Source organism: Crossiella sp. CA198, from assembly GCF_052078295.1.
In the GTDB taxonomy this organism is placed as follows: Bacteria; Actinomycetota; Actinomycetes; order Mycobacteriales; family Pseudonocardiaceae; genus Crossiella.
The window spans coordinates 169,411-282,669 of record NZ_JBQJIM010000008.1 but is presented as its reverse complement, the minus strand read 5'-3'; the positions used below and the strand labels follow the sequence as shown (position 1 = coordinate 282,669).

Below are 113,259 nucleotides of genomic sequence, written 5' to 3'. Positions count from 1 at the left end.
GAAGCTCATGGCGGCCGCGTTGCTGGCCGAGGGCACAACAACGATCACGAACTGCCCGGAGATCCTGGACGTCCCCTTGATGGGCGATGTGTTGCGGGGCCTCGGCTGCGAGGTGGAGATCGTGGGCGACGTGGCCACCATCACCACGCCAGCGGAGCTGAACCACCGCGCGGACTTCGCCTCGATGAGCAAGCTGCGCGCCTCGGTGTGCGTGCTGGGCCCGCTGGTGGCCCGCTGCCGCAAGGCGGTCGTCGCGCTGCCCGGCGGGGACGCGATCGGCTCCCGGCCGCTGGACATGCACCAGGCCGGCCTGCGCAAGCTGGGCGCCACCAGCGGCATCGAGCACGGCTGTGTGGTGGCCGAGGCGGAGAACCTGCACGGCGCGCAGATCTGGCTGGACTTCCCCAGCGTCGGCGCCACCGAGAACATCCTGATGGCCGCGGTGCTGGCCGAGGGCACCACGCTGATCGACAACGCCGCGCGCGAGCCGGAGATCGTCGACCTGTGCGTGATGCTGCAGCAGATGGGCGCCAAGATCGAGGGCGCGGGCACCTCCACGCTCACCGTGCACGGCGTCTCGAAGCTGGAGCCCACCGAGCACCGGGTCATCGGCGACCGCATCGTCGGCGCCACCTGGGCACTGGCCGCCGTTGCCACCCGGGGTGACCTGCACATCAAGGGCGTGGACCCGCACCACCTGGACCTGGTGCTGGAGAAGCTGCGCGCCGCCGGTGCCGAGGTCACGCTGACCGATGAGGGTTTCCGGGTGGTGCAGCACGGCCGTCCGCAGGCGGTCGACTTCGTCACGCTGCCCTACCCGGGCTTCGCCACCGACAACCAGCCCTTCGCCGTGGTGCTGGCCACGGTCTGCGAGGGCACCTCGATGATCACCGAGAACGTCTTCGAGGCCCGCTTCCGCTTCATCGAGGAGATGATGCGGCTGGGCGCGGACGCGCGTACCGACGGCCACCACGCCGTGGTCCGCGGCGTGGAGAAGCTCTCCAGCGCACCGGTCTGGGCCTCCGACATCCGCGCGGGCGCCGGCCTGGTCATCGCCGGTCTGGTCGCGGAGGGCGTCACCGAGGTCTGGGACGTCTTCCACATCGACCGCGGCTACCCCAGGTTCGTGGAGAACATGCAGCGCCTGGGCGCCGACGTGCAGCGGGTCAGCGCCGACCCGGAGCGCTGAGCCCGGCGCCGCACCGCTCCGCCGCGTCACCCGCTGTGAGGAATTGCACCTCGCAGCCTGGTTACCGGCCAGTACGCTAACTCGCACACACAGTGGTGAGCGAGGTGGCGAGATGCCGTACCCGACCGATCGCGAGCGCGACCGTCCGTGGGTGATGCGCACGTACGCGGGCCACTCCTCGGCGGCGGCGTCCAACGCGCTCTACCGGCGGAACCTGGAGAAGGGCCAGACCGGGCTCTCGGTCGCCTTCGACCTGCCGACCCAGACCGGATACGACCCGGACCACGAGCTGACCAAGGGCGAGGTCGGCAAGGTCGGCGTGCCGGTCAGTCATCTCGGCGACATGCGGCAGCTCTTCGACGGCATCCCGCTGGACACCGCGAACACCTCGATGACGATCAACTCCACCGCGATGTGGTTGCTGGCCATGTACGTCACGGTCGCCCAGGAGCAGGCGGTCGAGGCGGGCGAGGATCCGGCCGCGGTGCTGGGCAAGCTGTCCGGCACCACGCAGAACGACATCATCAAGGAATATCTCTCCCGCGGCACCTACGTGTTCCCGCCGGGGCCGAGCCTGCGCCTGATCACCGACATGGTGGCCTGGACGGTGCAGCACGTGCCGAAGTGGAACCCGATCAACATCTGCTCGTACCACCTGCAGGAGGTCGGCGCGACGCCGGTGCAGGAGGTCGCCTACTCGATGTGCACGGCGATCTCGGTGCTGGACGCGGTGCGCGATTCCGGGCAGGTGCCGCCGGAGCGCTTCGGCGCGGTGGTCGCGCGGATCTCCTTCTTCGTCAACGCCGGGGTGCGTTTTGTCGAGGAGATGTGCAAGCTGCGTGCCTTCGGCCAGCTCTGGGAGGAGATCACCGAGCAGCGCTACGGCATCACCGATCCCAAGCAGCGGCGGTTCCGCTACGGCGTGCAGGTCAACTCGCTCGGGCTGACCGAGGCGCAGCCGGAGAACAACGTGCAGCGGATCGTGCTGGAGATGCTCGCGGTGAGCCTGTCCCGCAACGCCCGCGCCCGCGCCATCCAGCTGCCCGCCTGGAACGAGGCGCTCGGCCTGCCGCGGCCCTGGGACCAGCAGTGGGCGCTGCGCATGCAACAGGTGCTGGCCTACGAGACCGATCTGCTGGAGTACGAGGACCTCTTCGACGGCTCGCCGGTGGTGGCGGCCAAGGTCGAGGAGATCGTCAGCGGGGCGCGCGCGGAGATCGACCGGGTGCAGGCCATGGGTGGCGCGGTGACCGCGGTGGAGAGCGGCTACATGAAGTCCGCGCTGGTCAGTTCGCTGGTGGAGCGGCGGCGGAAGGTGGAGTCCGGCGAGGACGTGGTGGTCGGGGTGAACAAGTTCACCACCACCGAGCCGAGTCCGCTGCAGGCCGAGGGCGCCAAGGCGATCGAGTCCATCGACCCCGAGGTCGAGCGGCACGCGGCCGAGGCGGTCGCGGCCTGGCGGGCGGACCGCGATCAGTCCATTGTGGACAATGTGCTGGGTGAGCTGCGGGACGCGGCCAAGACCGAGACCAACCTGGTGGCGGCCACCATCGCCTGCGTCAAGGCCGGGGCCACCACCGGCGAGTGGGCTGGCGCGCTGCGCGAGGTCTTCGGCGAGTACCGCGCGCCCACCGGGGTCGCCGCTGCTTCGGCCGCCGGACCGGCTGGCGCGGCACTGGCCAAGGTGCGCGAGCGGGTGCTGGCCGCGGGGGAGGACATCGGTTCCCGGCTGCGCATCCTGGTCGGCAAGCCCGGTCTGGACGGGCACTCCAACGGCGCCGAGCAGGTCGCGGTGCGCGCCAGGGATGTCGGTTTTGAGGTGGTGTACCAAGGGATCCGGCTCACCCCGGCGCAGATCGTGGCCGCCGCGGTGCAGGAGGGCGTGCACGTGGTCGGGCTCTCCGTGCTCTCCGGCTCGCACCTGGAGGTGGTGCCAGCGGTGGTCGAGGGCCTGCGCGCGGCTGGCGCGGAGGACGTGCCGGTGATCCTGGGCGGCATCATCCCGCCCGCGGACGCCGAGATCCTGCTCAGCAAGGGCGTGGCCAGGGTGTTCACCCCCAAGGACTACGAGCTGACCGACATCATGGACGAGATCGTCTCGGTGGTCCGGGAAGCGCACGGATTGCCTGCCAGGTAACGAACTCCGGTGGCCTCGTCGGGCTCGCAGGCCGACGAGGCCACCGGTTCCATCACAGGCTCGCCAGCACCGCCGCGGTGGTGGTGACCTCGCCGAAGTGGCCGTGCAGGTTGGTCGCGGTGGCCCTGGCCAACTCGTCCGCGGTGATCACCGAACCGTCCGGCGCGGTGTCGTCGAAGGTGAAGGTCGCGTCCAGCGCGTAACGCAGCCGGTAACCCAGGTCGCCCGCCACCCGGCTGGTGGTCTCCACACACCGGTTGGTCTGCACGCCCGTGGTCACCACCTGCTGGATCCCGTTGTCCTGCAACCACTTGTGCAGGTCCACATCGCCGTGGAAGGCCGAGTGCACGCTCTTGCGCACGGTCAGCGCGGGCACGATGCCGTCCAGTTCGGGCTTGAGCGCGTTGCCGGGGGCGCCGTGCGCCAGCGGTGAGCCTGGCACCGCGGAATCGTGGTGCACCACCACGATCGGCAGTCCGGCCTGCTGCCAGGCGGTGGCCAGCGCGCGGATGTTGGCCTCGGCGAGCGGGTTGTTGCGACGGCCCCAGTAGGCGCTGTCGTCGAAGCCGCGTTGCACGTCGATCAGGATGAGTGCGGTGGTCATGGCATCGAGTCTGCGGCCGGGACGGCCCGGCGGGGGAGTGGCAGAACTGGCACGATGCGCTACTTTTCTGCCATGTACACTGTCGGCCTGCTCGTGCTGCCCGGCACCCGGACCTTCGACGTCGCGGTGCCGGCCGAGGTGTGGGGCGTGGACCGGATGGACGGCGCGATCGGCCCGTTCACGCTGCGCACCTGCACCCCCGGCCGCAAGCCGGTGACCATGCATCCGGTCGGCGAAATCCGGGCCACGCATGGGCTTTCCGGCCTGCTGGACTGCGATCTGGTGCTCGTGCCAGGCCGGGCCGACCCGCACGCGCCGGTGCCTGCCAGCGCGATCCGGGTGCTGCGGCAGGCGCACGCGGCCGGGATCACCCTGGCCGCACTGTGCTCCGGCGCGTTCACCCTGGCCGCGGCCGGTCTGCTGGACGGCCGCCCGGCCACCACGCACTGGCGGTTCCTGGCCGCGCTGGCCGAGTGTGCGCCCGCGGCCGAGTTGCGGCCGGAGGTGCTCTTCACCGACGACGGCGACGTGCTCACCTCGGCGGGTGTGGTCGGCGGGGTCGACCTGTGCCTGCACCTGGTCCGCCGGGCGCACGGCGCCGCGCAGGCCGCCCGGCTGGCCAAGCGGATGGTGATGCCCGCGGCGCGCTCCGGCGGGCAGCGGCAGTTCGTGGACACCCCGCTGCCGCACCGCCCGGAGGGTCCGGACATCGGCTCCACAGTGGACTGGGCGCGCCGGCGGCTGGCCGAACCCCTTGGTGTGCCGGAACTCGCCGAGCGGGCCGGGATGAGCGAGCGCACCTTCCATCGCGCGTTCGCCGCCGCCACCGGCACCACGCCGGGCCGCTGGCTGCTGGCCGAGCGGCTGCGCTTCGCCCGGCAGTTGCTGGAGACCACCGGGCTGCCGGTGGCCAGGGTGGCGCAGCGGGCCGGACTGGGCACCGCGGCCAACCTGCGCCGCCGCCTGCACGCCGAACTGGGGGTGGGCCCGGCCGCGTATCGCCGGACCCATCAGGTGCCCTGACCCAGCCCGGATTCCAGCAGATCGAAGGCGCGGTCGATGTGCGCGCGCCGCCGGGCCACGGTCTTGGCCGGGGTGCCGTCCAGGATCGCCCTGGCGTTGGCGTAGAACACCGCGCGGACGGTGGCCAGCAGCATGCCCGCGATCTGCCAGGCGTGCGGATCCCGTTGCCCGCCAAGCAGTTCCACCAGCGCCTCCTCGGTGTCGCGCAGGTGCTCCAGCAGCCGCAGCTGGAGTGCGGGGCTGGCGTTGATCACGCTCCAGAACCGGCCGAAGCCGTCCACCGCGCCGGAGAGCGCGTGGTTGGCCGCGGTCAGCTGGTGGCACATCCGGCGCACCGCGGCGGTCACCGACAACTCGCCGCGGCCGGTGATGGCCGTGCTCAGCACCTCGATGATCTCCTCGTGCCGGTCCAGGTAGAGGTCTTCCTTGCGCGGGAAGTAGTTGAACACGGTCATCTTGGACACCTCGGCCGCCTCGGCGACCTCGGCGACGGTCACCGCGTCGAAGCCGCGCGCGATGAACAACTCGGTGGCGACGTTGGAGATCCGTTGCCGGGTCTCGCGCTTCTTCCGCTCCCGCAGCCCCATGTCCATGCCGGAAATGTACCAAACATATAATTTGACTCGGTAAAAGTTTCGCTGGACGCTGGCGGACATGAACGAACCGGTGATCGTGGTCGGCGCTGGCCCGACCGGACTGATGCTCGCCTGCGAGCTGCGCACGCACGGCGCGGAGGTGCTGGTGCTGGAACGGCTAGCCGAGCCGAGCCAGGTGATCAAGGCGGGCGCGATCAACACCCGCACCGCGGACACCCTGGCCAGGCACGGTCTGCTGAGCGAGGTGCGCAGGGCCGTCGCGGTCAACCTGGCCAAGTTCATCGAGCTGCTGCGCTCGCGTGATCCGGATCTGCCAGCGGACTACCGTCCGCCCGCCTTCGGCGGTCACTTCGCCGGGCTCACCGGACTGGACCTCGCCCGGCTGGATCGCACCGATCCCGACCTCAGCCCGCGCTCGGCCGAGGGCGTCTATCCGATGACCCAGCAGGAGGTCGAGGCCATCCTCGGCGGCTGGGCGGCCCGGCTCGGCGTGCCGGTGCGCCGGGGTGTGCAGCTGGCCGGGTTCAGCCAGGACGCCGACGGGGTGACCGTCACGCTGACCTCCGGCGAGCGGCTGCGCGGCAGCCACCTGGTCGGCTGCGACGGCGGCCGCAGCCTGGTGCGCAAGCAGGGCGGCTTCGCCTTCCCCGGCACGCCCGCGACCATCACCGCCTACCAGGCCATGGTCGAACTGGACGATCCGGCGGCGCTTTCCCTTGGCTGGCAACACCTCCCTGGCGGCGTGCTGGTCTGGGGCCCGACCCCGGGCCGGTTGCTCACCGTCGAGCTGGACGGCCCGCCCGCCGACCGGGACGCGCCGATCACCGCCGCCGAGCTGACCAGGGCGGTGCGCCAGGTCAGCGGCACCGAGGTCACCGTCACCTCGGTCAAGACCGCCACCCGGTTCACCGACAACGCCCGCCAGGTCCCGGACTACCGCGACCGCCGGGTGCTGCTGGCCGGCGATGCCGCGCACGTGCACGCGCCCTTCGGCGGCCAGGGCCTCAACCTGGGCCTGCAGGACGCGGCCAACCTGGGCTGGAAACTGGCCGCGGTGGCCACCGGCACCGCCCCGGAGGCGTTGCTGGACACCTACACCGCCGAGCGCCACCCGGCCGCCGCCTTCGTGCTGCGGATGACCAGGGCGCAGGTCGCGGCCATGCGGCCGACCCCGCAGGCGGGCGCACTACGTGAGGTGATCACCGACCTGATGGCCACCGCGGACGGCAACCAGTACCTGACCAAGTTCATCGCCGGTCAGCACACCCGCTACGACCTGGGCGGCGGCCATGAGCTGACCGGCCGGTTCGCCCCGCCGCTGGACCTGCCGATCCACCCGGGCTGGGTGCTGGCCGACCTGACCGGGGATCCGGCGCTGGCCGAACTGGCAGGCCGGGAGATCCGGGTGTTCCCAGCCCGCGATCCGCTCCGGCCCGAACTGGCCGCGGTGCTGATCCGCCCGGACGGTTATGTGGCCTGGGCCGCCGACCGCGACCGGCCGGACCGGGAGGGCCTGCTGACCGCGCTGGACACCTGGTTCGGCGCCACGCTGACCGCGGCGGGCTGAGGCGCTACCGTCGGCGGCATGGCCGACTACCGCAACCTGCTGGTCTCGCTGGACGGGAACATTGCGCGGATCACCATGAACCGGCCGGACCGGCGCAACGCGCTCTCCGGCGAGCACCTGGCCGAGTTGCAGCACGCCTTCGTCAGCGTGGCCGACACCGCGGCCACCGGGATCGTGCTGGCGGGCAACGGCCCGGTGTTCTCCGCGGGCCACGACTTCGCCGACCTGGTCGACCGCGATCTGCTGGGCGTGCGGGAGATGCTGCGGCTGTGCACGAAACTGATGCACACCATGCAGTCCATCCCGCAGGTGGTGATCGCCAGCGTGCACGGCCTGGCCACCGCCGCGGGGTGTCAGCTGGTCGCCTCCTGTGACCTGGCGGTGGCCGCCGAATCGGCCGGATTCGCCCTGCCCGGCGGCAAAGGCGGCTGGTTCTGCCACACCCCGGCGGTGCCGGTGGCCCGCGCGGTCGGCCGCAAACGCCTGATGGAACTGGCCCTCACCGGCGATGCCATCGACGCCCGCACCGCCGAGTCCTGGGGCCTGGTGAACCGGGTGGTGCCCGACGCCGAACTCGACGCGGCCGTGCTCGACCTGCTCTCCCGTGCCACCAGAGGCAGCCTGGCCAGCAAAGCACTGGGCAAGCAGACCCTCTACGCCCAGCTGGACCGGCCGGAGGCGGAGGCCTACGCGATCGCGCTGGAGGTCATGGCCGCAGCCTCGCAGACCGAGGGCGGCAAGGAGGGCATGACCGCGTTCCTGGCCAAGCGCAAGCCGGTCTGGCCGGACTAGCGCCTAGGGCCGGACATGAAGTCGTGACCTGTTGCGGCCAGGTCCGCTTTGCCGACTCGGTTGGGTATCGTCGCTGGTAACAGCGAGTTTCGCCTGCTTCGCTGGAGCGCATGGCCGCAACTGTGAGCGTCAGCAAGTACCACCGGGCCGTCATCGAGGACGGCGTCACCGCCAGCGTCGCCGACGGACATCTGCTGGTGTCCGACGCCGGCGGTGTGGTGGTGGCGATCTACGCGCCAGGGCACTGGGTCTCGGTCAGCCTCACCGAGATCGAGGAACTCGCGCTGGAAGCCACCGGGTACTAACCACGGTGCTCGTGCAGCAGCAACAAGGTGTACGCCGCGATCGACTGCGCGTCGGTCACCTGACCCGAGGCGATCATCTCCTCGAACTCCGCCCGCGCGAACCAGGCCGTGCGCATGTCCTGCTCCTCCAGCTCGCGCGCGGGTTCGCCCGCGGTCAGCTCGGTGGCCAGGAACACCCGGCCGCGCTGGCTGGACATGCCCGGCGCCACGTCCAGCAGGCCAAGGTCGACCATCCGTCCGGCCCGCAGGCCGGTTTCCTCGCGCAGCTCCCTGGCGGCCAGCTCGGCGGTGTCCAGCTCGACCCGGTCCGGCGCGGTGCCCTGCGGGAACTCCCAGCGGCGCAGGCCCAGCGGGTAGCGGTACTGCTCGACCAGGTGCAGCCGCTCGCCGTCCAGTGGGATGACCAGGGCGTAGTCGGGCTTGTCCACCACGCCGTAGACGCCGAGGGAGCCGTCGGCGCGGCGGATGCCGTCCTCGCGCACCGTCATCCAGGCGTTCGCGTAGACCTCGCGGGTGTCGACCTTGTCCACGCCGCCCAGACTAGGCGTCTGAGTTGAGCCGCGAGCGCCGCCTGCCGTAACCGAAGTAGACCACCAGGCCGACCGCGGTCCAGATCAGGAAGGCGATCCAGGTCTTGGCGCCCAGGCCGACGATGAGGATTACGCACAGCGCCAGGCCGAGCAGCGGGACCACCGGCATCAGCGGGGTGCGGAAGGAGCGCGGCAGGTCCGGCTTGGTCCGGCGCAACACCAGCACACCCACGTTGACCAGCCCGAAGGCGACCAGGGTGCCGATGCTGGTGGCGTTGGTCAGCTCGCCCAGCGGGACCAGCGCGGCCAGCACCGAGACCAGCACACCGACCACCACGATGTTGGTGGTGGGCACCGAGCGGGGGCCGACCTTGGCGAGGACCGGCGGCATCAGGCCGTCCCGGGACATCGAGACCAGCACCCGGGTCTGGCCGTAGAGCACGGTCAGCACCACCGAGGCGATCGCGATCACCGCACCCGCCGCGAGCACGGTGGAGGCCCAGCCGGACCCGGTCACCTCGGCCATCACCGTGGACAGCGAGGCGCCCTTGGCACTGAGCCGGTCCACCCCGATCGCGCCGATCGCGGTGACCGCGACCGCCACGTAGACGAAGGTCACGATGCCCAGCGAGATCATGATCGCCCGCGGCAGGTCGCGCTGCGGGTTGCGGGCTTCCTCGCCCGCGGTGGAGGCCGCGTCGAAGCCGATGAAGGAGAAGAACACCGCCGAGGCGCCACCGGCGATGCCTGCCAGGCCCTCCGGCGCGAACGGGGTCATGTTGCCGGAGCTGAACGCGGTGGCCGCCACCGCGACGAAGAAGATCAGCACCCCGACCTTGATCATCGTGGTGACCGTGGTGGCCCGCGCGCTCTCCCTAACCCCGGCGATCAGCACCGCGGTGGCCAGCAGCACCACCACGGCCGCCGGGATGTTCACCACGCCACCGGCGCCGGGCGGCGCGGCCAGCTCCTCCGGGATCCGCACCCCGACGGTGGCCTCCAGGAACACGTTCAGGTAGCCGCCCCAGCCCACCGCGACCGCGGCCACCGACACGCCGTACTCCAGCAACAGGCACCAGCCGCACACCCAGGCGATGAGTTCGCCCAGGGTGGCGTAGGTGTAGGAGTAGGCCGAACCGGACACCGGCACCGCGCCTGCCAGTTCGGCGTAGGAGAGCGCGGAGAACAACGCGGCCAGTGCCGCCAGTGCGAAGGAGACCACCACCGCGGGCCCGGCCTTGGGTGCGGCCTCGCCGAGCACCACGAAGATCCCGGTGCCCAGGGTGGCCCCCACCGACAGCGAGACCAGGGAGATCAGGCCCATGCTGCGGCGCAGGCCACTGTGCACGCCCTCGCTGGTGAGCTGCTCGACCGGCTTGGTGCGCAACAGGCTGCGCTGACTGTTTGGCGGCACGAGGCGCGAACCTACCGGCCGGTCCGGGCCGCCTTCCAGTCCGGTGCGACTTGTCGAATACGGCCCCACGGCTTGAACACCGAGATCACCACCATGAGCAGGATGGACACGTTGTTGAAGATCGACCCGCCGAGCAGCTTGTTGCGCACCTCGAAGTAGGGCGGCCCCTGGGCCAGCGCGAGTTCGGCCGCGGCACCGATCCAGCCGCCCAGCCAGATCGCGCTGAAGACCATCAGCACGATGGTCGCGACCAGCTTCACCACGATCCACCAGTGCCGGAACACACCCCAGTTGGACCGCCAGGCCAGCACCACGCCGGAGACCAGGGCCAGCAGCACCAGCGGGATCAGCAGCCAGATGTCCAGCGTGTGCCCGATCTTGTGGGTGGCCACCCGCAGTCCGGCGTCCGCGGTCGTCCGGCCGATGATGTTGAGCACCAGCTGGCACAGCGCCACGCCGAACCAGCCCACCCCGCTGCCCAGGTGCAGGATGTCCCACCACCGCTTGGCCCGCCTGCCCAATCGTGTCGTCATGGCAGCTCAGCCTGGCCGCCCGCCGGTTCCGGAACCATGCGGCAGACCGGCGGGTCTACGGTGCGGCGAGCCCCACCGGAGCGCCGGTGAAACGGCTGTGCCAGCCAGTCACTAACCTGTCGCGGTGCGCCTTGTCATCGCCCGCTGCCAGGTCAACTACGTCGGACGGCTGACCGCCCACCTGCCCATGGCCAATCGGTTGTTGCTGATCAAGGCCGATGGTTCGGTGTCGATCCACTCCGACGACCGCGCGTACAAGCCGCTGAACTGGATGAGCCCGCCCTGCTGGCTGATCCAGGACCCCGGCGTGTGGACCGTGCAGAACAAGGCGGGGGAGAAGCTGGTGATCACCCTTGAGGAGGTCATGCACGACTCCGCGCACGAGCTGGGCCCCGAACCCGGCCTGGTCAAGGACGGCGTCGAGGCCCACCTGCAGGAGCTGCTGGCCGAGCACATCGTGACCCTCGGCGACGGCTACACCCTGGTCCGCCGCGAGTACCCGACCGCGATCGGCCCGGTGGACATCATGGCCCGCGACGGCAAGGGCGCCGCGGTGGCCGTGGAGATCAAGCGCCGTGGCGAGATCGACGGCGTGGAACAGCTGACCAGGTACCTGGAACTGCTCAACCGGGACCCGCTGCTGTCCCCGGTCAAGGGCGTGTTCGCGGCCCAGATCATCAAGCCCCAGGCCCGCACGCTGGCCGAGGACCGCGGGATCCGCTGCGTCACGCTGGACTACGACGCGCTGCGCGGCATCGAATCGGACGAGTTCCGCCTGTTCTGACCGACTCCGCCGGGGCGCCGCTCGCGCGTGCCCCTGCGGAGTCGGGACTCAGCTTTCGGCCAGCCCGCGCCGCACCCAGTCGGCCACCACCCGCACCGACTCGGCCAGGCTGATGTCGGTGGTGTCCAGCAGTTCCATCGGTGGCTCCATGGTGGCCGCGGTGGCCCGGACCCACTCGTTGAACTCCAGCATCTCGCTGATCCGGTCCGCGTCGTCCCACTCCCGCCAGGCCGGTCGCGTCCGCAACCGCTTGGCCAGCAGGTCCGGCGCGCAGGTCAGCGCCAGGTAGTGGATGTCGCCGAGGAAGGCGCGTTCGGGCAGCCGCTCGAACTGCACCGGCACCACGGTGCCGCACAGCACCACCGGGCGCCCGCTCTGGTTGACCATGGCCACCATGCGCAGCCAGGTCGCGCGGAAGACCCGGTAGTCATCGGCCGGGTCCTGCAACCCGGCCGACCACAGCACGTCCTGTTCCATCACCACGACCGCGTCACCCAGTTCGGCGGTCAGCATCTTGCCCACGGTGGACTTGCCGGTGCCGCTGGGGCCGGTGAGCGCGAACATCGGCAGCCGCAGGAACGGCTGCCGATGCCCGCACCGCACGCAGAGCAGAACCGGATCGCCCGGCAGGACCACCGGGACCTCGGCCTTGTCGCCGCAGTTGACGCAGATCTTGAGGTCCACGGGGCTGGGGCCGGGAATCAGTCGAACAGCCCTTCCAGGAAGCTCTTCTTCCTCTTGTGGCCGTGCCCGCCGTAGGGCGGCGGCGAATCGCGGTAACCCGGCCGGTGTCCGCCGTAGGGCGGGGGCGAGTCACGGTGGCCGTGACTGCCGCGGTGGCCGTAGGGCGGCGGCGAGTCGTGCCGGTAGCCCGGCATCGGCGGGGGCGGCGGCGGGACCGGCGCGGCGGCGTAGTAGGTGCGCTCGGCGCCGGCGATCTGCTCGAGCTCGCCGCGGTCGAGGAAGATCCCCCGACAGCCCTGGCACTGCTCGATGTGCACCCCACCGCGGTCCACGGTCTGCATCACGTTCTGGCACTTCGGACAAATCACATATGCAAGGTTACGCAGCTTTGCCGCGTATGTGGTGGAGGCATCCACAGGGCAAAAAATTGAAAGCGCTCTCACCTGCATCGATGGAGAAGGCTCTGACCTCTGTGTCGCTGCTTTGTCAAGGAGGGATTACGGTACCGCCGTCACGTCGGATGACGACCGTGCTGACCTTGGAGGTGGAGCCCGGGTGGAAGCGCTCGCCGCTTCGAGCCTGCGTCTAGACGCAAGCCTGCTCGACTACGCGTTGCTCGCGGTGTACTTCGTGCTGGTGCTGGGAATCGGGTACATGGCCCGGCGTTCGGTGTCGACCAGCCTCGACTTCCTGCTCTCCGGCCGTTCGCTGCCGGCGTGGGTGACCGGCCTGGCCTTCATCTCGGCCAACCTGGGCGCCCTGGAACTGATGGGCATGACGGCCAACGGCGCCCAGTACGGCCTGGCCACGGTGCACTACTACTGGATCGGCGCCATCCCGGCCATGGTCTTCCTCGGCCTGGTCATGATGCCGTTCTACTACGGCTCCAAGGTCCGTAGCGTTCCCGAGTTCATGCGGCGCCGCTTCGGCAGGCCCGCGCACCTGGTCAACGCGCTGAGCTTCGCGGTGGCCCAGGTGCTCATCGCGGGCATCAACCTGTTCGCCCTCTCGGTGATCATCAACGTGCTGCTCGGCTGGCCGATCTGGCTGTCCATCGTGATCGCCGCGGTGGTCGTGCTCGCCTACACCACCATGGGCGGGCTGTCCGCGGCCATCTACAACGAGGTGCTGCAGTTCTTCGTCATCGTCGCCGCGCTGGCGCCGATCACGATCATCGCGCTGCACAAGATCGGCGGCTGGGAGGGCCTGGTCGCCAAGGTCACCGCCAGCACCGGCGGCGCGAACAACCTGTCCACCTGGCCTGCCAGCGATCTGACCGGTATCGCCAACGGCACGCTCAGTGTGATCGGGCTGGTCTTCGGCCTCGGCTTCGTGCTGTCCTTCGGTTACTGGACCACGAACTTCGCCGAGGTCCAGCGCGCGATGTCGGCCAAGAGCATGTCGGCCGCCCGGCGCACCCCGATCATCGGCGCCTACCCCAAGGCGCTCATCCCGGCGATCATCATCATCCCCGGCATCATCGGCGCGGTGCTGGTGCCGGACATCGCCGCGATCAAGGCCGGTGACCACAGCTCGGGCGCGGAGTACAACCAGGTGCTGCTGTACCTGATGCGCGACCTGCTGCCCAACGGCGTGCTGGGCGTGGCCATCGCCGGTCTGCTGGCCTCGTTCATGGCCGGTGTCGCGGCCAACGTCAGCTCGTTCAACACGGTCTTCACCTATGACCTGTGGCAGGACTACGTCCGCAAGGACCGGCCGGACGAGTACTACCTGCGCATCGGCCGGCTGGCCACGGTGGGCGCGTGCGTGATCGCGATCGGCACCGCCTTCATCGCGGCCAACCTGGGCGGGTCCAACATCATGGACTACATCCAGGCGCTGTTCTCCTTCTTCAACGCGCCGCTGTTCGCCACGTTCATCCTGGGCATGTTCTGGAAGCGGATGACCCCGACCGCGGGCTGGGTCGGCCTGGTCGCGGGCACCCTGGCCGCGGTCACCGTGTGGCTGCTGGCCGAACCGAAGCTGGGCATCCAGGTGCTCGACCTGCCAGGCCAGGGCGCGAGCTTCATCGGCGCCGGCGCGGCGTTCGTGGTGGACATCCTGGTCAGCGTGGCGGTCTCACTGGTCACCAAGCCCAAGCCGGACGCCGAACTGGCCGGTCTGGTCTACAGCCTGACACCGAAGGAGACCCGCACCCACTCCACGACCGGCGACGACGCCGGCTGGTACCGCTCGCCCGCGTTGCTGGGTGGCGGGGTGCTGGTGCTGACCATCCTGCTCAACATCTTCGTCGGCTGAGGGAGGGACCATGGCTGAACAAGCGAGTGAGACCAAGCGCGCCACCGGAATGGCGGGTCTGTTCGACCTGCGCCTGATCATCGCGCTGTTGTTCGGGATCTACGGGGTGGTGCTCACCTTCGTGGGCCTGTTCGACACCACGGCCGCGGACCTGGCCAAGACCGGCGGGATCAACATCAACCTGTGGACCGGCGTGTCCATGCTGGCGGTCACCGCGTTCTTCGTGATCTGGACCGTCGCCCGCCCGTTGCGGGTGCCGACGGAGGCGGCAGCCGCCGACGACGCCACTGGCGCCGGCGGGCACTAGCCGCTAGCTCAACAGCTCGTCAGCTCAACGGTTGGTCCGGCGGTGCGGGTAGACCGGGTTGAACGCCTCCAGCGTCCAGGCGTCCACCCACCGCACCGCCCGGCCCAGCCTGGCCCGCACCGGCCGGGTACGAGTCGCGGCGTTCCTGGTGTTGCGGTCGCTCATCTTGCTCCTTCGTGAGTTCCTCTTCGTCGAGCGGCCAATCCGCTCACTTAGTTAATCGCTCCAGGCTTCTGGATCGTTCCCGAAACGGTCCGTGATCTGGCGCACGGCTGGTGAGCTGGCATTTTTACCCGTCTGTTGACTTGCGGTAACCGGATCGCGAAGTTGCCGCTAGCACATGCCACCGACAGGAACGCCGCTCCGGCCCGGGAAACGGGCGAGTTGTCCACAACCGACGGGTTGTCCACAGGGCGAGGCGAGGTCGCTTTCGACGGGGCGGCCGGTCTGGCAGCGTCGTTGCCGTGGCGCGGAAGCCACAGACCCCAGCCAGTCGAGGAGCGCGACATGTCGGTATTGCTTGCCCAGAGCGGACATCACCCCCACCCGGCGACCCCACCCCGCCTCACCGCGCCACCCGTCAGGCCCCGCCCCGCCGCGCGCCTCACCACACCCCGCCCGGCCGCCCCGACGCCCCACCCAGCAGCGGGCTCCCCGCCCCACCCCGCGCCACCCGCCAACCACCCCCGCCACCAGCCGAATCCGTGCCGCCCAGCCCCTCGCCCACCCCCTGCCCTCGCCTGAGTCGCCCCTGATCGGCGGGTTCGGCACACGGGCCTGGCATGGGCTCGCTACCGTGCACCCCGTGTCCCGCGTGAAGCCCGTGCCCTCCCTGCTCGCCGCGTTCGCCCTGCTGGCGAGCGTGGCCGCCTGTGGCGCCGAAGTCGACCTGGCCAAGACGAACTTCTCGCGGTCGACCATCCCGGCCGCCGAGTCCTCCGGGGGCAGCAGTGGCTCCGGGGTGCCGGAGGGCAAACCGGTGGATCCGGCGTTCGCGCCGGACAGGCTGCGCAAGGTGGATCCGTGTGGGGTCATCGACGCCGAGCAGGTGGCTGAGCTGGGTGAGGCGGGCGCGCCGACGGCCACTGGGTACGACGAGTGCTCGGTGACCTTGCGCAAGGACGGGAAGACCTCGTCGATCAAGGTCGAACTCGGCATCAACATGCTGCTGGAGAGCAAGCGGCTGACCAAGGACGTGGGTGGGCTCAAGGCGGACCAGTCGGTCAACCAGACCTTCTGCGACCACAAGATCATGGTTCAGGAGGGCGCGTACTCGCTGGGGATCGGCGTCTCGTTGCGCACCGAGGCGGCCAATCGCTGCGACCTGAGCAACAAGGCGGGCGCGGCCGTGATCAACCGGATCAAGAGCAATCCGCCGCAGCGGAACGCCGAATCCGGGGTGCTGGCCCAGATCGACACCTGCACCGTGCTCGACCAGATCGCGCTGGCCGAGGTGCTGACCAACGTGCCGTCGATCTTCCCGTGGCGGCTGCACCAGTGCAGCTGGCGGCGGACCGACGGGCTCTCGCTCAAGATCAACCTGAGTGTGGAGACCAATCCCAAGAACGCCAAGGGCTCGTTCGCGCCGGAGGAGGTGAAGGTCGACGACAGTCTCACCGTCTACAAGAAGTACTCCGACACCAGTCACCCCCGGTGTGAGATCTCCTGGCCGTACCGCACCACCGAGGGCACCAAGGCCGAAGTGGTGCTGGTCGAGGTGACCAACGTGCCCAACACGGCCGGTTATGACGCCTGCGGCAAGGCCATCGGCGTGGTCAAGGCGCTCAAGGCGAAGTTCCCCAAGGTCTAGGTACCGGCCCCGCGGTCCCCGGAGGGCGGGCTGACAGCACCCCGCACGGACGACTACTGTGCGGTAACAAGGTCCGTGCGACGTTGAGCTGGTTGAGCTGTCGGAGGCGCCGATGACCGGGGCGGTACGCGAACAGGCCGAGTCCTTCACCTCGTTGGACCCTCGGACCTCCGAGGTGGTCGGCGAGTACCCGGTGCACTCCGCCTCGCAGGTGCGTGCCGTGGTGGAGCAGGCGCGGGAAGCGCAGCTGTGGTGGGCCGGGCTGGGGTTCGCCGAGCGGAAGAAGCGACTGGACGCCTGGCGGCAGCTGCTGCTGAAGCGGCTGGACGAACTCGCCGGGGTGATGTGCGCCGAGACCGGCAAACCGCTGGACGACGCGCGGCTGGAACTGGTGCTCGTGGTCGACCACCTGCAGTGGGCGGCCAAGAACGCGGAGAAGGTGCTCAAGCGCCGCAAGGTGTCCTCGGGCGTGCTGATGTCCAACCAGGCCTCCACGGTGGAGTACCTGCCGCTGGGCGTGGTCGGCGTGATCGGGCCGTGGAACTACCCGGCGCACACGCCGATGGGGTCCATCTCCTACGCGCTCGCGGCAGGCAACGCGGTGGTGTTCAAGCCAAGTGAGCTGACCCCAGGGGTCGGTGCCTGGCTGGTGCGCACCTTCGCCGAGGTGGTGCCGGAGTGGCCGGTGTTCTCGCTGGTCACCGGGTTCGGTGCGACCGGGGCCGCGCTGTGCGAGTCCGGGGTGGACAAGCTCGCCTTCACCGGGTCCACCGCCACCGGCAAGCGGGTGATGGCCGCCTGTGCCCAAACGCTGACGCCGGTGCTGGTGGAGTGCGGCGGCAAGGACGCGCTGATCGTGGACGCCGACGCCGACCTGGAGGCCGCGGCCCAGGCCGCGGTGTGGGGTGGGATGGCCAACGCCGGGCAGACCTGTGTCGGCGTGGAGCGGGTGTACGTGGTCGACTCGGTGGCGCAGGAGTTCATCGAGCGGGTCACCCGGATCGCCGGCAGGCTCAAGCCCGGCGCCGAGCCGACCGCGGACCTGGGACCGATCACCATGCCGAGCCAGGTGCCGATCATCCAGTCGCATATCGAGGACGCGCTGAGCAAGGGCGCGATGGCCGTGGTCGGCGGCAAGGAATCGGTGCGCGAGCCCTACGTCGAACCGGTCGTGCTGGTGGACGTGCCCGAGGACTCGCTGGCGATCACCGAGGAGACCTTCGGGCCGACCCTGACCATCAACCGGGTGGCCGATGTGGACGAGGCGATCCGGCTGGCCAACGGGGTGCGCTACGGACTGGGCGGCGCGATCTTCTCCCGCGCCCGTGGCATGGAACTGGCCCGCAGGTTGCGGGCGGGCATGGTCGCGGTCAACTCGGTGGTCTCCTTCGCCGCGGTGCCCGCACTGCCCTTCGGCGGCATCGGCGACTCCGGGTTCGGGCGGATCCACGGCGCGGACGGGTTGCGCGAGTTCGCCAGGACGCAGGCGGTGACCCGGCAGAAGTTCAAGGCGCCGTTGCAGCCGATGTCCTTCGCACGCGGCTCGCGGACCGTGCGGCGACTGCTGCGCATCCTGCGCCTGGTGCACCGCCGCTGAGCGAACCAGGAAGGGGGCGGCCGGTGGCGCGCCCCCTTCGCCGCAGGCGGGTCAGACCGCTCAGGCGAGCAGGCGTTCCAGGTCGCCCAGGATGGACTCCGCGGAGAGCACGCCCAGGCCCAGGTACCAGGTCTCGTCGTTGACGGGGTGGGACCTGCCTGCCTTGACCGCGCTGAGTTGCTGCCAGAGCGGGGAGCCCTGCACGTCCTTCTGCGCGGTCTTGGCCGGGTCGCCGTAGGTGCCGATGAAGATCACGTCGCCGTCGGCCTTGGCCAGGTTCTCCGCGCTGACCTCCACCGCCAGGTCGTCGACCTTCTGCGGTTCCGGGCGGGGGAGCCTGGCGTCCTTGAGCACGGTGCCGATCAGCGACTTGTCCGCGTACAGCCGGATCTTGCCGGGCATGAACCGGACCATGGACACCGTGGGGCGCTTGCCCTGCCTGGCCTCGATCTTGTTACCGGTGGCGATGGCGTGCGCCTCGAAGTCCTTGATCATCTTGTCCGCGTCGGCCGAGCGGTCCAGCGCGGCGGCGTTGAGCCGGAAGTTCTCCTTCCAGGTGTAGCCGGGGCGGAGGCTGAACACGGTGGGCGCGATGGCGGAGAGGACCTTGTACTGGGCCTCGGCGCGCAGCTTGGAGCCCAGGATCAGGTCGGGCGCCAGCTTCTTGATCGCTTCCAGCTTCAGCGCGTTGGCGGTGCCCACGTTCTCCGGGGCGCCCGCCTTGTCGCGCAGGTAGGCGGGCATCTCGGGGCTGCCCTCGGTGAAGGCCACGCCGGCCGGCTTGATGCCCAGCGAGACCACGTTGTCCAGCTCGCCGGTGTCCAGCACGAGCACCCGCTCCGGGCGCTTGGGCAGGGTGGTCTCGCCCATCCCGTGCTTGATCACCCGGGGGAACACCCCTGGCGCGGCGGTGGTGCCGAACTGGGCCGACTGCTCGCCCGCCTTGCCGAAGTCGGCGCCGCCGACCGCCACCGCGGGCACGTCCGCGGGCTTGGCCCCGCCACAGCCGGCGAGCAGGACGAGCAGCCCGCCCATCACACCCGCCGCGAGCCGTCTGGTCCCGTTAGTCACCGGTTTCTCCTGCCTTTCTGAGGTTAGGCTCACCATAACTCCGGGAAAGTGCTCGTCAGGCACATCGTGGATGTGCCCTTTGGCACTGGGGCGAAGGCGGTGTAGTAAAGACGATCAGTCCCCCAACGGCGAGGAGACCGACGTGAAGAAGATCATCAATGATCCGGCTGACGTGGTGTCCGAGGCGCTGCGCGGGATGGCGCTGGCGCATGCCGACCTGCTGACCGTGCGCCCGGACCCGGCCGTCATCCACCGCAAGGACGCCCCGGTCCAGGGCAAGGTCGCCCTGGTCTCCGGTGGTGGCTCCGGCCACGAACCGCTGCACGGCGGCTTCGTCGGGCCCGGCATGCTCGACGCCGCGGTGCCCGGCCCGGTGTTCACCTCGCCCACCCCGGACGGCGTGCAGGCCGCGATCGAGGCGGTGCACGGCGGCGCCGGGGTGCTGCTGATCGTGAAGAACTACACCGGCGACGTGCTCAACTTCGAGACCGCGGCCGAGTTCGCCGCGGTCGAGGGCACCGAGGTCCGCACCGTGGTGGTCGACGACGACGTCGCGGTCAAGGACTCGCTCTACACCGCGGGCCGCCGGGGCGTGGCCGGCACCGTGCTGGTGGAGAAGATCGTCGGCGCGGCCGCGCAGCGCGGGGACGATCTGGACGCCTGCGAGGCGTTGGCGCGCAAGGTGATCGGGCGCATCCGCACCCTGGGCGTTGCGCTGAGCGCGGGCACCGTGCCGCATGCCGGGCAGCCCGGTTTCACCCTGGCCGAGGACGAGCTGGAGCTGGGCATCGGCATCCACGGCGAGCCCGGCCGGGCTCGATTGCCGATGGAGCCCGCCGACGCGCTGGTGCGCAGGCTGGTGGACGCGGTGACCGAGGACCTGCCCTACGCCGAGGGCGATGAGGTGCTGCTGCTGACCAACGGCATGGGCGGCACCCCGCAGATCGAGCTGTACCTGGCGCACGGCATCGCGGCGGAACTGCTTGCCGGGCGCGGAATCACGGTGCGGCGCCACCTGGTCGGGTCCTATGTGACCAGTCTGGAGATGCAGGGGATGAGCCTGACCTTGCTCAAGCTGGATGACGAACTGGTTGATCTTTGGGACGCGCCGGTGCGGACCGCGGCGCTGCGCTGGGGGATGTGATGGGTTGTTCCACGGAAGACCTCCTCGCCGCGTTGCGAGCCGCGGCGGAGGTGGTCATCGATCACCGGGACGAGCTGGTCGAGCTGGACCGGCTCACCGGCGACGCCGACCACGGGGAGAACCTGCGCAGGGGCTTCACCGCTGTGGTGTCCACAATGGACGGAGGAGGATGGTCGGGGCCTGCCTCGGTGCTCAAGGCGGTGGCGAAGACGTTGATCTCCACGGTGGGTGGGGCGGCGGGGCCGTTGTACGGCACCGCGTTCCTGCGCGCGGGCGCCGCGCTGGACGGGCTCGCCGAACTGGATGCCCCGGCCGTGGCCACGGCCCTGCGCGCCGCGCTGGACGGGGTGCTGGCCAGGGGCAAGGCCGAACCGGGCGACAAGACCATGGTGGACGCGCTGACCCCGGCCGTGCACGCCGCCGAGTCCGCCGCGGCCCAGGGTGCGGATGTCGCGGCGACCTTGTCGGCGGCCGCGGGCGCGGCGGCGGACGGCGCGGCGGCGACGGTGCCCCTCGTCGCCCGCAAGGGCCGCGCCTCCTACCTTGGCGAGCGCAGCGCGGGGCATCTCGACCCGGGTGCGCGCTCGACCTCACTGCTGCTGACCGCGCTGGCCACGCACGCAGGCGGCGCGCGATGAACCGCCGGGTGGGATTGGTGATCGTCTCGCACAGCGCGAAGCTGGCCGAGGGCGTGGTGGAACTGGCCCAGCAGATGGCGCCGGAGGTGCGCATCCTGGCCGCGGGCGGCCTGCCCCAGAACGGCGGCCTTGGCACCGACCTGGACACCGTCTCGGCCGCGCTGGAACGCGCGGACGACGGCGAGGGCGTGGTGCTGCTCTACGACCTGGGCAGCGCGCAGATGATCGCCGAGCTGGCCGTGGAGGTCCTGGGCGACCCGGGCCGCGCGGTGGTGGTGGACGCCCCGCTGGCCGAGGGCGCGGTGGCCGCCGCGGTCTCCGCCCAGGGCGGGTCCACTTTGGACGAGGTGGCCGACGCCGCCGCGACCGCGACCGCCTTCGCCATCGGCGAGACCGTGGACGAGCTGTTCCTGGGCGCCAACGGCCAGGACCACGGCCACGGACATGGGCACGACCAGCCCAGTTCCAGCGGGCTGGTCGAGCTGGACATCGAACTGCGCAACGAGATCGGCCTGCATGCCCGGCCGGCCGCGCTGCTGGCCCGCGCCGTGGCCGAGCTGGACGTGGAGGCCTCGGTGCGCTTCGGCGACCAGGAGGTCAGCGCGGCCAGCGTGCTCGCGCTGATGGGCCTTGGCGCCCGCGGCGGGGACACCATCACGCTGCGCGCGGTCGGTCCGGACGCCCAGGAGGCACTCACTCGGGTGGCAGCGCTCGCCGAACGCGGTTTCGACGAGTGAGCCCGCGCATCCGCGCTTACGCTGCGGATCATGGCTGCCAGAGCGATTCTGGCCTGCGTGGTCCTGGTGACCGTGCTGGTCGGCTGTGGCACGCCGCAGGCCGGTCCGGGCGCGGCCGCCCCCGCGCCCGACTGGCCGCGGCTGGACCCGTGCAGCCTGCTCGCCCCGGACGCGCTGAGCCGTTTCGGCGGCCAGTTCCCCGGCCCTGAGCTGAACTTCGACGACTGCCGCCTCGCGCTGCGCAACGGGGTGGCCGAGCTGACCGTGACCCTCGGCTCCGGCGGCAGGCTGGCCGAGGCGCACGGGGCCGAGCAGCTCGGCTTCGAGCTGGTCGAGCGGGACGGGGTGCGGGTCGGCAGGGCCAAGGCGGTCGCCGACTCCTGCGGTTCGGTGGTGGTGCTGCCCGACCTGCGCTACGTCACGGTGGATGTCAGCGGCGAGGACGCCCAGCTCTGTGCGGTGGCCGAGGCCGCGGCCGAATCGGTGCGCACCGTGCTGCGCGCCGGCGGCACCCGCGGCCGTGCCTACCCATCCAACTCGCTGGCCGGCCTGGATCCCTGTCCGCTGGTGCCGGCCACGCTGGCCGCCAGGGTGCCCGGCATCGACACCCCGATGCCGCACGGCGACGGCAACCGGCACGTCTGCCAGTGGGGTGGCCGCCGCAGTGATTCGCCGTCGTTGCTGGTCAGCTTCGGTGTGGTCGACCCGGATCCGGCCGCCCCCGCGGCGATCGAGCGGATCGGCGGCCGCGAGTCCCTGGTCCGCGCCCAGCCCGCGGGCGGCGGCCTGCTGCCCTCCTGCCGGGTGGACACCAGGCACATCGCCTTCGGTCAGGGCTACCGCGAGAACGCCAGGGTGTCGATCTACAGCGCCCTGCCAGCCGAGGAGAACTGCCCGCTCGCCCGCGAGGTGGCCACCGCGGTCTGGCCGCGCCTGCCCGCTCTCTAGGCTTGTCCCCGTGGCGAACCTCACCGGGGAAAACAACACGCAGCGTGGCACTATCACCACAAGTTACTGGCCCGTAGCACCCGTCAGCGGGTCCCCCGATGTCGTGGGAGGCAGAGTCGTGACGCGTGAGTTCACCACCGTCGGAGTCGTCGGACTGGGCACCATGGGCGCCGGTATCGCGGAGGTGTTCGCGCGCACCGGGCTCAAGGTCATCGCGGTCGAGGTGACCGAGGACGCGCTCGCCCGCGGGCGTGGCCACGTGGAGCACTCCACCGACCGCGCGCTGCGCCGCGGCAAGCTGGACGAGGCGGGCAAGGACGCGCTGTTCGCCCAGATCGAGTTCACCACCTCGCTGCAGGCGCTGGCCGCGGCCGATCTGGTGATCGAGGCGGTGCCGGAGCGGATGGAGCTGAAGGCCCAGGTCTTCGCCGAGCTGGACCGGATCTGCCCGCCGGAGACGATCCTGGCCTCCAACACCTCCTCGCTCTCGGTCACCGAGCTGTCCGTGCACACCTCCCGGCCGGGCAAGGTCGTCGGGATGCACTTCTTCAACCCGGCGCCGGTGCTCAAGCTGGTCGAGGTGATCCGCACCGTGGTCACCGAGCCCGGGGTGGTCGAGGACGTCACCGCGCTGGCCGAGCGGCTGGGCAAGGTGCCGGTGGTCATCGGCGACCGCGCGGGCTTCATCGCCAACGCGCTGCTGTTCGGCTACCTCAACCACGCCGTGCGCATGTTCGAGGGCCGCTACGCCACCCGCGAGGACCTGGACGCGGCCATGAAGCTGGGCTGCGGCTACCCGATGGGCCCGCTGGCGCTGCTCGACCTGATCGGCCTGGACACCGCCTACGAGATCCTCGACACCATGTACCACCAGTCCCGCAACCGGCTGCACGCCCCCGCGCCGCTGCTCAAGCAGATGATCACCGCGGGCCTGCTGGGCCGGAAGACCGGACGCGGTTTCTACACCTACGACGCCCCCGACTCGCCCACCGTGGTGGACGCGGTCAGCGCCGAGGGTGACGCCGGCGAGCAGGTCCGCGAGGTGCAGCGGGTCGGCGTGGTCGGCACCGGGACCATGGCCACCGGCATCGTGGAGGTCTTCGCCAAGTCCGGCCACGACGTCATCGTGCGGGCCCGCAGCGAGGGCAAGGGCAAGACCGCGCTGGAGGCACTGCGCCGCTCCCTGGACAAGGGCGTGCTGCGCGGCAAGCTGACCGAGCAGGACCGGGACGCCGCGCTGGCCAGGGTCCAGGTGACCACCGACCTTGGCGATCTGGCCGACGCCGACCTGGTGGTCGAGGCGGTCGCCGAGGAGCTGTCGGTCAAGAAGGCCGTCTTCGCCACCCTGGACGAGGTGTGCAAGCCGGGCGCGGTGCTGGCCACCACCACCTCCTCGCTGCCGGTGATCGAACTGGCCGCGGTGACCAGCCGCCCCGGCGACGTGGTCGGCCTGCACTTCTTCAACCCCGCGCCGGTGATGAAGCTGGTCGAGGTGGTGCACACCATCTCCACCGCGCCCGAGGTGGTCAGCACCGCCCAGGCGGTCTGCCGCAAGCTCGGCAAGCACCCGGTGACCTGCGGCGACCGCGCCGGGTTCATCGTCAACGCGCTGTTGTTCCCCTACCTCAACGACGCGGTGAAGATGCTGGAGGCGCACTACGCCTCCGCCGATGACATCGACAACGCGATGAAGGTCGGCTGTGGCCTGCCGATGGGCCCGTTCGCGTTGCTGGACGTGGTCGGCCTTGACGTGGCCCTGGCCATCCAGCGCGAGCTGTACCTGGAGTTCCGCGAGGCGGGCTTCGCCCCGGCGCCGCTGCTGGAACACCTGGTCACCGCGGGTCGGCTGGGGCGCAAGACCGGCAAGGGATTCCGCGACTACACCGGCTGAGCGGGCTGGGTAGCCTGAGAGATCGTGGAGGCCACGATCGACGAGCTGATCAGCAGGCTGCGCACCGCCGAGCGCTGGGACGAGGAACTCGACCTCGTGCGGGGCTGGGCCGATGCCGGCCGGATCGACGAGCTGCTGCACCTCGGTGAGGCGTTGCTGGCGGCCGACGGCCCGGCGGCCGATGAGGTGCTGTGGGGCGTCATCACCGCGCTGGCCGCCCGCCCTGGCGCGTTCAGCGTGGTCGCCGCGCTGCAGCTGGCCGGGGACGAGCGGGTGTCGGTCGGCCAGAAACGCAGGGCCGCCGCGCTGCTCGCCGAGGGCCAGCCGCTGGAGAACCTGGACGCCTTCCTGGCCGACGCCCGGCCGGAGGACGAGGTGCTGGCCTGCCTGCTGCACGAGACGGTGCTGCGGCACGGCGACCTGACCGGGGTGCCGGAGGCGGTGGCCTACGCCGAGCAGCTGCACGGCGCGCACCCGCTCGGCGAGCTGCCGCTGAAGCTGGCCGGGTTCGAGCTGGGCGAGGAGGGCGCGGAGCCGTTCCGCACCCTGCCGCTGTGGCCGGAGGCGGGCGGCCCGGAGCCGGTCACCGAGGTCGAGCGGCTGCCGTGGCGCGGGGACCAGGTCACCGAGGGCTTCCGGCACTGGACGAACATGGGCGGCGGCCACCTGGAGAGCGGGCTGTTCCGGCTGAGCGCGCCCTGGCAGCCGGATCTGCTGACCAGCCTGCCGCTGGACTGCCTGGCCGGGGCGCAGGCCGTGCGGGTCAGCCCGTCGACGCTGGGCGAGGCGTACTGGTCGCTGTTCGACCGGATGAAGCGGGACGGGGCCTACCGGCACAGCCCCGGCCTCGCCTATACCCGGCTGCACGCCCGCTGGGCCATCGCCGGGCTCGCCGGGGTGGCGCGGCCGGCGGAGGCCGACTGCCAGTGGTGGGAGTTCGACGCGTCCGGGCCGTGGTTCTACGACATCGCCTGGGACTTCGGGCTGCTGGCTGCGCGGCCGGACGGCACGGTGGCCGTCCTGGCCGCGAGCGATACCGACTGAGCCCGCGGGCTCAGTTCTGCGTGCGGGTGCGCAGTTCCGCGCCCGCGGTGGTGGAGCTGTTGGTCACCGACTGACCGCTGCTCTTCTGGAAGGTCACGTCGTAGGGCCCGGTGCTGCGTTCGACCTTGACGCCGTTGATGCTGACGCCGGTGGTGTCGTTGGTCAGGAACGCGGGCCGCCCGTCGTTCTTCTCGAACTCGAAGGTGCTGCCGAGGAACTTGATGTCCTTGGCGTGCCGGATCCAGAACCCGAAGGACGGCCGCACGCCGAAGATCCGCGGCGGGTACTCGGTGCTGTTCTCCGGCGGCACCCGGTTGGCGTCGGAGGCCGGGTGGTTGCCTGGCACGTTCAGCTTGACGTTGGTGAAGGTGACGTTCTCGATCATCGAGTCGGTGCGGCCGGTGATCGTGCTGGTGTGCTCGGGGCCGCCCGGCACGCTGGTCGGCGAGGTCAGGTTGGTGCCGCTGATGTCGGTGAAGTGGATGTCGCGGATCTTGCCGGCGGGCGGTTTGCCCGGGCAGCGCGAGCGCTTGCCGACGTGCAGGAAGATCGGCGTGGTGGTGCGGGTCAGGGTGATGTTGTTGTAGTGGATGTCCTCGATCACCGAGCCGTCCATGGACACGATGCCCAGGCCCGCCTTGCCCGCGCCGGTGACCTTGAGATTGCTGAACCGGATGTTGCGGAAGTTGCCGCAGGTCTCCGAGCCGAACTGGAGCGCGTTGTTCTCGGTGGACCTGATGGTGGAATCACGCACCACGTTGTTCTGGCTGACGAAGGTCCGGCCAAGGGCGTAGTCGCTCTTGAAGACCACCGCGTCGTCACTGGCCTCCACGATGGAGTCGGCGACCTCGACGTTCGAGCTGTTGATGATGTTGATCCCGTCCCGGTCCTCGGAGGTGAGGATCTTGACGTTGCTGAACTTCATCCCGTCGCAGCCGTTGGCCAGCACCGCGAAGTGCCCGCCCTGGCGCATGGTGATGCCGGTCAGCGTCACGTTCTTGCAGAACTTCAGCGAGATCGCCTTGTCCGCGATGCCGGAACCCGGGTTGTTGCTGGTGTCCAGCTTGTTGTCACCGTCGATGGTCCCGGTGCCGGTGAAGTGGATGTTCGAGACGTTCTCGCCCCACATCAGGGCGTTGCGGAAGTGGCTGTGCCCGAAGTCCTGGTAGTCGTCGAACTCGTTGGGCTCGGGCTTGTCCATGCCGCTGCCGGCCGCGATGATCTTCGACCCGGCGGCCAGGTTGACGGTGATGTTGCTCTTGAGGTGGATGGACCGGGACAGGTAGGTGCCCGCGGGCACCTCGACCACGCCGCCACCGGCGGCACTGGCCGCGGTGATCGCCTTGTCGATGGCGGGCGAGTCGATGGCCTTGCCATCCCCCTTGGCGCCGTAGTCCCGGATGTTGAAGGTGGCGGTCGGCGCGGCCAGGGCGGGGGTCGCCATGGCCAGCACGGTGGCGCCCGCGGTGCCCAGGACGAGCAGGCGGGATCGCCAGGATCGGTTCATGAGCGGGGTCCTCCTCGGTGCGGTTCCTCTGACCCGCGTGGCGGCGCAGGAGCTGCTGCGAAGAGGCGGCGGTCAAAATGTAAGCGTTTGCAACGCTAGGAGCGGGGCGTGCCCGGCGCAAGGGGCCAGCTGGCGGAGACCATCGGGAGGACAGTGGTCAGCGCAGCTGGCAGGCGGTGATCGCCCACAACTGCGGGCCGTACTCGACGCGGAAGACCCGGTAGCAGTCCAGGAAGGTGACCGCGGCGCAGGCCAGGTCGGCGAGCAGGATGCCGGCGTCGGCCTCGCTCATCGCGTAGGACACGCACTCCTCGGCGTCGGCGTGCGCGGTGGCCGCCGGTCCGGCCAGCGCGGCGCCGACGATCGCCGAGGTGAGAACGATGGCCAGTGGCCTGATCATGTGTTTCCTCCGAGCTGCCGGGCGTGCCTTCCTGGTTAGCCGGTCCAGGGCGGGCTGGGTAGCGCGGTCGCCGGTTCGGGTGGGCCGCGCCACCCGGTCAGGGCAGCTCGGGTGCTCCCGGTCAGCTGGAGGTCACGCGGTGCTCAGCCGCAGCAGCCGCCACCGCAGCAACCCCCGCCGCCGCCCCCGGCCGGCGCCGGTGCGCTGCCGCCGCGGCCGGTCATGCCGAGCGTGGTCAGCAGCTTCACCGTGTCGGTGTGACCGCCGGGGCAGGTCGCCGGGTCACTGGAGGCGCTCATCGGGCGGGACAGCTCGAAGGTGTTCCCGCACTCGCGGCAGCGGAACTCATAACGCGGCATGCCGCCATTGTGCGGCATCGGCGGTTACCGTCGGGCTGTGCCGAGGACAACCGAGTGCGCCTGCCTGATCTGCGAGCCGCCGGACGCCCGCCAGGACCAGCGGTGGTCGCGGGAGATCGGCACTGTGCGCAGGCACCGGTGGGGTGTGGTCGGCATCGTGGACGAGCCGGGCTGGGCGTTCAGCTACGGGTTGTGGCATTCCTTCCGGCAGCCCGAGATCGCCATGTTCGGACTGCGCGGGCCGGACATGATGACCTGGCTCAACGAACTCGCCGACCGGATCCCCGGCGGCGGCATCCTGCGCGACGGCGCCGAGCTGACCGATGTGCTGGCCGACCAGCCGGTGCGGCTGCGGGCGGCCGACGCGAGCTGGAACGACGGGCTCTTCGGCACCGCGGTCGGCTTCTACCGGCAGCAGACCCCGCCGTTCCTGCAGGTGATCTGGCCGGACCGGCACGGGCACTGGCCCTGGCACCCGGAGGCGGGGGACCGGTGCCGGGACTGGCAGCCGAACCTGTGGCTGCCGCTGGCCGAACACCCCGGCGAGTTGTGGCCGCGGATCGCCACCGAGGTCTGACCGCGCCGGGCTGATCCGTCCGGGTTACCGTGTTTTCTCGTGCCTCGCCGTAATCGATCCCATGGCGCCGACGGTCATCGACCGCTCGGCGGCGGACTGGGTGATGCCCGCACCGAGTCCGGCTCCGACGGCGACTGGATCGTCCGCTCGGTGCCCGGCGCGCAGACCACGAAGCTGTACCGGTGTCCGGGCTGCGATCACGAGATCCGGCCAGGGGTGGCGCACGTGGTGGCCTGGCCGGCGGACGATCTGGGCTCGGCCACGGACCGGCGGCACTGGCACAACGGCTGCTGGGGCGCGCGGTCGCGGCGCGGACCGACCCGGCGGTGGTCGTGACCGAGGTCGAGATCCGGGCGAACACCGTGCTGCCCGCCCTGCGCGAGCCGATCACGCTGCGCACCGCCGACGGCCTGTCCCTGGTCGGCGAACTCGCGCTGCCGGTGGACCGCCCGCCGCGGGCGACCCTGGTGTGCCTGCACCCGCTGCCCACCCACGGCGGCATGATGGACTCGCACCTGCTGCGCAAGGCCGCCTGGCGACTGCCCGCGCTGGCCGGATTCGCCGTGCTGCGGTTCAACACCAGGGGCACCGCCAGCGCGGCCGGGTGCAGCGAGGGCGCCTTCGAGCGGTGCGTCGGCGAAGGCCAGGACCTGGCCGCGGCACTGGAGTTCACCCAGGCCAGGGGACTGCCCGAGGTGTGGTTGCTCGGCTGGTCCTTCGGCACCGATCTGGCGTTGCGGCACGGGCCGCACCCGGCGGTGCGCGGGGCGGTGCTGGTCGCGCCGCCGTTGCGGTGGAGCGGGCCTGCGGAGCTGGCGCGGTGGCGGGAGTCGGGGTTGCCGGTGACCTGCCTGGTGCCCGAGCACGACGACCACCTGCGGCCCGAGCAGGCCCGGACCCGGTTCGCGCCGCTGACACAGGCGGAGGTGGTGACCTTGCCTGGGGCCGGGCATCTGCTGGTGGGCCATGCGGACGCGGTGCTGGACGAGGTGGTGCGGGTGGTCGCGCCGGAGCTGGCGACGCCGTTGCCGCGGCGGGTCACGCTTCCGGCGTCGTGATGGCCGGATCGCGGTAGAGCGCCGAGGTGCCCTGGTCGCCGTGCTCGGTGGTGCCGACCAGGACGAAGCCGAGCTTCTCCGCGACCCGGATGGAGGCCGCGTTGTCGAAGCTGGTGACCAGGCTGACCGGCAGGTCCGGCCGGGCCCGCCGCGCCCAGTCCACCGCGGCCCTGGCCATTTCCGGCGCGTAGCCCTGGCCCCAGGCGGACGGGCGGAAGCGGTAGGCCAGGTTCAGCGTCGGCTGGCCGTCGACGGTGGCGTGCCGGAGGCCGCCGTAGCCGAGCAGTTCGCCGGTGTCGGCCAGCCGCACCGCCCAGTAGCTGATGCCGTCCCGGGCCCAGTCCTCGACGATCCGCTGGTGCAGCTCGGCCACCGCCGCCGGGGTGGCAGGCTCGCGGTTGAAGCGGTTGGTCTCGGGGTCGGACTGGATCTCGCTGAACCCGGCCAGCTCGTCCGGGCCAAGCCGGTGCAGCCACAGCCGTTCGGTGTGCAGTTCCTCGGGCTCGGGCAGCGGTTTCCGGTACAGCGCAAGGCCTTTGATCGCGTACTCGTCGGTGCGGCCGACCCTGGCCATGCCGAGTTTGCCCGCCACCCGGATCGCGTTGTCGTTCGCGGTCGCGGTGGCCACGTGCACCGGCCGGTCCGGCAGCGCCCCGGCAGCCCATTCGATGGCCGCGGTGGCCATCTCCGGCGCGTAGCCGCGGCCCCAGGCACTGGGCCGGAACCGGTAGTACAGGTTCAGCACCGGCCGGCCGCCCAGCACGTGCGGCTCCAGGCCGCCGATGCCGACCACCTCGCCGGTCTCGGCCACGATGACCAGCCAGTAGCCGATGCCGTGCTCGGCCCAGCTCTCCAGCCATTCGGTGAGCTGCCCGGCCACCTGCGCCGAACTGGGTGGCGCGACCTTGTACTGGTTGGTCGCCGGATCGCCCTGGATCTCCTGCACCACCGGCAGATCCGACCGCCGCACCCGGCGCAGCCACAGCCGTTCGGTGTGCAGTTCGCCGGGGGCCGGGCGCGGCCTGCGGAACAGCGCCAGCACCGGCTCGCCCTTGTGCACGTACTCGTCGGTGACCCCGATGTGCGCCATGCCGAGTTTGGCCGCGACCCGCTTGGCCGCGGTGTTCTCCGGCACCGTGACCACGAGCACCGGCCGGTCCGGCGCCGCCCGCGCCGCCCAGTCCAGCGCCGCCCTGGCCATCTCGGTGGCGTAGCCGTGCCCCCAGGCGCTCGGCCGGAAGCGGTAGTACAGGTTGAACCCGTCCTCGCCCGCGATCCGGCGCACGGACAGCCCGCCAAGGCCGATGGTCTCGCCGGTGCCGGCGTGCACGATCGCCCAGTAGCCGATGCCGTGCTCGGCCCACTCCCGCAGCCACCCGGCGAGCAGCTCCGCGGCCTGGGCCGGGGTGGGCAGTGAGGTGTTGAACTCGTTGGCGGCCGGATCGCACTGGATCCCCACCACCGTGGGCAGATCCGCGTCCTGGACCTGGCGCAGCAGCAGCCGTTCGGTGCGCACCACCGCCGGTGGGTCCGACAGCAGGCTCTCCGGCAGCCGGTCCAGGATCTCGCGCACCGTCTCGGCCGGGGTCTGGCCCGAACTGTCCAGCCACAGGCCCAGCCGCGGGGTGTCCGCGCGGAACATGCCGTCCAGCACGTCCACCGTCCACTCGCCGCCGTAGCCGGTCTTGGCCCTGGCGCGCTCCCGCGCGTCCACCGCGCCGGTCTCCGGGGCGAGCACCACCAGGTGCACCAGCGGGGACCGCACCGCGGCCAGGAAGTCGCGCAGCCCGTCCCCGATGATCACGTCCTCGACCACCGCGGTGAACCCGGCGGCGACGAAGGAGTCGGCCAGCGCCGCGGCCTGCCGGTAGCGCAGGTGCAGCTGGTCAAGGGCCTGCTGACCGGGTTCCGGGGTCATGTCGATCCGGCCGGTGCGGACCATCTCGCGCACCTGGTCGCCCTCGACGAACGCGCCGCGCTCGAAGGACTCGGCGAGCAGGCGGCCCACGGTGGTCTTGCCCGCGGCGGAGATCCCGGTCAGCACGATCAAGCGTGGCGGAGTCACAGCAGGCAGGATAGGAACCCGTGCCCGTCAACAACACTGGATTAGGCGTTCCGCTGGTGCTGCTGCACGCGTTCCCGCTGGATTCCCGCATGTGGGACCCGGTGCGCGACACGCTGGCCGCCCAGGCCCGGGTGATCACTCCGGACCAGCGCGGCCTCGGCCGCACCCCGCTCGGCGCGGAACCGCCGTCGCTGGAGGTGGTCGCGCGCGATGTGCTCGGCCTGCTCGACGCGCTGGGGCTGGACCGGGTGGTGCTGGGCGGCTGCTCGATGGGCGGCTACGTGGCCATGGCGCTGCTGCGGCTCGCGCCGGAACGGGTGTCCGGGCTGGTGCTGGTGGACACCAAGGCGGTCGCGGACACCGCGGAGCAGCGGGCGAACCGGCTGGCGATGGCCGCCCGGATCGAGGCCGAGGGCGTGCACTGGCTGCCGGACACCGTGATCGAGGGCCTGCTCGGCCAGTACACGCATTCCGAGCGGCCCAAGGTGGTCGCGGCGGTGCGCAGGCTGATCGCCGACCAGCCGGCCGACGGCGTGGCCTGGGCGCAGCGGGCGATGGCCGCCCGGCCCGATTCGACCGCGACGCTGGCCGCGGTGACCGTGCCGACGCTGGTGCTCACCGGCCGGGAGGACGCGCTGATCCCGCCCGCGCTGGCCAGTGCCATGGCCGGGGTGGTGCCCACGGCGGCGCTGACCCAGCTGCCGCGCAGCGGGCACCTGCCCCCGCTGGAGACCCCGGCCGAGTTCAGCGCGGCGGTGCTGGAGTTCCTGCGCGCGACCGGCTGAGCGCGGCGCCGGTCTCGTACAGGCAGATCAGCAGTGGCCGCAACGCCAGTCCGGCCGCGGTGAGCCGGTAGCCGACCCGGGGCGGGAAGGCGTTGACCTGCTCGCGGTGGGCCAGGCCGCGGGCGGTCAGCTCGTGCAGGCGCTCGGTGAGGATCTTCGCGCTGAGCGTGGGCAGGGCGGCGCGGAGCTGGGAGAAGGTGCGTTCGCCTGCCATCAGCTCGCGCAGCACCAGCGTGGTCCAGCGTCCGGAGATCGCGGCCAGGGCCACCTCGACCGGGCAGTCCGGTTCGGGCCGGGCGGTGCGGCCCCGCTCGTCCGGGACCAGCTCGGCGTCCCAGCCGTGAGTTTCCGTTTGGTGACCCGCGGCGCGGGCATCTTGGCTGTCAGCATGGAACACCTGACCAGTGTGCGATTGACCGAGGATCCCGGCCAGCACCCGCACGTTTTCGCCGCCGCCTTCAACTCCGGCGACCCGGCCGCGGTGGAGGCCTGTTACGAACCCGGCGGCCTGCTCGCGCCCAGGCCGGGCCTGCCGGTGACCGGCGAGCGGCGGGCCGCCGCCAACACGCACCTGATGTCCCTCGGCCTGCCGATCGAGGTCAGGCCGAGGCACACCTATGTCATGGACGAGCTGGCGTTGCTGATCGTCGACTGGGAGATCCGCGGCGAGGGCCCGGACGGGCCGGTGCACCTCAGCGGCACCGCGACCGACGTGGCCCGGCGCGGGCCGGACGGGTTGTGGCGATACGTGATCGACAACCCGAACGGCTGCGCCTAGCGGGTCAGCGGCGGGGCGGGTTCTGCGGTCCGGCAGGCGGGGCAGGCTTGCGCAGCTGCTTGGTCGGACCGTCCAGGTCGGTCTGCGGCTGCTGGGCCGGGGGCTTCTTCATCGCCGTGGTGGGCGGGTCCATGTTCGGGCGCGGGGCCGCGGGCTGGCGCTGCGGGTGCGGCGACTGCGGCCGCTGCCCGCGCACCGGCTGCGGCGGCTGGGAGGCCGGGTTCTGCGCCTGGACGTTGGGGGTGCGCTTGGCCGGATTGCCCTTGGGCGCCTGCATCGCGGTGGTGCGGTCGGCCGGGGGCTGACCCGGCTGGCCGGGACCGGACTGGGCGGCGTTCTGCGGCACGGGCTGGCGCTGGTTGCCCGGCGCAGGCGGACGTCCGCCCTGCGGGACACCGGCGGGGGAGACCGGCGGCTGACCACCGGGGACCTGCTGCGGCGCGACCTGCTGCTGGTTGCCGGGGCCCTGCGGCTGGCCGGGCTGGACCGGTGCGGCCTGCCGCGGCTGACCGCCCTGCTGGGCCTGCTGCGGCGCCGGGGCCGCGGGCTGCACCTGAGTCGGCTGGGACTGGGCCTGCGGCGGCTGGGCGGCCTGCGGCTGGGCAGGCTGGGACTGGGCAGGCTGGGATTGGGTCTGCTGGGGCTGGGCGTTCTTCGGCTGGGCCGGGGCGGCGTCCTTGGCCTCGGCAACGGGTTCGGCGGGCTTGGCCTCGGCCTTCGGCTCCGGCTTGGGCTCGGGTTCCGGCAGCACCGGCTGGTCCAGGATCAGGTTTTCGTCATCGCCCTCGGCCAGCAGCGGGGTGGCGTCCACGAACAGGCCGTGGATGGCCTCCATCTCCGAGTGCATGGCCTTCAGCTCGGACTGCATGGTGCTGAGCTGCCCGGTCACCCGGCCGCGCAGCGCACGCAGCAGCTCGACCCGCTTGGTCGCGTACTCGACCCGCTTCGTCGACTCCCTGGTCGCCTCGGTCAGGCGCTTGTCCGCCGCCTCGGTCGACTCCTTGGTCAGCTTCTCGGCCTTCTCGGTGGCCTCGCGGACCATGGTGGTCGACTGCTCCAGGGCGTCCGAGCGGCGCTTCTCCGCTTCCGCGGTGGCCTCGCGGACCATTGTGGTGGACTGCTCCAGGGCCTCGGCGCGGCGCTTCTCCGCTTCCTCGGTGGCGTCCTTGACCAGCTTCTCCGCCTCGGCCTTGGCCTCCGCGCGCCGCTTGGCGGCTTCCTCGGTGGCCTCGCGGACCATGGTCGTGGACTGCTCCAGGGCGTCCGCCCGACGCTTGTCCGCCTCCGCGGTCGCCTCGGTGACCCGCTTGTTCGCCTCCGCGGTGGCCTCGCCGACCAGGCGCTCGGCCTCGGCCTTGGCGTCGGCGCGCCGCTTGGCGGCTTCCTCGGTGGCCTCGCGGACCATGGTGGTGGACTGTTCGAGCGCGTCGGCGCGGCGCTTCTCCGCCTCGGCGGTGGCCTCGCGGACCATCGTGGTGGACTGCTCCAGCGCGTCCGCCCGGCGCTTCTCCGCTTCCGCGGTGGCTTCGCCGACCATGGTGGTCGACTCGGCGATGGCGTCGTTGCGGCGCTTGGTGGCTTCCTCGGTCGCCTCGAACAACCGGCGGTTGGCCTCCGCGGTCGCCTCGGTGAGCCGCTTGGTGGCCTCCTCGGTGGCCTCCCGCACCCGGCGCTCGGCCTCGGCCTTGCTCTTGGCCTCCTGCTCGGCCAGCCCGCGCATGGACTCGGTGCGGCGGGAGGACATCGCGATCTCGAAGTCCTCCTCCACCTTGGTGCGCACCGCGAGCGAGTCGGCGTCCAGCTTGGCCGCCTTGGCGGTGGCCTCGCCGACGATCCGCTCCGCCTCGGTGCGCGCGTCGGCCAGCACCTTCTGGTGCTCGGCCTCCATCTGCACCCGGCGGGCGTCGAGTTCGGCGATGAGCTGCTCGTACCGGCGGCGCAGCCCGGCCGCGGCCTTCTCGGCGTCGGCCTGGGTCTTGGCCGCCTCCTCCTCGGCGCGGGCGCGGGTCTCGTGCGCCTCGTCCTGGGCGAGCTTGAGCATCCGCTGCAGACGCTCGCTCAGGCCCTCCAGGGTGGTCGGCGGCTTGGACAGGCGGTCGACCGATCCCTTGAGGTCCTCGACCTCCATCCGCTTGGACTCCAGCTGCCTGGCCAGGTCCCCGGCCTGGGACACCGCGGCGTCCCGATCGGCCGCCAGGATGCGAAGATCGGCGTCCAGCCGCTCCAGGTGCTCTTCCACCTGGCTGCGGTCGTAACCGCGCCGCACCGTGTCGAAGCCGGAACCGAGTGGCACAAGCTCACCGCTGCCAAGACCCATGGCCTCACGCTACCCGCACCGCGCGCCGGGCTGTGCTCGCGCCACCCGCTACCGGGTAGGCCATCCGTGGGAAAAAGCGAGAAAACCCTCACACACCACGGAATCGGTTGATCGCATCCTCATGCGCCGCACGGAATTCGGGATCGCGCACACCCAGGCCCGCCTCCGGTGCGAGACACAACACACCAACCTTTCCCTGATGTGCGTTCTGGTGGACGTCGTAGGCGGCCTGACCGGTGTTCTCCAGCGAGTACACATTGGACAGTGTCGGGTGGATCTTGCCCTTGGCGATCAAGCGGTTGGCCTCCCAGGCCTCCCGGTAGTTGGCGAAGTGCGAGCCGACGATCCGCTTGAGGTTCATCCACAGGTAGCGGTTGTCGTAGCTGTGCATGAACCCGCTGGTGGACGCGCAGGTGACGATGGTGCCGCCCTTGCGCGCGACGAACACGCTGGCGCCGAAGGTCTCCTTGCCGGGGTGCTCGAAGACGATGTCCGGGTCGTCCCCGCCGGTGAGTTCGCGGATCTTCGCGCCGAACCGCTTCCACTCCGACGGGTCCTGCTCGTGCTCGTCCTTCCAGAACTTGTAGCCCTCGGCCGAGCGGTCGATGATCAGCTCCGCGCCCATCTTGCGGCAGATCTCGGCCTTCTCCGGACTGGAGACCACGCACACGGGGGTCGCGCCGCCGTTGAGCGCGAACTGGGTGGCGTAGGAGCCGAGGCCGCCGGAGGCGCCCCAGATCAACACCGTGTCGCCCTGCTTCATGCCCGCGCCGTTGGTGGAGACCAGCTGCCGGTACGCGGTGGAGTTGACCAGCCCGGGGCTGGCCGCCTCCTCCCAGCTCAGGTGCCTGGGCTTGGGCATCAGCTGATTGGTCTTGACCAGGGCCAGTTCGGCCAGGCCGCCGAAGTTGGTCTCGAAGCCCCAGATCCGCTGTTCCGGGTCCATCATCGTGTCGTTGTGCCCGTCCGGGCTCTCCAGCTCCACGCTGAGACAGTGCGCGACCACCTCGTCGCCCGGCTTCCAGTTGTTCACCCCGGCCCCGGTGCGCAGCACCACGCCCGCCAGGTCGGAGCCGACCACGTGGTAGGGCAGGTCGTGCCGGGAGGCCAGCGGCGAGGTGCGGCCGTAGCGCCGGAGGAAGCCGAAGGTGGACACCGGCTCGAAGATCGAGGTCCACACGGTGTTGTAGTTGATCGCGCTGGCCATCACCGCGACCAGTGCCTCACCGGGGCCCAGTTCGGGCGTGGGCACGTCGTCCAGGTGCAGCGACCGCCGCGGGTCCTTCTGCTTCGTGGGCACGCCCTCGAACATGCCCGCTTCGTCGGCATGCACGGTTACTCCCCGGTAGGACTCCGGCACCGCGAGTTCGGCGAGTGCCTCGTTCTCGCCGGCCAGGATCGCGTCGAGGATCTTCTGCACGGTGGACCTCCGTGGGTGTCGTATGCCATCGGCGCAGTTCGGGGGAGGTTACTCACGAGTAAACGATCCAGAAGCCCAGTTGTGAGCCACTGCACGGCGAGGTTCGTCCGATCGTGACCCGGGGAACGCGCGGAATTCTTGACCGGGCGGCCAATCAAGGAGGAGTCTGGACGTCAGGAAGACCCTTTTCGACCGTCAACGGAGGTGGTCGTGATGGAGAAGGCCTGGAGCCGCTGGCAGGACTGGGCCGCGGTGGTGATGGGCGTGGTCGTGCTGCTCAGCCCGATGGTGCTGGACAGCACCGAACGCTCGATGTGGACCATGGTGTTGCTGGGCGCGCTGCTGGGTGTCTCCGCCCTGTGGTCGCTGGCCCAGCCGGGCTCGGTGGCCAGTGAGTACGTGCACATGGGCCTGGGCGCGCTGCTGTTCCTGGCGCCCTGGGTGATGGGCTACAGCACCGAGCTGATGGCCGCGGCCTGGATGTCCTGGGTCGTCGGCGTGCTGGCCATCCTGGCAGGCGCCTCGGCCCTGCCCGCGGCCAACGCCGCGCACGGGCTGGCCGGATCGCACTGACCACCGACTGAACGCGGGCCGGTCGTCCTTGGAGGCGGCCGGCCTCCTGCTGTGCCAAGGAGAATCCGCCCTGTCCGCCAAAGATCGCATCCTGGCCGCGGCCGGGACCCTCTTCGCCGAGTCCGGCTTCGACGCCACCCCCACCTCCCGGATCGCCGAGGCGGCCGGGGTGCCCAAGGCGTTGGTGCACTACTACTTCCGCCGAAAACCGGACCTGCTGGCCGCGCTGGTCGACCGGCTGCCGGAACACCCGGTGGACCTGGAAACCGTTGTGGTGCCTGGCGATGTCGCGGCCAGCCTGCGTGCGCTGGTGGCCGAGCTGGACGCGCACCACGACGATTCGACCCTGCTCAGCCATCTGCTGTGGCGGGAAGCCGACACCCACCCCGCGGTGCGCGACGCGCTGCACGCCCGGTTCGAGCGCACCGTGGGCCACGCCCAGGAGGTGATCGCCGCGGCCCGGCCGGACGCGCCCGCGAGCACGGTGACCGCGGCGGCCACCCTGCTCGCGCTGGCCGTGGGCTACCGGCACTCGGTGGCCCGGCACCACCCGGACTGGCCGGCCGCCCAGGCCGACCGCCTGGCTGCCGAGGTGGAGCTGATCGCGCGGGCGATCGGAACCCTTGATCCACCTGTCAAGTAGGGCTTAATAACGCCGAAACTTCCTGGTTTGCCCCGGGGTCTCCAGATATCAAGGACACGTGTCCTTCCGTCATCCGATCAGGTGACAACGAGACATGAACTGGGGCTGAGTTCAGCATGACACGCACGGCACGATTCTTCTTGCGAGGAAAGAGAAAGGGGGCGTTGCTGCTGGCAGGTGTGCTGGCAACCGGTGTGATCGCACCGACCGCCCTCGCCGAACCAGCGGGTCGCAGCACCACCACCGTCCAGGTCGCCGGGCTCACCGCGCCGGTGCGCATGGTCCTGGACAAGTGGGGCGTGCCGCACATCTACGCCACCAACACCGCCGATGTGTACCTGGGGCAGGGCTTCAACGCCGCCAGGGACCGCCTTTTCCAGCTCGACCTGTGGCATCGCCGCGGGCTGGGCACGCTCTCGGAGGTGCTCGGCGCGGGGTACGCCGAGCTGGACAAGGGCGCCCGCTCGGTGCTCTACCGCGGTGACCTGGCCAAGGAGTGGGCGGCCTACCCGCCGCAGGCCAAGGAGGTCGCCACCAAGTTCGTCGCCGGGATCAACGGCTACCTGGAGTGGCTGGCCAGGAACCCGAACGCGTTGCCCGAGGAATTCCGGACCCTCGGTTACCGCCCGGCGAAGTGGCAGCCCGAGGACGTGGTGCGCATCCGGCACCACGCCCTGGTCACCAACGGCTACTACGAGGCCCTCCGCGCGCTGACCAGTTGCCTGGCCGGTAGCCCGGAGGCCGACGCGATCCGGCAGAACCTGGAACCCAAACACGCCGTCTCGGTCCCCCAGGGCCTGGACGTCTGCGCGGTGGCCCAGGTGGCCGAGCCGCTGCTCAACGCCTACGGGGCCGCCGTGCTCCCGGTGACCTTCGACGCGGGCGCGGGCAAGATCAGCGTGACCAAGGCGCCGCCGGCGCAGGGCAGCAACAACTGGGCCATCTCCGCGGCGAAGTCGGCCACCGGGCGACCGGTGCTGGCCGATGACCCGCACCGGCTGATGAGCCTGCCGTCCTCGCGATACCTGGCGCACCTGTCCGCGCCGGGGCTGGACATCGTGGGCGCCGGCGAGCCGATGATCCCTGGCCTGTCCCTGGGACACAACGGCACCTCGGCGTTCGGGCTGACCATGTTCCCGGCCGACCAGGAGGATCTCTACGTCTACCAGCTCGATCCGGCCGACCACAGCCGGTACAAGTACGGCGACGGGTACGAGTCCTTCCGCACGGTGACCGAGAAACTGCCGGTCAAGGGGGAGCAGAGCCGGGATCTCGCGCTCTCCTTCAGCCGGCACGGACCGGTGCTCTACGTCGACGCCCAGCGGCACCTGGCCTACGGGCTGCGCACGGTGTGGATGGAGCCGGGCACCTCGCCCTACTTCGCCTCGCTGGGTTACCAGACGGCACAGACGGCACAGCAGTTCGGGGAGGCGCTGAAGAAGTGGGGCGCGCCCGGCGCGAACCACGTCTACGCCAACACACAGGGCCAGATCGGCTGGCTGCCCGGCGCGCTGGTGCCCAAGCGGCCCAACCACGACGGTCTGCTGCCGGTGCCCGGCGACGGGCGCTACGAGTGGAACGGCTTCTACTCCGGCGACGACCTGCCGCGCACGATCAACCCGGCCAGTGGCTGGGTGGCCACGGCCAACGAGATGAACGTCCCGGCCTCGCACCAGAAGCTGGGACTGGGCTACGACGCCTGGTCGGACCCGTACCGGGCGCAGCGGATCGCGGAGGTGCTCAACGGGAAGCCGAAGCTGGCCTTCGAGGACTCGCTGAAGCTGCAGAACGATTTCCTGTCCATCCCGGCCCGCAAGATCACCGCGGTGCTGGGCTCGCTCACCAGCGCTGATCCCAAGATCAAGGCATCGCTGGAGCTGCTCAAGGGCTGGAACCACGTGACCGGGCCGGAATCGGGTCCGGCCGCGCTGTACGAGACCTGGTTCACCAAGCACCTCGGCCCGCAGTTCACCCGGACCGTGCTGCCGGGGGTGGACTTCTTCACCAAGCCGGACACCCAGGTCCTGATCGACGCGCTGGAGCACCCGGAGAACCACTTCGGCGCGGACGCCAAGGCCAAGCGGGACAAGCTGTTGCTGGACTCGCTGGTCAGTGCCAGGACCGAGGTCGAGCAGAAGCTCGGCGCGGACCAGGCTGCCTGGCAGTGGGGCAAGTTGCAGCACACCCGGTTCGAGAACCCGATCTCGCCACTGGTCGACGAGGCCGCCCGCAAGCGGCTCAACGTCGGCCCGTTCCCGCGCGGCGGGGCCTCGGACACGGTGAACAACTCCGAGTACGAGTCGGCCGACTTCCGGCACATCGGCGGCGCCTCGCTGCGGGTGGTCATCGACGTCGGCAACTGGGACGGCTCGAAGGCGGTCAACGCGCCGGGCCAGTCCGGCAACCCGGCTGACCCGCACTACAAGGACCTGGCCGAGAGCTGGCGCAAGGGCGAGTACTTCCCGCTGCTCTACAGCAAGGCCGCGGTGGAGCGCAACGCCGAGCGGTACCTGATCCTGGTGCCCAAGTCCTCCTGAGTGCTGGTGGCGTTCCCGGTGCGAGCCGGGAACGCCACACCCAGGTCAGTGGCCGTTCTTGGCCGGTTCCACCAGTTCGACCAGCACGCCGCCGGCGTCCTTGGGGTGGATGAAGTTGATCCGGCTGTCCGAGGTGCCGCGCTTGGGCTCGGCGAAGAGCAGCCGCAGGCCCTTGGCCTTGATCGCCGCGCAGGCCGCCTCGATATCGGTCACCCGGTAGGCCAGCTGCTGCAGACCGGGGCCGCTGCGGCCGATGAACTTGGCGATGGTCGAGTCCGGCCGGGACGGCGCGAGCAGCTGGATCTGGGTCGCGCCGGTGACGTCGCCGGGGGCGCGCAGCATGGCCTCCCGCACGCCCTGCTCCTCGTTGGTCTCCTCGTGCGCCACCTCCAGCCCGAAGGTCTCGCGGTGGAAGGCGATCGCCTCGTCCAGGTCGGGCACGGCGATGCCCACGTGGTCGATCGCGGTGACGAATTTCCCGAGTTCCTGCTGCATAGGGGCAGACTAGTAACTGACCGGCCGGGTTACCCGTGCTTTCTGTGGGCGTCCTCACAAGGCAGGCTGTCGCGTACCGGCGGTATGGTCCAAGCCAGTCCCAACAGACCAATTCCCACCCGCAGTGTCGCTGGAGGCAGCCGTGTCTGGTTCGGTCATCGTCGCCGGAGCCCGTACCCCCATGGGGCGGCTGCTCGGCTCGCTCAAGGACTTCTCCGGCGCCCAGCTGGGCGGGGTGGCCATCAAGGCCGCGCTGGAGCGGGCCGGGGTCGCGCCGGAGGCCGTGCAGTACGTGATCATGGGTCAGGTGCTGACCGCAGGCGCCGGGCAGATGCCCGCCCGGCAGGCCGCGGTGGCCGCGGGCATCCCGATGAGCGTGCCCTCGCTGACCATCAACAAGGTGTGCCTGTCCGGCCTGGACGCGATCGCACTGGCCGACCAGCTCATCCGCGCCGGTGAGTTCGACATCGTGGTGGCCGGTGGCCAGGAGTCGATGACCCAGGCCCCGCACCTGCTGCCGAAGTCCCGTTCCGGGTTCAAGTACGGCGATGTGACCCTGCAGGATCACATGGCGCACGACGGCCTGTTCTGCGCCTTCGACCAGGTCGCGATGGGCGCCTCCACCGAGAAGTACAACCAGCGCTACGGGCTGACCCGCGCCGAGCAGGACGCCTTCGCCGCCCGCTCGCACCAGCGCGCCGCCGCGGCCACGGCCAACGGGATCTTCGAGCAGGAGATCGCGCCGGTGGCCATCCCGCAGCGCAAGGGCGAGCCGGTGCTGTTCGGCACGGATGAGGGCGTGCGCGCGGACACCACCGTGGACACCCTGGGCAAGCTGCGCCCGGCCTTCGCCTCCGACGGCACCATCACCGCGGGCTCGGCCTCGCAGATCTCCGACGGCGCGGCCGCGGTCGTGGTGATGAGCAAGGCCAAGGCGGAGGAGCTGGGCCTGACCTGGCTGGCCGAGATCGGCGCGCACGGCGTGGTGGCCGGTCCGGACGCCAGCCTGCACGAGCAGCCCTCGAACGCGATCAAGGCCGCCTGCGCCAAGGACGGCATCGACCCGGCCGAGCTGGACCTGATCGAGATCAACGAGGCTTTCGCCGCGGTCGGCGTGGTCGCCGCCCGCCAGCTCGGCCTGGACGAGGCGGCCGCGGACGCCAAGGTCAACGTCAACGGCGGCGCGATCGCCCTGGGCCACCCGATCGGCATGTCCGGCGCGCGGGTGGTGCTGCACCTGGCACTGGAGCTGCAGCGGCGCGGCGGCGGCGTCGGCGCGGCCGCGCTGTGCGGCGGTGGCGGCCAGGGTGACGCGCTGGTGATCCGGGTACCGTCTGCCTGATATGGGCAGAGCGATCGACGTCGCCGACCTGGTCGAGCGAGCACGGGAGGGTCAGCCGCGCGCGGTCGCGCGGCTGATCTCCCTGGTCGAGGACGCCAGCCCGCACCTGCGCGCGGTCGCCGCGGCACTGGCCCCGCACACCGGCCGCGCGCAGGTCATCGGTCTCACCGGATCGCCAGGCGTCGGCAAGTCCACTTCGACCTCCGCGCTGGTCACCGCGTTCCGGCAGGCGGGCAAACGGGTCGGCGTGCTCGCGATCGACCCGTCCTCCCCGTTCTCCGGCGGCGCCCTGCTCGGCGACCGGATCCGGATGCAGGAGCACGCCACCGACCCCGGCGTGTTCATCCGCTCCATGGCCACCCGCGGCCACCTGGGCGGCCTGTCCTGGGCCACCCCGCAGGCGCTGCGGGTGCTGGACGCGGCCGGCTGCGACGTGGTGCTGATCGAAACCGTCGGCGTCGGCCAGTCCGAGGTCGAGGTGGTCGCGCTGGCCGACACCACAGTCGTGCTGCTCGCCCCCGGCATGGGCGACGGCATCCAGGCGGCCAAGGCAGGCATCCTGGAGGTCGCCGACGTGTTCGTGGTGAACAAGGCCGACCGGGACGGCGCCGACGCCACCGTGCGCGACCTGAAGTACATGATCTCCCTGGGCCGCAAGGAGATCCGCGGCGCGATGTGGCGCCAGCCGATCATCAAGACGGTGGCCAGCCGGGCCGAGGGCGTGCCCGAGGTGGTCACCGCGCTGCTGGACCACCGGGTCTGGATGACCGAGCACGGCGAGCTGGACCAGCGCAGGCAGCGGCGGGCCGAGGCGGAGATCGAGGCCATCGCACTGGCCGAGCTGCGCAGTCGGCTGGGCGATCTCCGCGGCGGCACCGCACTGACCGACCTGGGCAAACGGGTGGCCGAGGGCGAGCTGGACCCCTATGCCGCCGCGGACGAGCTACTGGCCGGACTGCGCGGCTGACCTGGGCCAGGCGATGCCGGGTCGATGTCAACCCGGCTACCCTGGGGCCATGACAGCGATGACCGCGCATCAGGAAGGAGGCCGAGTGAGCGAGCAACCAATCAGCGTCTCCGCGGACGACCTGCACACCTACCAGCAGGCCGCCCAGCATGCCGCGCAACAGGCGGCCCGGTGGGAGGATGCCGTCCGCCGAGCCGAACACGGCGAAACCGTGGCCGTCATCGCGCACGGCGAACACGTTGCCGACGTCGTGCCCTCCGGCGAACTGGATCGTCTCCGCGAGACCATCGCCGTGCTCGCCGACCGGGAGACCATGCAGGACCTGCGCGACAGCGAGCCCGAAGTGATCGGAATCGACGCCATCCGTGCCCTGGTCGCTGAACGACAGGCCCGAGAGAACCAGTGACCGATCAGCACCTGCGCTACGAGGTCGACCTCAACCGATCGACCAAGCGTGCTCTTGCCGAACAGCTGCCGATGGACGTCGTGATGGGAGTCATGGACTTCCTCGTCGGACCTCTGGCCGACAATCCACAGCGTGTTGGCAAGCCGCTCAACCCACCCCTGGGTGACAAATACTCCGCCCGTGTCATGCGGGAATACCGACGGCTCTACACCATCGACGAACAACAGCGTCGAGTTAACGTGGAGAGCATCCGGCATCGCAGGGACGCCTACCGGTCGCCGTGACCGGCTGCGGCAGTGCGGCCGCGGCTGATCACCGTCACCGCCACCAGCACCGCCAGCAACCCGGCCGTCACGTGGATCGGCGCGCCCGAGTACGTCGAGCCCAGCACCAGCACCGCCGTCACCGGGAACCCGATCGAGAGCGCACCGCCGCTGCGCGGCCCGATGTGCAGCAGCCACACGCTGAGCAGGAACACCGCCACCGGCACCGTGGTCGCGAAGCCGGCCGCGGCCGTGGACAGGTGCGCGCGATGCAGGTCGTAGTCCACCGACACGGACAGGCCAGCGCCGACCGCCGCAGCCGAGGCGAAGATCAGGTAGTGGCCGTAGCCCCAGGTCAGGGCCTTGCTCAGCCGGTCGAGGCCGGCGGGGGCCTGCTGGTCGAAGTACAGCCACCACAGCGAGAACAGGATCACCAGCCCGGCCACGGCCAGTGAGATCAGGATCGGGATGTGCTGCTGGGCGGACAGGCCTGCCCGGATCGCGGTGGTCGCGGCCAGCACCGACTCACCCAGCACGATCAGCGTGAACAGGCCGTAGCGCTCGGCGATGTGGTGCGGGTGCCAGCGGGTCGGGCCGCGTCGCTCGGCCCAGACCGGCACCAGCATCTCCAGCACCGCGAGCAGCAGGAAGCCGGGCAGGAACAGCGACTCGGGCAGGAACAGCCTGCCCACCCAGCCCAGCTGCACCAGCGCGATGCCCAGCGCGAACCGGTGCGCGCAGGCCCGGCGCGGCGGATCGGCCCTGGCCGCGCGCAGCCACTGGAGGACCATGGCCACCCGCATCACCAGGTAACCGATGGTGATCACGGTGAAGTTCTGCTCGAAGGCCAGCGGCACCCCCGCGGCCATCACCAGACCACCGGCGATCTGGACCAACACGGTGAGCCGGTACGGGACGTCATCGGTGTCGTAGCTGGAGGCGAACCAGGTGAAGTTGATCCAGGCCCACCAGATCGCGAAGAACACCAGCACGTAGCCGAGCACGCCGGAGCCGAGGTGGTTCTCGCTCAGGCCGTGGTGCAGTCCGGCTGCCGCGGCGGCCACCGCGACCACGAAACACAGGTCGAACAACAGTTCCAGCGGGGTGGCCGCGCGGTGCGCTTCGGTGGCGTCGCGGGCGGCCATCGGCCGGTACCAGGGTCGCATGCGCTGATTCTGCGGCAGTTTCCCGCGATTGTCCTCTGTGGACACCAGGACGGAGGACCGACGAAAGTCGGGTGCGAAAGCCACCAGCGTCACCCCCGAGCACCCCGCGCGCGGGCCTATGCTGGAGGGGTGAGCGGGCAACAGCGGGTATCCCAGATGGACAACGTGACGGTGCGAATCCCCAAGGCCCCTCCCCGGAACCCTTATCCCGCAACGAATTTCGGCGGTCGCCCACCCGTGCACACGCACTCCGGCAACCCGCTCGGCCCGCGCGTGCCCACCGCGTCCACCGGTGTGCTGCTCGACCTCAGCTCCAAGGCGCGGCGCAAGGTCTTCGTCGGCGCCGTGGTCGCGGGCGTGCTCGGCCTGGCCGTGATGCTGCTGGCGATCTTCGGCGTGATCGGCGAGGGCGGCGTGCTCCGGGTGACCACCGGCGCGCTCGGCGCGGGCTTCCTCGGCCTGTCCCTGATCGCGGTCATGTGCTGGCGGGTGATCTCCCGCGACCGGCGGCTGCGCATCTCCCCGCACGGCCTGCGCTGGGACGAGGACCACGGTTCGCCGTTCACCCTGCGCTGGGCCGAACTCGGCGCGGTCGAACTGACCCGCGGCGAGCGCGGCAAGATCAGCCTGGACCTCTACCCCGGCGACTCCAACTTCCGCCAGCGCCACCCGGAGATGGAACACCTCTACGGCCGCCACGGCATCGCCAACGGCTACCGCCTCCCGCTCGGCGACTCCGTGCAGCTGCTGCCGCCGGTCGAACTGGCCCTGCGCCGCTACTGCCTCAACCTCTACCGCGGCGTGCGCTAGTCCGGGTGACCGTGCGCGACAGCCCGATTACGCAGGTGCGAGCGTTGTCCTGACCTGTGGATAACGGCGCGGACCAGGGGCTCGGCCGAGGTATCTTGAGGGTTCGAAGACCACTTGAATCCGAGCAGGAGTCAACAACGATGAGCGCTGTGTGGTGGGTGCTGCTCGCCCTTCCGGTGGGTGTCGCACTGGCCGTGCTGGTGCTGCGACTCTGGCCGGGTGAGCGCACCGGACCGGGACAGGTCTCGGTGGAGGACCTGCGGGAGCGCGAGGACGTCGACTCCCTCCCGTACTACCCGACCGGCACCTTCCCGATCCCCAAGCTGGACGCGGAAGCCCTGAAACAACACCTGGACGAACGCGAACCCAAGCGAGGTTGAGAAGAACGCGAGCCCGAGCAGGGGTTAAGCCCCACCCGGGCTCGCGCACCTTGACCAGCCGCCCACTTGTTGCGAAAAGGCGTGGCGCGCAGCGACACGGCGGGCCTTTAACCAGCGGCGGGGTGCCGATTTTTCGCGTTGCCTTGTCGTGCGTCCGACGCATCCGAAGCTTGCTTCGCGTGCGGCGAGGCCACGACGAGGCGACTTAGGGCGAAAAATCCAGCGTGCGGAGCACGCCAATCAACACAGCTCAACAGCTCGTGCGGTAGAAGTACTCCTTCTTGCTGTCCATGTCGTCCTTGGTGATCGCGACCAGGTTGGTCTCGATCTCCTTGGTGGTGGACTTGCCCTCCAGCGCGTTGACCGCCTGCTGCACGCCCTGGCGGCCGATGCCCGCCGGGTCCTGCGCGATCAGGGCCTGGACGTCGCCGTTGCGCAGGCCGTCGACCTGCTTCGGGCTGGCGTCGAAGCCGACCAGCTTGACCTCGCCGCGCTTGTTCGCGTTACGCAGGCCCGCCGCGGCGCCCTCGCCGGAGTTGAGGTTGGTGGCGAACACGCCTGCCAGGTCCGGGGTGGCGGCGACCTGGGCGGAGACGATGTTGGCGGCCTGCGAGGGCTCGTTGTCGCTGTACTTCTGGCCGACGTACTTGATGTTCGGGTACTTCTTGATCTCCTCCTCGAAGCCCGCGGCGCGGGCGTCCGTGGTGGAGGTGCCGGCCTTGGTGTTGATCACCAGGACCGAGCCCTTCTCGCCGATCAGCTTGGCCAGGGTCTGCGCGGCCAGCTGACCGCCCTGCTTGTTGTTGGAGGAGATCGCCGAGGCCGCGATGGAGCGGTCCTTCAGCTTGGTGTCCACCTCGACGACCTTGATCCCGGCGCTGGTCAGCTGCTTCATCGGCGTGCCCAGCGCGGTGTCGTCGGTCGGCGCGATCAGCACGCCGGAGGGCTTGGCGGCCAGCACGCTGTTCACGATCGGCACCTGCAGCGCGGCCTCGAACTTCTCCGGGGCCTGCACGCTCAGCTCGTAGCCGAGCTTGCCCGCCTCCTCCTTGGCGCCGCACTCCATCGAGATGTAGAAGGGCTCGCCCTTCACTCCGGGCAGCAGCGCCAGCTTCTTGTTGTTGGCAGGCGCAGCGCCGCCGGGGGTCTCCCCGATCTTGCCGCCGCCGCAGGCCGCGAGCGCGAGCACGGTAGCCAGCGCGGCCCCCATCGTCAGCGCGGTCCGTGATGCGTTCATTTTTCCCACCTTCACACTTCGTTGTGCTCCGAGAGTCTCTCTACCTGCTGTTTCGCGCCCGGCGACGGAGCTGGTCGAACCAGACCGCCGCGACGAGCACCGCGCCGATCGCCACCGGCTGCCAGAACTGCGGGACGTCGATGATCAGGAAGCCCTTCTTGAGCACGGTCGGGATGAACACCCCGATCACCGTGCCGATCACCGAACCGACCCCGCCGAACAGGGAGGTGCCGCCCAGCACCACCGCGGCGATCGCGTTGAGGTTCTCCGTGGTGTGCCCGCTGATCGTGGTCGTGCCGTAGTAGGCCAGCGACATGAAGCCAGCCAGCCCGGCCAGCGCGCCCACGTAGGTGTAGATCAGCACCAGGTGCCGGTCCACCTTGATCCCGGAGCGGCGGGCCGCCTCCGGGTTGGAGCCGATGGCCAGGGTGTACCGGCCGAACCGGGTGGTGGCCAGCAACCAGGCGCCGACCGCGGTGACCAGCACCGCGACGATCACCAGGTTCGGCACGATGCCGGTGGCGCCGAAGCCCAGCCAGTCCCGCAGCAGGGTCGGCACGGTGCGCACGTCCACGCCGTCGGTGAGCAGCTGGGCCGCGCCCAGTGCCGCGCCGAAGGAGCCCAGCGTGACGATCAGCGCCGGGATCTTGGCCTTGGCGATGAGCAACCCGTTGAGCAGGCCCCAGGCCGCGCCGCCGACGATGGTGATCAGGAAGCCGGCCAGGATGACCTCGACGCCCGCGTTGGTGGCATCACCACCGGGGCTCATCGCCTCCATCACCTGCGCGCCGACCACGCCCGCGAAGACCAGCACCGAACCGACGGACAGGTCGATGCCGGCGGTGATGATCACGTAGGTCATGCCGACCGCGAGCACCAGCAGCACCGAGGCCTCGATGAACAGCTGCTGGAAGTTGAACAGGGTGAAGAAGCTGTCCGGCCGCAGCGCGCTGAAGACCACCAGCAGCACGAGCAGGACCAGGCCGATCCACAGCGTGTTCGCACTGGCCAGCCGCTTGACCAGCGGCCGGGTGCCCTCGTTGATGAACTGGCCGCTGTCCGCGGGGGTCTTGGCGGTGTCGTTGGTCATGCCGCGTCCTCCTGGGTCAGCGCGCCGGTCATGGCGCCGACCAGTTCCTCCAGCGTGGTCTGGGCCGCGTCGAACCGGGCCACCCGGCGACCCAGCCGCAGCACCTCGATACGGTCCGAGACCTTGAGCACCTCGGGCATGTTGTGGCTGATCAGCACCACCGCGATGCCGTTGTCCCTGACCCGGCGGATCACGTCGAGCACCCGTTCCCGCTGCACCACGCCGAGCGCGGCGGTCGGCTCGTCCATGAACACCAGCTTGCTGGCCCAGGCCACCGAACGGGCCACCGCGACGCTCTGCCGCTGCCCGCCCGAGAGCGAGCCGATCGGCACGTCCAGGCTCTGCAGGGACACCCCGAGCTGGCTGAAGTGGGTGGCCGCCTGGCGGCGCATCTCCTTCTTGTCCAGCATGCCGAGCCTGCCGAGCAGCCCGCTACGGCGCAGCTCCCGGCCGAGGAACAGGTTGGCCGCCGGATCCAGGTCCGGGGCGACCGCGAGGTCCTGGTACACGGTCTCGATGCCCAGCTCGCGCGCGGTGGTCGGCCGGTCCAGGCTGACCACCTTGCCATCGAGCAGGATCTGCCCTGAGTCCGGCTGCTCCGCCCCGGAAAGGCATTTGACCAGCGTGGACTTCCCGGCGCCGTTGTCGCCGATGAGCGAGACGACCTCGCCGGCCCGCAGCTCGAAGGAGGTGCCGCGCAGGGCCTCCACCGAGCCGTAGTGCTTGACCAGGTCGCGCGCTTCCAGCAGCGCGGTCATGACGTAGAACCTCCCACGATCGGCGGACGGCAGCGCACCAGCACCAGATCGCCGTCCACTCGGCACGATCCGGCGGCGTGCGGCAGGACCACGGTGTTGCCGCGGACCAGCTCCAGCGAGCCACCGGCTTGCGTCGACAGGCCGCCGGAGCCCTCCAGCGCGACCAGCACGGCGAAACCGGGGTCGAACTCCACCGGCGACTCGGTGTGCACGCGGTCCGCGCGGAAGAACTCCAGCGACTGCTCGCCCAGCAGGTCCACCGAGGGACCACGCTGGTCAGCGGTGTGCCGGACCAGCCCGTCCAGGCGCGCAGCGCCCCAGCCGGACCGGTCGACACAGCCGAGAGCGGCCTCGAAACCGAGGCCGAGGTGCACCGAGGAGTCACCCTCCTCGGCGAATCCGGTCCACTCCAGCAGGACCGAGAAGTCAGTGGGTTGTTGCAGCTCCACGATGAACACCCCGGCGCCGATCGCGTGCGGCAGCCCGGCGGGCACGAACACGGTGTCCCCGGCCTTGACCGGCACCTCGTTCAGCGCGTGCAGCATGATCGAGGTGTCCTGGCTGGCCACCCAGGCCGCCACCGTCGCCTCGTCCACACCCTCCCGGAAACCCACGTACACCACGGGATTCGCGCCGGTGGTGCCCACCACCACCCACGCCTCGGTCTTGCCGAAGCGGCAGTCCAGGTGGCTGGCCGCGAAGGAGTCGGAGGGGTGGCAGTGCACCGGCAGCCGCTGTCCCGCGTCCAGCAGCTTGACCAGCAGCGCCGGGTTCGCGCCGAACTCGGCCACGTGCCCGGCGCCCAGCCAGGCCTCCGGAGCGGCCTCGATCGCCGAGCGCAGCAGCTCGCCACCGGGCAGGGCGGCCAGCCCCGCGGTGTGCTGACCGAACAGCGTGGTGGTGGAGGCGACCCAGTCCTCCGGCCCCCACTCCGCGGCGTTCACGGCCCCGCGCAACTCGGCGATGGCCGCGCCGCCACGGTAGAACCGTTCGGGCTGGTTTGCCTCCAGCAGGACGGGCTTCACTATTCGCGCCCAACCTCTCCTGATCCACGTGCGACTAACCGCGCCGGGAGAACCACCCGGCGTGGAGGTGAGTTGTCACCGTCGAGCCGGGCGAACAGCAGTTCGGCCGCGGCCCGCCCGAGCAGCGCGACATCGTGCGCCACCACCGTCACCGGCGGGGAGAGCAGATCGGCCAGCTCGAAGTCGTCGAAGCCCACCAGGGCGGGGCGGTCCGGGCGCTGGGCGAAGGCACGCAGCAGCAGCACGGTGATCCGGTTGTTGCCGGAGACGATCGCGGTGGCCGGGTTGCGGCCGTCCAGCAACCGGCGCAGCACGCCTGCCACGCTGTGCTCGTCGTGCGGGCCCATCGCGACCAGGTCCTCCGGGTACTGCATACCGGCCCGCGCGCAGCCCTCCCGGAACCCGCGCAGCCGTTCGGCCGCGGTGAAGATGTCCGGGGCGTCGCCGAGGAAGGCGATCCGGCGGTGGCCCTGCTCGGCCAGGTGCCGCACCGCCTCGGCCGCGCCGCCGATGTTGTCCACCAGCACCGTGTCCGCCACGACATCGCCTGCCGGCCGGTCCAGGAACACCACCGGCATGCCTGCCCGCATCTCCGGCACCAGGTAGCCGTGCTGCATCCCGGCGGGCACCACTAGCAGGCCGTCCACCCGGCGGGCGCAGAACTCCAGCGCCAGCTCGCGTTCCCGGCCGGGGTCCTCATCCGAGGAGCCGGTCAGCACCTGGCGGCCGTGTGACCGCGCGACCTCCTCCACCGCCCGGGTGAGCTGGGAGTAGAAGGGGTTGGCGACGTCTTCCAGGATCAGCCCGAGGGTGCCGGTGGACGAGCCGCGGCGCAGGTTGCGCGCGGACAGGTTGCGCCGGAAACCGAGCTGGTCGATCGCGGCGAGCACGCGCTCGGCGGTCGCCGGATGCACTCCCGGCTCGTCGTTGACGACCCGGGACACCGTTTTGATGCTCACGCCCGCGAGCCGCGCCACATCGCTCATGGTGGCGCGTCGCACGCGGCGGGCTCCTTCGGACAACGTTGTCATTTGACGCCGGATTGGACACGCTCGCGCCCGGGGTTGTCAACGGTTCCAGCCCGACTCGTTACGCCGATCGGGATCTCAATCGGTTCCGTTGGCTGCGTGGACGCCGATAACCACCCATCGGCGCTTGACGTTGATCTCGCTCGCTCAGCAGGGTGTCGATCAGGGTCGAGCCATCCGACAAGGTTGTCAGGTGGGCCTGGCGACGTGGCCGTGCCATCAGGAGGCGATCACGAGATGACCGCACGAAGTCGGCGCCTGCGCACAGCCTGCGCGGCCCTGCTCGGCGTGGCCGTGATGGTGGCGGGGGCTGGCCTACCGGCCGGCGCCGCGCCCGCGACACGCGCGGTGGAGGACCTCGCGCAGTGGGTGAACCCGTTCGTCGGCACCAAACCGGGCGGGCCGGACCACGGCACCGGGGGCGGGGCGGGCAACAACTTCCCCGGCGCGGTCGCGCCCTTCGGCATGATGCAGTGGAGCCCGGACACCGTCACCCACCAGCATGGCGGCTACTACTACGACGACAACCGGATCAAGGGCTTCAGCCTGACCCACCTCTCCGGCGCGGGCTGCTCCACCTACCAGGACATCCCGATCATGCCCTTCGTCGGCGAGGTCACCACCTCCCCGGCCACCGACCCCGGCCGCTACGTCTCGACCTTCTCCCACACCAACGAGAAGGCCAGCCCCGGCGCGTACTCGGTCGGCCTGGACTCCGGCGCCAAGGTCGAACTGACCGCCACCCAGCGCACCGGCCTTGGCAAGGTCACCTTCCCCGAGGGCCGCCCGTCCACCATCCTGGTCAACTCCTCGGGTTCGATCGCCGGGGCCGACGACGCCGAGACGATCATCGGCAAGGATTCGGTGAGCGGCTGGGCCAGCAGCGGCCGGTTCTGCGGTCAGCAGCAGAACAAGTACCGGGTCTACTACCACGTCCAGTTCGACCGCCCGTTCGCCTCGGTCGGGACCTGGAAGAACGGCTCGGTCAACACCGGCCAGACCCGGGAACGCGGCGGCTCGGCGCCCAAGGTCGACCTGGCCGCGGTGAACGCGCCCAAGGCCACCGCGGACCAGGGCAAGCGATCCGCGCCGCGGGCCATGGGCACCCAGGACACCGTGGTCTCCGGACCAGGCAGCGGCGGCTTCGTCAGCTTCGACCCCTACGACGGCGACACCGTGCACATGCGGGTCGGCCTGTCCTTCGTCTCCCTCGACGGGGCCAAGAACAACCTCCTCGCGGAGAACATCGGCAAGTCCTTCGAGAACATCGCCGCCGAGACCAGGGCCGCCTGGAACGAGCGGCTCAACACCATCCGGGTCAGCGGCGGCACCGACGCGCAGCGCACCACCTTCTACACCGCGCTGTTCCACTCCCTGGTGCAGCCCAACGTCTTCTCCGACGCCGACGGCAGATACATCGGCTTCGACGGACGAGTGCATTCGGCCGAGGCCGGACATGCCATCTACACCAACCTCTCCGGCTGGGACGTCTACCGCTCGGAGATCCAGCTGCTGTCGGTGATCGCGCCCGCGGAAGCCTCCGACATCTCCCGGTCCATGATCGCCTTCGCCGAACAGGGCGGGTCCTGGGACCGCTGGACGGTGGCCAACAGCTACACCGGGGTGATGGTCGGCGATCCGTACCACATCATGGTCGCCAGCTCCTATGCCTTTGGCGCCAAGGACTTCGACGCGCGCAAGGCACTGCTGCTGATGCTGCGCGGGGCCACCCAGAAAACCCAGGGCTACGAGGAACGCCCCGGCCTGGAGGACTACCAGAAGCTCGGCTACATCCCGCTGGGCGCGCCCAACACCTGGGGCCCGCCCGCGACCACGCTGGAATACGCCAGCGCCGACTTCGCCATCGCCGACCTGGCCCGGCGACTCGGTGACGGCGCCACCTGGAGCGCCTTCAGCAAGCGATCCCAGCACTGGCAGAACATCTTCAACCCCGGCACCGGCTACATCCAGGCCCGCAACCGGGACGGCTCCTTCCTGGAACCCTTCAACCCCGGCGAGTCCAACAACTGGGTGGAGGGCAACGCGGCCCAGTACACCTGGATGGTGCCGCACAACGCGCAGGGCCTGATCACCGCGATGGGCGGCAACGAGGCCACGGTGAAACGCCTGGACCACTTCTTCACCAAGCTCAACGCCGGACCCAACGAGCCGTATGCCTTCCTGGGCAACGAGCCGATCATGCACGCGCCCTGGCTGTACAACTTCGCCGGCGCCCCGCACCGCACCCAGGAGGTCACCCGGCGCGCGGTGAACGACCTGTTCGGCTCAGGGGCCAACGGGTTGATGGGCAACGACGACCTCGGCCAGATGTCCTCCTGGTACGTCTGGGCGGCCATGGGCATGTACCCGGTCATCCCCGGCCGGGCCGAACTGGTGCTCAACAGCCCGCTGTTCCCGGAGATCACCGTGACCCGGCCGGGCGGTTCCACCTGGACCATCAAGGCACCTGGTGCCGCGGCGAAGAACCAGTACGTCAGCGGGGTCAAGGTGAACGGCCGGGCGATCAACAACACCTGGCTGCCCGAATCCTTCGCCGAACGCGGCGGCACGGTGGAATTCGCCTTGCAGGACACGCCGAACCTGAGCTGGGGCAGCAAACCGGAGAACGCGCCACCGTCCTTCCGGGAGGGTGAGACCGGTGCTCGCGGCTCGGTCGAACCCGGCCGCCTGGTGCTGCCCGCCGGTGGATCCGGCGCGGCGGTGATCGGCGCGCAGGACTTCTCCGGCAAGGGCACCAAGGTCCGCTGGGCCACCCAGGCGCCAGCCGGACTGACCGTCACCCCGGCCAGCGGCGAACTGACCGTGCCCCCCGGCGGCAAGGCGGGGGCCACCGTCACGGTCGCCGTCGCCGCGGGCACACCCGAAGGGGCGCAACGGATTCCGGTCACCTTCACCGGAGCGGGCGGGATGAACATGTCACCCGGCGCGTTGCAGGTGCTCATCGCCGAACCGAACAGTCTGCGCGCGGCCTACAACAACGCGGGCGTGTCCCCGGACGACGATCCGGCCGCGGCCAACTACGACGGCGGCGGCTGGAGCTACTCCCGCAACGCCCTCGCCGGAGCGGGCGTCCGTCCAGGTGGAACGGTCACAGTGGACGGTCTGGCACACCGGTGGCCGGATATTCCCAAGGGAGAGCCGGACAACGCCACCATGGCCGGGCAGACGGTGAAGATCGCCGCACCGGCCGGCGCGACCAGGTTGTCGGTGCTGGGCAGTGCCACCAACGGAAAGTCCGTGGGCACGCTCTCGCTCAACTACGCCGACGGGACGACTGAGCGGGCTGAGATCGCCTTCAACGACTGGGCGGTGAACGCCTCCGCGATCGAGTTCGGCAACCGCGTCGCGGCCACCATGTCCTACCGCAACAAGAACGACGGCCCGCAACAGCTGACCGTGCACCTGTTCGCCACCGCGCCGATCCCACTGGCAGCCGGGAAACAACTGGTGAGCGTCACCCTGCCGAACTCCGCGCAGGGCGGTCTGCTGCACGTTTTCACTGTCACCGCCGGGTAATTCGCAAGGTGAACTAAGGATGAAGCGCAGGCATCAGGGGGCTGGAACTGAGTCCGCCCAGCCCCCTGATGTCAACCTACGAAGAGCCCTAACAAGACCTGAATCTGTTGACTAGTTTCTTCCCTATACCTGCTGCGGAGGCGCGGCCAGGGGCATAGACGCCCGTAGCAGCCACAAGCTGCGGGCCGGGCCGGTCAACTATGGCGGCGGGATCGGCCCGGCCCGCAGGTCTAAACCAGCGCGCCACGCCTTTTCTGGTCGCCCTGTTGTGTTCTCTAGCCACACAGGACCAGCAGTGGCGTCACCACGGTGCAGGTCCTCGAAGCCGTGTTGTTGGCCGGGTTGGGGTCTGCCGGGGTGGAGGAGTGCAGGGTGGCCGTGACCTTCTTGCCGATTCCGATGGTGAGCAGGCTCAGCGGCACCCGGAAGGTGATCTGATCCGAGGCGCCCGCGGCCAGGTTGCCGCCGCCGCAGGTGACCACGGTGCCTGCCACCGTGCACTCCGGGGACGGGGCGATCGCGGTGGTGCCCGCGGGCAGCTGGGCCTTGATCACGACGCCGGTCGCGGTGCCGGGGCCGAGGTTGCTGGCCTTGACGGTGTACTCGATGGCCGGGATGAGGACGCCCAGGATCGGGTTCGTCGACAGCTCGACCTTGATGTCCGGGCCTGCGGCGGGGGCGGCCTGGGCGGCGGGGGCGAACACCGCGGCCAGCGCCATCGCGCAGCCGACAGCCTTGGTGGGCAAGGAAAAACGCATGACATCCCTTGGGTTCGATGGTGGGTGACCGCGCCGGACCGCGGCGAGCGTTGATAACGCTCGGTGGTTGGACGTGTTCACTCTGCTTGCAGGTGCGGCCGGTCACAAGCGTCCATCCGGTGGTCGTACGGTGCTGCGCGCGGACCTGTCCGGCTAGCCCGCCAACAGCTCGGCAACCCACCTGACCTCGGCGGATGCCTCGCATTCGCGCAGCACCTCGATGGCCTCCCGCCAGCATTCGGCCGCAGCGCCCGCCTCGCCCAGCCCGGTGTGCGCCAGGCCGCGCACGGCCAGCGCGGTGCCCAGGAACAACAGCTGTCCGGTCTGCCTGCTCAACTCGACCGCCGCGGTGGCCAGCCCGGCCGCGGCGGTGACCTCGCCGAGGCCGAGCTTGATGTGCGCCAACTCGGTGAGCACCGGGGTCTCCATGAACCGCAGGCCGCCCGCACGCACCTCGGTCAGCGCGTCCTCGGCCTGGGACAGGGCCTCGGTGTGCCTGCCTTCCTCGCGGGCGATGCCGGCCAGGTTGGTCACCGCGTGCACCCGGCCCGCCCGGAAACCCATCTCCTCGGCGATCCGGATGGCCAGCTGGAAGTAGCCGGTGGCCACCGCGAGGGTGCCGCGCCTGCGATGCAGCGCGGCCAGGATGTTCAGCCCGTTGGCCTCGATCCGCCGGTCGCCCAGTTCCCTGGCCAGTGCCACCGCGGCCGCGGCCACCTGCTCGCACTCGGCCAGCTCGTCCCGGTCCCGGTGCGTCGCGGCCAGGCAGCTGAGCACCGCGGCCTCGCCCACCCGGTTCCCGCCGTCCTGGTATCCGGCCAGCGCCAGCTCCAGCTCGGTCAGCGCCGTCCTGGTGCGGCCGACGGAGAACAGCGCGACGCCCAGGTACAGCCTGCCGTCGGCGTTGCCCAGTTCCACCGCCTGCTGGTGGAACTGGATCGCCTCGGCGAAGCGGCCCAGCTGCTGGTGCACCGCGCCCAGGTTGTTCAGCGCACTCGACTCGCCCGTCCGGTTCCCGGCTTCCCGGTACAGGGCAAGGGATTTCGCGTGATGCTCGGCCGCGGTCTGCGGCTGCCCGAGCCGCCCGTGCGCCAGGCCCAGCCCGTCCAGCGCGACCGCCTGACCCAGCGGATCACCCAGTGAGCGGTACAGCTCCACCGCCCGCCGCTGGTGCACCGCGGCTTCCCGCAGACCGCCCAGCCTGGTCTGGAACTGCCCGAGCAGCGCGTGCATCCTGGCCTGCGCGGGCCGGTCGTGCACCGCCATCGCCGCGGCCAGCCCGGCCTCCGCGGTGGCCACCGCCTCCGCGCCGCAGCCCCGCGCGCCGAAGTAGCCGTGCAGCGCGTCCGCGATCCGCCAGGCGTAGTCGGGCAGTCCACGTTCGGCCGCGGTGCTCGCCGCGGCCACCAGGGACGGCCGTTCACCGTCCACAATGGAGGGTTCGGCGGAGGCGGCGGTGCGGGTGAGGAACTCATAGGCCCGGCGCAGCGCGGCGTGCAGTTCGGCCGGGGACTCGGTGTCCTCGGCGCGGGCGCAGGCGTACTCGCGCAACAGGTCGTGGCACTGGAACCGGCCGGAACCCGGTTCCTGCACCAGGTTCGCCGCGGTCAGCCGGTCCAGCAGGGTGCTCGTCTCCGGCTCGGTCAGGTCCGCGACCGCGGCGGCCAGCGGCAGCCCGAAGTCCGGGCCGGGCAGCAGGCCGAGCAGCCGGAACAGCCGCTGCGCCAACGGGTCCAGCATGGCGTAGGACAGGTCGAAGGCGGCGTGCACGGCCGCCTCGCTGTCCCCGTCCACCGACAGCGCGTCCAGCCGGTTGCCCGCGCGCAGATCGGTGACGTACCGGGTCAGGTCGCGGTGCGGCCTGCCGGCGAAGTTGGCCCCGGCGATGCGCAGCGCCAGCGGCAGCCGGGCGCACAGCGCGGCCAGCTCCAGCGCGGCGCCGGGTTCCTTGTGCACCAGGTCCGCGCCGAGCACGTCGCCGAGCAGCGCGACCGCGTCCGCCGCCGGCAGCACGTCCACGGTCAGCGTGGGCGCTTCCAGCGCACGCAAGCTGTCCCGGCTGGTGATCAGGGCCGCGCTGCCAGGGGTGTCCGGCAGCAGCGGCCGCACCTCGGCCGCGCCGGCGGTGTTGTCCAGCACCACCAGCACCCGCTTGCCGGACAACGCCTTGCGGTACAGCGCGATCTGCTCGGCCAGCGCCGCGGGCACGTGGTCCGGCCGCACACCCAGCGCGCGCAGCAGCCGGGCCAGCGCCTCGGTCGGCGGCATCGGCGGACTGGTCGCGTAGCCGCGCAGGTTCACATACAGCTGCCCGTCCGGGAACCGGCCACGCGCGCCGTGCGCCCACTGCACCGCCACCGTGGTCTTGCCCACCCCCGGCGGCCCGGCCAGCGCCGCCACCACCGGCCGTGGGCCTGGTACGAGCAGGGTGTCCAGCCGGGTCAACAGCTCCGCCCGGCCGACAAAACCGTTGGCGCCCGGCGGTAACTGGCACACCCCGGCCGGTCGCGGGGTGTCGATGACCTGTTCCGGCTGGGCCGGGGCGCCGCTGAGGATGGAGTGGTGCAGCGCGCGCAGTTCGGCGTCCAGACCGGCCCGGAACAGCACGTGCGCGGCCCGGTAGGTCTCCAGGGCCTCGGCCTGCCGCCCGGCCCGGTAGAGCGCGAGCATGAGCTGGTACCAGAATCGCGGCCGGGTCGGGTGATCCTTGGTCAGCGAGGTCAGCTCGCCGACGAGTTCGTGGTGCGCGCCCAGCCGCAGATCCAGTTCCAGCCGTTGTTCCAGCGCGTCCAGCAGCTCGCGTTCCAGCAGCGGCGCCAGGTCCTGGCGCACCCAGTCGAAACGCAGGTCGGCCAGTGGCGCGCCCCGCCACAGGGTCAGCGCGTCGTGCAGCAGCGCGGCGGCCTGCTCGTCGGTCTGCCCGGCCCGCCCGGCCTCGGCGACCAGGGCCCGGAAGCGGTGCAGGTCCACCGCCTGCGGGTCGACCACGAGCTGGTAGCCGGTCGGCCGGGTGAGCAGTTCGACCCCGGGTTCGCCTGCCAGCAGCTTGCGCAGCGCGGCGATCAGCCCGTGCACCGCGTTGCGGGCCGAGGCCGGTGGCGCGTTGTCCCACAGCGCCCGGACCAGCCGGTCCACCGGCACCACCCGGCCGGCCTCGACCAGCAGCATGCCGAGCAGGGCACGACGACGAGGCGGACCGGGCGGCAACGCCGTCCCGTCCCGCCATGCCTCCACCGAGCCGAGCACGCCGAACCGCACCGGATCAATGTTTCATCCCGCCCCGGCACACGCCACGTTCGGCTAGCTTCTGCACGGTGGCCGCCGAGATCGTCATCGAGGACCTTGCCCTGGGCCGCGCGCTCCTCGGCGTGTCCCTGACCCTCGCCCGCGGCGAGCGCTTCGCCGTCTACGGCAGCTCAGGACGAGTGCTGGCCGAGCTGCTCACCGGTGTCCGCGAGCCTGATCACGGGGTGCTCCGGATCGAGGGCGGCGCGGCCCTGGTGGCCACCGAACCGGCCCTGTTCGATCGACTGACCTGCCGGGAACAGCTCACCGCCTTCGCCGCCCTGCACCGCCGCCCAGCACCGGACCTACTGGCCGCGGTGGGCCTGACCGAGTGCGCGAATATTCGCGAGGACCGGCTGAATCCGGCTCAGCGCCGCCGCCTCGGCCTGGCCTGCGCCCTGGTGACCGAGCCGGGACTGCTGGTCCTGGACGCCGACCCGGCCGGGCTGTGGCCGCTGCTGGATTCGCTGCCGCAGACCGTGCTGTTCACCACCGAGGACCCGGCCGCGGCCGCCCGCGCGGACCGGGTCGCGCTGCTCGGGCACGGCCGCCTGCTCGCGGTGGACCGGCCGGAGACCCTGGTCGAGGCCCTGGACGCGGAACGTCGCCTGCTCGCCCCGGAAGCCGTCGGCGCGACCCTGGCCGACGTGCTGCGCCACCTGGGCGGCCGGGAGGCGGCGCCGTGAGCGCTTCGCCCGCCGTGCTCGGCCCGCTGGTGCTGGCCGCCGCCCGCGATCTGCTGCGCAACCGGGTGCTGCTGTTCTTCACCTTCTTCGGCCCGCTGGCCTACCTGACCGCGTTCGCCGTGCTGTTCAGCACGGCCGGACCCGGTCCGCTGCGGGCCAGCGCGCCCGGCCTGCTCGGCTGGACCATCGCCAGCTCCGGCTCGCTCGGGGTGGCCGTGGCCCTGGCCAGCTGGCGTCGTTCCGGCCTGCTCGGGCAGATCCGGCGCAGTCCGGCAGGCTGGCGGCCGGTGCTGCTGGCCCGGCTGCTCGCGTTGTGCGGGCACACCGCCTGGCAGGCCGCGGTGCACCTGGCGGTGGCGATCGCACTGGGCCTGCGGCCGGTGCGCTGGTGGCCACTGCCGCTGTACCTGCTTGTCGGCACGCTGGCCTTCGCCGCACTGGGCCTGCTGGTGGGCGCGCTGACCGCCTCGGCCGATCGGGCGGCCGCGGTCACCATGCTGATCCTGATCCCGATGGGCGTGGCCAGCGGCGCCTTCATCACCGAGGCCCCGCCCTGGGTGCACGCCCTGGCCGCGCTGCTGCCGATGCGCCAGCAGCGCAACGGCCTGCTCGCCGCGCTGTCCGAGGCGGACCCGGCGGGCCTGTGGTGGCCGTTGCCGGGACTGCTCGGTGTCGCCGCCGTGCTCGGCGCCGCCGGACTGTGGCTGTGCGCGCGCCGGGAGCGGGTGCTCAGCCCTTGACCGCGCCGCCGGAGAGCCCCTCCACGATGTAGCGCTGGGCGAAGGCGAACAGGATCATCGAGGGCACCAGCGAGACCACGGTGGCCGCCGACATCGAACCCCAGTCGATGTCGTACTGGGTGATGAAGGAGTTCATCGCCACCGGGATGGTCTTGGCCTCCTCGTCGTCGATGAACATGATCGCCAGGAACAGCTCGTTCCAGCACTGGATGAAGGCGAAGACGAAGGTGGCCGCGATGCCCGGCAGCATCACCGGCACCACCACCCGGAACAGCGCCTGCAACCGCCCGCAGCCGTCGATCATGGCCGCTTCCTCGATGGCCACCGGGATCCGCTCGAAGAACCCGCGCAACATGATGGTGCAGAACGGGATCAGCATCGCCACGTACACCAGCACCAGACCCGGCAACCGGTTGAGCAGGTCCAGGGAGTTCAGCAGCAGGTAGAGCGGGCCGAGCGCGATGAACAGCGGGATCATCTGGGTCACCAGGAAGGCCAGCATCACCTGGCCGCGGCCGCGGAAGGAGAACCGGGCCAGCACGTACCCGGCGAGCAGCCCGATCAGCAGCACCACCGCCGCGGCTGCCAGCGACACCAGCAGGCTGTTGCCGATGTAGGTGCCGAAGCTGGCGAAGCCGAACAGCCGCTCGTAGTTGGCCAGCGTCGGCGAGCCCGGCAGGTACTCCAGCGGCAGCCGGAAGATGTCGCCCTGCGGTTTCAGCGAGGTGACCACGATCCAGTACAGCGGGAACACGGTCACGACCAGCCACAGGCCGAGCACGGCGAAACGGGCGAAGGCGGCTGCGCGCATCAGAAGTCCCTGCTCTTTTCCAGCCTGGTCGCGGCCAGGTAGAAGACCGTGAACGCGAACAGCAGCACCAGCACGATCAGCCCGACCGCGGACGCCTGGCCGTAATCCTGGGCGCCGATGATCTTGTTGATCATGTAGGTGGTGATGATGTGCGTCTTGCCCGCCGGGCCGCCGTCGGTCATCGCGTAGATGATGTCCGGGAAGTTCAGGATCCAGATCACCCGCAGCAGCACCACCAGCACCAGGGTGGGGCGGATGAACGGGATCACCACCCGCCACAGCGCCTGCGCGTAGCTGGCCCCGTCCAGCCGGGCCGCCTCGTGCAGCTCCTGCGGCACCGATTGCAGCGCGGCCAGGATCATGATCGAGAAGAACGTGACGCCGTACCAGACGTTGGCGATGATCTGCCCGGTCTGCGCCCACTCCGGACTGGCCAGGAAGGCGATCGGCGCGTCCACGATCCCCATGCGCAGCAGCAGATCGTTGACCACGCCGAACTCGGCGTTGAACATCCACCGCCAGATCAGCCCGATCAGGAACCCGGACATCGCCCACGGGAAGAACACCAGCGCCTGGTAGAGCCCGCGACCGCGGAAAGCCTTCTGCAGCAACAACGCCAGCCCGAAACCGAGCACGAACTGGCCGGTCAGCGAGAAGGCCACCCAGATGCCGGTGTTGGCCAATGCGGTCCAGAACCCTGGCTCGGCAAGGACTTTCTCGAAGTTGCCCCAGCCGATGAAGCCGGTGTCGCTGAGGTCGAACAGGGTGTAGTTCTGGAAGGAGATGACCCCGCCGCGGATCATCGGGTAGTAGGTGAACACCCCGACCAGCAGCAGCGCGGGCGCCAGGCAGGCGGTGATGAACAGCCCTCGGTTGCGGCGCAGCACGAACGCCGGGCGCGGCGCGGTGTCGGTGCTCATGCGCCACCGGCCTTCTTCTGCTCGGCCCAGAATTTGTCCCAGGACCCGAGTACCTCGGCCACCGTCTTCTCCCCGACCAGCAAGGACTGCACGTCGATATCGGCCTGCTTCTGCCAGCGCCCCCAGCCCGGGTACTGGATCGGCCGCTCCACCACGACCTGCGCCGGATCATTGGCCATGTCCAGGTAGGCCTTGAACGCGCCGGTGGAGAACTGCGGATCCTGGGCCGCCGCGGTGTGCACCGGGATCAGCGAGTGCTCCTTGGCCCAGCGCAGCCCCTGTTCGGCCGAGCTGAGGAAGGCCAGCAACTTCACCGCCGCGTCCCGGTTGCGGCTGAACGAGGTGACGCCCCAGCCCGCGTACCCGGTGGGCTGCAAGGCGAGTCCGGTGGGGCCCTTGGGAATCGGCAGCGTGGTCCAGGATCCCTTGGGCAACCCGGTGGCCCGCTCGGTCGTCTTGATCACCTCGGGGTCCTGGATGAGCAACGAGGTCACCCCGGAGGTGAAGCCCTGCACCATTTCCGGATAGCTCCAGGCCAGCGACCCCGGCGGCGACCCGGTCTTGAACAACCGCAGGAACGCCTCCATCGCGGTCACCGCCTCGGGCGCGGCGAAGATCGTGCTGCCGTCCTTGCGCCAGAACCCCTGCGCCGGATCCACCTGCGGCCCGGCATAGGCGGAGATGATCGAGACCGCGTAGTGGAAGGTGCCCGCGCCACCGCGGAAGGAGTACCCGAACCGGTTCTTGCCGGGTTCGGTCAGCTGCGCCGCCGCCTCGATCAGCTCCGGCCAGGTCGTGGGCGGCTTGATCCCGGCCTCGCTGAGCCGGTCGGTCCGGGCGAACAGGGTGTTCTGGAAGAACCCGTACGGCACCAGGTAGGGCTTGCCGCCGACCGAGGCCGCCTTCTGCCGCGCCAGCGGGGTCAGCTCCTGCCAGCCCGGCCAGTTCGCCACGTAGGGGGAGAGGTCGAGCAGGCTCTGGTTGTTGACGAACTGCTTGACCGTGTAATCCCGCACCTCCACCAGGTCCACGTCGTTCTTGGCGCTGAGCACCTGAGCGATCTTCTGGTCCGCGCTCTGCAACGGCGGCGAGATCAGCCGCACGTCGATCTCCGGGTTGGCCGCCTCGAACGCGGTGATCATGTCCCGCAGCAACGCGGTCCGCTCCGGACTGGTCAGACTCTGGATCACCCGCAAGGTGATCCCGCCGCCCGTGCCACACCCGGTGAGCACCGAGGTCAACAGGGTCAGGGCCACCAGCCCGAACACGGCGGATCGTGGTCTGCGCATGCCACCCCCGAGACGTGTCAACGTTGTCAACACTGGCTGAGTCCGGCGAACGTAGCCGAGCCCCCAAGCCGCTGTCCAGGGCCTTCAGTAGTTGCCTCGGGCAGGCCCAGCCGGGCGGAGACCCGTCGGAAACCCCTGCCTGGCTACCAAGTCCACATGAGACGTCAGCTCCTGGTCCTGCTCGCCGCCATCACCGCTGTGGTCGGCCTGCCCGCACCCGCCAGCGGTGCGAACGTGCGCTCGCCCGCGCCGTGGGTGGCCTCGCTGCAGCTGGACGGCAAGCACGTCTGTGGTGGCACCCTGGTCGCCGCGCAATGGGTGCTGACCGCCGCGCACTGCGTGGGCGAGCCCGGTGGTGTCGACCGGATCCGGCTCGGCAGCCTGGACCACACCCGCAGCGGCGTCCTGGTCAAGCCGGTCCAGGTGGTCAGACACCGTGGCCCGGACCTGGCCCTGGTCAAGCTGGATCGCCGGGTGCCATCGCGGCCCATGGAGCTGAGCACCGGCGCGCCGGGTGCGGGCACCCCGCTGAAGCTGCTCGGCTGGGGGCTCACCTGTATGGACTGCGCCGGGTCGGACCGGCTGCGGCAGATCGAGCTGCCGGTGGCCCCCGAGGCCGGCTGCGGCAAGGGCCAGGAGCGTCTGTGCCTGCCGTCCCGGCGTGGCCAGGGCGCCTGCGCCGCTGACTCCGGTGGCCCCGCGCTGGTCAGGAACGGGCGGGGCTGGCGGCTGGCCGGGGTGATCTCGGACAGTGGGCCGATCAAGGTGGCCCCGGCGGTGGACTGGATCAAGGCCACCGCTCGCTAACCCAGGGTCTCGAACGCGGCGGCGAGATCAGCCACCAGGGTCTCGCCGTCCTCCAGGCCCACCGACAGCCGCACCAGCCCGACCGGGATGCCCATGGTCGCCCGCACCGACTCCTCCACGGTCACCGCCGGCGCGTTCACCAGGCTCTCGTAACCGCCCCAGGACACGCCGATCCTGAAGTGCCGCAACGAGTCCACGAACTTCTCCACCAGCGAGACGTCCTCGGTGTCCAGCTCGAAGGCGAACAGTCCGGAGAACCCGCTGAGCTGTCGCCGCGCCAGTTCGTGGTCCGGATGTCCTGGCAGCCCGGGGTAGCGGACCGAACGCACCCGCGGATGCGCGTCCAGGAACTCGGCCACCCGCAGTGCCCGCTCGCCGTGCGCGGCCATCCGCACCCCGAGCGTGCGCAACCCCTTGACCACCTTGGCCGCGTCGTGCGGGGACATCGCCGCGCCGTAGAGCTGGTACTCCACCAGCGAGAGCGGCCGGACCAGCGCCGCCGACCCGCACACCACACCGCCGACCAGGTCGCTGTGCCCGCCGATGTACTTCGACAGCGAGTGCACCACCAGGTCCACGCCCAGCGTGATCGGCTTCTGGTACAGCGGGGTGGCCCAGGTGTTGTCCATGATCGTCACCGCGCCGTGCGCCCGCGCCAGCTCGACCACGGCGGCGATCTCCAGCACCCGGAAGGCCATGAAGGTCGGCGACTCGAAGTAGACCAGCCTGGTCTCCGGCCGGATCAGCTCCCGCGCCTGGTCCAGATCGGCCGCGTGCGTGTGCGTGACGCCGAACTTGGTCAGATAGCGCAGGAAGCTGGTGGTCGGCCCGTAGATCGCGCCGATGGCCAGCACGTGATCGCCCGCGGCCACCTGCGAGGAGATGGTCGCCGAGATCGCGCCCATGCCCGAGCCGAAGCACTTGGCCCGCTCGGCCCGCTCCAGCGCGGCCAGCTTGTCCTGCGCCAGCGCCACCGTCGGATTGGTGCCGCGCCAGTAGACGAAGTTCTCGTCCTCGGCCCGCAACGCCTTCCCCAGCGCGGCCGTGTTCGGGAAGGTGAACAGGGAGTTCTCGTAGACCGGTGGGTGCACCGCGCCGAGGAAGTGCTCGGCGTCCTCACCCAGGCGGGTGCAGATCCAGTCGTCGCTGTACACGTCGGACACGAGCGCGAAGGCTACCCGGGGGAGGGGTGCGCATGACGCTGGAGTTCCGCCTGCTCGGCGTGGTCGAGGCCACCAGTGCGGGCAGGCCGCTGGAGGTGGGGCACGCGCGGCAGCGCAGTGTGCTCGCGGTGTTGCTGACCGAGATCAATCGTCCGGTCCCGGCTGCCGTGCTGCTGGACCGGGTCTGGGGCGATCGCCTGCCGGACACCGCCAGGGACACCCTGGGCAGCTACCTGTCCCGGCTGCGCCGCACCCTCGCGCCGGCCGGGGTCACGCTGACCAGGGGCAACGGCGGCTACACCCTCACCGCGCCGGAAACCGCCGTCGACCTGCACCGCTTCCGCGCGCTGTGCGCCAAGGCCCGCGCCGCCGCGGCGCCGCTGCCCCTGCTGGAGGCCGCCCTGACGCTGTGGCGCGGCGAGCCCTTCGCCGACCTGGACGCCCCCGGCCTCGACCCGCTGCGCACCGCGCTGGCCCAGGAACGGCACACCGCCGAACTCGACCGGGACGACCTGCTGCTGGCCCAGGGCCGCCACGCTGAACTGCTGCCCGAGCTGACCACCGCCGTCGCGGCCACCCCGCTGGACGAGCGCCGGACCGGCCAGCTCATGCTCGCGCTGTGCCGCCTCGGCAGGCAGGCCGACGCGCTGGCCCACTACGCCGAGCTGCGGGCCCGGCTGGCCGGGGAACTCGGCATCGACCCCGGCCCTCGGCTGCGTGAGCTGCACCAGCGCGTCCTCACCGCCGATCCGGCACTCACCCCGCAGCCCCGCGCCATCCCGGCCCAGCTGCCCGCGCCGCCCCGGCTGTTCACCGGCCGGGACGCCGAACTGGCCGCGCTGACCGTGGGCGAGACCAGCGTGGTTAGCGGCATCGGCGGCATCGGCAAGACCTCGCTGGTGCTGTACTGGGCGCAGCGGCACCTGGCCGCCTTCCCGGACGGCCAGCTCTACGTGGACCTGCGCGGCTTCGACCCGGCCAGCCCGCCGATGCCGCCAGGGGTGGCGCTGCGCGGATTCCTGGACGCCCTCGGCGTGCTGCCCTCGGCCGTCCCGGTGGACGAGCACGCCCAGGCCGCGCGGTACCGGAGCCTGGTCACCGGCCGCCGCCTGCTGATCGTGCTGGACAACGCCCGCGACTCCGAACAGGTGCTGCCGCTGCTGCCCGGCGGCGCCACCTGCACAGTGGTGGTGACCAGCAGGCACCGCCTGGACGGCCTGCTCGCCACCCACCGCGCCCGCCCGGTGCCGGTGGCGGGCCTGGCCGAGTCCGATGCCCGCCACCTGCTCGCCCGCTACCTGGGCGCGGACCGGCTGGCCGCCGAACCCGCGGCGGTCACCGCGCTGCTGACCCGCTGTGCCCGGCTGCCGCTGGCCCTGGGCATCGTGGCCGCCCGCGCCGCCACCCACCCCGGCTTCCCGCTGGCCGCGCTGGCCGAGGAACTCCGCGAGGACACCACCCGGCTGGACGCCCTGGACTCCGGCGAACTGACCGCCAGCCTGCGCGCGGTCTTCACCACCACCTACCACGCGCTCAGCCCGGAAGCGGTCGCACTGGCCGGTCTGCTCGCGCACGCCCCCGGCCCCGACCTGGGCCTGACCGCACTGCCCGCGCTGACCGACGAACCGCTGCCCGCCACCCGCCCCCGGCTGCGCGAACTGACCGCGTTGCACCTGGTCCAGGAGCACACCCCCGGCCGCTACCGGATGCACGATCTGGTCCGGCTCTACGCCGCCGAACACGCCAAACCCGACGACACCGCGCAACGCAGGCTGATCGCGCACCAGCTCCAGTCCATCGCCGAGGAGGCGGACCGGCTCGCGGTGGAATGGCCGAACCTGCTGGCCGCCGCCGAACTCGCCGCCCGCCGCGACTGGCGGCCCGAACTCACCGCACTGGCCGCCACCCTGCCGCACTACCTGGACCGGACCGGCCGCTACGACGACGCCATCGCCCTGCACACCCTGTTGCTGGGCACCGGAAACCGCGAACTCATCGGCCCGGCCCTGGTCGGCCTCGGCCTCACCCACTGGCGCCGCGGCGAGTTCGACACCATGATCGAGCGCTTCAACCGGGCACTGGCGCACGGCAGGGACCTCGGCGACGACCTGATCATCGGCCGGTCGCTCAACGGCCTCGGCCTGGCCCACCTGCGTCGCGGCGACCACGCGGAGGCGCTGTCCTGGCACCGCGCCGCGCTGACCATCGGCCGCACCGCGGGTTTCCTCGACGTCGAGGGCTACGCGCTGGTCGGGATCGGGTTCGCCGAGCAGTGGTTCGGCAACTACGAGTCGGCGCTGAGCCACCACCGGATGGCGGTCACGGTGGCGGGGGAGTCCGGCGATGTGGACCTGGAATGCCACGCCCGCAACGGGATCGGCATCGCCTGCGTGGCCCTGGGCCGTCCCGGCGAGGCGGTGCCGCAGCACGAGCAGGTGCTGGCGGTGGCCCGGCAGCGGGAGAACCGGTACCTGCAAGGGCACGCGCTGGTCTGTCTCGGCCTGGCCCGGCACTGCACCGGTGATCTCGACGCCGCCCTGCCGCCGGTGCACCAGGGGCTGGCGCTGGCGGTGGAGATCGGCGAACACTATCAGCAGACCCGGGCCCACCAGGTCCTCGCCGCCCTGCACCAGGACCGGGGCGAGCCCGACCAGGCAGCCCATCACGAACGGCTCATGCTGGAGTTGCGCACCGCGCTTGGCCTGCCCGAGTTCAGGGCGCTGTTCCCACCCCGAGGATGACGATCCGGGCCCTGCCGCTGGGCAGAGCCCGGATCCCGTCGGCGAACGCCCCCATATCTCCGCTCGCCGCACGTCACCACGGTGCCCGCGCGCCCCTGCGGAAACCCTGCGCGTTCCTGGAATCCCCAGCTCACCGCCACTTGCCCCGCCCGGCGTCCGGGTGACCGCGATCACCAATCACACTGGAGAGCGGACATTTCACCCGAGGGAGGGAGCGGCGTGTTCGCTACGCCCACAGCGCGTTTCCGTGCGGTAGCCATCGCCGAGGCGTTTTCCTGGGCCGGCCTGCTGGTCGGCATGTTCTTCAAGTACGTCATGGTCGGCAACGACCTGGGGGTCAAGATCTTCGGCCCGGTGCACGGAGTGATCTTCGTGCTCTACCTGTTCGTGGTGCTCATGGTGCGTGAGCCGCTCAACTGGGACGGGCGCACCACGACCTGGGCGCTGATCGCGAGCGTGCCGCCGTTCGGCACCATCGTGTTCGAGCGCTGGGTGAACAAGCGGACTCAGGCGGCCGCGGTCACTCCGTGAAGTCGCCGGTGGCGTGCCGGACCTTGGCCAGCAGGGCGGTGAGCTGGACCGTCTCCGGTCCACTCAGCCCCTGCAGGCCGAATCCGGCCTCCACCACCGCCTCGGTGGCCACCTTCATCCGGTCCCGCCCGGCGTCGGTGATGGCCACCAGCGTGGTGCGGCGATCGGTCGGGTGCGGCTCGCGCTGCACCAGGCCGTCGCTCTCCAGCCGGTCCACGATGTTGGTGACACTGGTCGGGTGCAGTTGCAGCCGCTCGCCCATCACCCGCATCGGCAGGCTGCCGCGCCGGGAAAAGGTAAGCAGCACAAGGGCTTCGTACCTGGCGAAGGTCAGCCGGTGCGGTTTGAGCGCACCGTCCACTGCGGACTGCACGATCTGCTGCACGCGCATCACGCTGGTGACCGCGGCCATCGTCTCCGAAGGCCCGATGCGCTGGGTCCAGGATTCGGCGGCCCGCGCGATCGGGTCGAAGGGGAGTGGATGGCCGGTCACAACCTCCGAAACTAGCAGTGCGTACTGAGCAGTAGCAGCCTGAGATGGATCTTTTTTCACAGCGTGGAACCAGGGAGGCCCCAGCGATGCTCGTCGCGTTCAGTGTCAGTCCGGCCGGCGGTGAGACCGGCGGCGTCAGCGAGGCGGTCGCCGCCGCGGTCAAGGTGGTCCGGGAATCGGGACTGCCCAACGAAACCAGCGCCATGTTCACCACCATCGAAGGTGACTGGGACGAGGTGATGGCGGTGGTGAAGCAGGCCGTGGACGCGGTGGCCGCCTTCGGTCCCCGGGTGTCGCTGGTGCTCAAGGCCGACATCCGCCCCGGCTTCACCGGCCAGCTCACCGCGAAGGTCGAACGCCTTGAGGCCCACCTCTCCGAGGGCTGAGCTGCCTGGCCAGTGATGGTAGGTCGTCCTACTATTGGACTACCCACTACGGGCTGGAGGCGACATGGACGTCGAGGCCGGACGGGACCGCTGGGTGCACCGCTACGCCGACGCGCAGCGAAAAGGCCAGGTCAGGGACGTCGACTTCAGCACCATCTCCGGTGTGGAGGTGGATCCGGTCTACGGGCCCCGCCCGGGAGCACAGCCCGCCGACTTCGAGCGGATCGGCTGGCCCGGCGAGTACCCGTTCACCCGCGGCCTGTACCCGACCGGTTACCGCGGCCGGGCGTGGACCATCCGCCAGTTCGCCGGCTTCGGCAACGCCCGGCAGACCAACGAGCGCTACCGGATGATCCTGGGCCGCGGTGGCGGCGGGCTCTCGGTCGCCTTCGACATGCCCACCCTGATGGGCCGGGACTCCGACGACCCGCGTGCCCTCGGCGAGGTCGGCCACTGCGGCGTGGCGATTGATTCCGCCGCCGACCTGGACATCCTCTTCGACGGCATCCCGCTGGAACAGGTCACCACCTCGATGACCATCTCCGGCCCCGCGGTGCCGATGTTCTGCATGTACCTGGTCGCCGCCGAGCGCCAGGGCGCCGACATCAGGCGGCTCAACGGGACCCTGCAGACCGACATCTTCAAGGAGTACATCGCGCAGAAGGAGTGGCTCTTCGAGCCCGAGCCGCACCTGCGCCTGATCGGCGATCTGATGGCCTACTGCCAGGACAACATCCCGGCCTACAAGCCGCTGTCGGTCTCCGGCTACCACATCCGCGAGGCTGGTTCGACCGCAGCGCAGGAGCTGGCCTTCACCCTCGCCGACGGCTTCGGCTACGTCGAACTGGGTCTGTCCCGCGGCCTGGACATCGAGAAGTTCGCCCCCGGCCTCAGCTTTTTCTTCGACGCGCACATCGACTTCTTCGAGGAAATCGCCAAATTCCGCGCCGCCCGCCGGATCTGGGCCCGCTGGCTGCGCGAGGTCTACGGCGCCAAGACGGACAAGGCGCAGTGGCTGCGCTTCCACACCCAGACCGCCGGGGTGTCGCTGACCGCGCAACAACCGGACAACAACATCGTCCGCACCGCCGTCGAAGCCCTAGCCGCTGTCCTGGGCGGCACGAACTCCTTGCACACCAACGCCCTGGACGAGGTCCTCGCCCTACCGAGCGAACGAGCCGCCCAGATCGCACTGAGCACCCAGCATGTCCTCATGGCCGAAACCGGCGTGGTCAACGTGGCGGATCCTCTCGGCGGCTCCTGGTACGTCGAAGCCCTCACCGACAAGTTGGAGGCCGAAGCCGAACACATCTTCACCCGCATCAAGGACCTGGCCGCCCTGGCTGTCCCCACCGGCCACCACCCCATCGGTGAAATGACCTCCGGCATCCTGCGCGGCATCGAGGACGGCTACTTCACCGGCGAAATAGCCGACGCCGCCTTCGAATACCAACGAGCCCTGGAAAAAGGCGACAAGAAAATGGTCGGCGTCAACATCCACACCGACGTCACCGCCGATTCCCTGGAAATCCTCCGCGTCAGCCACGAGGTAGAACTCGACCAACGCCGCACCCTCGCCGAACGCCGAGCCCAGCGTGACCAGCCCACCGTCAACCAGACCCTCGCCAACCTCCGCACCGCGGCCCAAGGCGATGGTGAGCTGATCGAACCCATGCTCGCCGCGGCCCGCGCCGAGGCCACCCTCGGCGAGATCTGCGAGGTACTCCGCACGGAATGGGGCACCTACACCGAGCCCGCCCGCTTCTGATCAGTCCACTTATCACACAAACCCCACGCCCCCGCCAAACCCCCACCCGCACCCATCACCGCTCCCCGCCCTAGCCCGCTCCCCACCCGGCCCCGCGCCCACCCCGGTTCCCGTCCGCCCGGCCCCGCGCCCGCCCCGGTTCCCGTCCGCCCGGCCCCGCGCCCGCCCCGGTTCCCGTCCGCCTGGTCCCCGCGCCCGCCCCGGCTCGCGTCCGCCTGGTCCCCGCGCCCACCCCCCGCTCGCGCCCGCCATGCCTCCCACGCCCCTTCCCCACCCACGCCCCTTCCCCCCACCCCGCCCGCACCGCTCTCCTCCCTCCCGCCCTCCCTCCCGCCCGGCAAACCCCTTCTTTCCGCTTTCTCCGCCCACCCGAGCGGTGCTCCGGCGGCCCGGCCGGGGACGCCCGTCCCGCCAATGCGGCGGGCGGCGCGGCGCGACATACCCGGGTCATGTCAGGATGGAAACCGTGACAAGGCCCGATCCTCGTAAGACCGCCGCACTGTCCGCCGCGCTCGCGGGAGCGGTGGACCTGTCCGCGCTCAAGGCCAGGGCCGACGCGGCGGCCCGCCAGCCGTCCCGTCCAGCCGCGGCCGAGCCCGGCGCGCCCACGTCTCCCGGCGATGCCGGGGACAGCGAGTGGGTCATCGACGTCACTGAGGCCGATTTCCAGGCCAAGGTCGTCGAACGCTCGCTGGAGATCCCGGTCGTGATCGACCTGTGGGCCACCTGGTGCGAGCCGTGCAAGCAACTGTCCCCGGTGCTGGAGCGCCTGGCCAAGGCCGCCAACGGCACCTGGCTGCTGGCCAAGGTCGACGTGGACACCAACCCCCGGATCGCCCAGCTCTTCGGCGTCCAGTCGGTGCCCACCGTGGTCGCCATCGCCGGCGGCCAGCCGGTGGACGCCTTCGCCGGCGCCCTGCCCGAGCCGCAGATCCGCGAGTGGCTGACCACCCTGATCGACGCCCTGCGCGACCGCCTCCCCGGCATCGCCGCGGCCGAGGCCAACCAGGGCGCCCCCGCCGCCGAGGCCGAGGAAGAGCCGGAAGACCCCAGGTTCGTCGCCGCCGAGGAAGCCTTCGAACGCGGCGACTACACCGCCGCCGAAGCCGCCTACCAGGAAATCCTCAACGCCGAACCCGCCAACGAACTGGCCAAGGCCGCCGTGGCCCAGGTCCGCTTCGCCGCCAGGGCGGAAGCGGCCGACCCCACCGCGATCGCCAAGGCCAACGCCACCCCCGACGACCTGGACGCCCAACTGGCCGCCGCCGACGCCGAGTTGGCCGACCAGCAGGTGGACCAGGCGTTCGCGCGCCTGATCGACTCGGTCCGCCGCACCGCGGGCGAGGACCGGGACCGAGCCCGCAAACACCTGGTCGACCTGTTCGAGCTGTTCGACCCAACCGACGAACGAGTCATGAAGGCCCGCCGAAACCTGGCCAGCGCCCTGTTCTGAGCGCCACGTTCTGAGCAACCCGGAATCCCCCAGGAGTCACCCACCCGCGAGGCCCACCCTCGCACCACACCCCGACTCCTGGGGGATTCCGTTGCCAGCCTCAGCTCGTCCCGTTCAGGCCCCGCCGAAGCCCTTCCTGCTCAGGCCCCGAAGTCCTCAACGCACGGCGCACTGCCCTCCATGAACCCGATCCGGAACGCCTCGATCCGCGCGAACCCGGACGGCACGTGCTTCCCGTTCACATCCGCCGCGATCAAGCTCTTCCCGGACAGCAGCTCGGCCACCGCCTCGTCCAGGTCCCCAGCCGAGATCCGGATGGTGCCCACCGGGTTGCGCCCGCCGCTCGGCCGTTCCAGCAACGCCCCGCCCCAGGACCCGACCAGGCAGGCCGTCCGCAGTCCCGCGTTCGTGTCGTCCAACGGGAATCCGGTCGCCTTCTGCACGGACAGCACGTACCGCGAAGCCACCTCGGCCAGCGCCGCGAAGTCCCCGATCGCCATGCCCTTCTTCGCCCCGCGCTGTGGCGGGGCCCCGATCTCGGCGAGCTGCGCCACTTCCAGGCTGATCGTGTTGTTCGCCGGGCAGTAGGAGGCGGGCTGGGTCACCTTGCCGTTGGGGCAGGCCACCGAACCGTTGAGCACCTCCGGCGGCGCCGCCCCGGAGTCCTTGAAGACCTGCTTCAGGTTCTCCACGATCTGCAGGATGCTCTCCGCCGTGATCGGCATGTTCCCTCGGTTGCCGTCGGTGGCCTTGAACGGCAGTTCGGTGATCCGCCGCTGGATCTCCACCAGATCGATCTGCGCACACCGCACCGGCCCCTGGCTGAACCCGAACTGGAAGGCCGACACCCGGTCAAAGGCGTTGCCGTGCGCGTTCCGGCTGGTGAACGACGACCCGACCTGATCCCGCAAGGAGAACATGGTCTGCAGCACGCTGTTCAGACCCTCACCCGTGGACACCAGGAAATGCGGCGCCCGCCCCTCAGCCACGTGTTTGAAGAACGCCCCGGTGAAGCAATCGGCCTGCTGCTCACTGACGATGGTCTGCGTCCCCGGCTTCGCCAGCCCGGCCCGCTGCGACACCGCGTGCCCGATCTCGTGCGCCAGCACGGTGACCACGGCCAGATCCCCGAACTTCTCGGAGAGCTGTGGCAGGAGCTGTCCCCGGTCCCACGCGATGGTGTCCTCGGACGGACAGAAGAACGCGTTCACCAGCTCCTTGGTGTTGGTGCGGCACAGCTGGAGGTTCGCCCCACCGGAGTCATAGGAGACAAACCGCGACACCCCTTGGTAGGGCTTGCCGAAGTCCTTCGGGAACCGCTCGGTCCAGTACTCCTGGACATCGGCGACCGCATTGCGCGCCAAGATGTCCATCGGCCCGTCATCCCCGTTCTGCACGGGAACATCAGCCGGCTTGGCCCCACTCCGAAGCCCGCTGGCCCCCTCCGTGACATCCAGCCCGGCCACCTTGCCGGGATCAAGCACCGCCCCAGCCCGCTTGGCCTCCCCGCCAACCTTGACGGCACAGCCACCAACCAGAGCAACCAGCGCCAGCGCGCTCACCGCACACGAGAACGTAACCCGAACCGAGGGCCTGACCACCCTGACGCTCCTTCTCACCGACTCCGCAGACCGTACCGCGAACGCCCCTCACCTTCGGCCACTGTCCGGACAATCCACCCACCACACCCACCGGGCGCGCACACGACGCGCACGCCACACCCCACGCGCTCAACCTGCACGCGACGCACTCGACCGCCGCACTGCTGGCCTAAGCGCCACGCCACGCCACGCGTCTGCGGCAGTGCAACCGCGCCACCCACGACCGGCCCACCCTCACTGACGAGCGCCGGTCCGTTCCGGTTCACTCAGCCCGCTGCCCGCTGCCCGCAGCCGCGGCAGGACGGCTGGCGGCTCAGGGCACGCCGCAGGCGCTGGTGCCCTGGAGCGTGCCAGTGCGGAACACGCCGACCCGCTCAAACCCGGTCGCCAGGCCATGCCCGCCGGTGTCGCGGGCCGCGTAGTCGAAGCCCAGCAGCACCTGCACGGCCTCGTCCAGGTCGCCTGGTGACAGGCCGAAGGAACTCTCGGTCGGTCGCAGCACCGAGCCGGTGTACGCCCCAGCCAGGCACAGCGCCTGCTGCCCGGATCGTTGCTCGCCGACCGGGCGGCCCAGGGCCGCCAGCGCGGCCAGGCCGTATCGGGTCGCCAGCAGGGTGCCGGTGGCGTAGTCGCCGATCTCGGTGTGCAGGGCGGTGGCCCGGTCCACGTCGACCGAGATCGACCCGTCCTGGCAGTAGGCGATCGGGCCCTGTGTTCCCGGCGAGCACTCGCCGTTCACCGTGCCCCGCCGCACCAGCGGCGCCTGCCAGGTGCGCCCAGCCTTGGTGACCAGCTCACCGAAGTAGGCGGACAGGTTCGGGGTGACCGCGTCGAGCATGTCCTTGAACGGCAGGTTGCCGCCGCGCGCCCGATCCACGAAGTCGGTGAAGGCCCGCTGGGTGAACTGGCGGTTCTGCACCGTCATCCGCCCGCACGACGCGGCTCCTTCCCGGTAGCCGTCCTGAAAGGCCGACACCCGGTCAAAGGCGTTGCCGTGCGCCGCGTCATCGCTTTCCGAGGTGCCGACGGGATCCCGGAAGGAGATCAACGCGCGTAGCGCGGAGTCCAGTTGGTCGGCGGTGACCCGCAGGTGCGGCGCCTTGCCGTCGGACACCCACCGGACGAACGTTCCGGCGTAGCAATCGGCCATGGCCTCCATCAGGATCGTCGGATACTGCTCGGGTTGCTTGCGTTGTTCCTCCGCGCCCACGCCAGCCCGGTGGTGCACCGCGTGCCCGACCTCGTGGGCGAGCACGAGCACGACGGCGGCGTCGCCGTACTTGTCCCGCAACACCGGCAACAGCGCGGAGCGATCCCAGGCGATCGCATCCACCGAGGCGCAGTAGAAGGCGTTGCCCTCCACCTCGATGGCCTGCGCCGCGCATGGCGGCGGCTTGGCGGACCGGTCGGTCGTGTCGACCGAGTAGTAGCCGCCTGCCAGCTCCTGCCACTGCTTGCCGAACGTGGCCGGATAGGCCTGCCGCCAGTACTCGCCGATGTCGGTCACCGCGGTCGCGGCGAGCCGGTCGACCAGCCCGCCGTCAGTGCCCCGGACGAATCCGGGATCCACCGCGACCGAGTCGGTGGCGGCGACCGGACTGCCCGCCACCGCCACACTGCACCCGGCGACCAGCGCCGTGGTCAGGGCGAGCACAGCGAGACTGGGCCGCAACGATCGTCGCCGGAGTGGTGGCCGCACCGGACCATTGTGCCGAGAACGGCGGCTGTTGTGGCCGATGCGGTAGCCATCAACATTCGCCGCGTCCGGCTTTCGGTCGCGACGGCCCGCTCGTTCAGGTGGTTTCCGCCGGTGGTGCGGACTGCCGACGGGAATCGGCGGAAGCCTGGCCGGGCAAGGCCTGTGGTGCGTCGCGACTGATGAACTTGGTGGGTTTCGCGGTGCTCAGTCGCGCGGTCGTCTGCTGGCGGGTTGGTCAGGCACTCGGCTGGGGCACCGCGACCGGTTTGTCGGGCGTGGCGGTCACCTCCTCTCGGGCGAGGATGCGGCGCAGAGTGGTGGTCAGCGTCGCGGTCGGGTCGGAGCTGGTCAGGCCGGAACTGGTGGTGTCGGAGCCGGCGGTGGGGTGGCTGGTGGTGCCCGAGTTCGTGCTGGGTGAGCGCCAGGCGACGAAGCCGTCTGGGCGGATGAGCAGTGCGCCGTCCTGGGGGAGACCGGTCGCGGTGAGCCACCTTCCTTTCTCGTCGAGTACGGGACCGTGGTGTGGGTGGAGCAGATGTGCCGTCACCGGTATGCCGAGGGACTCGGCCGCCGCGTCAGCCGCCGCGCACCAGGCCTGACCTGCCGGGCCGGCCAGGACGGTGAACCGGGACGCCACCAGGTCGAGGGTGGAGACCTGGGCTTCGTTGTGGCGTACCCACACGTGTGGCGCCCTGGTGCCGGGCGAGCCGTCGAGCACCACCTCGGTGAGTGAGGGCAAGGTGGTGCGGGGCGAGATCACCGCTCCGGCGGCGTAGTGGTGCCCCACCTGAGCCACCAGGATCTCGGCGATGCCGAGTTCACTGCGTTCGGCGATCTTGCTGAAGTCCCAGTGCAGCCGCCGGTTGACGCTGCGTAAGAGGACCTGCTCCATGGTGAACAGCGCCAACGGCCTGCGTTCGGCCTCGTAGCTGTCCAGCAGCGCGGGCCCGGCCTGACCGCGGTGCACCATCGCGAGCTTCCAGGCCAGGTTCTCCGCGTCGGCGATCCCGGTGTTCAGACCGAAGCCGCCGGTCGGTGGCACCACGTGCGCGGCGTCGCCGACGAGGAAGACCCGTCCGGTGGAGAACTGATCGGCCACCAGTGCGGTGGACTGCCAGGGCAACACGGAGAGGACCTCCGCGGGGAGATCCGTCCGGCCGATCGCCGCCTCGACCAGCTCCTGACAGCGCTCGAGTGGGAAGTCAGCCGGGCTCTGGCCGGCGGCCGGGTCGTAGGCGATGTGCAGGGCGTAGCGGTCCTGGCCGTCGACGGAGAACAGGGGACCGGAGACCCGCGGATTCCTGATCTCGTACATCCCGCCGGGCCGGTTGGCCAGTAGTGAACTCAGTTCGGCGCGGAACAGGATGTTGATCATGTGTCCGCCCAGCGGCCCCGGTCCGGTGGTGGTGATGCCGGCCCAGGCGCGGACACGGCTGTGCGCACCGTCCGCGGCCACCAGATAGCGGGCGCGGATCCTGCCGCGCTCGCCGGTGGCGTGGTCGAGCACGATCGCGGTCACACCGTGCTCGTCCGGTTCGATCGCGCACAGTTCGACGCCGAATCGCACGGTCGCGCCCTGGCTGACGGCGGCCTCGAAGAGCACCGGGTCCAGCTGGTCCTGCGCCCGGTCGCCACCGGTGACCGGGCTGATCTCCTCGGCGGCGGCCATCAGCCCGAAGAAACCGGATTCCGTAGCCGTGGGTGGCTCCAGCGCGGGCACCTCGGCGAGCGAGGTGACGGTGACCCGGCCGGTTGGGGAAGGGCGGGACCGGGTCGCGTGAAGCGCCGGTTCGAGTCCGGCGGCGCGCAGGGGTTCGAGGCCGCGCAGGCTCACGCCGAGCGCGCGTGGGTGGTTGGACAGACCGCCGCGCCGTTCGACGATCAAGGGTTGGATTCCTTGTCTGGCAAGGAATATGGCCATGGACAGTCCGACCGTGCCCGCGCCGGCCACCAGCACGTTGACTTCTTCGTAGGTCATGTCCCATCCTCTCGTTGGGAACGGCGTTCCCGACTTGGCAACACTGTGCCCTTCGGCTAGGGTGGCTGTCAACCCGGCGGGACTGAGGACGAGCAATGAGTGGTGCGGACAACCCGCTGCCAAGGGCCGACGTGGTGTGGACTCGCATTCCAGTGGTGGTGGAGCGGGCTCGCAGACCGGCCTTGACGGTGGAGCGGATGGTGGACGCGGCGGTACGGGTCGCGGACGCCGAAGGGGTGGACGCGGTGTCGATGCGGCGCCTGGCCACCGAACTGGAGACAGGTACGACGTCGCTGTACCGGCAACTGTCCGGAAAGGAGGATCTGCTTGAACTGATGGTCGACCACGTCTACGGCGAGTGTGAGTTGCCGGAGCAGCCCTCCGGTGACTGGCGGGCGGATCTGCACTTGGTCGCCACCGCGGGACGGCGGTTGATGCTGCGGCACTCCTGGCTCGTGTCCGTGCTGGGCAGTCGCCCGCCGATCGGTCCGAATGCGTTGCGGCACATGGACTTCGCCCTTGCCGCGGCACGCGGAGCGACCGACGACGCGACCGAGGCATGCGGATTGGTCGACGCCGTGTCGAGCCTGGTGCTCGGCGGTGTGGTCAATGAGGTCGCGGAGCGAGAAGCTCAGCGGCGCACCGGCCAGGATGAGCAGCAATGGCGCGACACCGTGGGGCCGTACATCCAGCAGGTGGTGGAGAGCGGTCGGTATCCGGAGATCACCCGGCGGGTGCTTGAGGCCACGGACCGGACGCACGATCAGCAGTTCGAGCTTGGCCTTGGGTTGTTGCTGGACGGGATCGCGATGCGGATCGCCGCCGGCCAACGGGCTTAGCATCCCTCGCTGCGGGCTGCGGGCTGCGGGCTGCGGGCTGCGGGCTGTGCGTGGCTTGGTGGGCTGGGCTGGGCTGACTCAGGCCAGCGGGCCAGCGGACCTGGCTGGGCTGGCGGCTGGGTTGCGGGCGTGGCTGTGGCGCGGGCTTGGCCGGGCGCTCGGCGCTGGGTGGCGGGCGCCGGATGGTGGGCGCTGGGGTGTGGTGGGCGGTATTTCGCTGGCTGGCTAGGGATTGCGGCTGGTGTGATGCGGCTTGCGGCTACCGAACGAGCCGCCGGGTGTGGGAGGGGTGGCGGTGACTGCTTTTGTGGCTGAGGCGGGGCTGGCGGACTACCTGGTTGACGATGAGGTGGTCGACTTTCGGAGTCCGGCGGTGGAGGCCGTGGTGCGGGAGCTGTGGGCACTGCATGGCGAGGGGTACGCGCGGGCTGCGTTTGAGTGGGTTCGGGATGCGGTGACGCATTCGATGGATGCCGGGGATCGGCGGGTTACCTGGCGAGCCTCGGATGTGGTGTCGCAGCGGACTGGGCTTTGTTATGCCAAGTCGCATCTGTTGGTGGCCTTGTTGCGGGCCAAGGGGATCGCGGCCGGGTTGTGTTATCAGCGGCTGGCCGATGGGGCCGGTGGGTTTGTGCTGCATGGGCTGGTGGGAGTTTGGGTGGCAGCGGAGGGGCGTTGGGCTCGGGTTGATCCTCGGGGGGACAAGCCGGGGGTGTTGACCGAGTACTCGCTGGGGGAGGAGCGGATCGCCTTCGCCGTGGATGCCGGGGCGGGGGAGGTGGACTATCCGACGGTGTACGCGTCGGGGCATCCCGTGGTGGTGGATGTGTTGAAGAAGAGTTCGGACTGTGTGGTGCTGTGCGCGGGTGGGTTGCCCGGGGAACTGTGATAGCAGGGAAGGGACAGGGCTCAGGAGGGGCGGGGGAGGGCAAGGCAAGCGGGTGGGGCGAGGCGAAGTGCTGGGGCCCAGCCAAGTGCTGAGGTGAGCCCAAGCCAGGCGAGGCGTTGTGGTGCGGCCTGGCGAAGCGAGGTGCTGGGGCCAGGCGAGGTTGGGATGCGACCAGGCCAGGCCAGGCCGCGCCAGGCCAAGCCGGGCAAGATGCTGGGGTGCGGCGGGGTGGCCCTGATGAGGGCTGGTTGGTCAGGGGCCCTCGTAGGCGAGCCAGACCACGCCGCTGGGGGGGAGCTGGAGTTGGGCTGAGGCTGGGCGGCCGTGGTGGGGGTGGGGGGTGGCTTGGATTCGGCCTAGGTTTCCTACGCCGGAGCCGCCGTAGGTCTCGGCGTCTGTGTTGAGGATTTCTCGCCAGTGGCCGGGGTGGGGGAGGCCGACTCGGTAGTCGTGGTGGGGCATGCCGGCGAAGTTGGCGATGCAGGCGACCGGGGTGGCGGTGTGGGTGTCGTAGCGGAGGAAGCTGAGGACGTTGCCCGCCGAATCGTTCGCGTCGATCCAGGAGAAGCCTTCGGGACTGGTGTCCTGGGTGTGCAGGGGTGGGTGGGCGCGGTAGGTGTGGTTCAGGTCCGCGACCAGTTTTTGGATGCCTGCGTGGTGGGGGTCTTCCAGGAGGTGCCAGTCCAGGGAGCGGGATTCGGACCATTCGGCGATCTGGCCGAATTCGCCGCCCATGAAGAGGAGCTGCTTACCCGGGTGGGCCCACATGAAGGCGAGCAGGGCGCGTAGGCCGGCGGCCTTGTTCCAGTGGTCGCCGGGCATTCTGGTCCAGAGGGAGCCCTTGCCGTGCACGACCTCGTCGTGGGACAGAGGCAGGACGAAGTTCTCGCTCCAGGCGTAGACCAGGGAGAACGTGAGTTCGTTGTGGTGGAACGACCTGTGCACCGGGTCATGCTGGAGGTAGCGCAGGGTGTCGTGCATCCAGCCCATGTTCCACTTGAAACCGAAGCCGAGGCCGCCCAGGTGCGTGGGGCGGGTGACGCCGGGCCAGGAGGTGGACTCCTCGGCGATCATCATCACGCCGGGGTGTCGTTTGTAGACAGTGGCGTTGAGTTCCTGGAGGAACTGGACCGCGTCCAGGTTTTCCCGGCCGCCGTGGGCGTTGGGCAGCCACTGGCCTTCTTCGCGGGAGTAGTCCAGGTAGAGCATCGAGGCGACCGCGTCCACGCGCAGACCGTCGATGTGGAATTCGTCGATCCAGTACAGCGCGTTGGCGACCAGGAAGTTGCGGACCTCGGTGCGGCCGAAGTCGAAGACCAGGGTGCCCCAGTCGGGGTGTTCGCCGCGGCGGGGGTCGGCGTGTTCGTACAGGGGCTGGCCGTCGAATTGGGCCAGGGCCCAGGAGTCCTTGGGGAAATGGGCCGGGACCCAGTCGACGATGACGCCGATGCCGCGCGAATGCAGGTGGTCGACGAAGTAGCGGAAATCGTCGGGGCTGCCGAAGCGGGAGGTGGGGGCGTAGTAACTGGTGACCTGGTAGCCCCAGGAACCGCCGAAGGGATGTTCGGCCACCGGCATCAGCTCGATGTGGGTGAAGCCGGTCTGCTCGAGGTAGTCGCCGAGTTCCTTGGCCAGTTCGCGGTAGTCCAGGCCCGGCTTCCAGGAACCCAGGTGGACCTCGTACACGCTGATCGGGCTGCGGCTCCAGTCGGTGGCCTCGCGGGTGACCAGCCACTCCGCGTCCACCCACTCGTGCCGGTCCACCGTCACGATCGAGGCGGTGGCGGGCGGCACCTCGGCGGCGAAGGCCAGCGGGTCCGCCTTCTCGTACCAGGAGTTGTCCTGGCCGAGCAGCTTGAACTTGTACTTGGTGCCGGGCTGCACGCCGGGCACGAAGACCTCCCACACCCCGCTGGACCCCAGCGACCGCATCGGGTTGGCCAGACCGCTCCAGCCGTCGAAGTCCCCGCACACCCGCACGCCGCGCGCGTTCGGCGCCCACACCGCGAACGAGGTGCCGGTGACCAGGCCGTTCGGCGTCTCATAGCTGCGGTAGTGCGCGCCCAGGGCGTCCCACAGCCGTTCGTGCCTGCCCTCGCCGATGAGGTGCAGGTCCAGCTCGCCCAGGGTGGGCAGCCAGCGGTACGGGTCGTCCACCGTCTCGGTGTGGTCGCCGTAGACCACCTCCAGCCGGTAGTCGCCGGGCTGGTGCGGGACCGGGCCGGAGAACAGGCCGATGTCGCCGACCGGGACCAGCGGGTACCTGCCCCCGTCCTGCAGCACGGTCACGGCGCTGGCGTGCGGTTTGAGCGCGCGCACCACCGTGCCGTCGGCGTGCGGGTGCGCGCCCAGCACCGAGTGCGGGTCGTGGTGCGAGCCGGTCAGCAGCCGCCGCACCTCGTCCGGGTGCGGGGCGCAGGCGTCCAGGCTGGTCACGACGGTTCCTCTCCGGAGGTGATCCTGGCGATGGAGGACAGCGGGATGGGCAGCCACTCCGGCCGGTTCGCGTGCTCGTAGGCCACCTCGTAGACGGCCTTGTCCAACTCGAGTGCGCGCAACAGCTCGGCGTGCTCCCGCGGATCGCCCGCCACCTCGGCGTAGCCCGCGCAGAACGCGGTCCGGTTGCGCTGCGCCCATTCCAGCGCGCGCACGGTCAGCTGATGGTCGTCGGTATGCCCGACCAGGCGCTGGTGCGCGGCGTAGTCGAAGGAGCGCAGCATGCCCGCGACATCGCGCAGCGGCGAGCGCAGCCGGGCGCGCTCGGCCGCGGGTGCGGCGGGCTCGCCCTCGAAGTCGATCAGCACCCAGCCGGTGGCCGTGCGCAGGCACTGGCCCAGGTGCAGGTCCGCGTGCACCTGCTGCACCTCGACCGGCTCGCCCGCGGCCACCGCCGCGTCGAAGGCCTTGTGCAGCGCCTCGGCGTGCTCGGCCAGCTCCGGCACCGACTCCAGCATGCCGTCCAGTCTGCGGTGCATGGCCGCGACCAGCGCGGTGAGTTCCCCTGGCGTGGCCAGCCGGGTCTCGGCCGCCCGCCGCAGGTCCGCGTGCACCTCGGCCACCGCGTGGCCCAGCCGCCGCGCCTCGCCTGCGAAGTCGCCGCCGACCTCGTCGGCGTGTAAATCCGCCTCGGCCATCAGGTCCCGCACGCTCGCGGTGGCCATCGCCCAGCCGTCCGCCGCACCCTCCACAAAGGACTGCACCATGCCGAGCGTGCCCTCCGGCGCGCTGATCGAGCCCAGCGGCGGCGCGATGTGCTCGCACCCGGCCGCGGCCAGCACGCGGTGCAGCGTGAGGTCCCGGTTCTCCCCTGGCACCAGCCTGCGGAACAGTTTGAGGATGTACTGACTGCCGTAGACCAGCGAGGTGTTGCTCTGCTCCACCCCGACCGGCCGCCCGCGCAGCCCGGTGGTCAGCTCCACCCCTGGCTCCGGCGTGAACCGCAGGTCCTCGATCTCCCGGCCGGCCGCGATCAGCTCGATCAGCTCGCCGGCCAGCTCCGGATCGTGCGCGGCGTCGTAACAGTCCCAGCCGTCCCAGTCGCAGATCCGGTGCGTCTGCAGCCAGTCCGGCAACGCTGGGCGAGCGCCCAGCAGCAGCTGGTACCGCTCCGGCTCGCCGCCCTGGTCCACCTCGACCACGGCCAGCACCAGCGCGGGATCCTCCGCCCGCAGCACGGTCAGCCGCCGGGTGCGCACGCCGAGCACCGGCCGGTCCTTGCCGGCGAACCACCGCTGCCCCGGTAGCCAGTCGGGCAGCGCGCCGGTCAGGGCTTCCGGGAGCACGGTGAGGTCGAGCCGGGCTGAGGTCAACGGGCGTCACCACTTTCTGCCGTGGCGGCGATCTGGAACCAGTAGAAACCGTGCCCCGGCAAGGTGAGCAGGTACGGCAGCTCACCGATCGCCGGGAAGTGCACACCGCCGGTCAACTCGATCGGGGTGTAGCCCGCGAACGCGGACAGATCCAGCTCCACCGGCTGCGGGAACCGGGAGAGGTTGTTCACGCAGAAGACCACGTCCTCCGGTTCACCATCCTCCTCCGGCGTCCAGCGCCGCAGGTAGGCCAGCACGCTCGGATTGGACGAGCCCAGTTCGGTGAAGGTGCCCAGCCCGAAGGCCGGGTGCTCCTTGCGGACCTCGATCATCCGCCGGGTCCAGTGCAGCAGCGAGGAGGTGTTGTTCAGCTGCGCCTCGACGTTGACCGCCTGGTAGCCGTATACCGGGTCGTTGATCACCGGCAGGTTGACCCGGTTCGGGTCGCACTTGGAGAACCCGGCGTTGCGGTCCGGCGTCCACTGCATCGGCGTGCGCACGCCGTCGCGGTCGCCGAGCCAGATGTTGTCGCCCATGCCGATCTCGTCGCCGTAGTAGAGCACCGGCGAACCGGGCAGCGACAGCAGCAGCGCGGTGAAGAGTTCCTGCTGGTTGCGGTCGTTCTCCAGCAGCGGGGCCAGGCGCCTGCGGATGCCGATGTTGGCCTTCATCCGCGGATCCTTGGCGTACTCCGCGTACATGTAGTCGCGTTCCTCGTCGGTGACCATTTCCAGGGTCAGCTCGTCGTGGTTACGCAGGAAGATGCCCCACTGGCAGCCCGAGGGGATGGCCGGGGTCTGGGCGAGGATCTCCGAGATCGGGAAACGGCTTTCCCTGCGCACCGCCATGAAGATCCGCGGCATCAGCGGGAAGTGGAAGGCCATGTGGCACTCGTCGCCGCCCATCTCGGTGGCGCCGAAGTAGGGGACCACGTCAGCCGGCCACTGGTTGGCCTCGGCCAGCAGCACCCGGCCCGGGTACTCGTCGTCGACGACCTTGCGGCAGCGCTGCAGGAAGGCGTGCGTCTTGGGCAGGTTCTCGCAGTTGGTGCCCTCCTCCTCGAACAGGTAGGGCACCGCGTCCAGCCGGAAACCGTCGATGCCCAGGTCCAGCCAGAACCGCAGCACGTCCAGCATGGCCTCCTGCACCGCGGGGTTCTCGTAGTTGAGATCCGGCTGGTGGGAGAAGAACCGGTGCCAGTAGAACTGCCCGCGCACCGGGTCGTAGGTCCAGTTGGAGCTTTCGGTGTCGACGAAGATGATCCGCGCGTCGGCGTAGCTGGAGTCGTCGTCGCTCCACACGTAGAAGTCGCCGTAGGGCCCCTCGGGATCGCTGCGGGACTGCTGGAACCAGGAATGCGCGTCCGAGGTGTGGTTGAGCACCAGGTCGGTGATCACCCGGATGCCGCGCCGGTGCGCCTCGTCGAGCAGGTAGACGAAGTCGTCGACGTTGCCGAACTCCGGCAGCACCGAGCGGAAGTCGCTGATGTCATAGCCGCCGTCGCGCAGCGGCGAGGCGTAGAACGGCGGCAGCCACAGGCAGTCCACCCCGAGCCAGCGCAGGTAGTCCAGCCGTCCGGCCAAGCCCCGCAGGTCGCCGGAGCCGTCCCCGTTGGAGTCGGAGAAGGCCCGGACCAGCGCCTCGTAGAACACCGCGCGCTGGAACCAGCCGGGCTCACGCGGGGCCAGCCGGGCATGCCGGAAGTCCTCCGCCTTGGGCTCGACCAGATGGCCGTCCGCGGTCAGCGCCTCGCCGGTGTGCTGCACACCCACTTGGCCGGGCACAACAGTCATGGACGCCTCCACACGGGACTCTCGGGGCTTGGGCAATGACGACCAGCCTTCGTCAGCTTCGTGATCAACAGGTTTCGGTTCAGTAGCGTTGGATCGTCACGACGTGGGCGACCGAGTGATGCGGTTCCAGCCGGACGAAGTTGCCCTGGCCCCAGTCCCAGATGTCTCCGGTGACCTCGTCCCTGGCGACGAAACGCTCACCCCAGTCCATACCCAGTTCGGGCAGGTCCAACCACAACGTGCCCTGCTGGCCGTTGTCCGGGTCCAGGTTGATCACCACCACGACGGTGTCCCCGGTGGCCGGATCCTGCTTGGAGTAGGCGATCAGCGCGTCGTTGTCCACGTGGTGGAAGTGCAGCGTGCGCAGCTGGTGCAGGGCCGGATGCGCCCGACGGATCCCGTTCAGCCTGCGCAGCCACGGCTCCAGCGACCGGCCCTCGGCCAGCGCCGCGGCGAAGTCCCGTGGCCGCAGTTCGTACTTCTCCGAGTCCAGGTACTCCTCGCTGCCCGGCCGCACCGCGGTGCCCTCGTACAGCTCGTACCCCGAGTACACCCCCCAGCTCGGCGAGAGCGTGGCGGCCAGCGCGGCCCGGATGGCGAACATCGCCGGACCGCCGTGCTGCAACGACTCGTGCAGGATGTCCGGGGTGTTGACGAACAGGTTCGGCGTGCCGTCCAGGCAGTGCTCGACCAGGCTCACGCCGAAGTCGATCAGCTCCTGCTTGGCGGTGCGCCAGGTGAAGTAGGTGTAGTACTGGGTGAAGCCGCGCCGGGCCAGCCCGTACATCCGGGCCGGGCGGGTGAACGCCTCGGACAGGAACAGCACATCCGGGTGGGTCTGCTTGACCTGCCAGATCAGCCAGTGCCAGAAGTCCGGCGGCTTGGTGTGCGGGTTGTCCACCCGGAAGATCCGCACCCCGTGCTCGGCCCAGTGCAGCACCACCCGGAGCACCTCGGCGTAGATGCCCTGCGGGTCGTTGTCGAAGTTGACCGGGTAGATGTCCTGGTACTTCTTCGGCGGGTTCTCCGCGTAGGCGATGGTGCCGTCCGGCCGCACCGTGAACCACTCCGGATGCTCGGCGGCCCAGGGGTGGTCCGGCGCGCACTGCAGGGCCAGGTCCAGGGCGATCTCCATGCCCAGCTCGCCAGCCCGGTGCACGAAGCCCTTGAACTCCTCCAGCGTGCCCAGGTCGGGGTGGATCGCGTCGTGCCCGCCCTCCTCGGCGCCGATCGCCCACGGCGAACCCGGGTCCTCCGGCACCGAGATCAGGCTGTTGTTCGGGCCCTTCCGGTTGACTCGCCCGATCGGGTGAATTGGCGGCAGGTAAACCACGTCGAAGCCCATGCCCGCGATCCGGTCCAGCGCCGCGGTGGCCGTGCTGAAGGTGCCGTGCACCGGCTTGCCCGAGGAGTCCCAGCCGCCGGTGGAGCGCGGGAACAGCTCGTACCAGGAGCTGTACCGGGCGCGCTGGCGGTCCGCCCACAGCTGCTGCCACTTGCCCTTGGTCAGCAGCTCGCGCACCGGGTGCTCGTGCATGATCCGCTGCACCGGCTCGGACAGCGCCAGCGCGATCCGCTCCGGCAGTCCCCTGGCGGCATCGCGCAGGCCGAGCGCGGCCGACATCAGCTGGGCCCGCTCGTTGCGCCGATCGGGTCGGCGGGCCACCCGTTCGAGCAGCCGGGCGCCGGTCTCCAGATCGTTGTCCAGTTCGGCCGCGCCCTGACCGGCGCCGACCTTGACCTCCACCGCGTGCCGCCAGGTGGCCCACGGGTCACTCCAGGCGTCGATCCGGAAGGTCCACAGGCCCTCCCGATCGGGGGTGATCACCGCCGTCCAGCGGTCCAGGCCGACACCCTCCGGGACCATCCGGGTCTGCCGGGACACCCGGTCGCCGGGGCCCTTCCAGGTCACGGTGGCCGCGATCGCGTCGTGGCCCTCCCGCCAGACCGTGGCAAACACCGGAACATGTTCGCCGGCAACGGTTTTGGCGGGGAAACGTCCGCAGTCGATGAGGGGGGAGACCTCGTCGATACCGAGCCGACCAGTCACCGGCGCCGCCCTTCGTCACGCTCAGGATTCGGGTAGTTGCAAGTCTGCCTGACTCGATCCAGCTCACCGTCACCGGGCCAGGCGGTCGCATCACACGTATTGGTTAGCCCGCTGTGCGCTGGCGCACACTCATCATGGGCGGGTTCCCCCGAGCGGTCCAGTCCCGACCAGGGGGCCTTGTGGACAGATTCCGGCCTGTGGATCGTGCAATTGTTTGCAGGCTGGGCTGGGAATGTTGCCACCGGTGCGGGGGCGCGGGATATGGTCCGCGTCCGTGAGAGCTTTGCGTCGCTTCACCGTCCGCGCCAGCCTGCCCGAGCCGATCGCCGCGCTGGGGCGACTGGCGACCAACCTCCGCTGGGCCTGGCATCCGCCCACCCAGGACCTGTTCGCCACGGTCGATGAGACCATCTGGCGGGACACCGGCGGCGACCCGATCCGGCTGCTCGCCCAGGTCCCGGTGGAACGGCTGCAGAAGCTGGCCACCGACGAGAGCTTCCTCACCCGGACCAGGGCCATCGACGACGACCTGCAGCGCTACCTTGGCCAGCCGCGCTGGTACCAGCGGCGGCAGGAGGAGATCGAGGGCGCCCAGGGCGTCGGCGAGCAGACCCTGCCCGCCTCCATCGCCTACTTCTCGATGGAGTTCGGCGTCACCGAGGCGCTGCCGAACTACTCCGGCGGCCTCGGCGTGCTGGCGGGCGACCACCTCAAGGCAGCCTCCGACCTGGGCGTGCCGCTGGTCGGCGTCGGCCTGCTCTACCGCTCCGGCTACTTCCGGCAGTCGCTGTCCCTGGACGGCTGGCAGGTCGAGCACTACCCGGTGCTGGACCCGCGCGGCCTGCCCCTGGAACCGCTGACCGAGCCCTCCGGCGCGCCGATCCTGGTGCACGTGGCCATGCCAGCCGGCCGGGTGCTGCGCGCGCGGATCTGGAAGGCCCAGGTCGGCAGGGTGCCGCTGCTGCTGCTCGACTCCGACGTCGAGGACAACGACGACGACCTGCGCGGGGTCACCGACCGGCTCTACGGCGGCGACCAGAACCACCGCATCCGGCAGGAGATCCTGGCAGGCATCGGCGGCGTGCGCGCGGTCCGGGTGTACTGCGAGCTGACCGGCCACCCGCAGCCCGAGGTCTTCCACACCAACGAGGGCCATGCCGGTTTCCTCGGCCTGGAGCGCATCCGCGAGCTGGTCACCACCGAGAACCTGGACTTCGACCAGGCGCTGTCCACCGTGCGCGCGGGCACCGTGTTCACCACGCACACCCCGGTCCCGGCAGGCATCGACCGCTTCCCGGTCGACCTGGTGCAGCACTACTTCGGCGCGCCCGGCAACGAGTCCGGCGGCCTGCTGCCCGGCATCCCGTCGGAGCGGGTGCTCGCCCTGGGCGCCGAGCAGAACCCCGGCATGTTCAACATGGCGCACATGGGCCTGCGGCTCGGCCAGCGCGCCAACGGCGTGTCCCAGCTGCACGGCAAGGTCAGCCGGGAGATGTTCTCCGGGCTGTGGCCGGGCTTCGACGTCAGCGAGGTCCCGATCGGCTCGGTGACCAACGGCGTGCACGGCCCGACCTGGGCCGCCACCGAGATCAGCAAGCTGCTCGGCGAGTCCGAAGTGGACAGTGGGGTCGGCCTGCGCGGGTTCGAGCCGGTCACCGACGCGCGGCTGTGGGAACTGCGCAGCACGCTGCGCTCCCGGCTGGTCGAGGAGATCCGCCGCCGGGTCAAGGTGTCCTGGCTGCAGCGCGGCGCCTCCGCGCTGGAACTGGGCTGGACCAGCTCGGTCTTCGACCCCGAGGTGCTCACCGTCGGCTTCGCCCGCCGGGTGCCCACCTACAAGCGGCTCACCCTGATGTTGCGCGACGCCGACCGGCTGCGCGAACTGCTGCTGCACCCCGAACGCCCGGTGCAGCTGGTGGTCGCCGGCAAATCGCACCCGGCCGACGACGGCGGCAAGGCGCTGATCCAGCAGATCGTGCGCTTCGCCGACGACGCGGGCGTGCGCCACCGGATCGTGTTCCTGCCCGACTACGACATGTCCATGGCCCGGTACCTGTACTGGGGCTGCGACGTGTGGCTGAACAACCCGCTGCGCCCCCTGGAAGCCTGCGGCACCTCGGGCATGAAGTCCGCGCTCAACGGCGGCCTCAACCTGTCCATCCGGGACGGCTGGTGGGACGAGTTCCACGACGGCAGCAACGGCTGGGCCATCCCCACCGCCGACGGCGTCAGCGACCCCAACCGCCGCGACGACCTGGAGGCCACCGCGCTGTATGAGCTGCTCGGCAACCAGGTCGCCCCGCTGTTCTACGACCGCGGCCCGGACGGCGTGCCCGCCCAGTGGATGGCCATGGTCCGGCACACCCTGGCCTCCCTCGGCCCGAACGTGCAGGCCTCCCGGATGGTCAAGGAGTACGTGGAGAGCTACTACGCGCCGGCAGGCCGCTCCGCGCACGCGGTGCGGGACAACGGTTTCGCCGGGGCCAAGGAGCTGACCGGCTACCGGCACCGGATGCAGGCCGCGTGGAGCAGGGTCAAGGTGCTCGACACCGAGTTCGCCACCAACGGCAGCTCCGCCACCCCGGTGCTCGGCGCCACCGTGCCGGTCACCGCCCGGGTCGAACTGGCAGGCCTGGAACCGGCCGAGGTCGAGGTGCAGGCCGTGGTCGGCCGGGTGGACGACGCGGACGAGCTGCGCGACGTGGTCACCGTGCCGATGCGCTACGACGGCGACGGGCGCTACTTCGCCGAGATCGAGCTGCCGTACGCGGGATCGGCGGGGTACACCGTGCGGGTGCTGCCGCGGCACCCGCTGCTGGCCTCGGCGGCCGAGCTGGGTCGCGTGGTGCTGGCGGGCTGAGTGCTCAGGGGTTGAGCAGGGCGACACCCAGGTTCAGCGCGGTCGCGTACAGCAGCCACCCGAAATACGGGACCAGCAACCAGGTGGCCGCCCTGCTCACCTTCGCCGCGCTGCACAGGGTCACCCAGACCATCACGTCCAGCACCACGATCAGGATCAGGGCGGGCCAGAGCCACTTGATCGCGAAGAAGATCGGGGTCCAGGCCAGGTTGAACATCAGCTGGGTCCACCACTGCCACAGGCCGCGGCTAACCTCCAGCGGGTGGGTGTCCCGGTGCAGCCACAGTTGCCAGGCGGCCAGCGCGATCAGGCCGTACATGACGGTCCAGATCGGCGGGAACATCCAGTTGGGCGGGGTGAAGAAGGGTTTGGGCGCGGCGTTGTACCAGGCCGCGACGCCCGCTCTCGCCGAGATGCCTGCCACCGCCGCGACCAGGTAGCTGGCCAGCAGGAAACCGACCAGGACGACGACGCTGCGCGGTCCGGAGGTCCAGGAGGCGCGTGGCGGCATGTCTGACAGCAGATCGCATCCGCCAGGTGGCGGCAAGCCGGGTCAGGTGACGCTGAGCCGCGCCCGGGTGCCCGCGACCCTGGGCCACCACGGGGCCAGCGTCTCCGCCTCGTCCAGGGCCAACCGGGCGGCCCGGTTGTCGCCGGTGGCCATCAGGGCCCTGGCCAGGGTGGCCAGGTCGTCGGCGCGGCTGAGGGTGGCGCCGCCGTGCCGGGCGCCGGAGCGGGCCAGCATGGCGGCCCGGTCGGCGTTGCCCGCGAGCAGTTCCAGCAGGGCCTTGGTGCCGGTGAGCTTGAAACCCGGGTAGCCGAGCTGTTCGGCGTCGTCGACCGCCTGCCGCGCGGTGGGCAGGCCGGTGGCCGCGTCCAGCTGGCCGACCTCCACCGCGTTCGCGGTCAGCGCGGCCAGCGAGGCCAGCGCGAAGGCCAGGTCCCGGGGTTCCTGGGTGGGGTCGGAGACCAGGCCGATGGTCAGCGCCAGCGCTTCGGCGTAGCGGCCGCGGGCCTCCAGCAGCGCGATCCGGGTGGCGGTGGTGGTGCGCCTGCCAGGGTGTTCCCTGGAGAGTTCGGCGGTCAGCGCCTCGGCGGTCTCCAGGTCGCCGCCGTTGACCGCGTCGATGGCCTCGTTCACCAGCGGCGCGGACTGCCACTCGGCGACCCGGTGCTTGGGCAACCTGGGCAACTGGAACAGCAGCCACCCGGTGGAGGTGGTGCCCGCGTCCCGGCGCGGCAGCAGGCAGTACACGCCCGAGGCCAGCGCGCCGACGGCCAGGCCACGGCCGAACGGGGCGTCCACGACGGCGAAGGTGGCCGCCGCGGCCCCGGCGCCGCAGACCGCCGACACCGCTCCGGCCAGCCACATCCGGGACTGCGCAGGCGCGGCCCCCGGTCCGACCGACACGCCGAGCAGGATCGGCAGCAGGCGCAGCGACACCGTCCGGCGCGGCGTCCGCAGTTCGTAGACCCGGGCGCCAAGACCCAGCACCACGTCGTGCACCCGCACCCGCAGTGCCAGCGCGCCCAGGAGCAGGCCGAGCTGCAACGCCATGAGTTCGGCCAGCATGCCGATCACCGCGCCGAGCATGCCGACCACGGCCGGATCGAGGGCACGTTCCAGGGCCACCACGGCGATGGCCGCGGAGGCGATGAACATCCGTCCGGGTCGGATCGGGCGAGTCAGGGAGCCCATGCTTTCGAGACGGTACGCGGTACCAGCCGGTTCCGTCGGGCGTCCGGACGTATCCGAGGGCGACGAGGTGTGCCCGATAGGGCAGTGGCGATCCCCGCTGGTGAGCGCGGGGGTGCTAGAGGCGCTCCAGGCCGGCCAGCCCGTTCGGGAACGCGCCGGGGCGGCCGGAGCCGACGGCCGGACGGGCTGCGGGGCGACCGGTTCTGGTCAGGGCCGGGAGAGGACAGGGAGAGCGCATTCTCCGTGCTGCCAGGGCGGATCGGGCGGTTCCGCGCAAGGCATTTGCCGCCCAATCGGGCGAAAGTGCCGATAGCGGGCGGAAATGCGCTGGACAGCGGGTGGAGGCTTGGCGGTCGGGCCACAGCCGGGAAACCCAGGACAGTGGCGCCGGTCGCGGACGGCGCCACCTGTCCCGGTCAGGGCACCGCGGGTGTGCCGCCCGGCACCACCGGCAGACCGGCCGCCTTCCACGCCCGGAACCCGCCGACCAGGTCGGTGGCCCGGTGCAGGCCCAGCCGCTGCACGTCCCTGGCGGCCAGGCTGGAGGAGTAGCCCTCGTTGCAGACGATGATCACCGGCCGGTCGGCGTCCAGGCCCGGCAGGCGCCACTGGCCGCGCGGGTCCAGCCGCCACTCCAGCACGATCCGCTCCACCGGCACCGCGTCCGGGATCTCGCCCTCGGCGGCCCGGTTGGCCAGTGGCCGGATGTCCACCACCAGCGCGCCCGCCTGGCGCAACTCCTCGGCGGCCGCCGGTTCCACCCGGTCCAGCACGGCCCTGGCCTGCGCCAGCAACTCCTCGACGGTCTGGGTCATCGGCTCTCCTCCGGCGGCGTGCGCGGTTCGGGCACCACGACGTACTCGGCCAGCGTGGCGTACTCGGTGGTCGGCAGCAGCGGCGGCGAGTAGGCGTGCACGCTGGCCGCGCCGGGCACGCCCAGGTTGCGCACCTGATGCGCCCGGCCGCGGCCGAAGGCGACCGTGGTGCCGGTGGCCCGGTCAGCCGAGCGGATCGGGCCGCCCGGGTAGCGGTAGTCCTCGCGCAGTTCGCCCTGCAGCACGGTGAACGAGCCGGACGCGCCGCCGTGGTCGTGCGGCAGGGTGCCCTGGCCCTGGGCCCAGGACAGCAGCCACAGCTCCACGCCCTCGGTCAGCGCCAGCCGCGCCCACCAGCGTTCCTCGGTGCCGAATTCCAGGATGGACAGCAGCGGCGTGGTCAGCTCACTGGTCACCGTGGTGGTCAGGCCGCGCAGTTCCCCCGGGGTCCACAGCGGGCGGCGCGGGTGCAGCAGATCGTGCAGGTAGGGCAGGTCCAGGGCCGGGTGGATCTCCGGACGGGACAGGGAAGTCCTCACGTGCTCGCTCCAGGTCGCGGGTGGCTTCGATGGGTGCGGAGCCAGACGCGGCGCGGCGCCGGTCCAGAACGCGCGTGGGCGTGCGGACCAGCGAAGAAAGGGAGAGACGCTGAGCGGAGAGGGCTCAGCGGCCGCGCCGCGTCAGCGGACACGCGCAACTGGCGACCCGGAGCAGGTCGATAGTGCGGTCACGCCATAGCGGCGGGCAGATCATGAGCCGATCGTGCCAGAAACCTGACCCTGTTGTCAGTGCCATCCCATCTGGCGGGCCGGATCACCTGCTCGCCCGCAACAACATCAGGGTGCGGCCGGGCACCGGCAGCGGCGTGCCCGGCGCGAGTGGGCCGGGCAGCGTGGGCGCCCCGTCCGGCGACCCGGTGTCCAGGACCTGCTCGAAGCAGCGCGCGTACTCCGGGCCGGGCAGCACGAACTCCACCGGCGCCGGATCGGCGTGCAGCACCAGCAGCCAGGAGTGATCCTCGACCTGCTCGCCGGAGCGGGTGTGGCTGCGGCAGTCCGCGCCGTCGATCCACATGCCCAGGGAGTGCCGGGAGCCGTCGAACCAGTCCGTCTCGGCCATCTCCTGGCCGTCCGGGCGCAGCCACACCAGGTCCGGCTCGTCCTCCGGGGTGGCCCTGCCCTCGAAGAACTCGGTCTGGCGCAGGGCAGGGCACTGCCGCCGCAACCCGATCACCCGGCGGGTGAAGGAGAGCATCGCGAAGGCGGGCGAGCCCGGCACGGTCGGCCCGGTCCAGTCCAGCCAGGAGATCTGGTTGTCCTGGCAGTAGGCGTTGTTGTTGCCGCCCTGGGTGCGCCACAGCTCATCGCCCGCGGTCAGCATCGGCACGCCGGTGGCCAGCAGCAGCGAGGACATCAGGTTGCGGGCCTGCCGGGCACGCAGGGCCAGCACCGCGCCGTCGGCGGTCTCGCCCTCCACACCGTGGTTCCAGGACCGGTTGTCGTTGGCCCCGTCCCGGTTGTCCTCGCCGTTGTCCTCATTGTGCTTGTCGTTGTAGGAGACCAGGTCGCGCAGGGTGAAGCCGTCGTGCGCGGTCGCGAAGTTCACCGACTGCCACGGCCGCCTGCCATCGTCGGCGTACAGGTCGGAGGACCCGGTGAGCCGGTAGGCCAGATCGCGGACATCGGTGCTGGTGCGCCAGAAATCCCGCACGGTGTCCCGGAACCGGCCGTTCCACTCCGCCCACTGCACGCCGAAATCGCCGACCTTGTAGCCCTCGCCGGTGGCGTCCCACGGCTCGGCGATCAGCTTGCGCTGGCACAGCAGCGGGTCGGTGGCGATCGCGGTGAGCAGCCCGGCGTGCGGGTCGAAACCGCCGCCGCCCGGCCTGCCCAGCACGCTGGCCAGGTCGAACCGGAACCCGTCCACGCCGAGTTCGCCCGCCCAGTACCGCAGTGAGTCGGTGACCAGCCGGACCACCGTGGGCGAGCCCGCGTCCAGGGTGTTGCCGCAGCCGGTGAGGTCGAAGCCGCCGCCGCCCGGTCCGTGCAGGTAGTAGGCTGGCGCGTCCAGGCCGCGGAAGCTCAGCGTGGGGCCGTCCAGGCCGCCCTCGCAGGTGTGGTTGAACACCACGTCCAGCAGCACCTCGATGCCGGCCGCGTGCAGGGCGGCGACCATTTCCCGGAACTCCTCGACCTCCCGGCCGGGTTCGCTGGCGTAGGCCGCGTGCGGGGCCAGGAAGCCCAGGGTGGAGTAGCCCCAGTAGTTGTGCCGCCCGGCCCTGGCCAGCGCTGGCTCGTCGGCGAAGGAGTGCACCGGCAGCAGTTCCACCGCGGTCACCCCGAGCCGGACCAGGTGCTCGATGACCACCGGGTGCGCCACGCCCAGGTAGGTGCCGCGCAGGTGCGGTGGCACGGCAGGGTGGCGCTGGGTGAAGCCGCGCACGTGCAGCTCGTAGACGACCGTCTCCTCCCACGGCACCTCCGGCCGCGGCCCGGTGTCCGGCCCGCCGGGCGCGGTGACCACCGAGAGCGGCACGCTGCCCAGCGAGTCCACCGCGGACGGGATGCCGCTCATCGGGTCCTCGCCCAGATGGCCCAGTGTCGCGTCCAGATCGGTGACAGTGCCGCTGATCCGCCTGGCGTAGGGGTCGAGCAGGATTTTCGCCGGGTTGCAGCGCACCCCGCGGTAGGGCTCGTACGGGCCGTGCACCCGGTAGCCGTAGCGCTGGCCAGGGGTCACGCCGGGGATGAGGCCGTGCCAGACGCCGAAGGTGCGCTCGGTCAGCTCGTACCGGCGTTCCACCAGGCCACTCGGCCCGTCCTCGACCAGGCACACCTCGACTGCCTCGGCGGATGCCGAAGCCACCGCGAACCGGACGCCGCCGGGTTCGGGATGCGCCCCGAGCGGGAACGGCCTTCCGGCGAGCACCTGGGTGTCGACCTCGGCAGTCATGGCCTTGATCTTGCCTCCTCCGGGGCCGGTTGCGGGAGCGCCGAGCGGTCGGCGTGCCTCCCCGGTGGACGGGCCCGGGAGCGGGATGACAAGAATGGGGTCCGTGACCGAGCACGGCGGGCTGCCGGCCAGCGGGGCCAACGGTGTCGATGTAACCGATCTGGTGGTGCGCATGGACACCGTGGGTGTCCGAAGAGGGCGCACCACGCTGGTCCGTGGAATTGACTGGCGGGTGGAGCTGGACGAGCGCTGGGTGGTGCTGGGCCCGAACGGGGCAGGCAAGACCACCCTGCTGCGGCTGGCCGGCGCCGAGATGCATCCGACCTACGGGACGGTGCACATCCTCGGCGAGAAGATCGGCCGCACCGACGTCTTCGAGCTGCGCCCGCGGATCGGCTTCTGCTCGGCCGCACTGGCCGCCAGGGTGCCGGGCGAGGAACTGGTGCGCGACCTGGTGGTCAGCGCCGGGTACGCGGTGCTGGGGCGCTGGCGGGAGGACTACGACCAGCAGGACACCCGCCGCGCCGACGAGCTGCTCAAGGCGATGGGCATCGCGCAGCTGGGTGACCGGACCTTCGGCACGCTGAGCGAGGGCGAGCGCAAGCGCACGCTGATCGCCCGCGCGCTGATGACCGACCCGGAGATGCTGCTGCTGGACGAGCCCGCGGCCGGCCTGGACCTGGGTGGCCGGGAGGACCTGGTGGCCCGGCTCTCCGAGCTGGCCATGGACCCGGACGCGCCGGCCATGGTGCTGGTGACCCACCACGTGGAGGAGATCCCGCCCGGCTTCACCCACGCGCTGCTGCTGCGCGAGGGCGGCGTGGTGGCCCAGGGCCTGCTGGACGACGTGCTGACCGAGGACAACCTCTCCGCCGCCTTCGGCCAGAACCTGACCTTGCAGCGCAACGGCGACCGGTTCTTCGCCTGGCGGAAGTGAGCGCCGGAGCCAGCCGGGTTACTGCGCGGTAGCCTTCCTCTCGCAAGCATGGGTCAGCGCGAGGAGGGCACCAGCGTGGGTGAGTTCGTCAGGCTCGAAGTCGACGGTGGGGTAGGCACCATCCGGTTGGACCGGCCGCCGATGAACGCGCTGAACAAGCAGGTCCAGGAGGAGATCCGGGCCGCCGCGACCGAGGCCGCCACCAGGGCCGACGTGCGCGCGGTGATCGTCTACGGCGGCGAGAAGGTCTTCGCGGCCGGGGCGGACATCAAGGAAATGGTCAACATGTCCTACGCGGACATGGCCGCCCGCGCTGGGGCGCTGTCCTCGGCGCTGTCCTCGGTGGCGGAGATTCCCAAGCCGACCGTGGCCGCGATCACCGGGTACGCCCTGGGCGGCGGGTTCGAGCTGGCGTTGTGCTGTGACCGGCGGATCGCCGGGGACAACGCCAAGGTGGGGCAGCCGGAGATCCTGCTCGGCATCATCCCTGGTGCCGGTGGCACCCAGCGGCTGGCGCGGCTGGTCGGGCCGAGCAAGGCCAAGGACATCGTCTACACCGGCCGGTTCGTCGGCGCCGAGGAGGCGCTGCGGATCGGCATGGTGGACGAGGTGGTCGGGCCGGATGACGTCTACGCCGCCGCGCTGCGCTACGTCCAGCCGTTCCTGACCGGTCCGGCCGCCGCGCTGGCCGCGGCCAAGGCCGCCATCGACGGCGGGCTGGACAACGACCTCAACAGCGGAATGAAGCTGGAGAGCCATCTGTTCTCCGCGTTGTTCGCCACCGAGGACCAGAAGATCGGCATGACCTCGTTCGTGGAGAACGGTCCCGGAAAGGCGAAGTTCGTTGGCCGCTGACCCCACCCCCAATCCGCACGCCACGGCCGAGCAGGTCGAGGCCGCCTGGCAGGACCCCAAGCTCGCCAACGTGCTCTACCACGACTGGGAGGCGGGCACCTACGACGAGAAGTGGTCCATCTCCTACGACGAGCGCTGCATCGACTACGCGGTCGGCCGGTTCAAGGCCGCCGCGGGTGACGCCGGGCCGTACAAACACGCCATGGAACTGGGCTCGGGCACCGGGTTCTTCCTGCTCAACCTGATGCAGGGCGGGGTGGCCGACAAGGGCTCGGTCACCGACCTCTCACCCGGCATGGTCGAGGTCGCGCTGCGCAACGCGAAGAACCTGGACCTGGACGTGGACGGCCGGGTCGCGGATGCCGAACGCATCCCGTACGAGGACGAGAGCTTCGACCTGGTGGTCGGACACGCGGTGCTGCACCACATCCCGGACGTGCAGGCCGCCTTCGCCGAGGTGCTGCGGGTGCTCAAGCCCGGTGGCCGGTTCGTCTTCGCCGGCGAGCCCACCAAGGTCGGCGACTTCTACGCCCGCCGCCTGGGCCGGGTCGTGTGGTGGCTGACCACCAACCTGACCAAGCTCCCGGTCCTGGACGCCTGGCGCCGCCCCCAGGAGGAACTGGACGAGTCCTCCCGCGCGGCGGCCCTGGAGTCCGTGGTCGACCTGCACACCTTCGACCCGACCGAACTGGAGCGGATGGCCCGCGCGGCAGGCGCGACCGGCGTCCGGGCCAGCACGGAGGAGCTGACCGCGGCCCTGTTCGGCTGGCCGGTCCGCACCTTCGAGGCCGCGGTGCCGAGGGAGAAACTCGGCTTCGGCTGGGCGATGTTCGCCTACCGCACCTGGCAGCGACTGTCCTGGGTGGACGAGAAACTCCTCACCGGCCTCATCCCCCGGGAAGCCTTCTACAACGTCCTGATCACCGGCTCCAAGCCGGAGTAGTCCCAGCCCCACCCCTCGGCGGGCGGCCTCGTGCCGCTCGTCGCGGGGCGGCGGCCGCCGCCCGATACGCACCCTCCGCTCACCGCACCAGCGTGCTGACCGACACATAATCCGATGGTCGACTGGGGCACCCTGGCGGCATGACGCTGGTGGGGGCCGTGGCGGCCGAGCAGGAGTTGGCACGCTGTGCGGTGGCGGCCCGCCCGGAGTGCCCAGTCAGCCCCGACGGCAGACACTGCCAGTCCGCCACCGGCGCCCCCTACTGCCAATTCTGCGGCGCCCCGATGTAACCCACCCCCGGTGTGTTGGCCGTTGTGGACGGCGAGTTGGCCGTTGTGGGCGGTGTGTTGGCCGTTGTTGTACGGGGTGTTGGCCGTTGTGGGCGGGCGAAGCCCGAAAACCGGTGGTGGGGATGGGGAACCGGCCACGAGCACTGGCTCTTGATCTTTGCTTGTGGCTGTCAAGCCGAAGATCAAAAAAAGGATGGCCTCGCCGGCCGGGCAGACCACCGGAGGGGTGGGGCAGATCAAGAGCCGGCATGAGCAGGTTGCGGGGCGGGGTTTGGGCTGCCGGGGCCGGTTCCAGCGTGGCTCCGAGGGCTCGCGTGTTCTCCGTACGGCCTTCCGCCAGCCAACCACACCCCGATGAGCGGCCCCCGTCACGTTGGGTTGGCCGGGCGGCGGATTGTGTTGCAGGGGCCACTCATCGGGGTGTGGTCTGCATGCTCCAGGCCGTACGGAGAACACGCGAGAGCCCTCGTCGTGGGGTTTCACCCCCAACCCCACCCCCCGCTCCGTCCCACAACGGCCAACGTGGCGTACGAGTTGGGCCAACTCGCCGTCCATAACGGCCAACTCGCCGTCCACAACGGCCAACTCGGCGTCCATAACGGCCAACACTCGGGGGAGACTTAGTAGGCGCTGGTGGGGATCCAGTCGGAGTGGCCGAAGCCGACTCCGCCGGTTTGTGGTTCGAAGCTCCAGCTTTGTGCTGGGTCGGCTGGGTTGCAGGCTGTCAGCTGCACGGCTGCCCCCGGTGTTTCGGCCACCGGGGCCAGGCAGACTGCCGGGTTCGCTGTTGAGCGCAGCAGACCCTCCACCACCGCCCAGCGCTGGTTCGCCGCCCCGGTGCACTCCTGCAACTGCGCCGCCGCCCCTGGCGCCACCGCTGGGCCGGCCGGGCCCACGCAGCGGTCGTGGTTCAGCTCGATGTGCAGGGACGCCGTGGCGGGGTCTCGCCAGAAGCCCTGGTTGCCGCCGCCGGTGCAGTTCCAGGACAGCAGGCGGTAGCCGACCCGGGTCGAGTAGCCCTCGGAGTCCACGCACAGGCTGGTCTTGGTGTTGCGGAGCTGGCGGAAGTCCAGCAGGCCGCGGTACAGCGTGGCCGTGCCGGTGCTCGCGGGGTCGACGCAGGTGGCCTCGGCCCAGCCGGGGTTGGCGTAGAAGGCGGTCAGGCAGTCGCCGTAGGCGGTGTGGCCTGCTTCGTTGGGGTGGAAGGACTGCTGGCTGCCCAGGAAGGTCAGGCCGCGCGCCCAGGGGTTGTCCGTGCAGACCTCGTGGCCGTGCAGCAGGCGGCTGGTGTCCAGGTAGCGCGCGCCGGTGTTCTTCGCGGCCTGGCGGACCGCGCGCTCGAACAGCGGCACCACCTTGTTCCGGCCGAAGGCCTGGTCCTTGAGGTAGATCAGGCAGCCGCCCTGGTCCCAGCCGGGGAACTTCGGGTTGTCCTCGACGTCGGGGCTGAACGGGCTCGGATAGCTGCCGAGCACGAGCTGGTAGTCCCCGTCGCCGTAACCCGCGTCCCGCATGGTCTGCCGGAGGCTGGCGATGCCCTTCTCCAGCGACGCCTGACTGCTGTTGACCCGCTGCTGCATGACGTCGGTGTAGGTCGGCCAGCAGTTGCCTGCCAGCAGCAGTCTGCGGCCCGCGCAGTCCTTGGCCAGCGGGCCGAACTCCAGGCCGCCGTGGTCGTTGGCCCCCGACATCAGCCAGATCAGCCGGATCCGGGTGTTGCGGGCCTTGATCGCCAGGCTGTCGCCCTGGTTCAGCTCGTCGAACTGCTTCGAGCCGCTGCGGTACACCAGGTGCGTGCTCTCCGCGCCGGAGCACGCGAGGTTGAACCTCAGTTCGGTGTCGAACCGAGCCTGGTGCACCGCGGCGTCCACCGACCGGTGACAGAAGTTCACCGGTCCGTCCGTGCCGGGTTCGTAGTTGCCAACGCCCTCACCCGAGACCTGGCTGTCGCCCAGGCTGACCACCGCGGATTTGCGCTGTTCCAGCGCCCGCGGCTCGGGGCTTCCGTACAGCGCGGTCGACTCGCCCGCCCGGATCTTCTCCAGGTCCGTTGGCAGCTCGGCCACCGCGCGCACCTGGGCGGAGGCGGGCGGGGCCTGGACGGCGAGCAACCCGGCCAGACAGCTCAGCAGCAGGGCCAGACTGGTCAGCCGGAACGACGGGACGACGGCGGCACGGACGCGGGCGGTGGAGCGGGCGGTCGTGAACACCCCATCCTTGTCGCACGTCCGGCACAGCGGTGGAACCCTCGGGGACGCCGGGTCACCCGAGGGATCCACGCATGTACCCGGCAGGTTGACCCTTGCCGGTGCAAGTGTCAGCGCGTAGCCGGGACTCCGGAGGTCAGCCGGTCCAGCACGAATCGGCTGACCTCGGCCACGTCGGCGTCCAGCAGCACGTCGATCCGCCGGCCGGTGGCATCGGGCATCCGGTTGCCGAAGGTCGCGCCGCGGCCGGGTCCGGTGCCGCAGTCCACCTCCACCGGCAGCGCGGTCCGCCGCAGCATCCCGGGCCGGGCCGCCTCCAGCACGGCCAGCACGTCGTGCAGCGCCACCTCGTCCACCCCGTAGAAGGCCAGGTACTGCCGCCGGTAGTGGTCGACCACCTTGGCCAGCGTCTCGGCCGGACCGCCCGCGGCGGCCAGTTCGGCCAGCCAGGCGCTGTCCACCGCGCAGCGCAGGGACAGGTCCAGCGGGACCAGGCTGGTCGGCACGTCCTCTTCGACCAGCACCCGGCGGGCCGCCTCCGGGTCGCTCCAGATGTTGAACTCGGCCGCGGGCGTGGTGTTCCCGGCGGCCAGCCCGCCACCCATGATCGAGAGCCGGCCGATCCTCGGCTTCAGCTCCGGGTAACTGGCCAGCAGCAGCGCCACGTTGGTCAGCGGGCCGATGGCCACGATGGTCACCGGCGACTCGGCCGCGCGCAGGGTGTCGGCCATCAGCTGGACCGCGCCCCTCGGGTCCGGCGCGGCGGCGGGCTCGGGCAGCAGCGCGGACTGGCCGCCGAGGCCGTCCGTGCCGTGCCAGCCCTCCGCGCGGAAGGCCGCCGGGTAGACCAGCGGACGATCAGCGCCGATGCCGACCGGGATATCAGTCCGGCCCAGCATGGTGAGCAGCCGGAGAGCGTTCGCGCTGGTCAGCTCGGGTCCGACGTTGCCGAACACGGTGGTCACCGCACGCAGGTCCAGCTCGGGGCTGTTCACCGCGAACAGGAACGCGACCGAGTCGTCGATGCCAGGGTCGGTGTCCAGGATCAGGGGCGTGGGGCTCATGCGAGCACCTCCTCAACTTCTGTCTGGGTGGGCAGCGCGGGCTGGGCGCCGTGCCGGGTGGCGGTGAGCGCGCCGACCGCGCAGGCCCGGCGCAGCGCCTCGGTGTCGGAGCGGCCTTCGAGCAGGCCGAGCATCAGCGCGGCGGTGAAGGCGTCCCCGGCCGCGGTGCCGTCCACCGCGGTCACCCTCGGCGGCGCGGCCTCGGCCACGATCTGCCCGTCCCTGCGCAGCTCCGCGCCCTTGGCGCCGTGCGTGATGGCCACCGTGCGGGCCAGCTCGATGTTGTCGATCTGCTCGAACTCGCTCTGGTTGACCACGACCAGGTCGGCCCTGCGCAGCACCTCAGCGGGCACCGGGCGGGCCGGGGCGGCGTTGAGCGCGAAGAAGCCGGTGGCGTGCTCGGCCGCGGCGACCACGGCCGCCTCCGGCACCTCCAGCACGGTCAGCACCCCGTCCGCGCCGGTGAGCTGCGCCGGCCGCACGCTCAGGTGCGCGTTGGCGCCGGGCACCACCACGATGGTGGTCTCGGCGGACTCGTCGACCTGGATCAGCGCCAGCCCGGTCGGTCCCGGCACCACGGCCAGCTCGGACAGGTCGACCCCGGCCGCCCGCAGCAGGGCCAGCGCGTCCTCGGCCAGCGCGTCGTCGCCGACCGCGGCCACCAGGCGCACGTCCGCGCCCAGCCTGCGCGCGGCCAGGGCCTGGTTGGCCCCCTTGCCGCCGGGGGCCTGGTCGTAGTGGGTGGCGGTCAGCGTCTCGCCGGGACGGGGCAGGACGGGCAACCGGGCGATGAGATCGAGGTTGACGCTGCCGACAACGGTGATGGATACAGGCACGGCCCCTATCCTGCCTATTACTGGCCCGTTAGGGTCTCGATTTCATGACGAGCATGTGGGGCGCGCCGCTCGCGTCGCGTCTGGGTTCGTGGCGGAAGTCACGGCGGGACCCGCGGCAGGCGAAGTTCCTGACCGTGGCCTCCCTGCTCTGGGTGATCAAGCACCGCGCCTGGACGCCCTGGTACCTGGTCCGCTACTGGCGGCTGTTGAAGTTCCGGCTGCTCAACCCGCACGTGATCCTGCGCGGCATGGTCTTCCTCGGCCGCAAGGTCGACCTGCACTGCAGGCCGGGTTACGGGCGGCTGGAGATCGGCCGCTGGGTGCACATCGGCGACGGCAACGCGATCCGCTGCCACGAGGGTTCGCTGCGCATCGGCGACAAGGCGGTCTTCGGCAAGGACAACGTGGTCAACTGCTACCTCGACATCGAGATCGGCGCCTCCACCCTGGTCGCGGACTGGGTCTACATCTGCGATTTCGACCACGTCACCGCGGACATCCACCAGCCGATCAAGGACCAGGGCATCGTGAAGACCCCGGTCCGGCTGGGCCCGGACTGCTGGCTGGCCACCAAGGTCACCGTCTTACGCGGGACCAGGATCGGCCGCGGTTCGGTGCTGGGCGCGCACGCGGTGGTCAAGGGCGATATTCCGGAGTACTCGATCGCGGTCGGCGCACCGGCCAGGGTGGTCCGGGACCGGCGCGCGGACTACGAGGCGGACGCCGCCCGGCGGGCCGCCGTGGCCGACATGGCCCGCAAGGCCAAGGAGGCCATGCGGCAGACCCAGGGCGAGTAGGCCCGGCCCGGCGGCGCGGTCATCGGCCGCGCCGCCCGGCCGGCTCAGCCGACCCGGATGTGCCGGAGCTGGACCTGCCAGCGCCGCAGCTGGGCGGTCAGCGCGTTGTCCCGGTTGGGCAGCAACCGCAGTCCGGCCCCCGCGGCCACCAGCTCGGCGACCTCGGCGACGGTGCGGTCCACGGTGGGCACGTGCGTGGCGAAGAGCGGATCGGCCAGCGCGGCGGCACAGCGGTCGTACTGCAGCGCGGCCCAGCCGTTGCGGGTCTCACCCCGGCTGCGCAACCGCCGCAGCAACAACTCCCGGTCCGGCACGACCAGCGTGTGATGGCTGACCTCGTGCCCGCGCTCGCGCAGCCAGCCGATGATCTCCTCGTAGTAGGCGGGATTCACCAGCGTCATCGGCACGATCACCACCCCGGCCGCGTCCATGGCGACCTGGTCCAGCATCTCCCTGGTGCCGGTGCGCCACAGCGGGATGTCCTGGAAGTCACCACGGCTGTCCCTGGGCATCATCCGATGCATCCCGCAGCCGAGGTGCTCGGGATCGGCGATGTGACTACCGGGCAACCGACGCTGGATCTCGTGCGCGACCTGGGTCTTGCCTGCGCCGAAGGTTCCGTTGATCCACAACAGCATGTCCTCGAAGCTACCCGGACCAGGACCAGGTATCACCCGTTCAGTCCAGCACCGCCCGGCGAAGGGCGGCTTAGAGTGCTCCTTCCTGTCGTCGTCGGGGCTGAACAGCGCGAGGTGAATCGTGGCTGTGTCCCGATTGTGGCTGGTGGCCGGAGTGTGCTGGACAGGCGCGCTGCTCGCCGGCTGTGGCTCGCCCCCGGCGGGGCAACCGTCCCGGGTGCCGGAGACCTCGTTCAGCACCACCGGGACCACCACCGCGGCAACCACCACCACAACCGTTCCGGCGCCCCCGCCGATGCCGTCGCAGCCGCCCCCGCCGCCCGTGCCGCAGACCTCGGCCAGGCCGCCCGCGCCGCCGCGGACCACCCCGAAACCGCCGCCTCCGCCACCGCAGCCGAAAACCGACCGGCGATACCGGACCTGCAAGGAGGCCAAGGCGAACGGCCTCGGCCCGTACTACCTCGGCGTCGATCCCGAATATCACTGGTACAAGGACGCCGACCACGACGGCAAGGTGTGCGAGTAGCTACTCCCGGCCGAAGACGTTGCCGGAGGGGATCTTCGGCCGCCCCAGCACCGGGTGCGGCCGACGGCCGGTCGCCGCGTACACCGCCGCGGTGTCGGCCGCGATCAGATCCCAGTTGAAGTCCGTGGACAGCCGCGCCTTGGCCGCCTTCGCCCGTCGCTTGGCCGCGGCCGGATCGTCCAGCACCGCGCGCACCGCGCTGGTCAGCCCGTCCAGGTCGCCCGGGGTGAACGACAACCCGGTGCGCCCGTCGCGCACCACCTCGCCCAGGCCGCCCGCGGTGGAGGCGACCAGGGGCGCGCCCGCGGCGGCGGCTTCCAGGGCGACGATGCCGAAGGGTTCGTAGCGGCTGGGCAGGATGACGGTGTCGGCGGCGGGCAGCAGGGCGGAGAGGGCCTGGTCGGAGAGGTGGCCGACGAAGTCGACGGCGCGCCGGACGCGGAGTTTGCGGGCCGCGGCGACCAGGTGTGGTTCGTGGATTCCCTTGCCTGCCACCACGAGTCGCGCGCCGGGGTGCGAGCGGCGGATCCGGGGCAGGGCGGCGAGCAGGTCCTGGACGCCCTTCTCCCATTCCAGCCTGCCGAAGAAGAGCAGCAGCGGCGCGCCGTCGGGGGCGTGCGTGGCGCGGGCGCGGGCCACCTCGGCCTGGTCGACCCGCCAGCGGCGGGGCTCGATCCCGTTGTGCAGCACGGTGATCAGCTCCGGCTCGACCTCGAACAGGTGCAGTGCCTCATCACGCATGGCGGCCGAGCAGGTGATCATGCCGTCGGAGCGGTTGGCCAGCCACCATTCCACCGAGTGGATCTGCTGGTTCAGCGTGTGGGACAGCCAGCCGCTGTGCCTGCCCGCCTCGGTGGCGTGGATGGTGGAGACCAGCGGCGCGTCCGCGGCCTCGGCCAGGGTGATCGCGGCGTGCGCGACCAGCCAGTCGTGCGCGTGCACCACCTGCGGCCGCCACGCTCGCAACAGCGCCAGGCCGGTGCGGGTCATCGCGTGTCCCATGGCCAGCGTCCAGGCGACCAGGTCGTCCTCGAAGGTCAGGTGCGCCGGGTCCTCGGCCACCCGGACCACCCGCACGCCCTCGCCGAGGACGTCCTCGCCGGGGTGGGTCACCGCGTCCGTGCCCGCGGGCTGGCGGCACAGCACCACCACGTCATGCCCTTGGGCGGCAAGGCTTTTCGCCAGTGCGTGCACATGACGGCCCAGGCCGCCGACCACGACCGGCGGGTACTCCCAGGACAACATCAGCACGCGCATGCGGACACCCGTTCCTCCCCGTGTGCGGACAACCTACCCACCGGACCCGGCCCGCAGCCCACGCGCGTCGAGCTGGCCGAACAACCCGTCCGGCGCGCGCAGTTCGGCGGCCAGCCGCAGTGCCCGCCGCCGGTCGCCCTCGCCGAGCAGCCGGGCCAGCTCGTGCGCGTGCCCGCCGTGGATCTTCGCCCGCCGCCGCGCGTAGTCGGCAGCGGAGTCCTTGGTGACCATGAACGCCCAGTCGCTGGACAGGCTCAGCAACGTCTCCCGCACCAGCTGGTCGAAGGCGAGGTCCCGGGTCGTGCCGGACAATGACGAGTCCACTGTGGACAGTACCCGGCGTTGCAGGTCCGCGCCGTCGGTGACCAGATCGGCCACCTGCTCGCCGTCCCAGACCCGCCAGTCCTTGCCCGAACCCCAGGAGGAGGCGGGCAGGTCCACCGGCGCGCCGAGGTGACCCGCCTCCAGCGCGCCACGCAGCGTGGTCACCCGCACCCCGGCTGCCGGCAGCGCGCGCAGCACCGCCTCCAGCCAGGCCGGGCCCTCATGCCACCAGTGCCCGAACAACTCGGTGTCGTAGGCGGCCACCACCAGGCCCGGTTTCCCGTCCCGCGCGGCCAGTTCGGTCAGCCTGCGCACCACGGTGTGCACGAAGTCGGCGGCGTGCCTGGCCACCGCGACCGCGGCCAGCTCCGGGTCGTAGGGCCGTTTCTGCTCCGGCGGCACGTGTTTCCCGGTGACCCTGGAGGGTTTCAGCCCGGACGGGTGGTTGTAGGTGTGGAAGTCCCGGTAGGCCGGATCGCCGGGATACCCGGCCTTGGGCGACCAGACCCGGTAGGTCACCTCAAGGTCCCGCCCGAAGCAGATCACCTCCGAGGAGCCGACTGGCCGGGCCGCCGCGGTGTCGCCGTGCAGGGCCGGACCGTCCACCAGGAACCGCCGCACCCCGGCCGCCGCGTACCCGGTCTCCATGCCCGGCGCGTACCCGCACTCCGGCGCCCAGATCCCCTCCGGCGCCCGGCCCACCCGGGACGCGGTGTCGGCCAGCCCCAGCCGCAACGCGAACTCGCGCAGTCGCGGATCCAGCAACGGCTGGAACGGATGGGTGGCCGGACCACCCAGCAACTCGATGATCCCGTTGTCCGCCAACGGTCGCAGCACCGGGGAGAACCCGTGCCGCCACCGCGACTCGAACTCGGCCAGCGTCTCCGACGCCTGCCGGTGCTCGGCCGCGGCCAGCTCGCGCAGCAGCGGATCGCCCTGCCGCCACTGGGCGCCGGCGAAATGCGCGCGGGTGAGCCAGGAGCCCAGCCAGTGGTGGTAGGCGCGCACGGAATAGGGATCGTCCAGCTGCGCGGCCAGCACCGGCGTCACGCCCAGGGTCAGCACATCCCGGCGACCCTCGGCGGCGAAGTGCTCCAGCATCCGCAGCAGCGGCTGGTAGGAGTGCGCCCAGGCCTGGTACAGCCATTCCTCGCCGACCGGCCACACCCCGTGGTGGCTCAGCCAGGGCAGATGGCTGTGCAGCACCAGGCTGAAACTGCCGATCGGCTCCGCGCTCACGGCCGCACCGCCACGGCCACCAGGTCCAGGCTGGCGTCGATGTCCTCGGTGTGGATGGCGAAGTCCGCGACCCCGACCCCGGCCACATCGCCCAGCAACGGCTCCGGCCACGGCCCGTCCCCGAGCACCACCGCCACCTGCGCCTCGATGATCGACCCGCCGTGCGCGGCGTCCAGCGCGCGCAGCCGCGGCCCGTGGTGCAACCCGGCCAGCAGCTCCACCCGGAAACCCGCCGCGCGCACCAGCTCGTCCAGCTCGGCCGCGGCCAGTTCCCGGGTGTGGAAGGGGTTCAGCGGGGTGTCCCGACCCGGCGAGAAGGTGATCCGGTTCGGCGTGGTCAGCAGCAGCCGCCCACCCGGCCGCAGCACCCGCAGGCATTCGGCCAGGAACCCCGGCTGGTCCCACAGGTGCTCGATCACCTGCAGATTGGCCACCACGTCGATCGCGCCGTCGGCGAAGGGCAGCGCGACCAGGTTCCCGCGCAGCACCGACACCCGCGGATAGCACGTGGCCACGTGCGCCACGGTCAGCTCGTCGTAGTCCAGCCCGACCACCCGCGCGGCCACCGAGGCGATCAGATCCGCCCCGTAGCCCTCCCCGCAGCCCGCCTCCAGCACGGTCGCGCCCGCGCAGTGCGGCAACAGCGCCGCGTACGCCGCCTCGTGCCGACGGAACCAGTAGTTTTCCTCGGCGATGCCCGGGACAGTGCGCTCACCGGTGAGCGGCAGCGATTCGGCGGTCACCCGTCGTACCCTACCGGTCAGTAACTCCAGGTACGAGGGTCAGCCCGGCTTCTGCTCGGCGGTACGGCCGGCAAGCCGGTGGAGTAGCTCTGTCGCCAGCTGGTGAAACTCCTGGTAACACTTCCGGACAAGCACCCCTGTGCTGCCCAGTGCGCCGTCCGCGGGTAGCAGGGCGAACATCGGCTTCCGGTGTTCCTGGGCGAGCAGCGAAAGGGTCCGATAGTTCCTGATCGTGGCCAGCTCGTGTTGTGTGCCCGGTTCACTCGTCGGTTCGTCCAGCAGGGCCTCGGCGAAAATCCGCGGAAGTGCCTCCACTCGTTGCTGGTAGGTCAGTGATGGGCGGTCGATGCGCGTGATCGCGGACCGCACCAGCACATAACCGAGCGGGTGCATGCGTCCAACCGGAGCCGCGATGTCGCCGGGCACCTGCGGCAGCAGATCCTGTTGCCAGGTGGCTCGCCAGTTTCGCAGGCTTGCTCCGAGCGAACGCAAACCTCGGACCGAGTAGCTGTCCGTGGTCACCGGGACCACCACGGTGTCGGCGGACAACAGGGCCACCCGATTGACAGCACCCAGGTTGGGACCGAGGTCAATCAGCACGAAGTCCGCGTCCACCAGTTTTTCGGCAGCCGCGATGACCTGGTGGATCGCGGTCACCTTCCGGACTGAACCGAGATCGTCATTACGGAGGGTCCGCGCCCAGGCATCGTGCAGCCCGTCTTCGAAGTCCCCGATGCCGATGTCGCCTGCCAGCAGCCAGAGTCCATCGGTCGCTTCCAGGAGGTCGGGCGCGGCTATGTCGCCGCGACCGCGCATGAGCGGATCCAGCGCGTCCGTGATGGTGGAGATCGTCGGCTGGGCTGCCACCAGTGACAGGTCCTCGTCCTGGAGAAACAGCGACGTCAGATCGGCTTGCGGGTCAAGATCCACTGCGAGCACGCGATGTCCGAGTCGTTGCAACATGTGTGCCAGGTGGTAGGTCAACGTCGTCTTGCCCACCCCGCCCTTGTTGTTGAACAACGCGATGGACGTCATGTCGCTCTCCTGAGTACGACGGTCCACGACGAATCGTCCACCGTGAACTCGGGCGGTGGATTGCCGTTGCGATCCAGGGCGGCCCGGATCCGGCCGATTCCCCGGCCGAATCGGTTGACATAACCGAGCGACTTCATTGCCGCTGCCAGCGAAGGGTTGCGGTAGTCGTTGACCCGATCGAAGTTGTCCTCGCGCACCTGTCCGTACGGGCCACCCGGGTTTGTCACCTCGATCCGATCGTCGAACCACACGATTCGCACCGGCGCGTAGGAGGATTGGTAGTTCCGGTGCATGACCGCGTTCATGCAGACCTCGCGCAACGCCTCGAACGGGTAGTCGGGTCGCTGTTCCTCGCGAAAGCCGTCGTGGTCGGTCAGTCGCGTGTGCAGGTGCCCGCGCAGCACGGCGGCGAGTCTGGTCGCGCTACCCACGATGTTGGACCGGAGTTCCTGCTCGTCGGACACCGCCGCGTCCAGATCAACGCCCTGATAGCGGACGAACTGGACGTAGGCACCCGGAATATGGGCACTCGGATCGATGCCGAGCACGAGCACGCCGACCACCGTGGGCACGTCGTCGGAGGTGGCCATGCGCAAGGACGCGAGCTGAAGTTCGAGCGGGCGGTGGTTTTCTTCGATGATCTCGGGCGCGACCACAGCGGGCAGGTAGTCCGAGCGGAACAGCGACAGGTCCAGATCATCGAGACCGGCGCTGTGGATCGGCCGCGTGTCATACGGGCCGTCCAGGGCTCGCCGCCGTTCGCTGAGCACCCGTTCGTCATCCCGGGTCGCTTCCCGTGTGGTGGGACCGGGACGAACCCAGGCAATGCCCTTGAACCGCACCGGTGGCGTGGCCGACGCTTCGACGTGCACGCGGATGACCGGACTGCCTTGAAAACTCGCCACCTCCACCGTGAGTGAGGGGCGGTCCAGAATTCGGCCGCTGTCGCGCAGGAAGTCCGTGAGAGTCAGCAGTTCGTTGTCACTGATGTCGACTCCGGCGACCGGGGTTCCATTGTCCGCGACGCCAATCAGGAGGTCTCCACCGCCAGTCTTGGCCAGGTCGTTGGCCAAGGCGCACACGACCTGGCCAAGGCCATCCCTGTTCTTGCTTGACTGGTTGAACTCCAGGCTGACGGTCTCCTGGGTGCCCAGCAGCTCAGCAAGATCATTGCGCACACGGCCATGGTGGCACGCTCCGAGCGACCGTCATGAGGGACGCGCCTTGACGAGGGTCAGCCTCCCAGGAACAGGGACGCGCTGGCCACATCGGCCTGCTCGTACTGGATCACCGAGTCCGACCCGGCCTTGGCGAAGCGCCGGTACCGCCGCGGCACCACCTCCGCCGACTCCCGGATCGAGGCGTCCACCTCCCGGTACTTCGGCGTGAACGCCTGGCCCAGCACCCCGGCGCCGAGTGCGGGCAGGAATCCGTCCAGCTTGGCCCGTGCGGTCTCCCAGGCCTGCAGGTACTGGTCCGCGTTGTCCCGCAGCGACCGCATCGAGGCCGCCACCGCACCCAGGTCCATGTCCGCCGAACTCATCAGTTGCCTCCCAGGCCGCGGCCGGTGGTCAGGTTCTCCCAGGGGTTGATCGGCGGGCGCCGGATGATGTCGTCCTGCTCGCCCGCGATCAGCGCGGCGACGTTGTGCACGTTGGTGCTGCCCCTGGCGGAGTACCCGGAATGGCCGGAACCGGCGGTCAGCGGCTGGTCATCGGGATAGCGCGGGGGCGCGGAGCCGGTGTCGCCGCTGATCGAGGGCAGGCCGGTGCCGGGATCGCCGCCGAAGACCCCGGGGTAGGTGACCGGGTCGTCCGGGTTCTCCAGCACCAGGATCCGTTCCGGGGTCAGGCCCAGCTCGGCCGGATTCGTGGTGCCGAAGCCGGGGGAGCCCCAGATCGCGGCCCGGTCCACGCCGGTGCCCTGCAACAGGGCCAGGCCGGTGGTGGTGGAGCCGTAGGAGTGGCCGAGCGCGGTGAGCTGCGGGTCCACCGGGCGGGCCCCGTCGATGCCGCGCAGGAACCCGGCGAGGTTGTCCGCGCCTGCCCGCGCTGCCTTGTCCAGGGCCACCGTCTGCGCCGGGTCGGTGAGGCTGTCCACGGTGATCTGCGGCGCCTGGTAGCCCAGGTAGGCCACCGTGGCCACCGTTTCCTTGTCCCGGCCGTTGTTGTCCAGCACCTGCTCGGTGCGCTCCTTGAGCACCGCCAGATCGGTGTCGTAGCTGTTCAGCGCGCCGTCCACGGTGGTGGTCAGGCCGGGGGTGAACACCGCGACCTGGTTGGCGTTGTCCACATCGCCGTTGCCGATGGCCGCCTCCACCCGCTCCTTGTCGGTGGTGAGCAGCAGCAGGCTGCGGCCGTCCTTGTTGGCCACCTTCTCCACCACGTCCAGCGAGGCGAGCTTGGCGTCCAGGACGGCCAGCTGCTTGCGGTGCTCCTCGGCCTCGGCCTGCCGCTCCCAGTACAGGAACGGCTTGTCCGGGTCGTTCTCGTAGCGCCGCACCAGCTCGTCCCGTTCGGCCCGCAGCCGGGCCCGCTCCTCGGGCAGCCGGTTCATGTTGGCCTTGTCCCGGTCGGCGAACGGGATGCCGTCCCGGTTGCCGATCAGCTCCGGGTGCTCGGCGATGATCGTGTCCCGCTGGCCGTCGGTCAGGTTCTTCCACCAGTCCGCGGTGGCCTCCGGATCGTTGCCCGGCGGCGGTGGCGGGAACTTGCCAGCGGCCGGATCGGCCAGCACGGTCGCGCTCTGCCCGCCGCGGATCCGCTCGGCGGCGGCGTCGAGCAGCTGGGTCAGGTTCTCGGCGACCGCGGCGGCGTAGATCCCGGGCGCCGCGCCGCCCGCGGGGGTGGCGGCCAGCAGCAGGGTCTTGAGGAAGTTCGGCGTGCTCTCCTCGATGTACCGCGCGATCGCCTGCTTGGTGCCGCGCACCTCGGCGGCGAAGCGGCCCGCGTCCTCGCCTGCCCGGCGCATCTCGTCCTGGACCCGGCGGAACTCGGCGGAATCACGCAGCCTGCCGGCGAGCGCCTGCCCGGCCGGGTCCGCCCAGCTGCCGGGCACCTGGGCGCCGGTGTGCTCGGCCCGGTCGATGGTCTCGCTGAGCCGGACCGAGCTGTCGGTCCAGTGCCGGGACAGTTCCTCGGCCTGGTCCTCATCGGTGTCCGGCCACGGCACCTGTAGTCGGACCAGCCACCACAGCGGGCTGGACGGCTCGGCGATCGGCATGCCGGAAGTGTGTGATCGCCCGGCGGCCCGGAGAACGGGCTGGCAGCAAGCTGCCGTCAGCGCAGCGGGGAGATCGTCACGCCCAGGGCCCCTGGCCCCACGTGTGCTCCTATTATCGAGCTGACCTGCGTCAACAGGAACTCGCGGCCGTAGCTGACCCGGGCCTGGAGCTGTTCCAGCAGCTTGCGCGCCCGGTCCGGCGAGCCGAAGTGCTCCACCGCGACGTCCACCGGCCGGTCGCCCGCCCGCTCCACCGCGGCCTCCACCAGCTTCTCCAGCGCCCGTTCGGCGCCCCTGACCTTGCTGAACGGCACGATCTCGCCGCGCTGCAGGGTCAGCACCGGCTTGATGCCCAGCGCGGTGCCGATCAGGGCCGAGGCGGCGCCGATCCGGCCGCCCTTGCG

At 70.8% G+C, this 113,259-nt stretch carries 102 protein-coding genes and 1 pseudogene (2 of these 103 cut by a window edge); 49 read left to right on the top strand and 54 right to left on the bottom strand.

Going from position 1 to position 113,259, the window contains the following annotated elements:
* Together murA and ACTOWY_RS15985 are read left to right on the top strand one after the other, a co-directional pair.
* Positions 1-1,189 carry the 3' portion of a UDP-N-acetylglucosamine 1-carboxyvinyltransferase gene (gene murA, locus ACTOWY_RS15990; RefSeq protein ID WP_441310396.1) on the top strand. 80 nt of this gene lie to the left of the window's left edge, so the window shows 1,189 of its 1,269 coding nt (coding positions 81-1,269); its start codon lies beyond the left edge, outside the window; its stop codon occupies positions 1,187-1,189.
* Positions 1,190-1,232: 43 nt separating this feature from the next.
* Positions 1,233-3,326 carry a protein meaA gene (locus tag ACTOWY_RS15985; protein ID WP_441310395.1) on the top strand — a complete coding sequence of 698 codons (2,094 nt, stop codon included), beginning with the start codon at positions 1,233-1,235 and terminating at the stop codon, positions 3,324-3,326.
* Positions 3,327-3,378: 52 nt separating this feature from the next.
* Here the strand turns inward: ACTOWY_RS15985 and ACTOWY_RS15980 are convergent, their stop codons facing one another.
* Complete coding sequence (locus ACTOWY_RS15980; RefSeq protein WP_441310394.1) at positions 3,379-3,930, bottom strand: isochorismatase family protein; 552 nt, start codon at positions 3,928-3,930, stop codon at positions 3,379-3,381.
* 72 nt (positions 3,931-4,002) lie between these two features.
* On the opposite strand from ACTOWY_RS15980, the gene ACTOWY_RS15975 reads away from it, so the two are divergent.
* Complete coding sequence (locus ACTOWY_RS15975) at positions 4,003-4,953, top strand: GlxA family transcriptional regulator (RefSeq protein ID WP_441310393.1); 951 nt, start codon at positions 4,003-4,005, stop codon at positions 4,951-4,953.
* Here ACTOWY_RS15975 and ACTOWY_RS15970 read toward each other — a convergent pair.
* Positions 4,941-5,546 (bottom strand): TetR/AcrR family transcriptional regulator, encoded by a 606-nt coding sequence (locus ACTOWY_RS15970; protein WP_441310392.1) that lies wholly within the window; start codon positions 5,544-5,546, stop codon positions 4,941-4,943. The genes ACTOWY_RS15975 and ACTOWY_RS15970 overlap by 13 nt on opposite strands.
* Positions 5,547-5,607: 61 nt before the next feature.
* Here ACTOWY_RS15970 and ACTOWY_RS15965 point away from each other — a divergent pair, with 61 nt between their 5' ends.
* The 3 genes from ACTOWY_RS15965 (at position 5,608) to ACTOWY_RS15955 (ending at position 8,213) form a co-directional block, all read left to right on the top strand.
* The gene (locus tag ACTOWY_RS15965; protein ID WP_441310391.1) at positions 5,608-7,116 is read left to right on the top strand and encodes an FAD-dependent monooxygenase; all 1,509 of its coding nucleotides are present in this window, start codon (positions 5,608-5,610) and stop codon (positions 7,114-7,116) included.
* An 18-nt stretch (positions 7,117-7,134) separates the two neighbouring features.
* Positions 7,135-7,908, top strand: coding sequence for an enoyl-CoA hydratase-related protein (locus ACTOWY_RS15960; protein ID WP_441310390.1), 774 nt, complete (start codon positions 7,135-7,137; stop codon positions 7,906-7,908).
* Between the two features lie 110 nt (positions 7,909-8,018).
* Positions 8,019-8,213, top strand: a complete 195-nt coding sequence (locus ACTOWY_RS15955) for a hypothetical protein (RefSeq protein WP_441310389.1) — start codon at positions 8,019-8,021, stop codon at positions 8,211-8,213.
* Here the strand turns inward: ACTOWY_RS15955 and ACTOWY_RS15950 are convergent.
* The 3 genes from ACTOWY_RS15950 to ACTOWY_RS15940 are packed head-to-tail and all read right to left on the bottom strand — an operon-like array spanning position 8,210 to position 10,690.
* Entirely contained in the window at positions 8,210-8,701 is a 492-nt protein-coding gene (locus ACTOWY_RS15950; protein WP_441310478.1) for an NUDIX domain-containing protein, read from the bottom strand. The genes ACTOWY_RS15955 and ACTOWY_RS15950 overlap by 4 nt on opposite strands.
* A gap of 52 nt (positions 8,702-8,753) precedes the next feature.
* Entirely contained in the window at positions 8,754-10,157 is a 1,404-nt protein-coding gene (locus ACTOWY_RS15945; protein ID WP_441310388.1) for an amino acid permease, read from the bottom strand.
* 11 nt (positions 10,158-10,168) lie between these two features.
* Positions 10,169-10,690, bottom strand: coding sequence for a hypothetical protein (locus ACTOWY_RS15940; RefSeq protein WP_441310387.1), 522 nt, complete (start codon positions 10,688-10,690; stop codon positions 10,169-10,171).
* A 124-nt stretch (positions 10,691-10,814) separates the two neighbouring features.
* Between ACTOWY_RS15940 and nucS the strand changes: the two genes are divergently transcribed.
* Positions 10,815-11,474 (top strand): endonuclease NucS, encoded by a 660-nt coding sequence (gene nucS, locus ACTOWY_RS15935; RefSeq protein ID WP_441310386.1) that lies wholly within the window; start codon positions 10,815-10,817, stop codon positions 11,472-11,474.
* Positions 11,475-11,522: 48 nt separating this feature from the next.
* Here the strand turns inward: nucS and ACTOWY_RS15930 are convergent, their stop codons facing one another.
* Positions 11,523-12,158 (bottom strand): AAA family ATPase, encoded by a 636-nt coding sequence (locus tag ACTOWY_RS15930; RefSeq protein WP_441310385.1) that lies wholly within the window; start codon positions 12,156-12,158, stop codon positions 11,523-11,525.
* Between the two features lie 17 nt (positions 12,159-12,175).
* Complete coding sequence (locus ACTOWY_RS15925; RefSeq protein WP_441310384.1) at positions 12,176-12,526, bottom strand: zf-TFIIB domain-containing protein; 351 nt, start codon at positions 12,524-12,526, stop codon at positions 12,176-12,178.
* Between the two features lie 187 nt (positions 12,527-12,713).
* On the opposite strand from ACTOWY_RS15925, the gene ACTOWY_RS15920 reads away from it, so the two are divergent.
* Together ACTOWY_RS15920 and ACTOWY_RS15915 are read left to right on the top strand one after the other, a co-directional pair.
* Positions 12,714-14,417, top strand: coding sequence for a sodium:solute symporter family protein (locus ACTOWY_RS15920; protein ID WP_441310383.1), 1,704 nt, complete (start codon positions 12,714-12,716; stop codon positions 14,415-14,417).
* A gap of 10 nt (positions 14,418-14,427) precedes the next feature.
* On the top strand, positions 14,428-14,724 hold the full coding sequence (locus ACTOWY_RS15915; RefSeq protein ID WP_441310382.1) for a hypothetical protein: 297 nt from the start codon (positions 14,428-14,430) through the stop codon (positions 14,722-14,724).
* A gap of 24 nt (positions 14,725-14,748) precedes the next feature.
* On the opposite strand, the gene ACTOWY_RS15910 is transcribed toward ACTOWY_RS15915, so the two are convergent.
* Positions 14,749-14,889: a hypothetical protein gene (locus ACTOWY_RS15910; protein ID WP_247765595.1), complete on the bottom strand. Its 141-nt coding sequence runs from the start codon at positions 14,887-14,889 to the stop codon at positions 14,749-14,751.
* Between the two features lie 640 nt (positions 14,890-15,529).
* Between ACTOWY_RS15910 and ACTOWY_RS15905 the strand changes: the two genes are divergently transcribed.
* Together ACTOWY_RS15905 and ACTOWY_RS15900 are read left to right on the top strand one after the other, a co-directional pair.
* Complete coding sequence (locus tag ACTOWY_RS15905; protein ID WP_441310381.1) at positions 15,530-16,534, top strand: hypothetical protein; 1,005 nt, start codon at positions 15,530-15,532, stop codon at positions 16,532-16,534.
* Between the two features lie 112 nt (positions 16,535-16,646).
* Complete coding sequence (locus ACTOWY_RS15900) at positions 16,647-18,131, top strand: aldehyde dehydrogenase family protein (protein ID WP_441310380.1); 1,485 nt, start codon at positions 16,647-16,649, stop codon at positions 18,129-18,131.
* Positions 18,132-18,191: 60 nt separating this feature from the next.
* Here the strand turns inward: ACTOWY_RS15900 and ACTOWY_RS15895 are convergent, their stop codons facing one another.
* Positions 18,192-19,202 (bottom strand): ABC transporter substrate-binding protein, encoded by a 1,011-nt coding sequence (locus tag ACTOWY_RS15895; RefSeq protein ID WP_441310379.1) that lies wholly within the window; start codon positions 19,200-19,202, stop codon positions 18,192-18,194.
* Between the two features lie 142 nt (positions 19,203-19,344).
* Between ACTOWY_RS15895 and dhaK the strand changes: the two genes are divergently transcribed.
* The 6 genes from dhaK to ACTOWY_RS15865 all read left to right on the top strand — a co-directional run bounded on the left by dhaK (position 19,345) and on the right by ACTOWY_RS15865 (position 25,604).
* Positions 19,345-20,346 carry a dihydroxyacetone kinase subunit DhaK gene (gene dhaK / locus ACTOWY_RS15890; protein WP_441310378.1) on the top strand — a complete coding sequence of 334 codons (1,002 nt, stop codon included), beginning with the start codon at positions 19,345-19,347 and terminating at the stop codon, positions 20,344-20,346.
* A complete protein-coding gene (gene dhaL / locus ACTOWY_RS15885) occupies positions 20,346-20,984 on the top strand; it encodes a dihydroxyacetone kinase subunit DhaL (protein ID WP_441310377.1) in 639 nt (212 codons plus the stop codon). The genes dhaK and dhaL overlap by 1 nt, the downstream gene beginning before the upstream one ends.
* Entirely contained in the window at positions 20,981-21,721 is a 741-nt protein-coding gene (dhaM, locus tag ACTOWY_RS15880) for a dihydroxyacetone kinase phosphoryl donor subunit DhaM (protein ID WP_441310376.1), read from the top strand. The genes dhaL and dhaM overlap by 4 nt, the downstream gene beginning before the upstream one ends.
* Positions 21,722-21,751: 30 nt before the next feature.
* Positions 21,752-22,669, top strand: coding sequence for a hypothetical protein (locus tag ACTOWY_RS15875; RefSeq protein WP_441310375.1), 918 nt, complete (start codon positions 21,752-21,754; stop codon positions 22,667-22,669).
* A 118-nt stretch (positions 22,670-22,787) separates the two neighbouring features.
* Positions 22,788-24,560, top strand: coding sequence for a 3-hydroxyacyl-CoA dehydrogenase family protein (locus ACTOWY_RS15870; protein WP_441310374.1), 1,773 nt, complete (start codon positions 22,788-22,790; stop codon positions 24,558-24,560).
* 24 nt (positions 24,561-24,584) lie between these two features.
* Positions 24,585-25,604, top strand: a complete 1,020-nt coding sequence (locus ACTOWY_RS15865; protein ID WP_441310373.1) for a DUF6183 family protein — start codon at positions 24,585-24,587, stop codon at positions 25,602-25,604.
* 10 nt (positions 25,605-25,614) lie between these two features.
* Here ACTOWY_RS15865 and ACTOWY_RS15860 read toward each other — a convergent pair whose 3' ends face one another.
* The 3 genes from ACTOWY_RS15860 to ACTOWY_RS15850 form a co-directional block, all read right to left on the bottom strand.
* On the bottom strand, positions 25,615-27,111 hold the full coding sequence (locus ACTOWY_RS15860) for a glycoside hydrolase family 28 protein (protein WP_441310372.1): 1,497 nt from the start codon (positions 27,109-27,111) through the stop codon (positions 25,615-25,617).
* Positions 27,112-27,268: 157 nt separating this feature from the next.
* Positions 27,269-27,511, bottom strand: coding sequence for a hypothetical protein (locus ACTOWY_RS15855; protein ID WP_441310371.1), 243 nt, complete (start codon positions 27,509-27,511; stop codon positions 27,269-27,271).
* 143 nt (positions 27,512-27,654) lie between these two features.
* Complete coding sequence (locus ACTOWY_RS15850; protein WP_247765613.1) at positions 27,655-27,870, bottom strand: FmdB family zinc ribbon protein; 216 nt, start codon at positions 27,868-27,870, stop codon at positions 27,655-27,657.
* Positions 27,871-27,907: 37 nt separating this feature from the next.
* On the opposite strand from ACTOWY_RS15850, the gene ACTOWY_RS15845 reads away from it, so the two are divergent.
* Genes ACTOWY_RS15845 through ACTOWY_RS15835 form a run of 3 tightly spaced genes read left to right on the top strand, consistent with a single transcriptional unit; the run spans position 27,908 to position 29,505 of the window.
* Positions 27,908-28,447: a DUF4262 domain-containing protein gene (locus tag ACTOWY_RS15845; protein ID WP_441310370.1), complete on the top strand. Its 540-nt coding sequence runs from the start codon at positions 27,908-27,910 to the stop codon at positions 28,445-28,447.
* Between the two features lie 39 nt (positions 28,448-28,486).
* A complete protein-coding gene (locus tag ACTOWY_RS15840) occupies positions 28,487-28,783 on the top strand; it encodes a hypothetical protein (protein WP_441310369.1) in 297 nt (98 codons plus the stop codon).
* On the top strand, positions 28,780-29,505 hold the full coding sequence (locus ACTOWY_RS15835) for an alpha/beta hydrolase (protein WP_441310368.1): 726 nt from the start codon (positions 28,780-28,782) through the stop codon (positions 29,503-29,505). The genes ACTOWY_RS15840 and ACTOWY_RS15835 overlap by 4 nt, the downstream gene beginning before the upstream one ends.
* On the opposite strand, the gene ACTOWY_RS15830 is transcribed toward ACTOWY_RS15835, so the two are convergent.
* The gene (locus ACTOWY_RS15830) at positions 29,486-31,570 is read right to left on the bottom strand and encodes a GNAT family N-acetyltransferase (RefSeq protein ID WP_441310367.1); all 2,085 of its coding nucleotides are present in this window, start codon (positions 31,568-31,570) and stop codon (positions 29,486-29,488) included. The genes ACTOWY_RS15835 and ACTOWY_RS15830 overlap by 20 nt on opposite strands.
* Positions 31,571-31,590: 20 nt before the next feature.
* Between ACTOWY_RS15830 and ACTOWY_RS15825 the strand changes: the two genes are divergently transcribed.
* Positions 31,591-32,355: an alpha/beta fold hydrolase gene (locus ACTOWY_RS15825; protein ID WP_441310366.1), complete on the top strand. Its 765-nt coding sequence runs from the start codon at positions 31,591-31,593 to the stop codon at positions 32,353-32,355.
* Here ACTOWY_RS15825 and ACTOWY_RS15820 read toward each other — a convergent pair.
* Positions 32,315-32,752, bottom strand: coding sequence for a winged helix-turn-helix transcriptional regulator (locus ACTOWY_RS15820; protein ID WP_441310365.1), 438 nt, complete (start codon positions 32,750-32,752; stop codon positions 32,315-32,317). The two genes, ACTOWY_RS15825 and ACTOWY_RS15820, sit on opposite strands and share 41 nt — an antisense overlap.
* Here ACTOWY_RS15820 and ACTOWY_RS15815 point away from each other — a divergent pair.
* On the top strand, positions 32,744-33,133 hold the full coding sequence (locus ACTOWY_RS15815; protein WP_441310364.1) for a YybH family protein: 390 nt from the start codon (positions 32,744-32,746) through the stop codon (positions 33,131-33,133). The two genes, ACTOWY_RS15820 and ACTOWY_RS15815, sit on opposite strands and share 9 nt — an antisense overlap.
* Positions 33,134-34,688: 1,555 nt before the next feature.
* Here ACTOWY_RS15815 and ACTOWY_RS15810 read toward each other — a convergent pair.
* Together ACTOWY_RS15810 and ccrA are read right to left on the bottom strand one after the other, a co-directional pair.
* Positions 34,689-35,450 (bottom strand): annotated as a pseudogene (locus tag ACTOWY_RS15810) (hypothetical protein); the annotation flags it as partial.
* Positions 35,451-35,538: 88 nt separating this feature from the next.
* Positions 35,539-36,870 carry a crotonyl-CoA carboxylase/reductase gene (gene ccrA, locus ACTOWY_RS15805; protein ID WP_441310363.1) on the bottom strand — a complete coding sequence of 444 codons (1,332 nt, stop codon included), beginning with the start codon at positions 36,868-36,870 and terminating at the stop codon, positions 35,539-35,541.
* Between the two features lie 213 nt (positions 36,871-37,083).
* Between ccrA and ACTOWY_RS15800 the strand changes: the two genes are divergently transcribed.
* The 3 genes from ACTOWY_RS15800 (at position 37,084) to ACTOWY_RS15790 (ending at position 40,623) form a co-directional block, all read left to right on the top strand.
* Positions 37,084-37,443, top strand: a complete 360-nt coding sequence (locus ACTOWY_RS15800; RefSeq protein WP_441310362.1) for an SPW repeat domain-containing protein — start codon at positions 37,084-37,086, stop codon at positions 37,441-37,443.
* A 28-nt stretch (positions 37,444-37,471) separates the two neighbouring features.
* On the top strand, positions 37,472-38,086 hold the full coding sequence (locus ACTOWY_RS15795) for a TetR/AcrR family transcriptional regulator (RefSeq protein ID WP_441310361.1): 615 nt from the start codon (positions 37,472-37,474) through the stop codon (positions 38,084-38,086).
* A 194-nt stretch (positions 38,087-38,280) separates the two neighbouring features.
* On the top strand, positions 38,281-40,623 hold the full coding sequence (locus ACTOWY_RS15790; RefSeq protein ID WP_441310360.1) for a penicillin acylase family protein: 2,343 nt from the start codon (positions 38,281-38,283) through the stop codon (positions 40,621-40,623).
* A gap of 45 nt (positions 40,624-40,668) precedes the next feature.
* On the opposite strand, the gene mce is transcribed toward ACTOWY_RS15790, so the two are convergent.
* Positions 40,669-41,118, bottom strand: coding sequence for a methylmalonyl-CoA epimerase (mce, locus tag ACTOWY_RS15785; protein ID WP_247765629.1), 450 nt, complete (start codon positions 41,116-41,118; stop codon positions 40,669-40,671).
* Positions 41,119-41,260: 142 nt separating this feature from the next.
* On the opposite strand from mce, the gene ACTOWY_RS15780 reads away from it, so the two are divergent.
* The 4 genes from ACTOWY_RS15780 to ACTOWY_RS15765 all read left to right on the top strand — a co-directional run bounded on the left by ACTOWY_RS15780 (position 41,261) and on the right by ACTOWY_RS15765 (position 44,117).
* Positions 41,261-42,460 (top strand): acetyl-CoA C-acetyltransferase, encoded by a 1,200-nt coding sequence (locus ACTOWY_RS15780; protein WP_441310359.1) that lies wholly within the window; start codon positions 41,261-41,263, stop codon positions 42,458-42,460.
* Between the two features lies 1 nt (position 42,461).
* Positions 42,462-43,427: a methylmalonyl Co-A mutase-associated GTPase MeaB gene (gene meaB / locus ACTOWY_RS15775; protein ID WP_441310358.1), complete on the top strand. Its 966-nt coding sequence runs from the start codon at positions 42,462-42,464 to the stop codon at positions 43,425-43,427.
* An 85-nt stretch (positions 43,428-43,512) separates the two neighbouring features.
* Positions 43,513-43,833 (top strand): hypothetical protein, encoded by a 321-nt coding sequence (locus tag ACTOWY_RS15770; protein WP_441310357.1) that lies wholly within the window; start codon positions 43,513-43,515, stop codon positions 43,831-43,833.
* Positions 43,830-44,117, top strand: coding sequence for a type II toxin-antitoxin system RelE family toxin (locus ACTOWY_RS15765; protein ID WP_441310356.1), 288 nt, complete (start codon positions 43,830-43,832; stop codon positions 44,115-44,117). Before ACTOWY_RS15770 ends, ACTOWY_RS15765 begins: the two co-directional genes overlap by 4 nt.
* Here the strand turns inward: ACTOWY_RS15765 and ACTOWY_RS15760 are convergent.
* Positions 44,102-45,262, bottom strand: coding sequence for a low temperature requirement protein A (locus tag ACTOWY_RS15760; protein ID WP_441310355.1), 1,161 nt, complete (start codon positions 45,260-45,262; stop codon positions 44,102-44,104). The genes ACTOWY_RS15765 and ACTOWY_RS15760 overlap by 16 nt on opposite strands.
* A 237-nt stretch (positions 45,263-45,499) precedes the next feature.
* On the opposite strand from ACTOWY_RS15760, the gene ACTOWY_RS15755 reads away from it, so the two are divergent.
* Positions 45,500-46,072: a hypothetical protein gene (locus ACTOWY_RS15755; protein WP_441310354.1), complete on the top strand. Its 573-nt coding sequence runs from the start codon at positions 45,500-45,502 to the stop codon at positions 46,070-46,072.
* Between the two features lie 140 nt (positions 46,073-46,212).
* Positions 46,213-46,452, top strand: a complete 240-nt coding sequence (locus ACTOWY_RS15750) for a hypothetical protein (protein WP_441310353.1) — start codon at positions 46,213-46,215, stop codon at positions 46,450-46,452.
* A gap of 250 nt (positions 46,453-46,702) precedes the next feature.
* Here the strand turns inward: ACTOWY_RS15750 and ACTOWY_RS15745 are convergent, their stop codons facing one another.
* The 5 genes from ACTOWY_RS15745 to ACTOWY_RS15725 are packed head-to-tail and all read right to left on the bottom strand — an operon-like array spanning position 46,703 to position 51,548.
* Positions 46,703-47,689 carry an ABC transporter substrate-binding protein gene (locus ACTOWY_RS15745; RefSeq protein WP_441310352.1) on the bottom strand — a complete coding sequence of 329 codons (987 nt, stop codon included), beginning with the start codon at positions 47,687-47,689 and terminating at the stop codon, positions 46,703-46,705.
* 40 nt (positions 47,690-47,729) lie between these two features.
* Entirely contained in the window at positions 47,730-48,779 is a 1,050-nt protein-coding gene (locus ACTOWY_RS15740; protein ID WP_441310351.1) for an ABC transporter permease, read from the bottom strand.
* Positions 48,776-49,537, bottom strand: a complete 762-nt coding sequence (locus tag ACTOWY_RS15735) for an ATP-binding cassette domain-containing protein (RefSeq protein WP_441310350.1) — start codon at positions 49,535-49,537, stop codon at positions 48,776-48,778. Before ACTOWY_RS15735 ends, ACTOWY_RS15740 begins: the two co-directional genes overlap by 4 nt.
* Entirely contained in the window at positions 49,534-50,565 is a 1,032-nt protein-coding gene (locus tag ACTOWY_RS15730; RefSeq protein WP_441310477.1) for a class I mannose-6-phosphate isomerase, read from the bottom strand. Before ACTOWY_RS15730 ends, ACTOWY_RS15735 begins: the two co-directional genes overlap by 4 nt.
* A complete protein-coding gene (locus ACTOWY_RS15725; RefSeq protein WP_441310476.1) occupies positions 50,562-51,548 on the bottom strand; it encodes a LacI family DNA-binding transcriptional regulator in 987 nt (328 codons plus the stop codon). Before ACTOWY_RS15725 ends, ACTOWY_RS15730 begins: the two co-directional genes overlap by 4 nt.
* A 279-nt stretch (positions 51,549-51,827) precedes the next feature.
* Between ACTOWY_RS15725 and ACTOWY_RS15720 the strand changes: the two genes are divergently transcribed.
* A complete protein-coding gene (locus ACTOWY_RS15720) occupies positions 51,828-55,127 on the top strand; it encodes a GH92 family glycosyl hydrolase (protein ID WP_441310349.1) in 3,300 nt (1,099 codons plus the stop codon).
* Positions 55,128-55,402: 275 nt separating this feature from the next.
* Here the strand turns inward: ACTOWY_RS15720 and ACTOWY_RS15715 are convergent, their stop codons facing one another.
* Positions 55,403-55,885 (bottom strand): DUF11 domain-containing protein, encoded by a 483-nt coding sequence (locus ACTOWY_RS15715; RefSeq protein ID WP_441310348.1) that lies wholly within the window; start codon positions 55,883-55,885, stop codon positions 55,403-55,405.
* A gap of 153 nt (positions 55,886-56,038) precedes the next feature.
* Positions 56,039-59,143 carry a BTAD domain-containing putative transcriptional regulator gene (locus tag ACTOWY_RS15710; protein ID WP_441310347.1) on the bottom strand — a complete coding sequence of 1,035 codons (3,105 nt, stop codon included), beginning with the start codon at positions 59,141-59,143 and terminating at the stop codon, positions 56,039-56,041.
* Between the two features lie 56 nt (positions 59,144-59,199).
* Here ACTOWY_RS15710 and ACTOWY_RS15705 point away from each other — a divergent pair, with 56 nt between their 5' ends.
* Both ACTOWY_RS15705 and ACTOWY_RS15700 read left to right on the top strand, forming a co-directional pair.
* Entirely contained in the window at positions 59,200-59,856 is a 657-nt protein-coding gene (locus ACTOWY_RS15705) for an ATP-binding cassette domain-containing protein (protein WP_441310346.1), read from the top strand.
* A complete protein-coding gene (locus ACTOWY_RS15700; RefSeq protein WP_441310345.1) occupies positions 59,853-60,596 on the top strand; it encodes an ABC transporter permease in 744 nt (247 codons plus the stop codon). The genes ACTOWY_RS15705 and ACTOWY_RS15700 overlap by 4 nt, the downstream gene beginning before the upstream one ends.
* Here the strand turns inward: ACTOWY_RS15700 and ACTOWY_RS15695 are convergent.
* The 3 genes from ACTOWY_RS15695 to ACTOWY_RS15685 are packed head-to-tail and all read right to left on the bottom strand — an operon-like array spanning position 60,586 to position 63,616.
* Positions 60,586-61,407, bottom strand: a complete 822-nt coding sequence (locus ACTOWY_RS15695; RefSeq protein ID WP_441310344.1) for a carbohydrate ABC transporter permease — start codon at positions 61,405-61,407, stop codon at positions 60,586-60,588. The two genes, ACTOWY_RS15700 and ACTOWY_RS15695, sit on opposite strands and share 11 nt — an antisense overlap.
* A complete protein-coding gene (locus ACTOWY_RS15690; protein ID WP_441310343.1) occupies positions 61,407-62,327 on the bottom strand; it encodes a carbohydrate ABC transporter permease in 921 nt (306 codons plus the stop codon). Before ACTOWY_RS15690 ends, ACTOWY_RS15695 begins: the two co-directional genes overlap by 1 nt.
* Positions 62,324-63,616: an ABC transporter substrate-binding protein gene (locus tag ACTOWY_RS15685; protein WP_441310342.1), complete on the bottom strand. Its 1,293-nt coding sequence runs from the start codon at positions 63,614-63,616 to the stop codon at positions 62,324-62,326. Before ACTOWY_RS15685 ends, ACTOWY_RS15690 begins: the two co-directional genes overlap by 4 nt.
* A gap of 156 nt (positions 63,617-63,772) precedes the next feature.
* Here ACTOWY_RS15685 and ACTOWY_RS15680 point away from each other — a divergent pair, with 156 nt between their 5' ends.
* A complete protein-coding gene (locus ACTOWY_RS15680) occupies positions 63,773-64,423 on the top strand; it encodes a S1 family peptidase (protein WP_441310341.1) in 651 nt (216 codons plus the stop codon).
* On the opposite strand, the gene ACTOWY_RS15675 is transcribed toward ACTOWY_RS15680, so the two are convergent.
* Positions 64,420-65,586, bottom strand: a complete 1,167-nt coding sequence (locus ACTOWY_RS15675; RefSeq protein WP_441310340.1) for a trans-sulfuration enzyme family protein — start codon at positions 65,584-65,586, stop codon at positions 64,420-64,422. The genes ACTOWY_RS15680 and ACTOWY_RS15675 overlap by 4 nt on opposite strands.
* A gap of 32 nt (positions 65,587-65,618) precedes the next feature.
* On the opposite strand from ACTOWY_RS15675, the gene ACTOWY_RS15670 reads away from it, so the two are divergent.
* Entirely contained in the window at positions 65,619-68,327 is a 2,709-nt protein-coding gene (locus ACTOWY_RS15670) for a BTAD domain-containing putative transcriptional regulator (RefSeq protein WP_441310339.1), read from the top strand.
* Positions 68,328-68,546: 219 nt separating this feature from the next.
* Positions 68,547-68,858, top strand: a complete 312-nt coding sequence (locus tag ACTOWY_RS15665) for a DUF3817 domain-containing protein (protein ID WP_185009396.1) — start codon at positions 68,547-68,549, stop codon at positions 68,856-68,858.
* Here the strand turns inward: ACTOWY_RS15665 and ACTOWY_RS15660 are convergent.
* Positions 68,848-69,351, bottom strand: a complete 504-nt coding sequence (locus ACTOWY_RS15660; protein ID WP_185009394.1) for a MarR family winged helix-turn-helix transcriptional regulator — start codon at positions 69,349-69,351, stop codon at positions 68,848-68,850. The genes ACTOWY_RS15665 and ACTOWY_RS15660 overlap by 11 nt on opposite strands.
* A gap of 86 nt (positions 69,352-69,437) precedes the next feature.
* On the opposite strand from ACTOWY_RS15660, the gene ACTOWY_RS15655 reads away from it, so the two are divergent.
* From ACTOWY_RS15655 to ACTOWY_RS15645, 3 genes are all read left to right on the top strand, one after another.
* A complete protein-coding gene (locus ACTOWY_RS15655; protein ID WP_247765662.1) occupies positions 69,438-69,737 on the top strand; it encodes an MTH1187 family thiamine-binding protein in 300 nt (99 codons plus the stop codon).
* Positions 69,738-69,801: 64 nt separating this feature from the next.
* Entirely contained in the window at positions 69,802-71,505 is a 1,704-nt protein-coding gene (locus ACTOWY_RS15650) for an acyl-CoA mutase large subunit family protein (protein WP_441310338.1), read from the top strand.
* Positions 71,506-71,962: 457 nt separating this feature from the next.
* Entirely contained in the window at positions 71,963-72,958 is a 996-nt protein-coding gene (locus ACTOWY_RS15645; protein WP_441310337.1) for a tetratricopeptide repeat protein, read from the top strand.
* 140 nt (positions 72,959-73,098) lie between these two features.
* Here the strand turns inward: ACTOWY_RS15645 and ACTOWY_RS15640 are convergent, their stop codons facing one another.
* The 3 genes from ACTOWY_RS15640 to ACTOWY_RS15630 all read right to left on the bottom strand — a co-directional run bounded on the left by ACTOWY_RS15640 (position 73,099) and on the right by ACTOWY_RS15630 (position 78,236).
* Positions 73,099-74,331, bottom strand: a complete 1,233-nt coding sequence (locus ACTOWY_RS15640) for a neutral zinc metallopeptidase (RefSeq protein ID WP_441310336.1) — start codon at positions 74,329-74,331, stop codon at positions 73,099-73,101.
* A 541-nt stretch (positions 74,332-74,872) separates the two neighbouring features.
* The gene (locus tag ACTOWY_RS15635; protein WP_441310335.1) at positions 74,873-76,258 is read right to left on the bottom strand and encodes a neutral zinc metallopeptidase; all 1,386 of its coding nucleotides are present in this window, start codon (positions 76,256-76,258) and stop codon (positions 74,873-74,875) included.
* 235 nt (positions 76,259-76,493) lie between these two features.
* Entirely contained in the window at positions 76,494-78,236 is a 1,743-nt protein-coding gene (locus tag ACTOWY_RS15630; protein WP_441310334.1) for an FAD-dependent monooxygenase, read from the bottom strand.
* Positions 78,237-78,433: 197 nt separating this feature from the next.
* On the opposite strand from ACTOWY_RS15630, the gene ACTOWY_RS15625 reads away from it, so the two are divergent.
* Positions 78,434-79,075, top strand: a complete 642-nt coding sequence (locus tag ACTOWY_RS15625; RefSeq protein WP_441310333.1) for a TetR/AcrR family transcriptional regulator — start codon at positions 78,434-78,436, stop codon at positions 79,073-79,075.
* A gap of 295 nt (positions 79,076-79,370) precedes the next feature.
* The gene (locus ACTOWY_RS15620; RefSeq protein ID WP_441310332.1) at positions 79,371-79,964 is read left to right on the top strand and encodes a transglutaminase-like domain-containing protein; all 594 of its coding nucleotides are present in this window, start codon (positions 79,371-79,373) and stop codon (positions 79,962-79,964) included.
* Between the two features lie 252 nt (positions 79,965-80,216).
* Here the strand turns inward: ACTOWY_RS15620 and glgB are convergent, their stop codons facing one another.
* The 4 genes from glgB to ACTOWY_RS15600 all read right to left on the bottom strand — a co-directional run bounded on the left by glgB (position 80,217) and on the right by ACTOWY_RS15600 (position 87,616).
* Positions 80,217-82,400, bottom strand: coding sequence for a 1,4-alpha-glucan branching protein GlgB (gene glgB / locus ACTOWY_RS15615; RefSeq protein ID WP_441310331.1), 2,184 nt, complete (start codon positions 82,398-82,400; stop codon positions 80,217-80,219).
* Positions 82,397-83,773, bottom strand: coding sequence for a maltokinase N-terminal cap-like domain-containing protein (locus ACTOWY_RS15610; RefSeq protein WP_441310330.1), 1,377 nt, complete (start codon positions 83,771-83,773; stop codon positions 82,397-82,399). Before ACTOWY_RS15610 ends, glgB begins: the two co-directional genes overlap by 4 nt.
* Entirely contained in the window at positions 83,770-85,566 is a 1,797-nt protein-coding gene (gene treS / locus ACTOWY_RS15605; RefSeq protein ID WP_441310329.1) for a maltose alpha-D-glucosyltransferase, read from the bottom strand. The genes ACTOWY_RS15610 and treS overlap by 4 nt, the downstream gene beginning before the upstream one ends.
* A 79-nt stretch (positions 85,567-85,645) precedes the next feature.
* Entirely contained in the window at positions 85,646-87,616 is a 1,971-nt protein-coding gene (locus tag ACTOWY_RS15600; RefSeq protein WP_441310328.1) for a maltotransferase domain-containing protein, read from the bottom strand.
* A 274-nt stretch (positions 87,617-87,890) separates the two neighbouring features.
* Here ACTOWY_RS15600 and glgP point away from each other — a divergent pair, with 274 nt between their 5' ends.
* Entirely contained in the window at positions 87,891-90,476 is a 2,586-nt protein-coding gene (gene glgP / locus ACTOWY_RS15595) for an alpha-glucan family phosphorylase (protein WP_441310327.1), read from the top strand.
* A 4-nt stretch (positions 90,477-90,480) separates the two neighbouring features.
* Here glgP and ACTOWY_RS15590 read toward each other — a convergent pair whose 3' ends face one another.
* The 5 genes from ACTOWY_RS15590 to glgX all read right to left on the bottom strand — a co-directional run bounded on the left by ACTOWY_RS15590 (position 90,481) and on the right by glgX (position 95,942).
* A complete protein-coding gene (locus tag ACTOWY_RS15590; protein ID WP_441310326.1) occupies positions 90,481-90,987 on the bottom strand; it encodes a TspO/MBR family protein in 507 nt (168 codons plus the stop codon).
* A 42-nt stretch (positions 90,988-91,029) separates the two neighbouring features.
* A complete protein-coding gene (locus ACTOWY_RS15585) occupies positions 91,030-92,175 on the bottom strand; it encodes a hypothetical protein (RefSeq protein ID WP_441310325.1) in 1,146 nt (381 codons plus the stop codon).
* A 416-nt stretch (positions 92,176-92,591) separates the two neighbouring features.
* Entirely contained in the window at positions 92,592-92,990 is a 399-nt protein-coding gene (locus ACTOWY_RS15580) for a rhodanese-like domain-containing protein (protein ID WP_441310324.1), read from the bottom strand.
* Entirely contained in the window at positions 92,987-93,529 is a 543-nt protein-coding gene (locus ACTOWY_RS15575) for a cysteine dioxygenase (RefSeq protein ID WP_441310323.1), read from the bottom strand. The genes ACTOWY_RS15580 and ACTOWY_RS15575 overlap by 4 nt, the downstream gene beginning before the upstream one ends.
* 274 nt (positions 93,530-93,803) lie before the next feature.
* A complete protein-coding gene (glgX, locus tag ACTOWY_RS15570; RefSeq protein ID WP_441310322.1) occupies positions 93,804-95,942 on the bottom strand; it encodes a glycogen debranching protein GlgX in 2,139 nt (712 codons plus the stop codon).
* Positions 95,943-96,114: 172 nt separating this feature from the next.
* Here glgX and ACTOWY_RS15565 point away from each other — a divergent pair, with 172 nt between their 5' ends.
* The 4 genes from ACTOWY_RS15565 to ACTOWY_RS15550 all read left to right on the top strand — a co-directional run bounded on the left by ACTOWY_RS15565 (position 96,115) and on the right by ACTOWY_RS15550 (position 98,967).
* On the top strand, positions 96,115-96,879 hold the full coding sequence (locus ACTOWY_RS15565; RefSeq protein WP_246494034.1) for an ABC transporter ATP-binding protein: 765 nt from the start codon (positions 96,115-96,117) through the stop codon (positions 96,877-96,879).
* Between the two features lie 75 nt (positions 96,880-96,954).
* Entirely contained in the window at positions 96,955-97,734 is a 780-nt protein-coding gene (locus ACTOWY_RS15560) for an enoyl-CoA hydratase/isomerase family protein (protein WP_441310475.1), read from the top strand.
* Entirely contained in the window at positions 97,724-98,677 is a 954-nt protein-coding gene (locus ACTOWY_RS15555; protein ID WP_441310321.1) for a class I SAM-dependent methyltransferase, read from the top strand. The genes ACTOWY_RS15560 and ACTOWY_RS15555 overlap by 11 nt, the downstream gene beginning before the upstream one ends.
* Positions 98,678-98,817: 140 nt before the next feature.
* Positions 98,818-98,967, top strand: a complete 150-nt coding sequence (locus ACTOWY_RS15550; RefSeq protein ID WP_441310320.1) for a hypothetical protein — start codon at positions 98,818-98,820, stop codon at positions 98,965-98,967.
* Between the two features lie 620 nt (positions 98,968-99,587).
* Here ACTOWY_RS15550 and ACTOWY_RS15545 read toward each other — a convergent pair.
* The 3 genes from ACTOWY_RS15545 to ACTOWY_RS15535 form a co-directional block, all read right to left on the bottom strand.
* Entirely contained in the window at positions 99,588-101,177 is a 1,590-nt protein-coding gene (locus ACTOWY_RS15545; protein WP_441310319.1) for a ricin-type beta-trefoil lectin domain protein, read from the bottom strand.
* A gap of 107 nt (positions 101,178-101,284) precedes the next feature.
* Complete coding sequence (locus ACTOWY_RS15540) at positions 101,285-102,238, bottom strand: nucleoside hydrolase (RefSeq protein WP_441310318.1); 954 nt, start codon at positions 102,236-102,238, stop codon at positions 101,285-101,287.
* Positions 102,235-103,074, bottom strand: a complete 840-nt coding sequence (locus tag ACTOWY_RS15535) for a ribokinase (protein ID WP_441310317.1) — start codon at positions 103,072-103,074, stop codon at positions 102,235-102,237. Before ACTOWY_RS15535 ends, ACTOWY_RS15540 begins: the two co-directional genes overlap by 4 nt.
* A 44-nt stretch (positions 103,075-103,118) precedes the next feature.
* On the opposite strand from ACTOWY_RS15535, the gene ACTOWY_RS15530 reads away from it, so the two are divergent.
* Positions 103,119-103,871, top strand: coding sequence for an acyltransferase (locus ACTOWY_RS15530; RefSeq protein ID WP_441310316.1), 753 nt, complete (start codon positions 103,119-103,121; stop codon positions 103,869-103,871).
* Between the two features lie 44 nt (positions 103,872-103,915).
* On the opposite strand, the gene ACTOWY_RS15525 is transcribed toward ACTOWY_RS15530, so the two are convergent.
* The gene (locus ACTOWY_RS15525; protein WP_441310315.1) at positions 103,916-104,509 is read right to left on the bottom strand and encodes an AAA family ATPase; all 594 of its coding nucleotides are present in this window, start codon (positions 104,507-104,509) and stop codon (positions 103,916-103,918) included.
* Positions 104,510-104,630: 121 nt separating this feature from the next.
* On the opposite strand from ACTOWY_RS15525, the gene ACTOWY_RS15520 reads away from it, so the two are divergent.
* Complete coding sequence (locus ACTOWY_RS15520; RefSeq protein WP_441310314.1) at positions 104,631-105,035, top strand: excalibur calcium-binding domain-containing protein; 405 nt, start codon at positions 104,631-104,633, stop codon at positions 105,033-105,035.
* Here the strand turns inward: ACTOWY_RS15520 and ACTOWY_RS15515 are convergent, their stop codons facing one another.
* The 8 genes in view from ACTOWY_RS15515 to ACTOWY_RS15480 are tightly spaced (at most 56 nt apart) and all read right to left on the bottom strand, a layout consistent with a single transcriptional unit that may run on beyond the window.
* Positions 105,036-106,292 (bottom strand): glycosyltransferase family 4 protein, encoded by a 1,257-nt coding sequence (locus ACTOWY_RS15515; protein WP_441310313.1) that lies wholly within the window; start codon positions 106,290-106,292, stop codon positions 105,036-105,038.
* A 33-nt stretch (positions 106,293-106,325) separates the two neighbouring features.
* Positions 106,326-107,855, bottom strand: coding sequence for a 1,4-alpha-glucan branching protein domain-containing protein (locus ACTOWY_RS15510; RefSeq protein WP_441310312.1), 1,530 nt, complete (start codon positions 107,853-107,855; stop codon positions 106,326-106,328).
* Entirely contained in the window at positions 107,852-108,598 is a 747-nt protein-coding gene (locus ACTOWY_RS15505) for a methyltransferase domain-containing protein (protein ID WP_441310311.1), read from the bottom strand. Before ACTOWY_RS15505 ends, ACTOWY_RS15510 begins: the two co-directional genes overlap by 4 nt.
* 39 nt (positions 108,599-108,637) lie before the next feature.
* Entirely contained in the window at positions 108,638-109,633 is a 996-nt protein-coding gene (locus ACTOWY_RS15500; RefSeq protein WP_441310310.1) for a ParA family protein, read from the bottom strand.
* On the bottom strand, positions 109,630-110,811 hold the full coding sequence (locus tag ACTOWY_RS15495) for an ATP-binding protein (RefSeq protein WP_441310309.1): 1,182 nt from the start codon (positions 110,809-110,811) through the stop codon (positions 109,630-109,632). The genes ACTOWY_RS15500 and ACTOWY_RS15495 overlap by 4 nt, the downstream gene beginning before the upstream one ends.
* A 56-nt stretch (positions 110,812-110,867) precedes the next feature.
* Positions 110,868-111,176, bottom strand: a complete 309-nt coding sequence (locus ACTOWY_RS15490; protein ID WP_441310308.1) for a hypothetical protein — start codon at positions 111,174-111,176, stop codon at positions 110,868-110,870.
* Positions 111,176-112,855 (bottom strand): alpha/beta hydrolase, encoded by a 1,680-nt coding sequence (locus ACTOWY_RS15485; RefSeq protein WP_441310307.1) that lies wholly within the window; start codon positions 112,853-112,855, stop codon positions 111,176-111,178. The genes ACTOWY_RS15490 and ACTOWY_RS15485 overlap by 1 nt, the downstream gene beginning before the upstream one ends.
* A 56-nt stretch (positions 112,856-112,911) precedes the next feature.
* Positions 112,912-113,259 carry the final stretch of a DegV family protein gene (locus tag ACTOWY_RS15480; RefSeq protein WP_441310306.1) on the bottom strand. It continues 498 nt past the right edge of the window, so only the last 348 of its 846 coding nucleotides appear in the window; its start codon lies off the right edge, out of view; its stop codon occupies positions 112,912-112,914.

What these genes read in the sequence shown, in the direction of transcription:
- ACTOWY_RS15970 (WP_441310392.1), bottom strand. Translation starts at nt 5,546, where the DNA reads ATGGACATGGGGCTGCGGGAGCGGAAGAAGCGCGAGACCCGGCAACGG.
- dhaM (WP_441310376.1), top strand. Translation starts at nt 20,981, where the DNA reads ATGAACCGCCGGGTGGGATTGGTGATCGTCTCGCACAGCGCGAAGCTG.
- ACTOWY_RS15565 (WP_246494034.1), top strand. Translation starts at nt 96,115, where the DNA reads ATGGACACCGTGGGTGTCCGAAGAGGGCGCACCACGCTGGTCCGTGGA.
- ACTOWY_RS15685 (WP_441310342.1), bottom strand. Translation starts at nt 63,616, where the DNA reads ATGCGCAGACCACGATCCGCCGTGTTCGGGCTGGTGGCCCTGACCCTG.
- ACTOWY_RS15740 (WP_441310351.1), bottom strand. Translation starts at nt 48,779, where the DNA reads ATGACCAACGACACCGCCAAGACCCCCGCGGACAGCGGCCAGTTCATC.
- dhaL (WP_441310377.1), top strand. Translation starts at nt 20,346, where the DNA reads ATGGGTTGTTCCACGGAAGACCTCCTCGCCGCGTTGCGAGCCGCGGCG.
- ACTOWY_RS15695 (WP_441310344.1), bottom strand. Translation starts at nt 61,407, where the DNA reads ATGCGCGCAGCCGCCTTCGCCCGTTTCGCCGTGCTCGGCCTGTGGCTG.
- ACTOWY_RS15500 (WP_441310310.1), bottom strand. Translation starts at nt 109,633, where the DNA reads ATGACGTCCATCGCGTTGTTCAACAACAAGGGCGGGGTGGGCAAGACG.
- ACTOWY_RS15515 (WP_441310313.1), bottom strand. Translation starts at nt 106,292, where the DNA reads ATGCGCGTGCTGATGTTGTCCTGGGAGTACCCGCCGGTCGTGGTCGGC.
- ACTOWY_RS15530 (WP_441310316.1), top strand. Translation starts at nt 103,119, where the DNA reads ATGACGAGCATGTGGGGCGCGCCGCTCGCGTCGCGTCTGGGTTCGTGG.
- ACTOWY_RS15715 (WP_441310348.1), bottom strand. Translation starts at nt 55,885, where the DNA reads ATGCGTTTTTCCTTGCCCACCAAGGCTGTCGGCTGCGCGATGGCGCTG.
- ACTOWY_RS15950 (WP_441310478.1), bottom strand. Translation starts at nt 8,701, where the DNA reads ATGACGGTGCGCGAGGACGGCATCCGCCGCGCCGACGGCTCCCTCGGC.
- ACTOWY_RS15640 (WP_441310336.1), bottom strand. Translation starts at nt 74,331, where the DNA reads ATGGACATCTTGGCGCGCAATGCGGTCGCCGATGTCCAGGAGTACTGG.
- ACTOWY_RS15725 (WP_441310476.1), bottom strand. Translation starts at nt 51,548, where the DNA reads ATGAGCGATGTGGCGCGGCTCGCGGGCGTGAGCATCAAAACGGTGTCC.
- ACTOWY_RS15525 (WP_441310315.1), bottom strand. Translation starts at nt 104,509, where the DNA reads ATGCTGTTGTGGATCAACGGAACCTTCGGCGCAGGCAAGACCCAGGTC.
- ACTOWY_RS15855 (WP_441310371.1), bottom strand. Translation starts at nt 27,511, where the DNA reads ATGATCAGGCCACTGGCCATCGTTCTCACCTCGGCGATCGTCGGCGCC.
- ACTOWY_RS15745 (WP_441310352.1), bottom strand. Translation starts at nt 47,689, where the DNA reads ATGAACGCATCACGGACCGCGCTGACGATGGGGGCCGCGCTGGCTACC.
- meaB (WP_441310358.1), top strand. Translation starts at nt 42,462, where the DNA reads ATGGGCAGAGCGATCGACGTCGCCGACCTGGTCGAGCGAGCACGGGAG.
- ACTOWY_RS15815 (WP_441310364.1), top strand. Translation starts at nt 32,744, where the DNA reads ATGGAACACCTGACCAGTGTGCGATTGACCGAGGATCCCGGCCAGCAC.
- ACTOWY_RS15720 (WP_441310349.1), top strand. Translation starts at nt 51,828, where the DNA reads ATGACCGCACGAAGTCGGCGCCTGCGCACAGCCTGCGCGGCCCTGCTC.
- ACTOWY_RS15965 (WP_441310391.1), top strand. Translation starts at nt 5,608, where the DNA reads ATGAACGAACCGGTGATCGTGGTCGGCGCTGGCCCGACCGGACTGATG.
- ACTOWY_RS15490 (WP_441310308.1), bottom strand. Translation starts at nt 111,176, where the DNA reads ATGAGTTCGGCGGACATGGACCTGGGTGCGGTGGCGGCCTCGATGCGG.
- ACTOWY_RS15630 (WP_441310334.1), bottom strand. Translation starts at nt 78,236, where the DNA reads ATGACCTACGAAGAAGTCAACGTGCTGGTGGCCGGCGCGGGCACGGTC.
- ACTOWY_RS15540 (WP_441310318.1), bottom strand. Translation starts at nt 102,238, where the DNA reads ATGAGCCCCACGCCCCTGATCCTGGACACCGACCCTGGCATCGACGAC.
- ACTOWY_RS15960 (WP_441310390.1), top strand. Translation starts at nt 7,135, where the DNA reads ATGGCCGACTACCGCAACCTGCTGGTCTCGCTGGACGGGAACATTGCG.
- ACTOWY_RS15655 (WP_247765662.1), top strand. Translation starts at nt 69,438, where the DNA reads ATGCTCGTCGCGTTCAGTGTCAGTCCGGCCGGCGGTGAGACCGGCGGC.
- ACTOWY_RS15580 (WP_441310324.1), bottom strand. Translation starts at nt 92,990, where the DNA reads ATGACCCAGACCGTCGAGGAGTTGCTGGCGCAGGCCAGGGCCGTGCTG.
- ACTOWY_RS15910 (WP_247765595.1), bottom strand. Translation starts at nt 14,889, where the DNA reads ATGAGCGACCGCAACACCAGGAACGCCGCGACTCGTACCCGGCCGGTG.
- ACTOWY_RS15975 (WP_441310393.1), top strand. Translation starts at nt 4,003, where the DNA reads ATGTACACTGTCGGCCTGCTCGTGCTGCCCGGCACCCGGACCTTCGAC.
- ACTOWY_RS15750 (WP_441310353.1), top strand. Translation starts at nt 46,213, where the DNA reads ATGAGCGCTGTGTGGTGGGTGCTGCTCGCCCTTCCGGTGGGTGTCGCA.
- treS (WP_441310329.1), bottom strand. Translation starts at nt 85,566, where the DNA reads ATGACTGTTGTGCCCGGCCAAGTGGGTGTGCAGCACACCGGCGAGGCG.
- ACTOWY_RS15860 (WP_441310372.1), bottom strand. Translation starts at nt 27,111, where the DNA reads ATGAACCGATCCTGGCGATCCCGCCTGCTCGTCCTGGGCACCGCGGGC.
- ACTOWY_RS15735 (WP_441310350.1), bottom strand. Translation starts at nt 49,537, where the DNA reads ATGACCGCGCTGCTGGAAGCGCGCGACCTGGTCAAGCACTACGGCTCG.
- mce (WP_247765629.1), bottom strand. Translation starts at nt 41,118, where the DNA reads ATGCAGCAGGAACTCGGGAAATTCGTCACCGCGATCGACCACGTGGGC.
- ACTOWY_RS15760 (WP_441310355.1), bottom strand. Translation starts at nt 45,262, where the DNA reads ATGCGACCCTGGTACCGGCCGATGGCCGCCCGCGACGCCACCGAAGCG.
- glgX (WP_441310322.1), bottom strand. Translation starts at nt 95,942, where the DNA reads ATGACTGCCGAGGTCGACACCCAGGTGCTCGCCGGAAGGCCGTTCCCG.
- ACTOWY_RS15670 (WP_441310339.1), top strand. Translation starts at nt 65,619, where the DNA reads ATGACGCTGGAGTTCCGCCTGCTCGGCGTGGTCGAGGCCACCAGTGCG.
- ACTOWY_RS15680 (WP_441310341.1), top strand. Translation starts at nt 63,773, where the DNA reads ATGAGACGTCAGCTCCTGGTCCTGCTCGCCGCCATCACCGCTGTGGTC.
- ACTOWY_RS15550 (WP_441310320.1), top strand. Translation starts at nt 98,818, where the DNA reads ATGACGCTGGTGGGGGCCGTGGCGGCCGAGCAGGAGTTGGCACGCTGT.
- ACTOWY_RS15900 (WP_441310380.1), top strand. Translation starts at nt 16,647, where the DNA reads ATGACCGGGGCGGTACGCGAACAGGCCGAGTCCTTCACCTCGTTGGAC.
- ACTOWY_RS15915 (WP_441310382.1), top strand. Translation starts at nt 14,428, where the DNA reads ATGGCTGAACAAGCGAGTGAGACCAAGCGCGCCACCGGAATGGCGGGT.
- ACTOWY_RS15955 (WP_441310389.1), top strand. Translation starts at nt 8,019, where the DNA reads ATGGCCGCAACTGTGAGCGTCAGCAAGTACCACCGGGCCGTCATCGAG.
- ACTOWY_RS15850 (WP_247765613.1), bottom strand. Translation starts at nt 27,870, where the DNA reads ATGCCGCGTTATGAGTTCCGCTGCCGCGAGTGCGGGAACACCTTCGAG.
- ACTOWY_RS15690 (WP_441310343.1), bottom strand. Translation starts at nt 62,327, where the DNA reads ATGAGCACCGACACCGCGCCGCGCCCGGCGTTCGTGCTGCGCCGCAAC.
- ACTOWY_RS15645 (WP_441310337.1), top strand. Translation starts at nt 71,963, where the DNA reads ATGGAAACCGTGACAAGGCCCGATCCTCGTAAGACCGCCGCACTGTCC.
- ACTOWY_RS15625 (WP_441310333.1), top strand. Translation starts at nt 78,434, where the DNA reads ATGGTGGACGCGGCGGTACGGGTCGCGGACGCCGAAGGGGTGGACGCG.
- ACTOWY_RS15485 (WP_441310307.1), bottom strand. Translation starts at nt 112,855, where the DNA reads ATGCCGATCGCCGAGCCGTCCAGCCCGCTGTGGTGGCTGGTCCGACTA.
- ACTOWY_RS15800 (WP_441310362.1), top strand. Translation starts at nt 37,084, where the DNA reads ATGGAGAAGGCCTGGAGCCGCTGGCAGGACTGGGCCGCGGTGGTGATG.
- ACTOWY_RS15980 (WP_441310394.1), bottom strand. Translation starts at nt 3,930, where the DNA reads ATGACCACCGCACTCATCCTGATCGACGTGCAACGCGGCTTCGACGAC.
- ACTOWY_RS15875 (WP_441310375.1), top strand. Translation starts at nt 21,752, where the DNA reads ATGGCTGCCAGAGCGATTCTGGCCTGCGTGGTCCTGGTGACCGTGCTG.
- ACTOWY_RS15590 (WP_441310326.1), bottom strand. Translation starts at nt 90,987, where the DNA reads ATGCCGCCACGCGCCTCCTGGACCTCCGGACCGCGCAGCGTCGTCGTC.
- ACTOWY_RS15585 (WP_441310325.1), bottom strand. Translation starts at nt 92,175, where the DNA reads ATGGGCTCCCTGACTCGCCCGATCCGACCCGGACGGATGTTCATCGCC.
- ACTOWY_RS15940 (WP_441310387.1), bottom strand. Translation starts at nt 10,690, where the DNA reads ATGACGACACGATTGGGCAGGCGGGCCAAGCGGTGGTGGGACATCCTG.
- ACTOWY_RS15650 (WP_441310338.1), top strand. Translation starts at nt 69,802, where the DNA reads ATGGACGTCGAGGCCGGACGGGACCGCTGGGTGCACCGCTACGCCGAC.